The organism is Pseudomonas plecoglossicida NBRC 103162 = DSM 15088, from assembly GCF_000730665.1.
Taxonomy (GTDB): Bacteria; Pseudomonadota; Gammaproteobacteria; order Pseudomonadales; family Pseudomonadaceae; genus Aquipseudomonas; species Aquipseudomonas plecoglossicida.
The window spans coordinates 1-112678 of sequence record NZ_BBIV01000021.1 but is presented as its reverse complement, the minus strand read 5'-3'; the positions used below and the strand labels follow the sequence as shown (position 1 = coordinate 112678).

The window sequence follows — 112678 nt, the reverse complement described above, 5'->3', positions numbered from 1 at the left end:
CACCTGGGTGCGACACCGGAAGGCATGGCGCTGTTTGCCGGAGACTTTCTGGCGGTAGAAGATGCCGTAGATCTGCTCGATCAGGTTGAGGTCCACCACCGAGTAGTTGGTGTTGTGGAACTCGTTGATCAGCCGTTCGCGCTCGGTTTCGGGCTGGTCGAAGAACAGGTGGGTGTTTTCCGGGGCGAAGATCTGGTTGACGAACGGGCTGTCGTCCGCTGGCTTGAGGACCTCGCTGCGCAGCACCAGGTCGACGCGTACGTTCGGGAAGCTGTCGTTGAGGTCGATGAAGGCCTCGGCGGCGCTTTGTCCACCCCCGACCACGGCGATGCGCATCGGCTCCCCGCGTGCGCAGCGCTGCTGGTTGATGCGGCTCAAGTACTGGGAGTGGTGAAACACGCGGGTGTCGTCGCGCAGGCCCTTGAACACCGTGGGGATGCGCGGCGTACCACCGGTGCCGACCACCACCGAGCGCGTGCGCCGGCGATGCTCGCGGCCGTGGCTGTCGACCGAGATCACGTCCAGCAGCTCGATGTCGCCGCCACCGGTGTTGACCGGCTCGATACGCTCGACGCGTTCGCCATACTGGCACTGGTCGCTGAAGTGCGTGGCTACCCAGCGCAGGTAGTCGCTGTATTCCATGCGGCAGGGGTAGAAGGTCCCAAGGTTGATGAAGTCGATCAGGCGACCATGCTGCTGCAGGTAGTTGACGAAGCTGTAGCGGCTGGTGGCGTTGCGCAGGGTCACCAGGTCCTTGAGGAAGGAAATCTGCAGTTCGCTCTGGCTGACCAGGGTGTCGCCGTGCCAGTGGTAGTCGGTCTGACGGTCGAGGAACAGGCTGCTGGCCCGGCGTGCGCCGTTCTCGGCCTGCTCCTCGAGGGCGATGGCCAGGGCCAGGTTGGATGGGCCGAAGCCGACGCCGATGACGTCGAAGGGCTTGGTGCTGGGCATGCGCGAATCCTCCTTTGATGGGTTGCCCTGGGCCGCCGGTGGAGGCGATGCAGGAGCGTTCATCTGGGTTGACGAATGAGCCGGCGGTATGTTCAGCAATGGATGCAGGGCTGATTCTCAAAAACGCGAAATTGGGGCATCGGGCCACCACCGGGCATTGACATGGAGTAAGCTAAGGCAAATTTCTTCACCGCCAACCGCACATGCCAACCCCTCCCCAAGCTCCGAAGAAAGCTCCGAAGAAAGCCCCGAAGACACCCGTCGAGATGGCTGCCGACTGGTGTGTGCGCCTGCATTTCGATGAGTGCACCGATGCCGACCGCAGCGAGTTCCTGCGCTGGTACGACGCCGATCCGCTGCACGCCGAGGAATACCTGAAGATGTGCCGGGTGTGGCAGGTCAGCGAGCAGTTGCCAGCGCGTGCCGTCACGCCGGTGGCGTTGCCTGCTCGCAAACGCCGGCCGACTGCCTGGCTGGCACGCGCCGCAGTGTTGCTGCTGGCCGCGGGAGGCACCTGGGCCGCAGGCTGGTCGCTGGGCGTGTTGCCGGGCAGCGTGCGTTACTACATGGCCGAGCAAAGCCAGCGCCAGGTCCAGTTGCCGGACCACAGCGAGGTGGAACTCAACCGTCGCACCGGCCTGCTGTACCTGGGTTATCGCGACCAGCGCCAGGTGCTGCTGCAGGATGGCGAGGCCTACTTTGCCGTGCACCGCGACCTCGACAAGCCCTTCGTGATCAGCACCGACAATGCCCGCGTGCGGGTCACGGGCACGCATTTCAACGTTTGGACCGCCCCGATGCAGACCACCGTCACCGTCTCCGAGGGCACTGTGCTGGTGACCCGCAACGACGGCGGCGAGGGGCGCAACCAGGGGGCCGAGCTGACCGCCGGCATGCAGGCAGTGGTGCGCCATGGGCGCATGCTGCAACTGGGCCGCACCGACCCGGCCTGGGCCCAGGCCTGGCGCAATGGCAAGCTGATGCTCAATGACATCAACTTGCGCGACGCCCTACCGCAGATCAACCGCTACCTCGATGTGCCACTGCAACTGGACGCCAGCAGCGTGGCCGGCGAACTGCGTTTTGGCGGCATCTACGATACCCGCGACCTGAGCCAGCTGGTCAATGCCCTGCCACGGGTGCTGCCGGTCAAGCTGCGCCGGGGTGATGGCGTGATCATGATTTCCTCGCGTTGACCGCAAAATCTGAAAATGTGCTGAACAAACAAAAGCCTCATTCGTCATTCGGGCAAGACCTGTCTGGAACCCGCGACGATGAGCACTCCCCGAAAGTCCAACCTGCATGAACTGACCCAGGTGCTGCGCCCGTTCTGGCCGCTGCTGCTGGTCTCCACCGTGCTGGGCATCCTCGGCGGCCTGAGCATCACCGGGCTGCTGGCTACCATCAACCACGCCCTGCACGCCGAAGGCGGTGCCAGCCGTGGCGTGCTGCTGGGCTTTGCCGGGTTGTGCCTGCTGGCGCTACTGGGGTCGGTGATCTCGGACATCGGCACCAACTACGTCGGCCAACATGTGATCGCGCGTCTGCGCAAGTCGCTGGGCCTGAAGATTCTCAGCGCACCGATCGACCAGTTGGAGCGCTACCGTAGCCACCGGCTGATTCCGGTACTGACCCACGACGTCGACACCATCAGCGATTTCGCCTTCGCCTTCGCGCCGCTGGCGGTATCTGCCAGCGTGACCCTCGGTTGCCTGGTGTACCTGGTGCAACTGTCTCCGGCGATGTTCCTGACCACCACCCTGGCCATCCTGTTGGGCTCGGTGGCGCAGTACTATGCCCGGTCCCGGGGTATCAAGGGCTTCTTCGAAGCCCGCGACCTGGAAGACGACTTGCAGAAGCACTACCGCTCCATCGCCGAAGGTGCCAAGGAGCTGCGCATCAACCGCCCGCGCCGTCTGCGCCTGCTGGGCGAGAGCATCGAGGGCACTGCCGATGCCATCTGCAAGAAGCAGGTCAACTCGATCAACCAGTTCGTCGTGGCCAAGGGGGTCGGCTCGACCCTGTTCTTCATCGTCATTGGTGTGGCACTGGCCTTCCAGGCTTTCTGGCCGAGCACCAGCACCGCCACGCTCAGTGGTTTCATTCTGGTGCTGCTGTACATGAAAGGCCCGCTGGAACACCTGCTGGGCACGCTGCCGAACATCGGTCGGGCACAAGTGGCGTTTCGCCGGGTGGCCGAGCTTTCCGAGCAGTTCACCTCACCCGAACCCTGCCTGCGCGAGGCCAAGGACACACCTGCACCGACCGCCATCGACAGCATTGAACTGCGCGACGTGCATTACCAGTACGCCACCGACGACGGCAGCCAAGGATTTGCCATCGGCCCTGTGAACCTGTCGCTGCGCAAGGGCGAGATCGTGTTCATCGTCGGCGAGAACGGCGGTGGCAAGACCACCCTGATCAAGCTGCTGTTGGGCCTGTACGTGCCGCAGCGCGGCAGCGTGCTGCTGGATGGCGCCCCGGTCGGCGAGCAGCAACGCGACGATTACCGCCAGCTGTTCACCACCGTGCTGTCGGACTTCTTCCTGTTCGAAGACCTTGTGCAGGCCGGCGGCGAGGTGCCGGCCGATGCCATGGGCTACCTGGAACGCCTGGAGATCGCGCACAAGGTGAGCATCGAGGATGGGCGTTTCTCCACCCTCGACCTGTCGACCGGCCAGCGCAAGCGCCTGGCGCTGCTGCAGGCCTGGACCGAGGGGCGCCCTGTGCTGGTGTTCGACGAGTGGGCCGCTGACCAGGACCCCACCTTCCGCCGCATCTTCTACACCGAGCTGCTGCCTGACCTGCAGCGCTTGGGCAAGACCATCGTGGTGATCTCCCACGACGACCGCTACTTCGATGCCGCCGACACGCTGCTGCGCATCGAGCAGGGCAGGCTCGTGCGCCAGCCGGTCGGCGCTGCCGAGTCCGAGCTGACGTGAGCCCGGCGCTGTTCGCGCGCCTGCCTGCCCAGATGCAGCCGCTGGCGGCTCGCTGGCGCAGGCTGCCACACAGCGACGCACCGTCGCTGAGCGGCTGGCTGGAACCTGAGTTGCTGCGCGGCGCCTTGGCGCGCTATGCCCGCAACTGGCCACAGGCTGATCCACGCGCGGTCGCCTCGCAATGGCACCAGGAGGGCTGTGCGCTGGTGCTGCCGGCGTTGCTGCTGGGCGGCCTTTTCGATGTCGAACCACCGACCCTGGACCCAGCCCGGTTGCGCATGACAATCGACCCCCAGGGTGCACCGACCGAGCTGCACCTGCCACTGCTCACGGGAGAAGCGCCCGCCGAACGAAGTGGCGCGCGCCTGCTGGAACGGCTGCACGAACAGCTGCTGCATCCGCAGGTCAGCCGCTTCGCCGCCTACACCGGGCTGGCCCCGCGGCTGCTGTGGGGCAACGTGGCGCTATGCATCGACTGGGGGCTGGAGATGGCCCAGGCCAACCTGCCCGACCGCGCGCTTGGGGAAGCACGCGAGCATGTTCGCGACAGCCGTCGGCAGGATGCGTGCTCAGCCATGCGTGCAGCCCTGCGGCGCGATGCTGGCGGGGTCATGCGGCGCGTCTGTTGCCTGCGTGAGCGCCTACCGTTGCAGCGCTGCGGGGTCTGCCCGCTGGCCAGGCGCCAGAACCGAATCAACATGCCAACATAACCATAATCATCAGGAGTATCATGAGCGCCTTCTCGTTGAATCTACCGGCACACCGGCTGCGCCGGTGCATCGCCGCCGCCACCTTGGGCCTGGCCATCGTCGCCGCGCTGCCGGTCCAGGCCGAGCCCGTGCGCATCGACATCCCGGCCAAACCGCTGGCCTCGGCGCTGAACGATCTTGGCAACCAGGCCAACCTGCAGATCATCTACAGCCAGGACACCGTGTCGGGCCTGCGCAGCCGCGGCGTGTCGGGGCAGATGGAGCCGGCGGAGGCCCTGCGCCAACTGCTGCAGGGCACTTCGATCGCCTACAGCATCGAAGGCAACCACGTGACCTTGCAGGGCAGCAGCGGCGATTCGGCGATGATGCTGCCCAGCACCAGCATCTCTGGCCAGGCCTACAGTTCGGTGACGCCGGATGACGGCTACGTGGCCAAGCGCGCCTCGGCCGGCACCAAGACCGACACGCCGATACTCGAGACGCCCTATTCGGTGTCGGTAGTCACCCGTGAACAGATCCAGGCCCAGCAGCCCAAGACCGTGGCCCAGGCCCTGCGCTACAGCCCAGGCATCAACGCCGAGCTGGCCGGCCCGCAATTCGTGACCGACCAGCTGACCATCCGCGGCTTCCAGCAGGGCACCGGACGCATGCTGCGCGACGGCACGCGTACCTTTCTGCCGGACTTCCTCGGTTGGGACGCCCCCGAGCCTTATGGTCTGGAGCGCATCGAAGTGCTGCGTGGGGCCAGCTCGGTACTCTATGGCGCCTCCGATCCGGGTGGCCAGATCAACCTGGTGAGCAAGCGCCCGACCACCGAGCCACTGCGCCAGGTGCAACTGCAGGCGGGCAACCACGACTATAACCAGGCAGCCTTCGACCTGGGCGACGCGCTGGACGAGGAGGGGGTGTGGAGCTACCGGCTGACCGGCCTGTTCCGTGAGGCCGATGCGCAGGCCGACCACATCACCAACCGCCGCGAGTACGTGGCCCCGGCCATCAGCTTCCGGCCCAACGCCGACACCGAGCTGACCGTGCTGGCCGAGTACCAGAAGCAGACCGGCAACTTCGCCAACCCGCTGCCGGCCCAAGGCACCGTGTTCCATGACCCGCGCGGCCGGCTCGACCGTGACACCTACGTCGGCGACACCGGCTTCGACTACATGACCAACGAGAAGACCTCGCTGGGTTATGTATTCGAGCACCACCTGGACGAGGTGTGGACCCTTCGCCAGAACGTGCGCTACAGCGACTACCGCCAGTCCAGCGCAGAAATCGCCCTGCTCATGCCGGTGGGCGACCAATACATGCGCTACGCAGACGAGCGCAAGGGCGACGGGCGCCTGTTCACGATGGACAACCAGGTGCAGGCAAACTTCGCCACCGGCGCGGTGGAGCACACCTTGCTGACCGGCGTGGACTACAACAACGGCAAGTTCGACCAGGACCAGGCGCTGAGCCTGATCAATGGCACCTTCGATGTGTTCAACCCCGACAACAGCCAGCCGCTGAGCTTCACCCCGTTCAGCCAGGCCAGCTACGAGCAGAAGCTCTCGCAGACCGGCGTGTACCTGCAGGACCAGCTGAAGGTGGACAAGTGGGTGTTCCTGCTGGGTGGCCGCTACGACTGGGCCAGCAACCAGAAGGACGACCGCGACCCGCAGACCCAGAAGGACGAGAAGTTCAGCGGCCGCGCCGGTATCGTCTATCTGTTCGACAACGGCATCGCCCCGTATGCCAGCTACAGCGAGTCGTTCCTGCCGGTCATGGGTGTCACGGCCAACAATTCGCAGCTCGACCCCGAGATCGGCAAGCAGTACGAAGTGGGCGTGAAGTACGAACCCCCAGGCTCCAACAGCCTCTACACCGTGGCGGTGTTCGACCTGACCAAGCAGAACGCCACCGAGAACATCAACGGTTTCTCGCGCCAGGAAGGCGAGGTGCGCTCCCAGGGCGTGGAGCTGGAGGGCAAGACCGAGATTGCCAAGGGCTTCAATGTGATCGGTAGCTACACCTGGAACGATGTCGAGGTGACCAAGTCGGAGGCTGGCAACAAGGGCAACACGCCGTTCCGCATCCCCGAGCACATGGCCTCGCTCTGGGGTGACTACACCTTCCAGGGCGGCTTGATGGAGGGCTTGCGCCTGGGCGCTGGTGCCCGCTACGTGGGCAGCACCTACGGCGACACGGCCAACAGCTTCAAGGTCGACAGCTACAGCGTGGTCGACGCGCTGGTTGCCTACAGTCTGGGCAAGGTAGACAAGTCGCTGGACGGGATGGAGGTCTCGCTGAACGCCACCAACCTGTTCGACGAGAAGTACGTGGCCGGATGCTTCAGCAACATGGGTTGCCAGTATGGGCAGCAGCGCACCGTGTACGGGACAGTGACCTACAACTGGTAAAGCCGTTGCCGCCGCCTGCGTGCGGCAGGCGCGATCCTGTGCCGCGATTGGCCGTGCAGCGGCCCATTGCTGCACAGGGCAGGGCATTCATGAGCTATAACTTCCTTCTTGTGCACGTCGACCAAGGAGCATCACATGAAGCCATTACTACTCGCCCTCCTGCTGGCCACCCCCGCCATCGCCCAGGCGCAGATCCCCCTCCTGAACGCCACCTGCCCGGGAAACATTGAGGTCCACGCCGACAAGGGCGGCCCGATCTATATCAATGGCAAGGAAGCACCCTTGAAGAAGTTCAACGACAACTACTTCGAAGCCAAGGGCAGCGGTGTGACAATCTCGCTGTCGATCAACCCGGATGGCTCGCCGGACGTTTCGTACACCGGTAAGAACCGGGCCAATGGGGTCTGCCAGGTGAAGGATTAGCACAAAGCCCCGCTTTTCTTGATATCACCTGGCATGCACACGCCGCGCAGTGCTTTATAGTGAGCACCTTCGTCAATCGCGTCTCTGTTCAAAGGGTGTGGTGTGTTTTTCAGGCTCATTGTGATCGCTGTCCTGCTGTCGATTTCCGCGTGCAGTTCTCAACCACCCAGCACCGGCGTGTCTGTCAACAAGGTCGTCAGCGGCGTCTACAAGGTCAAGCGCGGCGACACCCTCTACTCGATCGCTACCCGGCACGGCTGGGATTTCAAGGTCCTGGCGCGCTATAACAACATCAGCCCGCCCTATGCGGTGAACGTGGGTCAGAGCATTCGCTTCGGCCCAGGCACCAGCACGGCCAAGACCGCCTCCAGAAGCGCATCGAGCGCATCCAGAACCGCGACCGTTCCGGCCACCAAGGTGACCTTGCGCGGTTGGGGCTGGCCGATCAAGAACCCCGTGGTCATCGGCCGCTATGCCCCGGCCGACAAGCTCAGCAAGGGCATCCGTATCGCGGCCAACCCTGGCCAGCCGGTGTACGCCAGCCTCGGCGGCAAGGTGGCGTTCGCCACCAACATTCGCGGCTACGGCAACCTGATCATCCTCCAGCACGGCACCTCCCACGCCAGCGTCTATGGCCACAACCGCAGGTTGCTGGTCAAGGAAGGGCAAACGGTCAGCAAGGGAGAGCTGATTGCCGAGGCCGGTGACCTGGATACCGACCGCACGCAGCTGTACTTCGAGATTCGCCAGAACGGCAAGCCGGTCGATCCGTTGGGCGTGTTGCCCGCCGCCAATTGAGTGCGCTCACAGGTGGTCGGCATCGACCACCGCCTGGGCGAAGGCCTGGGGCGCTTCCTGCGGCAGGTTGTGGCCGATGCCACCCTGGATCAGCCGATACTCGTACTTGCCGGTAAAGCGCTGGGCATAGGCCTCGGCGGGTGGGTGCGGCGCGCCGTTGGCATCGCCCTCCAGGGTGATGGTCGGCACGCCGATGCTGGGGAACTTGGCCAGTCTGGCTTCCAGCGGTTCATAACGCGTCTCGCCCTGGGCCAGTCCCAGCCGCCAGCGGTAGTTGTGCACCGTGATGGCGACCTGGTCGGGGTTGTCCAGGGCCTTGGCGCTGCGTTCGAAAGTGGCATCGTCGAACGTCCACTTCGGCGATGCGGTTTGCCAGATCAGTCTGGCGAAGGCGTGGCGGTTGCTCTCATAGCCAAGCTGGCCGCGCTCGGTGGCGAAGTAGTACTGATACCACCATTGCAGTTCCGCGCTCGGCGGCAGCGGCGCCTTGGCGGCCTGCTGGCTGCTGATCAGATAGCCGCTGACCGAGACCAGCGCCTTCACCCGTTCCGGCCACAGGGCCGAGACGATATCGGCCGTGCGCGCGCCCCAGTCGAAGCCGGCCAGCACCGCGTGCTTGACCTGCAGTGCGTCCATGAAGGCAATCACATCGCTGGCCAGCGCCGCGGGCTGGGCGTTGCGGGGCGTGTCGGAGGAGAGGAAGCGGGTCTCGCCATAACCGCGTACATACGGCACCAACACCCGGTAGCCCTTGGCGGCCAGGGCCGGGGCGACTTCCTGGAAACTGTGGATGTCGTAGGGCCAGCCGTGCAGGAGGATCACCACCGGGCCGTCGGCAGGGCCCTGTTCGACGTAGGCCACATCCAGCACGCCGGCCTTGACGTGCTTCAGGGGGCCGAAGTCATCTGCCACCGCCACCCCCTTCACAGGCTGCGTGTCTTGCGTGGCGTAAGCCTGCGCAGCGCTCATCAGGCCCATCGGCAACAGGGCGAAGGCGAGCAGGGCGCAACGCGTGAAGCGTCGGGAAGCGGGGTGGGCGAGCATGGGCATCTCCTGGGGCGTGAACCTTGGCGTTGAGGGATGCATGCCAGTAAAGAAGAAGTGTGTATCGGGGTTGTGTCGGGCCGCTGGGCAGCACGCGTACTTGTGTGTCAGCTCGCACTTTGAACACAAAATGATACAAACGTCGGTCAAACCACCGGCTGCATGCAAGCGCCCAAGTCCTCCAGAAACGCCTGCAGGATCGGCGGCGCGGCCACTCCGCGGCGCGTGATCACATCGAAAGGCGAGCTCAGGTCCAGGGTGTTGGCGCCCAGCCGGCACATCTCGCCGCTCTTGACCCACTGCTCGGTGAAATGCACCGGCAGGAACCCGACGTAAGCCCCGGAAATGATCAGGATCGCTGCAGCCTCGATGTTCTCCACGGTGGCTGCGGCCTTGCTCATGCCCAATTGCTCGAGGTCGTATTGCTGCATGTACCCGCGCGCGACCAGGCGGCTGGCGCGCACTTCTTCGAGCAGGCGGCCATTGCTGGCCTTGCTGCCGAACAGGGGATGGCGGCGGCCGCAGTACAGACCCAGTGCCTCGTCGTACAGGGGCAGGTAGGACAGCCCCGGCACGCGCATGTGAAAGTGCCCGATGGCCAGGTGCAGGCGGCCGTCGAGCACGCGCTCTTCGAGCTCGGCGGGGGTGCCGATGTAGACGTTCAGGTGAGCATCGTGGCCGCGCGAGACGAAGCGTTGGGTGGTGCGCGGCACCGGCGAGTCGGGGTCGGTCAGGGTCGAGTCGATGATGCCGAGGTTGAGCTTGCCGCTGATGTGCTGCTTGAGCACGTCGGCGTCCAGGCAGAAGCTCTCCACCGCGCCCAGCAGGCGCAATGCCGCTTCATGGATCGCCACCCCCTGTTCGGTCAGACGAAAGCCGCTGCGCCCGCGCTGGCAGAGCTTGACCCCCAGCCGCGTTTCCAGGTGCGTCATCTGTTCGCTGATGGTCGACTGGCCGGCGTTCAGCGCCGCCTGTGCCGCGGAAAAGCCGCCGCAGCGGACGATGGTGACAAATACCCTGAGGAGCTTGAGATCGACATCGTGGAGCTGGATCACGCCTGGCCTCCTGTCGGTGCGTCACATCGGTGAAGCTGATATGAGCATCCGATCGATTGTTTTTTGCCAAGGTAAGCATGCCTGGGCGCTCTCCCGCAATGCCGGGCATTTGTGAATTTCCTGAAGTTCCAGGGGGCGCTGGTACTTCGGATTCGCCGATGTATGCATCTGCAGTTGCGCATTTTTTCGCCGCCGCACTGCGGCCATAGTGGCTGCAACGGTGGCCCGGCACTGGCCCCCGTCTCCTGACCAGAACAAGAATTGGAGAAGCCCGAACATGTCAAAGCACGGTTATGAATCCGGCCGCCTGAATTTGCCCTTCGTGGGGCATTGCACTTTCGCCAAGTCCCCCATCTGCACCGACTGGAACGCCATCGACGCCGACGTGGCGATCCTCGGCGCGCCCAACGACATGGGTACCCAGTGGCGGTCCGGCGCACGCTTCGGACCGCGTGGCATCCGCGAGGCATCCACGCTGTTCTCGTTCGGCCACAGCGGTGCGTACGACCACGAGGATGACGCCACCTACCTGACCCAGGACCAGGTGCGCATGGTCGATGTAGGCGATGCCGACATCGTCCACACCGACATGGCCAGCAGCAACGCCAACATCGAATCGGCGGTACGGCAGATCCTCGCCTCGGGTGCCATGCCCGTGGTGCTGGGCGGCGACCACTCGATCCATGCCCCAGTGATCAAGGCCTATGAAGGGCGCGGGCCGATCCACATCATTCACTTCGATGCCCACCTGGACTTCGTCGACGAGCGCCATGGCGTGCGCTACGGCCACGGCAACCCGCTGCGCCGCGCCTCGGAGCTGGACCATATCGTCGGCATGACCCAGATGGGCATCCGCAACGTGTCCTCCTCCAACCGCGACGACTATGACGCAGCGCGCGACGCCGGCTCGCAGATTCTTTCCGTGCGCGATGTGCGCCGCCTGGGCAGCGAAGGTGTGCTGGCGAAGATCCCGGAAGGCCTCGACTACTACATCACCATCGACATCGACGGCTTCGATCCGTCCATCGCACCCGGCACCGGCACGCCGAGCCATGGCGGTTTCCAGTACTACGAAGTGCTGGAGATCATCCAGGCCCTGGCGCGTCGCAGCCAGGGCAGGGTAGTGGGCATGGACCTGGTGGAAGTGGCCCCGGCCTACGACCCGGCCGGTGTCACCTCGATCCTCGCCGCACAACTGCTGATGAACAGCATCGGCTTCATCTTCCATGAGCGCGCCCGCGCTCGCTGACCGGGGATACACCGTGGACAACAAGGTTAAAGACTATCTGCAGGCATTCGGTGTGCTGGAAGCTACCCAGCGCTTCCTGTCCAAGCCCCAGCGCCAGTTCATCGGCGGCGCCTGGGCCGAGGCCAGCGACGGCGCCACCAGCGAAGTGATCGAACCCTCCACCGAGGCTGTGCTGACGCACATTCCCATGGGCACCGCCGACGACCTCGACCGCGCCGTGCAGGCGGCCCGGGCGCAGTTCGACGGCGGCCCCTGGAGCCAGCTCAAGCCCCTGGAACGCGAGCGCCTGCTGCATCGCCTGGCGGACCTGATCGAGCGCAACGCCGACGAGCTGGCGCAGATCGAATCGATCGACATGGGCAAGTCGGTGGAGCAGGCGCGCGCCGTGGACATCCAGGGCACCGTCGATACCTTCCGCTACTTCGCCGGCTGGGCCAGCAAGATCCACGGGCGCACCGTCGAGCCCTCGCTGCCGGGCAACTACCTGGCCTACACCCGCAAGGAGCCGGTGGGGGTAGTGGGGGTGATCGTGCCCTGGAACTTTCCGTTGCAGACCATGGCCTGGAAGCTTGGCGCTGCGCTGGCGACCGGCTGCACCGTGGTGGTCAAGCCGGCCGAGCTGACTTCGCTGTCAGCCCTGCGCTTTGCCGAGCTGGTCGAGGAAGCCGGCATTCCGGGCGGCGTGATCAACATCGTCACCGGGCGCGGCAGCGTGGTCGGCACGGCGATGTCCAGCCACCCGGGCATCGACAAGCTGAGCTTCACCGGCTCCACCCCGGTCGGTTGCTCGGTGGGCAAGACGGCGATGGACCAGATGAAGCGCCTGACCCTGGAGCTGGGCGGCAAGTCGCCGGTGATCGTGTTCGCCGATGCCGATATCCAGGCGGCGGCGCAGGCGGTGGCCAACGGCGTGTTCTTCAACTCCGGGCAAGTCTGCGATGCCGGCACGCGGGCTTACGTCGAACGCAGCATCTACCCGCAGTTCCTCAAGGCCCTGGCCGAATACACCGCAACGCTGAAGATCGCGCCCGGCCTCGACCCGGACTGCTTCATCAGCCCGATGGTGTCGCGCAAGCAACAGCAGAGCGTGCTCGACTACATCGCCCTGGGCAAGGCCGAAGGGGCGCAGCTGTACTACGGCGGCAATCCCGTCGAGGGCCCGGGCTACTACGTGCAGCCGACCATCTTCGCCAACTGCCGCAACGACATGCGCGTGGTCCAGGAAGAGATCTTCGGCCCGGTGCTGGTGACCCAGCCCTTCGACAGCCAGGAGGAGGCACTCGCCCTGGCCAACGATTCGGCGTTCGGCCTGGCGGCGGCGATCTACTCCAATGACCTGGGCCGCGTGCACGGCCTGATCCCGCGGCTGCGCGCGGGCACCGTGTACGTCAATGCCCACAGCACCCTGGACCCGTCCATGCCGTTCGGTGGCTACAAGCAATCGGGCTATGGCAAGGACATGGGGGCAGAGCAGCTGGAATTTCTGCTGGAAACCAAAGCCGTGTGGATCACCCTGCCCTGAGTGACAGGGCCGCCAGCGCCGTTGCCTGCGGGCCGCGGCGCTGGCCAATCGGCATGCATCGTATTCCAAGAACAAGAACCCACCGAGGTGATGCCCATGAACAGCGAAGTCGATGTGGAGCGTGCGCAAGACCTGGACAGGCGCCTGCGCGCCTATGAAGAACTGCAAGCCGGCCAGCGCTGGCCGGGTGCGTTGACCGTGACCGATTGCCTCGCGCTGGCCTTTTTTGCGCTGGCCGTGGTCATTGGTTTCTACCTGTGGGGGGGCCAGCCATGAGCGCTTCCCGCGAAGAGGAATTCCGCCTGGGCGCCGAGCGCGGCGATACCCCCTTGCTGCCCAGCGAGCGGGTCTGGGGCTTCTGGGGCTTCGCCTATGCCAACTCGGCGTTGGCGGTGGCCACCTGGGTGTTCCTGATCGGTGGCGCCACTGCGTTGTTCGTCGGCCCCCGCCAAGGCATCTGCGCCGTGGTGATCGGCAACATCATCGGGGTCATCCTCGCTGCCTGCTCAACCAGTTTGCCGTGCGGCAAGTACGGGCTCGAGCAGTTCACCTTCCTGCGCAGCATGTTCGGCATCAATGGCAGCCGGCTGGTCTACGTGTTGTCGGTGGTGGTGCTGACCATGGGCTGGCTGGCGGTACTGGGGTTGATGTGCGGGCGCGCCCTGGACAACCTCGACACCCTGGTCCAGCAGCGCCCGGCTGGCGGCGACAGCTGGATAGTCACCGCAGGTGGCTTGCTGGCCATTGTCCTGGCGGCGGCGGTGGCCATGCGCGGGCCGGACATGATCCGGCGCTTGAGCGCGGTGATTGCACCCAGCCTGATCCTGATCATGCTGGCGCTGATGTACCTGATCGCCCAGCGCTTCAGTTTCGCCGAACTGCTGGCGATGCCGGCGTTGCAGCCGCCGTCCGAGGACCCGCACGTCAACTTCATGATCGCGGTGGAAATCAACATTGCCGCAGGGTTCTCCTGGTGGCCCTACCTGGGCAACCTGTCGCGCCTGTGCAAGAACCAGCGCACGGCGTTCTGGCCGAACCTGGTGGGCATCTTCGGCGCCGCTTCGCTGGGTGAAACGGTCAGCCTGTTCGCCGCCTCGACCCTGGGCAGCAGCGACCCGACCACCTGGATGCGCCTGGCCGGTGGCCTGGGCTTTGGCGTGGTGGCGCTGAGTTTCCTGGCGCTGGCCAACCTCACGGGCATGGTCAACATCCTCTACACCGCGGTGATCGGCTTGCGCCAGCTGGCCGGGGAGCGCTTGCGGGCCATGCGCTGGGGCCTGCTGATCGGGCTGTTCTGCGTGATCCCGGTGGCCATCGTGCTGTTGCTGCCGGGGATCTACGACGGCTTCTTCATCTTCCTGGTGTGGACCTCCGCACTCAACAGCGCCCTGGCCGGCATCGGCATCGCCGATTACTTCTTCCTGCGCCGCCAGCGCCTGAACCTGCGCCAGCTGTACGCCGCGCAAGGCGACTCGCCGCTGCGCTTCTGCAAAGGCTTCAACCCCATCGCGCTGGTCGCGCTGGTGGCGGGTTTCGCGATCTACGTGGTGGTGTTCAACCCGCAGACGCTGGCCAACACCCACTTCTTCCGTTTCGTCACCGCTTCGCTGCCGTCCTGCCTGCTGGCCGGGCTGGTCCACTACGGGTTGACCCGTGCGTTGGCCGCCCGCCTGGGCTGGGGCAGCTATCCACAAGGCAATGAATGCACACTCCAGGCAGCGGGCCTGCGTACCAAGGGCTACAGCAATGAATGACAAACACTACGACTACATCATCATCGGTGCCGGGTCTGCCGGCTGTGTCCTGGCCAGTCGGCTGACGGAGGATGCCGGCACTTCGGTGCTGGTCCTGGAGTATGGCGGCAGCGACCGCAGCGTGCTGATCCAGATGCCCAGCGCGTTCTCGCTGCCGATGAACACCAAGAAATACAACTGGCACTACGAGACCGCCTCCGAGCCGCACCTGGACGGCCGACGCCTGCATTGCCCGCGTGGCAAGGTGCTGGGCGGCTCTTCGTCGATCAATGGCCTGGTCTACATCCGTGGTCACGCCCATGACTTCGACGAGTGGGAAAGCCTGGGCGCCAAGGGCTGGGGCTATCGCAACTGCCTGCCGTACTTCAAGCGTGCCGAGCACTACAAGTTCGGCGGCGACGACTACCGCGGGGGCACTGGCCCGCTGGCCACCAACAACGGCAACAACATGCAGAACCCATTGTATGGCGCCTGGGTGGAGGCCGGTGCCGAGGCGGGCTACATCAAGACCGACGATTGCAACGGCTACATGCAGGAAGGCTTCGGCGCCATGCACATGACGGTCAAGGATGGCGTGCGCTGGTCGACGGCCAATGCCTACCTGCGCCCGGCCATGAGCCGGCCCAACCTGACCGTGGTCACCCACGCCATGACCCGGCGCATCCTGCTCGAAGGCAAGCGCGCGGTCGGCGTGGAATACGATCAGGGCGGCCAGACCCACAAGGTGTACTGCAAGCGCGAAGTGCTGGTGTCGTCGGGGCCGATCGGCTCACCGCACCTGTTGCAGCGTTCAGGCATAGGCCCTGCAGCGGTGCTGCGCAAGGCCGGCATCGAGGTGCGCCACGACCTGCCGGGAGTCGGCGAGAACCTGCAGGACCACTCGGAAATCTACATCCAGTACGCCTGCAAGGAGCCGGTCACCCTCAATGGCAAGATGAGCCTGCTGGGCAAGGCGCTGATCGGCCTGCGCTGGCTGTTGTTCAAGGATGGCCTGGGCGCCAGCAACCATTTCGAGGCGGGTGGCTTCATCCGCTCGGCCAAGGGCCTGCGCTGGCCCGATATCCAGTTCCACTTCCTGCCGGCAGCGATGCGTTACGACGGCAACAAACCGTTCAAGGGGCATGGCTTCATGGTGCTCACCGGGCCGAACAAACCCAAGAGCCGTGGCCACGTCAGGGCCCTGTCGGCCGACCCGTACCAGCACCCGGAAATCCGCTTCAACTACCTGGAGCGCGAGGAGGACCGCGAAGGTTTCCGCCGCTGCGTGCGCCTGACCCGGGAAATCATCGGCCAGCCGGCCATGGACCGCTACCGGGGCGAGGAGCTGGCGCCGGGGGCGCATGTGCAGACCGACGAGCAGATCGACGCCTTCGTGCGCGCCAACATGGAGAGCACCATGCACCCTTGCGGCTCTTGCCGCATGGGCGAGGACGACATGGCGGTGGTCGATTCCGAGCTGCGTGTCCACGGCCTGCAAGGGCTGCGGGTGATCGACTCGTCGGTGTTCCCCAGCGAGCCGAACGGCAACCTCAATGCGCCGACCATCATGCTGGCCGAGCGCGCGTCCGACCTGGTGCGCGGGCGCAAGCCGCTGGCCTCGGCCGAGGTGCCGGTCGGGCTGGTCGCGGACTGGGAGGAGCAACAGCGCAGCCATGCGCCTGCGCGCCAGGTAGTCTGAGGCGCAACCTGCGAGGGCGCGGCGTACAATAGCCGCCGACGCTCCTCACAGGACCAGGCAGACATGAAAACACCCGGCGGCGCGCTGCTCAGCGGCGTCGAACTGGATCGCACCAGCCAAGTACCGCTGTACCGGCAGCTGTACTTGCAGGTGCGCAAGCAGATCCTCTGCGGTCGGCTCACCGGCGGTACGCGCCTGCCGTCGACCCGCACGCTGTGCAAGGAGCTGGGGCTGTCGCGAATCACCTTGCTCAACGCCTTCGACCTGCTCACGGCCGAAGGCTTCCTGGCCTCGCGCACCGGCGCTGGCACCTATGTCGGCGATGAGTGGGAAGGGCGCGGCGCTGACGCAGAACTCGCCGCCAGACCACCCCGTCTGTCGAGCCTGAGCCAAGCGGTGCATTCGCTGCGCAGCAGCCATTTCAGCGGCGTCTCCTACAACGCCTGGGCGCCTGAATGCCCGGTATCCTTGCTGCCCAGCCACCCTGCCTACGATGCTTTCCCGATGCCGGTGTGGAAGCGCCTGGTCAACCGCCACCTGCGCAAGCCGGACAAGGCGCAACTGGGCTATGGCGAAGTCAAGGGCCTGCAGCGCCTGCGCGAAGCGATCGTCGAGTACGTGTTCGATGCACGCGGCATCGCCTGCAGCGTCGATCAGGTGGTCATCACCTCCGGCGCCCAGCAGGCGTTCAACCTGCTGGGCATGCTGCTGCTCAACCCGGGCGACAGTGTGTGGATGGAAGACCCGGGGCACATTGCCGCGCGCATTGCCTTCCAGGCGTTGGGCTGCCAACTGGTGCCGCTGCGCATCGACGAGCAGGGTCTGGACGTGCAGCAAGGGCTGCGCGAAGGCCCGCAGGCGCGCCTGGCGTTCACCACGCCTTCGCGCCAGCACCCGCTGGGCACCACCATGAGCCATGCACGCCGGCTCGAGTTGATCGACTGGGCTGCCCGTAGCCAGGGGTGGATCGTCGAGGATGACTGCGACAGCGAGTTTCGTTACGTGGGCCGTTCGTTGCCGGCGTTGTATGCGATGGACCCGTCGCAGCGGGTGATCTACGTCGGCACCTTCAGCAAGGTGCTGTACCCGTCGCTGCGGCTGGGTTACGTGATTCTGCCCGAAGCTCTGGTGGAGCCATTCTGCGCCATTCGCGCGGTGATGGACCGCAGCCCTTCGACGTTGCATCAGGCCACTACCGCCGATTTCATGCTCGACGGCCATTTCCTCGGCCACATCCGGCGCATGCGTGCGCTCTACCAGGAGCGCCAGGCCTGCCTGCTGGAAGCCTTGCACAGCGAGTTGGCTGGTTTTCTTGCTGTGGCTCCCGTGGAGGCGGGGCTACACCTGATCGGCTGGCTGCCGCCAGAGGTCGACGACGATGCGCTTGCACGCGGCTTGGTGGAGCACCAGGTCTACACCTATGCGTTGCGCGATTACTGCCTACAGCGTTACCTGCCGCCCGGGCTGTTGCTGGGCTTTGGCGCGACCCCGCAGGCACAGGCCCGGCAACGCGTGCAGGGGCTTGCCGAAGGGATGCGCCGACTGGGCCTGAAAGTGTGACGCAGCGGCGCTACGGGGCGGCAAAGTGGTCATATGAACAAAACGTAAATGGATATAGGGATAGCACCATTCCAGAGCGATAAAAGCAGGGCCGGCCACCCCGGCATCGCTCAGGAATGATAATAATGACAGCTATCCAAGCCCGCTTCGCCGCCCTCACGGGCCACAATGCCGGGGCCGCCACGCCCCTGCTGCTCACCCCCGAGCTCGCCCGCCGTTTGCTCGAACGCCTCGACAGCCTGCGCCTGTTCGCCCATGGCTACCCACTGCTGACCAACCTGACCCATGGCCGTGTCAGCCCCGAGGACATGCTCGACTTCGCCTACCGCCACGAGCTCGATGGCCTCTCGCTGCACCTGCTCGACGGCGAGCACAACAGCCTTTCGCAGATGCCCGCCGAGCGCTTGGCCGCCTTCGCCGCCAAGGCCCGTGCCTACGGCCTGGACGTGCACCTGGAAATCAGCAGCACCCTGCCCGAGGACGTCGACCAGGCCGTGGCCGTGGCCCGTGCCATCGGCAGCCGCAACATCCGCGTCTACTCGCGCTACGAAGGCCATCTGTCGCGGGTCATGGGCATCATCGAGGACGACCTGCGGCGCCTGGCGCAGCTGGCCGATGAGCACGACCTGCACTTCGACTTCGAGCAGCACGAAGAACTCAAGAGCGACGAGATCGCCAGTTTGCTGCGCCGGGTAGGGCACCCGCGGCTGAACGCGCTGTTCGACTTCGGCAACATGATCAACGCCTGCGAACAGCCATTGCCAGCCTTGGCCAACCTTGCACCGTTCATTCGCCAGGTGCACCTCAAGGGCGTGCGTGTGGTCCCCGAGGCCAACGGCTTTGGCCATTACGGCGTGCTGCAGGGCAGTGCCGAAGACCAACTGCCCAGCGCCCGCATGTTGCTGGAGCTGCTGTTGCTCGGCGAGCAACGTCCGCAAGTGGTGGCCTTCATCCTCGAGCAGGAAAACCACTACATCGCACCTGCCTTCCGCCAGACAGGCGAAGCCAGCGACCCCTTCATCCCTTATCGCGAGATGAGCGAAACCCCGCTGCCGCCGGGTTACAGCCTGGAGCGAATGCTCACCGACGAACACCGCTGGGCCAACAACCAGGTGCGCTACCTGCGTGGCCTGCTGGGCGAGTTGCGCCTGCTGGCCGAACTGGCCCTGGCCGACCACTGAGCACCCCCGACCCGCCGTCGGCGACGGCGCCCATACCCCGGAAACTGTGGAGAACAACAATGACAGCACAGGCTAAAGCCAAGTGGCTGCGCTTCCTGGTCCTCGTCCTTGGCGGTGGCACCATCTACAAGCTGGCCAGTCTCAAGGATGCCTTCTACATCCCCATGCAAGAGCACATGGGCCTGAGCCATACCCAGATCGGCACGTTGCTCAGTGCCAACGCCATCGTTGCCACCGCGCTGTTCGTGCTGGGCGGCTTTCTCGCCGACCGTTTCGAGACGCGCCGGCTGATCCCGCTCGGGCTGATCGGGGCGGGTGGGCTGGGCGTGTACCTGGCCAGCTTCCCCGGCTTCGATCAGCAGCTGATCGTGTTCAGCCTGCTGGCGGTGTGCGCCGACTGCCTGTTCTGGCCGTCGCTGCTCAAGGCCATCCGCAACCTGGGCAACGATAACGAGCAAAGCCGCATGTTCGGCTTCCTCGAAGGCGGGCGCGGAGTGGTCGATACCCTGGTGGCGTTCTGCGCGCTGGGTGTTTTCGTTGCCCTGGGCTCCGGCGCTGCCGGCCTGAAAGCGGCGATCCTGTTCTATTCGGCGATCGACATCGGCGTGGGCGTGCTCACCCTGTTCCTGCTCAAGGGCGACCCGCAGGCGGCAGGCGGTCGAGAGCCGATCGGCAGCAAAGGCCTGCTCGAAGCGGTGCGCTCGCCAGGTATCTGGCTGGTGAGCCTGAACGTGTTCATGGTCTACATCGTGTACTGCGGCCTGACCTACTTCATTCCCTACCTCAAGGACATGTACCACCTGCCGGTGGCGCTGGTCGGTGCCTACGGCATCATCAACCAGTACTTCCTCAAGGTGCTCGGCGGGCCGGCCGGTGGCTACATCGCCGACAAGGTACTGAAGAGTTCGAGTCGCTACCTGAAGTGGGCGTTCCTGGCGTTGCTGCCGCTGATGCTGATCATCCTCAACATTCCGCGCCAGGAGAGCTTCATCTATGCCGGCATGGCCGCCACGCTGACGTTTGCCCTGGTGGTGTTCACCATGCGCGGTGTGTTCTGGGCACCGATGAGCGAGGTGGGCATTCCTTCGCGTATCACCGGCTCCGCCTTCGGCATCGGCTGCCTGATCGGCTATGCGCCGGGGATGTTCGCCTACGTGATCTACGGCTCGCTGCTCGACCGCTACCCGGGAGAGCTGGGCTACACCTACGTGTTCAGCCTGATGTGCGTGCTGGCGGTGGTGGGCTTCGGGGTATCGGGCTTGTTGCAGCGGATGGTGAAACGTCGCGTCAACCAACAGCAGGCCGAGGCATTGGCCTGAGTGGCAGGCATGAGTGCAGGGGCTGGTTTTGGCTCAGCCCCTGCAGGTTGTCACTGCAGGGTTGGTGACGTCAGTGCTGGCGGCATGGCCGCAAGGGTTTCCTCGACGTGGGCAATTCTCAGCGCCAGTTCATCGGCTTCTTCGACGTTACCTGCGGCCCGCAAGCGATCTCGCGTCTGACGCAGGGTGAGCAGGGTTTTTTGCAGTTTCAGGGCAGCGGTTTTGAACGTGTCCATATGTTTCTCAAATGCAGGTGGCTTCCATGCCGTTGTAGGAAAAACGGACCGTAGCAGTTCGATATTCCTGATCAAACTGGGATTCCATACAGGAAATCCCAGCTCGCAAGGTTTTTCCTACTCTCGCGAGAAAAAAGTCCTACAAAACGACGGAGCAGTTGTTTCTGATTTTTAACGTGGCAGCCAGGGCCAGGCCAGGGCTGGCTTGGCTTGCTCCCCAGCCTCTCGCAAGCAGGGCGAGCGCCCGGTTTGCCCAGGCGTTTCAGTCCTCACTGACAATCCATGTATCAATTGCCGCGTGCTCAGCTGACGATCCCCAGCAGCAGCGTGGCGCCGATCACCGTTGCGGCGCCGCCAATCCGAACAATCCTGGTTCACGTTTCGTGAACAAACAACGCTCGCACAGCGGCATCTGATCCGCTTTTTTTCGACGAACCTGAATCTGTAACCGTATCAGTCTGAAGTCGACAATGTGCGTGTCCCGATATCACATTGAAGAGGTTCCAATGGGCAAGCTCGCACTGTTTCTGGGTGGTTTTCTGCTGCTGACCGTTCTGATTGGTCTGCTGGGCACCATTCCTCCCGGTTGACCCCGTTGTGCAAGTGCTACCCGGTTGCACCGCTGGACCGGAGGTAGCTGCAAGTCGTTCTCAAGTGCAATTGGCTCGTGTAGTCTCCCTTCGCGTCACAATGGGTCGCGACAGCGGGCCAGTCATTTGCCTGGGAGCCAATACACAGATGGAATGCAAGAAAGGCACTTCAGCCATGCTGGAGTGGCGCAGCCGGTTTCTGACCACCGGCAGCCTCGAAGAAGACCAATACGACCAGGCACTGAGCAGTGCCGAGGCATTGGAGCCGTCCGGCCTGACCAGCTCGACGCAATGGGTCGAGCTGGTGAAGGCTGCCAATGCGGCGCTGCTGCGTGTGCGATAAGTCCTTCTTTACATGAGGAAATCTGTCCACAAAAAACGTGGGTAGGTCTGTGGATAAAACGCTGCAGGCCAGGCTGGTGGCGGGCTCTGTTAAATTGAACAGAATTTGAGCAGCCTTTTCAGGCCTGCTGGCTGGCCACCTCGCCGGCTTGGCGCAAGGCCAGCAGCAGTTCGCGTAAACGTGCCGGCAGGTCACCTGCAGGGTACACGGCATGCATCTGCGGATCCTGGCCGGTACTGGAGGTCAGCCGGTAATCGCCGCATACCCGTACCAGGCGCCCGGCCCGAACCTGCGCTTCGCCGACCCAGTCCGCCAGGCGGGCAATGCCTGCGCCGGCCAAGGTGCTGTGGTAGACAGCATCGCCCGAACTCAGGCGCAAGCGCGGATGCGCGCGCAAACTGGTGATCCTGCCGTCGCGGCAGAAGTGCCAGGCCTTGAGGATGCGCGGCGCGGTATGCAGGATCAGCGCATGCTCGGCCAAGTCCTCCGGCCCTTGTGGCATGCCGGCGCGGGCCAGGTAATCGGGGCTGGCGTACAAGTGCCGCCGATAGCGCCACAAAGGGTAGCCGATCAGCTCGCTGGATTGTGGAAACGCACCGCGTACCACGAAGTCGAGCTTGCCCTGCAACGGGTCGATGGCCTGGTCACTGTACTGGACGTCCAGGGTTACTTGCGGGTGACGCCGGGAAAAGGCCGCGAGCATGCCGGGCAGCACGTGTTCACCGAGCAGCTGCGGCACGGCGAAACGAATCCAGCCCTGGGCGCTGCCGCTGAGTGCTGCCAGTTCATCCGTGGCATCGCGTTGCACATCCAGCAAGCGTTCGGCATGGGGCAGCAAGCGCTCGCCGGCTTCGCTGAGGGTGACCGAGTTGGCGTTGCGGTTGAGCAGCTTGCAGCCGGTGTTGTCCTCGAGCGCCTGAACCGCCCGTGTTATTGCGCTGGGTGAGCGGCCCAGGGCACGGGCCGCGGCGACGAAGCTGCGCTTGTGCGCGACGCTGACGAACGCCTGGATGTCCCGCAGCATGTCCAATGCCATGTGAAGTTCCTCGTTGCAGTTATTGCAATATGGCATTTCACCACAAGCGCGCCGCTTTGATTAGCCTTGCAGCTTGGCCTTCACAGTCTGGAACCGCGTCATGATGGATATCGCCGTACTTTCCCTGTTCGCTTTCGCCGCTGGCCTGATCGATGCTGCCGTCGGCGGTGGCGGGCTGATTCAGATTCCGGCGCTGTTCAACGTGCTGCCCACGGCGCAGCCGGCAGCATTGCTGGGCAGCAACAAGTTGGCGTCGGTGTGCGGTACGGCATTTGCCGCGCGCTCGTTCATCCGCAGGGTGACGCTGGACTGGGGGCTGATCGTGCCAGCGGCGCTCGCGGCCTTCGTCATGTCCTTCGCCGGTGCGGCGACGGTATCGCTGGTACCGCCCAGCGTGATGCGCCCGGCGGTGCTGGTGCTGATCGTGCTGATGGCCATCTACACCTTCTGCAAGAAGGATTTCGGCACCTTGCACAAGCCGACCAGAATCGGCCGCAAGGAGCAGTGTCTGGCGGTGTTGATCGGCGGGGCGATCGGCTTCTACGACGGCCTGTTCGGGCCAGGCACCGGCAGTTTCCTGATCTTCCTGTTCATCCGCTTCTTCGCCCTGGACTTCCTGCATGCCTCGGCGTCGGCCAAAGTCGTCAACATCGCCACCAACCTGGCGGCGCTGGTGTTCTTCGTGCCGTCAGGCAACGTGCTGTACGCCATCGCCTTGCCGATGGCCGCCTGCAATATCCTCGGTGCCCTGACCGGCACCTGGCTTGCGGTACGCAAGGGCGCCGGTTTTGTCCGCGGCTTGTTCCTGCTGCTGCTGTGCGTGCTGATCGCCAAGTTGTCCTGGGATCTTCTGGCTGGCTGAGTCAGCTCACCTGGCACTGCGCCTGGGCCTGCTCGACCCGATTGCGCCCACAGGCCTTGGCCCGGTACAGGGCTTCATCGGCGCGCGCCATCAAGGCGTCGAGGCTCGGCGCCTGGGTGTTGGCGGCGCAGCCGTCCAGGCCGATGCTCACGGTCATCTGCAGGCGTGGGTCGCCCTGTGCCACATGCAAGTCCTGCACCGCGCGGCGCAGGCGTTCGGCAGTGAACATGGCCCGTTCCGGAGCCAGGCCCGGCAGGATCAGCACGAATTCCTCGCCCCCCATGCGCCCCAGCAGTGCGCCGTCGTGCAACTGGTCTTGCAGGGTGCGGGCGAACTGGCGCAGCACCTGGTCGCCCACGGCATGGCCATGGCGGTCGTTGATCGACTTGAAATGGTCGATGTCGAGCATCATCACGGTCAGCGGCACGGCCTGCGCATGCTGCTGACGGCTGTCGAGCAGGGCATTGGCACGGCGAGTGAAAGCGCTACGGGTGAGTACGCCGGTCAGGTGGTCGACGCTGGCCTGGTGCGCCAGGCGCGCCAGCAGGCTGCGGTTGGCCTGGCTGACGCAAGCGACCACCAGCGGGCCGAGCACCAGCATGGCGATGCCCAGGCGGGCCGACATCAATGTCGTGACCCCAGGCTCGCTTTGCGGAAGGCTGAAGTGCATCAGGTTCTGCGCCACGGCGATGATCAGCGTGCTGCCGGCAGTGAGCGTCAGCAGCGATACCAGGAACGGCGAGTAGGTCCAGGCGCACCAGAGCAGCGCTGCGATCGGAAAGGCGATGGCCCCAGGCCCGCCAAAACCGATGCTCAATGCCAGTGAGCCGAGCAACACCAGCAGGGGTGCCAGGCGGATTGCCTGGGTGCTGCGTACCAGCGCACGGGCCGAAGGGGCGGTGAGCAGGACCGGCAGCACCAGCACGCTGGTCGAGAACTGTTCACTGAACCAGGCCAGCCAGGTCGCCCGCAGCGATTGCTCGAACCACGGCGTGGCCATCACGCACGCCAGGCTGGCCGCCACCGTGGCGCCTGCCGCGCAGGCGCCGAACACGCCGAGTACGCCCTGGGGGCTGCGCATGTGCCGATGCAGGCGCGGCAAGCGCGTCAGCAGCAGCCACACCGTGACCACGACGCCCAGGTTGCACAGGTTGAACCACAGGGCCGGCGCCCAGGCGCTGCCGCTGGCAAGGTCGGCCGCGACCATGGCCAACCAGACCAGGCTGAAACCGACCACCCCGGCCTGGCGCGGATAGCGCAACAACACGCCGGCCAGCACCGCATTGACGGGCCAGAACAGTGACAGGGATTCGATGGGCCGAGCCAGGATGCCGCCCAGGGTCAGGGCGAAGGTAAGGCCGAACAGAACGAGACAGGGCAACAGGCGTGACTGGACTGGAAAAACCATAGGCTCGACCGACAAGCGGAGAGGGAATCCAGGACAACGGCTGTAGGCACCTGGGGCGATGACACGCCAGTGTGTTGGCACAGGCTATTTGATGTCAATCTGCCGCGATCTGGCGAGATTGCGGCGCATTGACATCATCCGTGGTGGTCTCTCTACAAACCATAGAACCAGGGCACCATCAGCACGGTCACCACCATCACCAGCAACGTGAACGGCACACCCACCTTGACGAAGTCGGCGAAACGGTACTGCCCGGGGCCCAGTACCAGGGTGTTCACCGGTGATGACACTGGTGTCATGAACGCCGCCGATGCCGCCAGGGCCACGGTCATGGCAAACGGGTAGGGCGACAACCCCAGCTGTGTCGCGGTGCTGATCGCCACCGGGGCCATCAGCACGGCGGTGGCCGTGTTGGAGATGAACAGGCCGATCACCGCGGTCACCATGAACAGGCAGGCCAGCATGGCCAGCGGCCCGGCGCCACCCAGCAGGCTGACCAGGCCGCCGACCGCCAGGTCGATGCCCCCGGTCTTCTGCAGGGCCTGGGCGAATGGCAGCATGCCGACGATCAGCACCAGGCTTTGCCAATGAATCGCGCGGTAGGCGCTGTTCATGTCGATGCAGCGCCCGGCCCCCATCAGCAGGCAGCCGATCAGCGCGGCGATGACGTTGGGCACCGCGCCGCTGACCATCAGGCCGACCATCACCGCCAGGCTGATCAGTGCGAAGGGCGCGCGGGTGCGGGCCGGGGCCACCTGGTCGATCTCGGCAGGCAGGCTCAGGACCAGGAAGTCCTTTGGCTGGCTTTGCAACTGGCGTATCGCCTTCCAGGGTCCGACCACCAGCAGCGTGTCTCCCAGGCGCAGTTTTTCCTCCACCAGTTGTTCCTCGATGGCCGCCTGGTCACGGCGCAGGCCGACCACGTTGAGGTCGTAGCGGGTACGAAACGCAAGCTCAAGGATGCTCTTGCCGTTGAGCTGCGAGCCCGGTGGCAAGGAAACCTCGGCCATGCCCAGCTCCTGGGACTGGTCGATGAAGTAGGCGGCCTTGAAGTGCAGCGGCTCCAGCTGCATGGTCTGGCACAGGGTGCGCAAGTCGTCGCGGTTGCCGAACAGGTCGAGCAGCAGCACGTCGTTCTGGTGCAGCACGGTGCTCGAATCGGCAGCGATCACCCGTGTGGTGAACTTGTGTTGACGCTCGATGCCGATCACGTTGGCGCCATGCCGGGTGCGCAGCTCCAGGTCGGCCAGGGTATGGCCGATCAGCGGCGAGTGCGGGCGGATGCGCAGGCGCCGCTCGCGACCATTGAGCTTGTAGTCGAGCACCAGGTCGAGCAGGGTGCGACGGGTTTCGGCGCGGCCGTCCTTGCGCACTTCACCGTTGAGCCAGTGGCGGGTCAGCAGCATGTAGCCGACGCCCAGCGCCAGTACCACCAGGCCGAACGGGGTGAAACTGAAGAAGCTGAAGCCTGGCTCGCCGTGGCGCACCAGTTCGCTGTGCACCACGACGTTGGGCGGGGTGGCGACCAGGCTGAGCATGCCGCTGATCAGGCCGGCGAAGCTGAGCGGCATCATCAGCCGACTGGGGGAAATATTCAGGCGCGCGGCAATGCTCAGGACCACCGGAATGAAAATGGCCACCACCCCGGTCGAACTCATGACCGAACCCAGGCCGGCCACCGACACCATCAGCAACACCAGCAAGCGTGCTTCGCTGTTGCCGGCGCGTTCACTCATCCATTCGCCGATGCGGTAGGCGATGCCGGTGCGCACCAGCCCTTCGCCGATCACGAACAGGGCGGCGATCAGCACCACGTTGGGGTCGCTGAAACCGGCCAGGGCCTGTTCGACGGTGAGGATGCCCGACAAGGGCAGGGCGAGGATCACCAGCAGGGCGACCACGTCCATGCGCGGACGGTTGATGACGAAGAGGACGACGACGACGGCCAGCAGGCCGAGGACCCAGAGCAGTTCCTGGTTCATGGGGCGGGGATGTTCCTTCACACGAGGGCACAGTAGACAGTAGCAGTCAGTGTGGCAGGCCGTGGTGAAGGTGGTATTGATGAACATCAGGGCCGCAGGGCGGCCCTGAGCGCACTATCACTGGAATCGCTCCATTTGGTTTCCTTGCCGCGCCGTACTTTCACGCGCCAGCGATGAACGGCAAGGTGGCGTTGGTCGTCGCCCGTCGAAGTGCTAGAGTCGCTTTCTTTTTTGCCCCGAGGATGGAACATGCGAGCGATTTTGCCGATGGCCGCTGCACTGGTGTTGGTCGGTTGCGCTTCTGCGACCATGGATGCGGCACGCGCGGGCAAACCCACCGTGCAGCTCGATTCGCAAAAGACGCCGGAGCTGGTGGCCCAGTGCATCCAGTTCAGCTGGCAGAAGGAAGAGGTGTTCGGGGACGATGCCGGCGGCTACCTGGAGCCGCGCAAGCAGGGCGGGCTGACGGTCTACACCCGCGAAGCCGAGTCGTTCGTCGATGTGTACCCGCAGGGCGGTGGTACCCGGGTGGACTACTATGCGCAGAAAAACGATGGCGTGGCCCTGCAGCGGCGGGCGGCGGCGGCCACCTGTCTGTAAGGGCCACTTCGCGGGTTAACCCCGCGAAGCAGGTAGCAGGCTCGGTCAGGACAGATAGCCACCGTCGACATTGAGCGCGGTGCCAGTGGTGTAGCTGGACGCATCGCTGGCCAGGTACAGCACGGCGCCGGCCATTTCCTTCGGGTCGGCCACGCGCTTGAGCGGAATCTGCTGCAGGGCGACGTTGAGGATGGCGTCGTTCTTCACCAGCGCCGAGGCGAACCTGGTGTCGGTCAGGCCTGGCAGCAGGGCGTTGCAGCGGATGCCGAACGGCGCGCATTCCTTGGCGAAGACCTTGGTCATGTTGATCACCGCAGCCTTGGTCACCGAGTAGATGCCCTGGAAGTGGCCAGGCGAGACACCGTTGATCGAGGCCACGTTGATGATGCTGCCGCCGCCGTTCTCGCGCATCAGCTTGCCGGCTTCCACCGACATGAAGAAGTAGCCGCGGATATTGACATCGACAGTCTTCTGGAAGGCCCCGAGGTCGGTGTCCAGCACATTGCAGAACTGCGGGTTGGTGGCAGCGTTGTTGACCAGCACGTCAAGGCGCCCGAACTGTTCGCGAATGCCCGCGAACACCTGCTGGATCTGTTCCATTTCACCAATGTGGCAGGCGACTGCAGTGGCCTTGCCGCCGGCGGCGACGATCGCGTCGGCTACCTGCTGGCAACCTTCGAGCTTGCGGCTGGAGACGATCACATGGGCACCCTGCTGGGCCAGCAGGTGGGCGATGGCCTCGCCGATGCCGCGGCTGGCACCGGAGACGAAAGCGATCTTGCCGTCGAGGTCGAACAGGTGGGTCTTGGACATGCTGTTTTCCTTGTTGTGAGTCGTCAGAGGGCGGACCTGGCGATGACCTGCTGGCTCATCTGCTCCAGCAGCCGGTTCATGTGGATGAACTGGGCGAAGCGTTTGTCCTGGGTCTGGCCGTGGTAGAAGCGGTAGTAGATCTGCTGGACGATGCCGGCCAGGCGAAACAGGCCATAGCAATAGTAGTAATCGAAATTGTCCAGGCGGATGCCGGCGCGCTCGGCGTAGTAGTCGACGAACTGGCGGCGGGTGAGCATGCCGGGGGCATTGCTGGGTTGACGGCGCATCAGTTGCATCGGTGCCGGGTCGCTCGCCTCGATCCAGTAGGCCAGGCTGTTGCCCAGGTCCATCAGCGGATCACCGATGGTGGTCATTTCCCAGTCGAGCACGCCAATGATGCGCATCGGGTTGTCGGCATCGAGGATGACGTTGTCGAAGCGATAGTCGTTGTGCACGATGCCCGGGCGCGGATGGTCGGCGGGCATCTTCTCGCGCAGCCAGGCGATGACGGTTTCCCAGCGTGGCGCATCGGCTGTCAGGGCCTTCTCGTAGCGGCTGGTCCAGCCTTCTATCTGGCGCTGTACATAGCCTTCGGGCTTGCCCAGGTCGGCCAGGCCACAGGCGTCGTAGTCGACCTGGTGCAGTTCCACCAGGCGGTCGATGAAGCTTTTGCACAGGGCTTCGGTGCGCGTGGCATCCAGGCCTAGCTCGGCAGGGATGTCCGAGCGCAGGATGATGCCGTTGACCCGTTCCATCACGTAGAACTCGCCGCCGATCAAGGCTTCGTCGGTGCAATGCACATACGCCTTGGGGCAGTAGGGGAAACCGCTGTTGAGCTGGTTGAGGATGCGAAACTCGCGGCCCATGTCGTGGGCAGACTTGGCTTTCTGCCCGAAGGGCGGGCGGCGCAGGACAAATTCGCGGTCCGGGTAGGCCACGAGATACGTCAGGTTCGACGCGCCGCCGGGGAACTGGCTGATGTTCGGCGTGCCGAGCAGGCCTGGAATGTGGGCCTTCAGGTAAGGATCGATGACGGCCGCGTCGAGTTCTTCGCCGGGGCGTACCTGGGTGGACTGGTCGGTGAGCGTCATGCGTTTTCCTTATTTTGTAGCGCAAGGACTATTGGCTAATCTAATGGTCTGCGCACATTGGAACAAGCGTGCCAAGGGCCATATAGGTGTGGGTGTTGCTGCTCGATCAGCGCATCGAATGACGGCCAAAAAAAAACCGAAGCCGGTCAGGCTTCGGTTTTCATCTCGTTCGCTGCCCGTCACTCAGGAAGGGAACAGCTCGCTGAGCTTCATCGACAGCATCATGTCGCCTTCGACGCGCAGCTTGCCGCCCATGAAGGCCTGCATGCCGTCGGTGTCGCCGCTGACGATGCCTTTCAGGGTTTCGCTGTCCATGACCAGGGTGCAGTTGGCATCCGGGTTTTCACCTTCCTGCAGGTCGCAGGTGCCGTCCTTGACGATCAGCGCGTACTTCTTGCCTTCGTCTGTGATGTCGAAGCCGAACACTAGGTCCAGGCCGGCAGCGGCGGCGGGATTGAACTTTGCTTTCATCGCTTCGACGGCGTTAGCTACATCGCTCATGGTGTATTCCTTGTTAAGTAATTATCAGCGTCCGCAGGGACACAACAGGCCGGGCTCATCTATAGGTGATGAGCTCCGGCACCTTCAACAGCTGCACATGCGCTTGGCTGTTGAAGGAAGCCAGTGCCACGTCGCGGCCGCGAAACTTCAGCTGGCTGAGCGACGTGTTGATGATCTGCCAGTTCAGCGTGAACGCCTGGCTGGGGGTGATACCGGTAATCAGGTGGAGCAGGGCGGCTATGGTACCGCCAGAGGTGAACACGGCAATGTTGTCGCTGCCGCCCGCGCTGTCCAGCAACTGCCGCAACCCTGCGTCGACCCTTGCAGTGAATGCCTGCCAGGTCTCAAGGCCGTCGTCGGCATGCTCGCCTGCGTGCCAGCGCTGTACCATCAGGGCGAACAGGCGCTGGAACTCGCTGCGGTTCTGCGCACCATTGCGCAGGATGTGCCGGGCCTGGGGTTCATCGGTCAGAAGGCCAGGCAGCAGGGCACGAATGACCCCATCGGCATCGAACTCGTTGAACGCCGGGTCGGTCTCGATCGGCGGTATTGCGCAGCCGCTGACGTGCATCGCTTCAAGTGCAAGTCGGGCGGTATCCTGTTGACGTCGCAAGCTGCCCGCCAGGCAACGGTCCAGACCCAGGCCCAGTTGTGCCAGGTGCTCGCCCAGCGCCTGGCTCTGGCGAATGCCCACGGGCGAGAGGACGTCATAGTCGTCGGCACCGAAGGAAGCTTGGCCATGTCGGATAAGGTAGAGATTGCCCACGGAGGTGTCCGGCCCGTTGAAGGTTGCTGCGAGGTTAGGTTGCGCCAGACGGGCTGTCAACGAAAAAGCATACAAGCGTTTGAAAAGGTTGTTTGAACTGTGTTGCCAGCCTTTGCCCCGGCTGGCAGCGTCATCGGAGCATCGGTATGCTTGCTACAGTTTCGCGTCGTACAGGCGCAGGTTCATAAGGAGTCAACGTGGAGTTTCTTGCCGAATACGCAAGCTTTCTCGCTAAAACCGCTACCCTGGTGATCGCCATTCTGGTGGTGCTGTCTGCCATTGCCGGTTTGCGCGGCAAAGGGCGGCGCAAGGCCGGTGGTCAATTGCAGGTCACCCGTCTCAACGAGTTCTACAAGGAGCTGCGCGAGCGGCTGGAGTCCGGCTTGCTCGACAAGGCCCAGCTGAAGGCCTTGCGCAAGCAGCAGGCGAAGGCTGAGAAACAGCAGAAGAAGGGCAAGGCCGAGGAAAAGGGCCGGGTCTTCGTGCTCGACTTCGATGGCGACATCAAGGCCTCGGCCACCGAAAGCCTGCGCAACGAGATCACCGCGCTGCTGACCCTCGCCACCTCCCGTGACGAAGTGGTGCTGCGCCTGGAAAGCGGCGGCGGCCTGGTGCACAGCTACGGCCTGGCTGCCTCGCAGCTGGCGCGTATCCGCCAGGCTGGCATCCCGCTGACCGTGTGCATCGACAAGGTGGCCGCCAGTGGCGGCTACATGATGGCCTGCATCGGCGAGAAGATCGTCAGTGCGCCGTTTGCCGTGCTGGGGTCGATCGGTGTGGTGGCGCAGTTGCCCAACGTCAATCGCCTGCTGAAGAAGCACGACATCGACTTCGAAGTGCTGACTGCCGGTGAATACAAGCGCACCCTGACCGTGTTCGGCGAGAACACCGAGAAGGGCCGGGAGAAGTTCCAGGAAGACCTGGACATCACCCACCAGCTGTTCAAGGACTTCGTCGCCCGCTACCGCCCGCAGTTGCATATCGACGAGGTGGCCACCGGTGAGGTCTGGTTGGGCGTTGCCGCGCTGAACCGCAAGCTGGTGGACCAGTTGCAGACCAGTGACGAGTACCTCAGCGAGCGCGCACGCAATGCCAACCTGTTCCACCTGCACTACGCCGAACGCAAGAGCTTGCAAGAGCGCATCGGCATGGCGGCCAGTGGTACGGTAGAGAACACCGTGGTCGGTTTGTGGAGTAAACTCGGCCGCTTGCGCTAAACCCTTGAACCCCTTGAATATTTTTTTTGATCAGGGGGTTGCAAGGTGTGCGGAATGCAGACATAATGCGCCCATCGAAACGCAGCGAACTTTGAAAAAGGTTCAGTGTTTCAAGGAGATAGCAGCGCAAGCCGCTTGATCCGAACTTTGAGGCCGAGTAGCAAAGTGGTTATGCTCCGGATTGCAAATCCGTCTACGCCGGTTCGATTCCGACCTCGGCCTCCACATTCGAAAGCCCCGCAGATTAACGTCTGCGGGGTTTTTCTTTGTGCGTCAGAAAACACTGAAGTCCCAACACAAATTACAACCAGTCCAAGACTTCCTCATTTGGAAGGTTTGGCAATGGCCTCGACGCCCGAATGCCAGTCTGCAACGGGCTAAAAACACGCCGGCACAGGGAACGTCTGCCCTGCGGCGACCTCCCACAGTAATGCAGGGCGAACGGCGCGCTGCCATTCACACTTGGAGGACTGGCTCTGATGAAAAAGATCCTGATGGTGCTGACATCCCACGATCAGTTGGGTAATACCGGCAAGAAGACCGGCTTTTGGCTGGAAGAGTTCGCCGCCCCTTACTACGTGTTCATCGATGCCAACGCCGACGTCACCCTGGCCTCGCCCAAGGGCGGCCAGCCACCTCTGGACCCGAAGAGCGACGAGGACGATGCGCAGACCGATGCCACCCGGCGTTTTCGCGCTGACACCGAAGGGCAGATGGCGCTGGCCGACACGGTACCGCTGAGCGAAATCGACCCGTACGACTTCGATACCGTGTTCTATCCCGGTGGCCATGGGCCGCTGTGGGACTTGGCCGAGGACAACGATTCGAAGACGCTGCTGGAAGCTTTTTACGCATCCAACAAGCCGATTGCCGCAGTCTGCCATGCACCGGGCGTGTTCAAGCATGTCAATGCACCGGATGGCCATCCGGTGGTCAAGGGCAAGCAAGTGACCGGTTTCGCCAACAGCGAGGAAGACGCCGTCGGGCTGACCCAGGTGGTGCCGTTTCTGGTCGAGGACATGCTCAAAAGCCAAGGTGGCGAGTATTCCAAGGCTGCGGACTGGGCGAGTCATGTGGTCGAGGACGGCCATCTGATCACCGGGCAGAACCCTGCCTCGTCGGAGGGTGTGGCCCAGGCACTGCTCAAGCGGCTTGCGCGCGAGTAGCCAGCGCACCATGCCGTTGAATGTACAGGCGGTGTTCGTGAATGCCGTGGCCGAGGCGTTGGACCGCGGCCAAGCGAAGTAAGCTGCGCTTTCGCATAGAAAACAAAGGGCGTACATGCGCCGCCGCCGTTGTGGGAGCCGGCAAGCCGGCGATGCAAGCGCCTCTTAGGATGGCACCGGCTTCGCCGGTGATCGCCGGCAAGCCGGCTCCCACGCAATTCCCTCTGGCCGGAGCGGTCCCCGGGCGAGCGCAATGCGAGTCAGGGTTTTTGCTATTCTCACCGGTAGTTTAATTACAGCTGGAGTGTGTCGATGGGCTCTATCTTGTACAACTTCATTGCCTTCATCATTTTTGTCCTGGATATCTGGGCGATCATCAATGTGGTGAGGAGCAATAGCGAAACCCTGAAGAAAGTATTGTGGGTAGCGCTGGTTGCATTTCTTCCGGTGCTCGGCCTGATCATCTGGGCTTTGGCTGGCCCTCGCAGCAACAGCCGTCTTGGTTCATCTCACTGATCGACAACACTATTTTCGGCGAAACTGATAACAAGCCCTGCCATTGCGCGGGGCTTTTCATTTTTGCCGCAAGGTCCAGGGCGGTGGAGCTGGATTACACGTTGGCGTTTACCTACCACCCGTCAACAGGGGTGGCAAAGAGGGCGTTGGTTAGGTAAGGTCGGCACTTTTTTTCGATTGCCAGGAGAGCATGATGAGCAACAGGGCATTGGTAGTGGCTTTCGGTTTGGCCATCACCATGGCATCTACCCTCGGCGGATACTGCGCCTACGAGACGAGCCAGTTGGTACGCAAGGGATATTTCGCGGATTCGCAGGCGGCCGAGTCGACTGAAGGCGCCGATTTCGCTCGCAGCGGTAACCAACTGAAGCTGTAACTGCTGATCCATCAGCGTCAGGGCAAAAAAAAACCGCCAAAAAAGTAGGCGGTTTCAAAGAACGTCAGAGCAAGGCCAGTGTGCCCAAGCGCTTGTCATCAGTTCGTGAAAGGCATATTGCTAGCTTGAAACAGTTGTATCAGCCCGTGACAAAGCCCCCAGGCGCTGATCAAGTGTGGTTCAGCAAGATGCCTGCATCCGGACTCAGTGGCGGCGAAAAAAAGCCCGCCAGGAAGGCGGGCAAGCGACGTTTGAAGGGGAGAGACTCAAGCGTAGGTGCTATCGGTTAACTCGACATTAACCGCAAGGCATTGACCCTGGCCGACGATGCGCCTATACAGGCGTGCCACATTCCCTGGAGCTGCCATGCACGACGAAGACGACCTGCACGAGCCCGAGCACGATCACCTGCTCGATCACGAATTCCTCTACGACGACCTGGAGCTCGAGGCCGATGCCCAGGGCGCCGAGGATGAGGTCGAGGAAGACGAAGGGCTGCTGGATGACTTCGATGACGAGGACGATCATCCAGCCTGGCATGACGACCCGGACGACTGAGTCAGCGTCCGTCCAGCGAGAACCGCCCAGGGCCGCTCACGGCCAGCAGCAACAGGCCGCCGACGATGCTCAGGTTTTTCAGGAACTGGGTCATGTTGGCGGCGCGTTCCGGGTCGACCATGTTCCAGAAGGGATGGCCAAGCAGTGCCGTGCCCAGCACGAACAAGGCGAACAGGAAGGCCAGGGGACGCGTATAGAAGCCAAGGATCAGGATGATGCCGACGAAGAATTCCATGATCACCGCGACCGCTGCAGCCAACATGGGGGCAGGGGCGCCCAGTGAGGTCATGTAGCCGACCGTGCCGTCGAAACCGGTCAGCTTCGCCCAGCCGGACAAGATGAACAGGATCATCAACAGCACACGGGCGATGAGGATGATGATGTCGCGTTGGCCATCGAACAGGGAGTAGCGCATGGTGGCGTTCCAGTGGACGTAGTCACGTTCCACTCTAGCAGGCGTGCGGTGAATTTCCGGCAGACAGCAAAAAGGCGCCACCTGGGCGCCTTCTTCGGAAAATGGTGCGAGTGGCGGGACTCGAACCCGCAAGGCTCACGCCGACAGATTTTAAGTCTGCTGTGTATACCAATTCCACCACACTCGCACGCTTGAAAGGGTCGTGACGACCGGCGCGCTTCTAGGCAGAAGGGCCTGACAATCAAGCGCGCTTTATAACCCATTGTTATATTTGAGTCAACCACAGCACCTATGATCAAAGGAAGGAAGGCGCGGTTTAGCGGGTCATTGACATCGCAGGTGTCATTACGCCACTGTTGCGCCTTTCATTGGATCCAATGAGTGTTGGCCATGTCCTCGGCTTCCCGTCCCACTCCTGACGGACGTCTCGTTCGTCCCCGCTGGTACTGGCGTGTGCTGTTCGCCCACGTCTTGCTGCTCGGGGTGTTTCTGTACATCAGCCTGGCTTCGCTGGGGGGTTACCTGTTCATGCTCGGGTTCGCCGACGAGCACTCGCAATCCCAGCGGCTGATGGCCTTGGGCGGTGGCGGGGTGATCATGCTGGTGTGCCTGTGGCTGCTAAAAGTGGCGATGCCCCGGCGAGTCAGCCCGGTGCTGGTCGAACGTGAGCCTGGATAAGCCTGCGCGCTCGCCCGACCTCGGGTGTATCCTCGGCTAAGCTCACTATTTCCCCTCCTGCTGTGCCAGTGGAGTTTGCATGGTTTCAGCCGACTGCCCTGTTCACCCCGTCATGCACGCCAACAGCTATGAGCGGTTGGTGCAATCGGTGGTGGATTACGCCATCTACATGCTCGACACCACCGGTCGCGTGGTCTCCTGGAATGCCGGTGCCGAGCGCATCAAGGGCTACCGTGCCGCGGAAGTGATCGGTCAGCATTTCTCGTTGTTCTTTACCCCTGAGGATTGCCTGGACGGTCGCCCCGAGCGCCTGCTCAAGCAAGCTCTGGAGCAGGGAGTGGCGCAGGATGAGGGCTGGCGGGTACGCAAGGACGGCACACGATTCTGGGCGTTGGCTGCCCTGGATGTCATCCACGACGAGCAAGGGCAGGTCATCGGCCTGGCCAAGGTCACCCGTGACATCACAGACCGGCGCGAATCCGCCCTGCAGCTCGATGCCGTTCGCGCCCAACTGTTTCAGGCCCAGAAGCTCGAGGCATTGGGCCAACTGACCGGTGGGTTGGCGCATGACTTCAACAATCTGCTGACCATCATCATCAATTCGGCCCGGATGGCGCGCGAGAGCCAGGATCCGGTGCGCGTGCAGCGCCTGATGGACCATATCCTCGATGCAGGCCAGCGGGGTACCGAGCTGACCAAGCAGTTGCTGACGTTCGCCCGGCATCGGCAGCTCGAAGTCACCCTGATTGCACCTAGCCAGTTGCTCGCGTCGACCCGTGGCTTGCTGGAGCATGCGTTACCTCGTGAAATCTCGCTGGAGGAGCACCTGCAACCGGACTTGCCACTGCTCGAGGTGGATGTCGGGCAATTGCAGATGGTGCTGCTCAACCTGATGTTCAATGCCCGGGATGCCATCGAAGGCCGGGGCACGATCCGCATGACGGTCAGCGCCGTCGAGCTCGCGGGTGAGGTAGAAGGCTTGTGCGGTGCCTTCATATGCTTCGAGGTGAGCGACAGTGGCCCTGGCATCGATCCGAAGGTGTTGCCGCGGATCTTCGAGCCATTCTTCACCACCAAGCCCTTCGGCAAGGGGACCGGGCTGGGGCTGAGCCAAGCCTATGGCTTTGCCAAGCAAAGCGGTGGCGCAATCGATGTGCAGAGCGAAATCGGCAAGGGGACGCGCATGCGCCTGTACCTGCCGGCCAATCGACCCGGTTCGGACGGCCAACTCCAAAGGTAGCCATCATGGCACAAGCACTCACGCGACTGGTGACTGGAATAGCGGGGCTCGATGCGCTGCTCAAGGGCGGTCTGGTCGTGGGGGCTTCCTACATCATTCAAGGGCCGCCCGGCGCCGGCAAGACCATTCTTGCCAACCAGCTGGCGTGCGGCCACGTGCACCAGGGCGGCCGGGTGCTGGTAGCGACCCTGCTCAGCGAATCCCATGAGCGGCTGTTCCAGTACCTGGCGACCCTGGAGTTCTTCGACCCGGCGCTGGTCGGCGACCAGATCCAGTTCGTCAGCGCCTTCGACACCCTCGAACAGGAGGGGCTCGATGCGGTGGTCAGGTTGCTGCGCCAGGAAATCGGCCGGCAGCAGGCCAGCTTGCTGATCGTCGATGGGGTACTCAACGCCCGCGTGCGCGCAGAAACCGCCCTGGACACCAAGAAGTTCGTCTCGGAGCTGCAAGGCCATGCGGCGTTTGCCGGCTGCACCCTGTTGCTGCTGACCAGCGGGCGGCTGGATGAAGGCAGCCCCGAGCACACCATGGTCGACGGGGTGATCGAACTAAGCGAACAATTGATCGGCAGCCGCGCCGTGCGCCATATCCAGCTACGCAAGACGCGTGGCAGCGGGGCCTTGTCGGGGCGTCACGAATGCCTGATCGACGAGGCGGGGATGCATGTCTTTCCGCGCCTGGAGGCGCTGTATGGCCACCCCAGCCAGCCGGGCAGCACCACCTTCACGCGGGTTACCACGGGTATCATCACGCTCGATGAAATGCTCGGTGGCGGGTTGGCCGCCGGCTCGACCAGCCTGTTGATGGGGCCTTCGGGGATTGGCAAGACATCCTTGGGCCTGGCCTTTCTCGGCGCTTCCAGCGTCGAGGCGCCTGGCCTGCATTTCGGCTTCTACGAAACGCCTGACAGGCTGCGCCTGAAGGCGACCTCGTTGGGCTACGATTTCGCTGCGCTGGAGCGTCAAGGCGCCTTGCAGCTGTGTTGGCAGCCGACCACCGAAGGCTTGCTCGACCAGGTCGGGGCGCGCCTGCTGGAGCAGGTCGATCGCTGTGGCAGCAAGCGCGTGGTGATCGACAGCCTCGGCGCGTTCAGTCGCCTGGCAGCTGACCCGTCACGGCTCAATGCCTTTTTCACGGCACTGACCGGGGAACTGCGGGCGCGCGACATCACTGTCATGCTTACCTGGGAGATGCGCGACATCTTCGGCTCGGAGATCACCGCGCCAGCGCCGGACCTGTCGAGCATCGTCGACAACCTCATGCTCATGCGCTTCGTCGAGCTGGACTTGCAACTGCAGCGCATGTTGTCGATGCTCAAGGTGCGTGACAGCCATCATGACCCAGCGTTGCACGCACTCCATTTCGGTTCGCAAGGCATCAGCCTGCGCAATGTTTTCGAGGGCGCCTGCGGTGTACTCTCGGGTACGGCGGTACCCCAGGGAAGTGGGTGACGGGGTCGATTGATGAATACCATCCTGATCGTCGATGACGAGTACCTGATCGCCGATATCCTCGGTTTTGCCCTGGAGGACGCAGGTTTTCTGGTGGAGAAGGCGAGCAACGGGCGCAAGGCCCTGGAAGCGCTCACGGAAAAACGCGTGGAGCTGGTCATCACCGACTACATGATGCCCCTGCTCAACGGCGAGGAACTGGTGAGGGAGATTCGGGAGGAGCTGAAACTGCTCGACCTGCCGGTGATCCTCATGAGCGGCGCCCAGGCCAGCCAAGGACGTCCGGAGCTGTTCGCCGCGGTGTTCGACAAACCCTTCGACATGGACAAGATGATTGCCAAGGTGCGCGAACTGCTGGACACCTGACTTTCAGGTGGCAGCGGGAATAGGCCCTACGGGCGCTCAAGCGCATCCGTGCGACTTGTAGCTGGCCGGTCAGTGCTGGTCGTCGTGCTTCTCGGGGGCCGGGTTGCCAGCCTGGATACGCTTGAAGATTTCCTCACGGTGCACCTGGACATCCTTCGGTGCATCGATGCCAATCCTCACCTGCATCCCTTTGACGCCCAGAATGGTGACTTTGATGTCGTCGTTTATGACGATGCTTTCGCCAACCTTACGGGTGAGTATCAGCATGTAGTTCTCCTTGGTGATGTAGAAATCCGCCTGGCCATTGCCGCAGCGGTGGGAGCCTGTCCCTCTTCCTTCTCATTAAAGACGCTTTCGGCGGATAGTAATTCCCCGAAATAGAAAATCTGTTGTGTGTCTTTAGTTGCAGGTGCCGATTCAGCGCGCCACTGGCGCGTCGACGAAGGTGCTCGACGGCAAGGATAGGGGGGTTCGACGCGTATGGGAAATTTCTCTGCATCATGGCCGGAATAGGCGCGGTCAATCGGCGCCTGCCTCCTCCAGTGCCTGAAGAAACAGTAGCAGCGCCACCTCTTCAGGGTCCAGGCCCTTGCGCACACGCCGGCTTGGCAGGTCGGCCAGGCGCCCCAGGGCGTAATGTTCCAGCACCGCGGGATGGATGTAACAGCGCCTGCAAACGGCCGGCGTGTTACCCAAGCGCTCGGCGACTTGCTTGACGATGCTGCTGACCTGGCGCTTGGCCTCGCTTTCCGGCTCCCAGGCCAGCGGCTTGAGCAGGCTCAACGCCAGGCTGCTGCCGGCCCAGGTGCGGTAGTCCTTGGCGGTGAAGTCGGCGCCGGTCAGTTGCTGCAGGAACTGGTTGATCTCGCTGGAGCCGATGCTGTGGCGCTGGCCGTCGTCGTCCAGGTACTGGAAAAGCGCCTGCCCGGGCAGCTCCATGCAGCGCTTGAGCAGGCTCGCCAGGCGCCGGTCGCGCAGGGTGACATTGTGCTCCACGCCGCGCTTGCCGCGGAACTGGAATCGGATGGTACTGCCCTGCACCTTGACGTGGCGATTGCGCAGGGTGGTCAGTCCATAGGACTTGTTATCGCGCAGGTAGCGCTGGTTGCCGATGCGGATCAAGGTGTGATCCAGCAGGCTGACCACCAGCGCCATGACTTTTTCCCGGTCATGCCCCGGTCGGGCCAGGTGCTGTTCCAGCTGCGCACGCAGCCTGGGCAAGGCCTGGGCGAAGGCCAGCATGCGCCCGTACTTGTGCTCGTCGCGCAGTTCACGCCAATCGGCGTGATAGCGATACTGCTTGCGCCCCCGGGCATCGCGGCCGGTGGCTTGCAGATGGCCCTGCGGGTCGGCGCAGATCCACACGTCGGTATAGGCGGGCGGGATCACCAGGGCGGCGATGCGCGCCAGCGTCTCGCTGTCGCGTACCCGCTCGCCCTGGGCGTCGAGGTAGATGAAGCGCCCGCGCCAGCGGCGGCGACTGAGGCCGGGCTGGCTGTCGTCCACGTAGTGCAGGCTGGGTGGCAAGGTGCAGTCGAGCATCGGCGGCTGGCCTCATCAAGGTCACTGAGCAATGGACAACAACCGTGCGCCCGATGCTCAGCCCAGCAGTGCCACCGACTTGATCTGCGCATACAGGGCCTGGCCTGTGTGCAGGCCGAGCTGGTCTGCGGAGAAGCGCGTGATGCGCGCCAGCAAGGCCGTGCCGCCGGCGTCGAGGCTGACCAGGACATGGGCCGGGTTGTCTGCCGGGTGGGCTTCGCGCACGCGCACCGGCAGCCGGTTGAGGATGCTCGAGGTGCTGTCCGCCGCCAGGGCCAGGCTGACGTCCCGGGCCTGCACCTTGATACGCAAGGTACTGCCCATGCTGCGCGCCGGATGGGCGATGCGCAGCACGGGGGCGGCGCTGCCGGGCAGGCGCAGGTCGAGCAGGTCGTACTGCGGGTCGTGGCCGACCACCAGGCCCTCGAACACCACGCCTGCATCCTCTCCCTGGGCCAGCGACAGGTCGAGCCGGGCCAGGGTTTCGCCGATCGGCCCGCTGGCCATCGCCCGTCCTTGTTCCAGCAACACCAGATGGTCCGCCAGCCGCGCCACTTCGTCCTGGGCATGGCTGACGTAGACCAGCGGGATGTCCAGTTCGTCGTGCAGGCGTTCCAGGTACGGCAGGATCTCGCGCTTGCGGGGGGCATCGAGCGCGGCCAGGGGCTCGTCCATCAGCAGCAGGCGCGGGCTGCTGAGCAGTGCGCGCGCGATACCGACGCGCTGCGCCTCGCCGCCGGACAAGGTCGCCGGCCGGCGTTCGAGCAGATGTTCGATGCCCAGCAGTTCGCAAGCCTGGTCGAGGCCGACCTTGCGCTGGCTGGCGGCGATCCGGCGCCAGCCGAACTCCAGGTTGCCGCGCACCGACAGGTGCGGGAACAGGCTGGCCTCCTGGAACACATAGCCCACCGGGCGCAGGTGCGGCGCCTGGAAGTAGCCGCGGGCAGTGTCTTCCCAGACCTCGCCGTTGACTTCGATATAGGCACTGGCGGCTCGCTCCAGCCCGGCCAGACAGCGCAGGCACGAGGTCTTGCCCGAGCCGGAATGGCCGAACAGCGCGCTGATGCCGCGACCGGGCAGGCGCAGGTCGACGTCCAGGGTGAAGTCGTCACGCGCCAGTTGCAGGCGCGCCACAATCGATCTGCTCATTTCAGCTCCAGCCAACCTTGCCGCGGCGCCCGGCATACAGCAGGAGCAGCACCAGGAACGAGAACACCAGCATGGCACCGGCCAGCCAGTGGGCTTGCGAATAGTCCATGGCCTCGACGTGATCGAAGATCTGCACCGAAACCACGCGGGTCTTGTCGGGGATATTGCCACCGATCATCAGCACCACGCCGAATTCGCCCACGGTGTGGGCAAAGCCGAGGATGCTGGCGGTGACGAAACCGGGGCGGGCCAGTGGCAGCACTACATGGATGAAGGTGTCCCAGGGGCTGGCGCGCAGTGTCGCCGCCACTTCCAGCGGGCGCTGGCCGATGGCGGCAAAGGCATTTTGCAGCGGCTGCACCACGAACGGCATGGAATACACCGTCGAACCGATCACCAGGCCGCTGAAGCTGAACACCACGGTACCCAGGCCCAGTGCCTGGGTAGCCTGGCCAATCCAGCCATGCGGGCCGAGGGCGATCAGCAGGTAGAAACCGATCACCGTCGGCGGCAGCACCAGTGGCAGGGCCACTACCGCACCCACCGGCCCGCGCAGCCAGGAGCGCGTGCGCGCCAGCCACCAGGCGATGGGTGTGCCCAGCAGCAGCAGGATCAGGGTGGTCAGGCTGGCCAGCTTGAGGGTCAGCCAGACAGCACCCAGGTCACTGGCATCGAGTGGCATCAGAGCTCATAGCCGTAGGACTTGATCACTTTGGCGGCTTTCGGGCCTTTGAGGTATTCCACCAGCGCCTTGGCTGCCGGGTTGTCCTTGCCCTTCTCGAGAATGACCGCGTCCTGGCGGATCGGCTCATGCATGTCGGCCGGCACGATCCACGCCGAACCGCTCTCGACCTTGCCGTCCTTGTAGATCTGCGACAGGGCGACGAAGCCCAGTTCGGCGTTGCCGGTGGAGACGAACTGGAAGGCTTGGGTGATGTTCTGGCCTTCGACGATCTTGCCCTTGGTGGCCTCGGTCAGTTCCAGCTTCTTCAGTACCTGCGTGGCGGCCAGGCCATAGGGTGCGGCTTTGGGGTTGGCGATGGACAGGTGCTGGAACTGGTTCTTCTTCAAGACTTCGCCTTTGCTGTCGACATAGCCCGGCTTGGGCGACCACAGCGCCAGCGTACCGATGGCGTAGGTGAAGCGCGAGCCAGGGACGGTCGCTTTTTCATCTTCCAGCTTTTTCGGGGTGGTGTCGTCGGCGGCCAGGAACACTTCGAACGGTGCGCCGTTCTTGATCTGTGCGTAGAACTGCCCGGTGGCGCCATAGGCGGCGACCAGCTTGTGCCCGGTGTCTTTCTCGAAGTCCTTGGCAATGGCCTGGATCGGCGCGGTGAAGTTCGCGGCGACCGCGACCTGAACCTCGTTGGCCCAGGCGCTGTTGAGGGAGATAAGGCTGGCGAGGGCGGTGGCGGCCAGGTGGGGCAGGCGGATGCGCATCAACAACTCCTTGGGTGGTTATCGTTATGGTGTGAACTATATAGCGATAGGCCATTTGTCGGGAAGGGGCTGTTGGCGTGAGGTCGTGTCGCTGGCGGCGGTTTTATCGCCCGAGCTGCGCCAGCGCTTTCTCGGCAATCTCCAGGGTCAGCTGCCCGGCGGGCAGGGGTTTGCCCAGGCGCAATGCCTGCCCCGACCACAAATTGGTGAAATCGCTGTTGCCCTGCGGGTCGCTGATCGCCCGCAGCGGCATCAGCGCCCCCCCCGCCAGCGGGAACGCCGGCGCCAGCTCGCTCATCGGGCCCAGCTCACGCATGATGCGGTTGTTGATGCCCCGTGCAGGGCGACCGGTGAACAGGTTGGTCAGCGCCGTGTCGCTGGCTGGCGCGCTGTCCAGTGCGCGGCGATGGGCTGCCGATACCTTGGCCTCGGGGCAGAACAGGTAGGCCGTGCCCATTTGCACGGCGCTCGCGCCAAGGGCCAGGGCTGCGACCAGGCCACGGTGGTCGCCGATGCCGCCTGCGGCAATCACGGGCAGGTGCACGGCATCGGCGATTTGCGGCACCAGGGCGAAGGTGCCGATCTGGCTGGTGATGTCGTCGCTGAGGAACATGCCGCGATGGCCCCCGGCTTCATAGCCCATGGCGATGATCGCATCGCAACCGCGGGCCTGGAGCCAGAGTGCTTCCTCGACCGTGGTGGCACTGGACAGCAGCTTGGCGCCCGTCGCCCGGACCCGCTGCAGCAAGGCCGGTTCAGGCAAGCCGAAATGAAAGCTCACCACTTCCGGGCGAAGCTGTTCGACCAGCTGGCAGCTCTGCTCGTCGAACGGCGCACGATTGGAGACCGGGGTGGGCGCCTGGAAGTCGGCACCGACTTCCAGGTAGTAGGGCTCGAGCGCCTGTTTCCAGCGCTCGGCGCGCTTGGCATCAGGGGCTGGCGGCTGGTGGCAGAAGAAATTCAGGTTCAGCGGCCGACCCGGGCAGGCGGCGCGAAAGGCGGCGATCTCGTCCCGTACCTGCTCGCCGCCGAGCATCGCGCAGGGCAGGGCACCCAGGCCGCCGGCGCCGGCCACGGCGATGGCCATGGCCGAACCGCTGGCGCCGGCCATCGGCGCCTGGAGGATGGGCAACTCGATGCCCAGCAGATCGAGGATACGATGGTCGGGCCAGTTGCTCATGCGCTGCTCCTTGTGTGCGGTTCTACAGGGCCTTGCTGACCTGGATGTCGCTGATCTTGTCGGCGTCCTCGCCGTGGATCTTGCGCAGCGCATCGAGCGCCTGCTCGTGCGAAGCGTCGGGCATCGTGGCGAAGTCCCAGCGGCGCTGGCCGTCGAGCTTGTACTTGATCACATACTTGGTCTGGGTCATGGCAGGCGTTATCCGAGTTTCGACGACGAGCGGCGAATGATCTTGATCTTGTGGGTGAGGGTCGGCTTGCGCGTGACCGAGATCGGGCGCGTGGTCACGGTGTCGAGGGTGATGTTCCAGAAACCGGTGCTGGGCACGGTGATCCTGGCCGGGAAACGCTCGAAGTGGCCGCCGTGGTAGGTGTGCCGGCCGCCGTTCTTGAAGCTGCGGAAATTGGCGTCGTTCATCAGGCGGATATTGCAGCGCTGGGAGCACTCGACAACGACGATGTCGTCCTCGTTCAGGTGCTCGCGCTGGTGTACGAATTTCATGGGGTGCTCCGCAAAGTCTGGTTCTGCAAACGCAAACGATACCACGATGTGGTGACCGGCTGGCGGAGCGCTATGCCTGGGCGAAGATAAATCTGCCAAAGCGGGGAGCAAAAACGCCTGGCCGTTGTCTGAGCGGGTTCTTGACAGCAGAGGTGCGGCAAATGAAGTGGATGGCAGTGGCGTTGTTTCTGGCGCTGGGGGGGTGCGTCAGTGTTTCGGAACTGGAGCAGTCCCACGAAACGCTGGACGTGATTTCTGGCAAGACGCCGCGTGAATATGCCGACTGCGTCAAGCAGCAGCTGGCCGACAGCCGTGACCCCCTGGTGGAAGAAAAGCGCGACGAAGGCGTGCGCCTGATCGTGCCGCAGAAGCTGTCGGCCGGTGCCGGGCCCGCGGCGCTGGTGGATATCCACAAACGCGGGAGCGGCAGCAGCATCAAGCTGCACGAGCGCCTGAACAACTTCCCGCTGCGCCTGGGCGATGTGCGCACGGCGGCGACGGTGTGCATTTCGGGCAGTTGACCTGGCGCAAGTAAAGCGCGCTTAGCTGGTCCCTGGGCGGGCCCGGCGTTGTTGCGAATTGCCTGACACGGCTAGTATCCATTTGCTTATGTTTTTTAAGCTTAAGCTTATAACAAAAGAAATGGAGATTCGTGATGACCCTGATGAGTCGAGTCGTGATCGGCAGCATGCTGGTCCTGGCCTGGCCGCTGGCGTACGCCGCCGATGGCCAGAAGATCTTCACCCAAGGTGGGGCCAACCCTGCCGCCATGGCCTGCCTGGGCTGTCATGGCGCGGACGGCAAGGGTATCGCCGCTGCCGGTTTCCCGCGACTGGCGGGCTTGCCGGCCGGCTACTTGAGCAAGCAATTGCATGACTGGCGGGCCGGTACCCGCAAGCAGCCGGTGATGGAGCCACTGGCCAAGGCATTGACCGACGATGAAATCCAGGCGGTCAGTGGTTATCTCGCCAGCCTGCCGAGCGACCCCGCACCGGACCATCGCCGGCAGCAGATTGCCGACGACCCCACCGCACGCCTGGCCCTCTATGGCGACTGGAATCGACAGATACCCGGGTGCGTGCAATGTCATGGGCCCGGTGGCGTCGGTGTCGGTGAACACTTTCCGCCGTTGGCCGGGCAGCCTGCCTCGTATCTGATCGCGCAGCTCAATGGCTGGCGCGATGGCAGCCGCAGCAACGACCCCAATCAGCTGATGGTCGGCGTGGCCAAGGCCATGACCGATGACGAGGTCAAGGCGATCGCCGAGTACTTCGCCACGTCCAGCCATGCGCAGGTGAAGCCATGAGAACACTGCTGCCAGCCCTGTTGCTTGCGGCCATCGGCAATGCCGTCGCCGCGCCCATCGCCATGGAAGATCAGTCCCAGCTGCAGGTCCCAGGCGCCCAGGCGGCCCCGCAATTTGTCCCGCCTGCCGAAAGCGAGCTGCCGGACAACGCCTTCGGCAGGATGGTGCGCGAAGGCCATGCACTGTTCGTCGATACCCGTCGATTGATGCCCGAGGCCGTTGGCAATGGTCTCAATTGCAGCAACTGCCACCTCGACCAGGGACGCCTGGCCCATGCCGCGCCGATGTGGGGTGCGTACCCGATGTATCCGGCGTATCGCAAGAAGAATGACAAGGTCAACACCTTTGCCGAGCGCATCCAGGGCTGCTTCCAGTTCAGCATGAACGGCAAGCCGCCGACGGCTGACAGCCCGCAGATGACGGCGTTGTCGGTGTATGCCTACTGGCTGTCGAGCAAGGCGCCCACGGGCGTGGAAATCGCCGGCCGCGGATACCCCGAAGTGCCTCGACCCAAGGGCGGCTACGACTTCAAGCGCGGCCAGCAGGTATACGGCGAGCAATGCGCAATCTGCCATGGCGACAACGGGGAGGGGCAGAAAGTGGCTGGTGACTATGTGATGCCACCGTTGTGGGGCAAGGATTCCTACAACTGGGGCGCTGGCATGCACCGGATCAACACGGCGGCATCGTTCGTCAAGTACAACATGCCACTGGGCAAGCCGGGCAGCTTGAGCGACCAGCAGGCCTGGGACGTGGCCGCCTGGATCAACCGCCATGAGCGGCCCCAGGACCCTCGCCTGGTCGAAGGCTCGGTCGAGAAGACCCGGCTCAAGTTCCACGCCAACGACGGCGTGAATCTCTACGGCCAGCAAGTCGAAGGGGTACTGATCGGGCGTGGAACCGGTAGTTGACGGGCTCCACGGTGATCCCTTGGGCAGCGCAGCCTTTTGCCAGGGCAGGGGTTGCGCTTGCCGCCAGCATCCGCTGGGCGTAAAAATTGTGATCCGCCGGAACTATCTACACTGGGTTATCTCTATGACTGGCATCGGTCGACCGCAGGCGGGGCATTGTAAGGTGACTGCCGCCTGATTAGACTGCGCCGAATTCCACAGGCCCTGCCTTTGTTTAAGGACGTATATGATCAAGAAATGCTTGTTCCCGGCAGCCGGTTACGGCACCCGCTTCCTGCCTGCTACCAAAGCCATGCCCAAGGAAATGCTGCCGGTGGTCAACAAGCCACTGATCCAGTATGGCGTTGAAGAGGCGCTGGACGCTGGCCTGAACGAGATCTCGATCGTCACCGGTCGCGGCAAGCGCGCCCTGGAAGACCACTTCGACATCAGCTACGAGCTGGAAAACCAGATCAAGGGCACCGACAAGGAAAAATACCTGGTCGGTATCCGTCGCCTGCTGGACGAGTGCTCGTTCTCCTACACCCGCCAGACCGAGATGAAAGGCCTGGGCCACGCCATTCTGACGGGGCAGCCGCTGATCGGCGACGAGCCGTTCGCCGTGGTCCTGGCGGACGACCTGTGCGTCAACCCGGAAGGTGACGGCGTACTGACCCAGATGGTCAAGCTGTACAATCAGTTCCGCTGCTCGATCATCGCCATCCAGGAAGTCGACCCGCAGGAAACCAACAAGTACGGCGTCATCGCCGGCGACATGATCCGCGACGACATCTTCCGTGTGACCAACATGGTCGAGAAGCCGGCCCCGGAAGATGCACCGTCGAACCTGGCGATCATCGGTCGCTACATCCTCACCCCGGATATCTTCGACATCATCAAGAACACCCCACCGGGCAAGGGTGGCGAGATCCAGATCACCGACGCGCTGATGCAGCAGGCCCAGAACGGCTGCGTGATTGCCTACAAGTTCAAGGGCAAGCGTTTCGACTGTGGTGGTGCAGAAGGCTACATCGACGCCACCAACTTCTGCTTCGAGAACTACTACAAGACCGGCAAGGCGTACTGATTCGCCACGGCAGGTCGCAAAAGCCACCCTTCGGGGTGGCTTTTTTGTTTGCAGCCGGCAACGGCGGTATGCTGGGCGCCAGCCTAGGAGACTGAATACATGGCCTACGATTTTGATCTGTTCGTGATTGGCGCCGGTTCCGGCGGTGTGCGTGCGGCGCGTTTCGCCGCGGGCTTCGGCGCGAAGGTGGCGGTGGCCGAAAGCCGTTACCTGGGTGGCACCTGCGTCAACGTCGGCTGCGTGCCGAAGAAGCTGCTGGTCTATGGCGCGCATGTCGCCGATGAGCTGGAGCAGGCTGCCGGCTTCGGCTGGACCCTCGAGGAAGGGCATTTCGACTGGGGCACGCTGATCGCCAACAAGAACCGCGAGATCGAGCGCCTCAATGGCATCTATCGCAACCTGCTGGTCAACAGTGGCGTGACGCTGCTGCAAGGCCATGCGCGTATCACCGGGGCCAACGAAGTGGAGGTGGAAGGCCAGCGCTACAGCGCCGGGCACATCCTCATCGCCACCGGCGGCTGGCCACAAGTGCCGGACATTCCAGGCAAGGAGCTGGCCATCACCTCCAACGAGGCTTTCTACCTCAAGGATTTGCCGCGTCGGGTACTGGTGGTGGGCGGCGGTTACATCGCGGTGGAGTTCGCCGGCATCTTCCAGGGGCTGGGCGCTGCGACCACCTTGTTGTACCGCGGTGACCTGTTCCTGCGCGGCTTTGATGGCTCGGTCCGCAGCCACCTGAAGGAAGAGCTGGAAAAACGCGGCATGGACCTGCAGTTCAATGCCGACATCCAGCGTATCGACAAGCTCGAGGATGGTAGCCTCAAGGCCACCCTCAAGGATGGTCGCGAGCTGCTGGCCGATTGCGTGTTCTATGCCACTGGCCGGCGGCCGATGCTCGACGACCTGGGCCTGGAAAGCACTGGCGTAGAGCTGGACGAGCGCGGTTTCGTCCGTGTCGACGATCAGTACCAGACCACCGCGCCGTCGATCCTCGCCATCGGCGACGTGATCGGCCGTGTGCAGCTCACCCCGGTAGCCCTGGCCGAAGGCATGGCCGTGGCGCGGCGGCTGTTCAAGCCCGAGCAATACCGCCCGGTGGACTACCAGAACATCCCCACTGCGGTGTTCAGCCAGCCGCCGATCGGTACCGTGGGCTTGACTGAGGAGCAGGCCTTGCAGGCCGGGCACAAGGTGCAGATCTTCGAAAGCCGCTTCCGCGCCATGAAGCTGACCCTCACCGACATCCAGGAAAAGACCCTGATGAAGCTGGTGGTGGATGCCGAGACCGACAAGGTGCTGGGCTGCCACATGGTTGGCCCCGATGCCGGCGAGATCATCCAGGGCCTGGGTGTCGCGCTGAAGGCGGGTGCTACCAAGCAACAGTTCGACGAGACGATCGGCGTGCATCCGACCGCAGCCGAAGAGTTCGTCACCATGCGTATGGCTACCCGCTAGCCACTGTGGGCAGGGAATATGACCTCGGGTAAACGGGGTCTTATTTCCTACACTGGCGCTGTCTATTTCGTTTGGCTGACTGTTGAGTCATCCTACATTTTTGCTTGGTCACCTTACTGATACTTCACCGCGCCGCGAAAAGCGGTAGCAGCTCGGCAGCCATTGCCGGGCCTAATCCATCAGTATGAAAAGGTGACTATGAACACTTTCTCGAAATCCTTGCTTGCAAGCAGTTGCACCCTGCTGTTCTGGGCTCAGGCAGCACAGGCCGATTTTGGTCAGATCAGTTTCGATGGCCGTGTATCGGCACCCACCTGTGTGGTCAACGGGGGCAGTGGCGACCTGCCGGTTTCTCTGCCGGAGGTGAACGCTTCGCTGCTGGCGCGCCCCGGTCAAACCGCTGGCCAGACGCCTTTCCAACTGAACCTTTCCAGCTGCTCGCCTGGCGTCACCCGGGTATCGACCTATTTCGAACCGGGCGCGACGATCAGTCCGGAGGGCCGCCTGATCGTGGATGCTGGTGGTAGCCAGAATGTCCAGCTGGAATTGCTCAACGAGTCGCAGGCGCCGATGGACCTGGCGGCAGCCAAGGGCAATCAGAATTCTCAGCAGGTTGCCATCGTCGGTGGCAGCGCAACATTGCGTTACACCGCCCGCTACTATTCCACAGGCGGGACCACGCCTGGCCTGGTGACATCCCGCGTGCAGTACTCGCTGGACTATCTGTAACCCCTTTTCGAAGGCAGCCCGGCAAGGGCTGCCTTTCCTTCCTGTTCCTGAGCCCGAATATCATGCGTCCGTTCTTCAACGCCTTGCGGCGGGGAGTGCTGCTGGCTGCCTGCATGGCATCGCCTCACCTCGCCGCCAATGTGGTTATCGCCAGCACCCGCGTAGTCTTTCCAGCCGCCCAGTCCGAAGTGACTGTCAAACTCAGCCATCAAGGAGCCACACCCTCATTGGTTCAAGCCTGGGTCGACGATGGTAGTCCGCAGGCCCAGGTGCGGGATCTGCAGGTTCCTTTCAGTGTAATGCCGGCCATGTTCCGCCTGGATGGCGGAAAGGGGCAGAGCCTGAGACTGTTCCAGGAAGAGGGTGGACTGCCAGCCGACCGCGAAAGCCTGTATTGGCTCAACGTGCTTGAAGTGCCCCCCAAGGGAGCGGGGAACACCCTGCAGGTGGCGTTGCGCTCGCGCATCAAGTTGCTGTACCGGCCAGATGGATTGCAGGGCAAGTCGGTGAATGCCCACCATCGGGTCTCCTGGCAGTGGCTGCAGGAAGACGGGCAATGGGCGTTGCAGGCCAACAATGCCAGCCCCTTCGTGGTCAACCTGGCCAGTTTGACGCTGCTCCAGGATGGGCGGGCTGCGGTGGCCCTGGCGCCTGATCACGTGCTGCCATTCGCCAGCACGCGCTTCAAGGTCGAGGGCAGCCCCAGCCAGGCAACCGCTCGGCTGCGTTTTGCCTTCATCGATGATTACGGCGCCGTGCGCGAGGCGCCGGAGGTGGTGAACGTGCGCTTGGCAGACTGAGGCGCGGTGCATCATGTGTTTCACGATGATTGTGCGCAGCCGCCATATGGCCGCAGGCGTGTTGAGCGGATACCTCGCAGGCCCTGCCGCCGCGATCGAGTTCGATCCCGGGCTGCTGCGAGAAGGCACATCGGTCGACCTGCGTCGCTTCGAGCAGGGCGCGACAGTGCCCGAGGGTATCTACACCCTCGATGTGACATTGAATCAGCAATGGATGGGGCGCCACCGAATGCCCCTGCGCGTGCAGGAGCAGCACCAGGTGCCGACGCCCTGTTACAGCGAGCCGCTGCTGCGGCAGTTGGGCGTGGACACGCAACGTCTGAGCCGCGAGGTGCGCGAGCGGCTGCAGCAGGAGGAGGCCTGTATCGCCCTGGTTGCAAGTGTTTCGGCTGCCAGCGAGGCGCTGGATTTGGGCAATCTGCAGCTGGACCTGCAGATCCCGCAGCAGGCGCTGTTGCGTCTGCCCAGCGGATACTTGCCAGCAGAAAACTGGGACAGTGGTGTAACGGCTGCCTTCTTCGACTATCGCCTCAATCTCTATGAGCAGCATGACCTTGAACAAGACCAGGCCACCCGTCAGACCTACCTGGGCGTGCGCGCAGGGTTCAACAGCGGCCAATGGTACTGGCGACATGAGGGGAGCTGGCAGGCGTCCACAGGTTTGCCTTCGCGTTACCAGCCGGTAGCGACTTCGGTGCGTCGGGATATTCCCGCCTGGTCCGCTCAATTGACGCTGGGTGACGGTTACAGCAGCTCGGAGGTGTTTGAAGGCAGCGCCATGCGTGGCGTGCTGTTGGGCAGCGACCAGCGCATGCTCGCGCAGGAGCAGCGCGGTTATGCACCTGTGGTCAGGGGCGTTGACAACAGCACCGCGCTGTTGAGTATTCGCCAGCGCGGCATGCTGTTGCATGAGTCGACGGTGGCACCGGGGCCGTTTGAAATCGATGACTTGTACGCCAGTGGTCTGAATGATGACCTGGAGGTGACGCTGCGCGAGTCGGATGGCAGCGTCAGAACCTTCTTCCTGCCTTATCAGACAGCACCGCTGGCACTGCGACCGGGCGCCAGGCGTTTCGAACTGGGCAGCGGCGTGTGGCGCGAGGCGCAAGGGCGATCGGGCCCAGGTTTCGTGCAGGGTAGTTGGCAGCAAGGACTGGACAACCGCTTCAGCGTGCACGGTGGCACCTGGATCGCCGAGGATTACCTGGGCAGTGCCATGGGCGTGGCCATCAATACCGGGTTTGGTGCGTTGGGACTGACCGGCTATCACGCCCACGCCACGCTGGCTCGAAATCAGCAGGTACGAGGCCAGGCCTGGCGGCTGAGCTGGCGTCAGCGTTTGAGCACGAGCGCAACCGACCTGAGCGCGTCACTGACGCGTAGTGAGGGGCCCGGGTATTACAGCTTCAACGATTATGCGCGTGTACGCGGCGGTGCCCGCATCGACTCGCTCGCTTGGCAGGCGGGCCTGGGGCTCGATCAGCAGCTGGGTGAGCGAGGCGGGCGTTTCAACCTCAGGGCCAGTCTGCGTCAGAGTCGGGCTGGCCGGAGCAGTGACAGTTACTCGGTCGGATACAACAACTACCTCGGTTCGCTCAGCTATGGCATCAACCTGAACCGCGAACTGCGCGCCGCAAGGGCGCCCATCAATACCCTGACGGTCAATGCCAGCATGCCCTTTGGCGAGCGGCGCCGGTCTTCGCTTGCTACCGCGTTCAACAGGGATTCACACGGACAGGGCAGCTCTAGTGTTCGCTGGAGTGGTACGGCGGGCGAGCATCGACAGTGGGGGCATGGCTTGGCGCTGGTGCACCAGGAAGGTGAGCGGGCCAGCAGTGGCTTCGATGCCAACCTGCTCCACCGGGGGGCGAAAGGTGAGTTCAGTGGTTCATTGTCGAGCCGCCGTGGTTATCGCCAGGCCACGCTGGGGGCGCAAGGAGCTTTGGTCGCCCACCAGGGTGGGGTTGTCGCGGCCCCGCCCTTGGGCGAGAGTTTTGCCATCGTCCATGCCCCAGGCGCCGATGCTGCGCACATACGCCAGCACCCTCATGTGAAGCTCGATCGTCGCGGCTATGCGGTGGTTCCCTCGCTGTCGCCTTACAGCGTCAATACGGTCGAGCTCGACCCCAAAGGCATGTCGCGCGATACCGAACTGCTGCTGGCCGCACAGTCGGTGGTGCCGCATGCCGGCGCGGTGTCGCTGCTGCATTACCCGACACGCAGTGGTCGTCAGTTCACCTTGCAAGGCCGTTTCGATGATGGCAGTGCCTTGCCGTTCGGTGCGCAGGTCCTCGATGCGCAGGACAATGAGCTGGGCATGGTCGGGCAGGGCAGCCGGCTGCATGTGCGCTCGGATGCCGATGCGGGCACGCTCGAGGTGAAGTGGGGTGATGCGGACGATGAGCGCTGCTCGATCGTCTATCAGCTTTCCGCGGAGCAGGCTAGTCACGTGTGCACACGGCAAAGGTCATAGGAATCAAACAATCTATCGGAGAGGAGGGCTTATAGCCAAAACCAATCATGAGCATGAGGTTTACCAATGAGCCTTGATGGCGACCAGCGGTTAGGATTCTCTCCGTCAACTGATTTCAACCCCATGAAGGAGCGTCTCTCATGCCTATCATCAACAGCCAGGTCAAACCGTTCAACGCCACCGCCTTTCACAACGGCGAATTCGTTCAGGTAAGCGAAGCCGACCTGAAAGGCAAGTGGTCTGTCGTGTTCTTCTACCCGGCCGACTTCACCTTCGTCTGCCCGACCGAGCTGGGTGACCTTGCTGACAACTACGCCGAGTTCCAGAAGCTGGGCGTGGAGATCTACGGTGTGTCCACCGACACCCACTTCACCCACAAAGCCTGGCACGACACTTCGGACACCATCGGCAAGATCAAGTACCCGCTGATCGGTGACCCGACCCACGTCATCTCGCGCAACTTCGACGTGCTGATCGAAGAAGCCGGCCTGGCCGATCGCGGTACTTTCGTGATCAACCCGGAAGGCCAGATCAAGATCGTCGAAATCAACGACGGCGGTGTAGGCCGTGATGCCAGCGAGCTGCTGCGCAAGGTCAAGGCTGCCCAGTACGTCGCTGCCCACCCAGGCGAAGTCTGCCCGGCCAAGTGGAAAGAAGGCGAAGCCACCCTGGCGCCGTCGCTGGACCTGGTCGGCAAGATCTAAGACCGTGAGCCAGTCGTGGGCGGTGAGCAGCCGCCAAAGCTGAAGCACTTACCGCCCCGTCAAACGCCCGGGCGCCATCGCCTGGGCGTTTTTGTATCCGAAGTTTGAAAAAGGAATCGCCCGTATGTTGGACGCCACGCTTAAATCGCAACTGAAAACCTACCTGGAGCGGGTCACCCAGCCGATCGAGATCGTTGCTTCCCTCGACGACGGCGCGAAATCCCGCGAATTGCACGACCTGCTGGTGGAAATCGCCGGCCTGTCGAACCTCATTACCCTGCGCGCGGACGGTGATGACGCCCGTCGTCCATCGTTCTCGCTCAATCGCCCAGGGGCGGACATTAGCCTGCGCTTTGCCGGTATCCCCATGGGTCACGAGTTCACCTCCCTGGTGCTGGCGCTGCTGCAAGTCGGCGGCCACCCCTCCAAGGCCAGCGCCGAAGTGATCGAGCAGATCCAGGCCCTGAAAGGCGAATTCACCTTCGAAACCTACTTCTCGCTGTCCTGCCAGAACTGCCCGGACGTGGTCCAGGCGCTGAACCTGATGGCGGTGCTCAACCCCAACGTGCGCCATGTGGCCATCGACGGTGCGCTGTTCCAGGACGAAGTCGAGGCCCGCAAGGTCATGGCGGTGCCCAGCATCTACCTGAACGGCGAAGTGTTCGGCCAGGGCCGCATGGGCCTGGAAGAGATCCTCGGCAAGATCGACACCAGCGCCGGCAGTCGCCAGGCCGAGAAGATCAACGCCAAGGACGCCTTCGACGTGCTGGTGGTCGGCGGTGGTCCCGCGGGTGCCGCGGCAGCCATCTACGCCGCGCGCAAGGGCATCCGTACGGGTGTCGCCGCCGAGCGTTTCGGTGGCCAGGTGCTCGACACCCTGGCCATCGAGAACTTCATCTCGGTGCAGGAAACCGAAGGGCCGAAGCTGGCCATGGCGCTGGAAGAGCACGTCAAGCAATACGACGTCGACATCATGAACCTGCAGCGCGGCGAAGCCCTGATTCCGGCCACCGACGGTGGCCTGCACGAAGTACGCCTGGCCGGCGGCGCATCGCTCAAGGCCAAGACCGTGATCCTGGCCACCGGTGCCCGCTGGCGAGAAATGAACGTGCCGGGCGAGCAGGAATACCGTGCCCGTGGCGTGGCCTACTGCCCACACTGCGATGGCCCGCTGTTCAAGGGCAAGCGCGTGGCGGTGATCGGCGGCGGCAACTCCGGCGTGGAAGCGGCCATCGACCTGGCCGGCATCGTCGCCCAGGTGACGCTGATCGAGTTCGACAGCCAGCTGCGTGCCGATGCGGTGTTGCAGCGCAAGCTGCACAGCTTGCCCAACGTCAAGGTGATTACCCGCGCGCTGACCACCGAAGTGGTCGGCAATGGCGAGAAAGTGACCGGGCTGCGCTTTAAGGACCGCACCACGGATGAAGTGCATGACCTGGCGCTGGAAGGCATCTTCGTGCAGATCGGCCTGCTGCCGAACACCGACTGGCTCAAGGGCACGGTCGAGCTGTCGCCGCGTGGCGAGATCATCGTCGATGCCAAGGGCGCGACCAACATCCCGGGTGTGTTTGCCGCGGGTGACGTGACCACGGTGCCGTACAAGCAGATCGTCATCGCCGTGGGTGAGGGGGCCAAGGCATCGCTGGCTGCCTTCGACCACCTGATTCGGACCTCTGCTCCGGCGTAAGCCTGCACTGGCTCCATCGCCGGTAAGCCGGCTCCTACAGGTAAATCAGAGGCATACCTGTGGGAGCCGGCTTGCCAGCAAGGGGGCCATTACAGGCTGAGGGTGTCTATGATTACAGCAGACCCCCTCAGGAATCCCCCAAATGACCCTGATCAGCCGCGAACCCTGGTGGCTAGTGCCACCCAAGCCCGGGCAAAAGGAGCAGGACCTGCACTGGGGCTATCTGGAGATCTACGAAGGCGGCCGTACCGTGTTCGTCGATCAGCGCCCCAGTGACCGCGAGCTGGCCGAGCGCAAGAGCTGTCGCAACTTCCCCGAGCCGGAACACTGACCGGCTCAGCCCTCCAGGTCGGCCAGGCGCGCTTCCAGTGCCGCGATGCGTGCTTCCAACGCCTCGATCCGCTCCTCCGAAACGCTGCCGGCGCTGCTGCGGGCGCCGCCTTCCTGTTGCCGTGCGGCAAGGATCGCCTCGATTTCCGCCGGGTCGCCCAGCGCGTGGGTATAGCGGTCTTCGCGTTGCCCGGTCTGGCGCGGCAAGTGCAGGGCCAGGCCTCGCGAAATCAAACGCTCCAGCTGGTGCTGGATCTGCTCGGTGTCGTCGAAGTCATGCAGGCGGTTGCTGCGGGTCAGCAGCTCGCTGAGGGTTTGTGGGCCGCGCAGGAACATCAGGCCCATGAGTACAAGCTGCGCGGGTACCAGTTCCAGCGCCTTGTCCACCCGCTGCTCCCAGCGGTCGGCACGGCTGCCCATCTGCAGGCGGGTCATCTGCTGGCCTTCGAGGGTGCGCAGGGCCTGGCCTACCTGGCCTTGGCTGAGGTTCATGACCGGCTCGCGGCTGGTTTTCTGGTTGCAGGCCAGGACCAGGGCATTGAGGGTCAGCGGGTAGCTTTCCGGGCTGGTGGCCTGCTTCTCGATCAGCGCGCCGAGAATGCGGATCTCGATACTGCTGAAACGGCCTTCGCCTGCGGTTTCGTGTTCTGACATGGCCCTGTCTCATTGCTGGGGAAAGGCCACTAGCGTAGGTAAAGCGCCTGGCTTAAGCAATTGCCGGCTGAGGTCAGCGGTGTACGTGTGGGAGCCGGCTTGCCGGCGACAGGGCCGCAAAGCGGCCCCTGCAACCTCAAGCCCTGCGCCGTTCCTCGGCCTGGCACGCCGCTGCCGTGAACAGCACATCGGTCGAGGAATTTAGCGCCGTCTCCGCCGAGTCCTGCAACACGCCGATGATGAAGCCCACCGCCACCACCTGCATGGCGATCTCGCTGGGAATGCCGAACAGGCTGCACGCCAGCGGAATCAGCAGCAGCGAACCACCGGCCACACCCGAGGCGCCGCAGGCGCAGACCGCCGCGACCACACTGAGCAGCACCGCAGTCGGCAGATCTACTGCGATACCCAGGGTATGCACGGCCGCCAGCGTCAGCACGGTGATGGTGATCGCCGCACCCGCCATGTTGATGGTCGCACCCAGAGGAATCGACACCGAGTAGGTGTCTTCATGCAGGCCCAGGCGCTCCGACAGCGCCAGGTTGACCGGGATGTTTGCAGCCGAGCTGCGGGTGAAGAATGCCGTGATGCCGCTCTCACGCAGGCACAGCAAGGTCAGCGGATACGGGTTGCGACGAATCTTCCAGAACACGATCAGCGGGTTCATCACCAGCGCCACGAACAGCATGCAACCGATCAGTACGGCCAGCAGGTGCAGGTAGCCGAGCAGGGCGCTCAGGCCCGACTGGGCGAGGGTGGAGCTGACCAGGCCGAAAATGCCCAGCGGCGCGAAGCGGATCACCACGCGCACGATCAGGGTCACGCCGTTGGACAGGTCCTCGACCACGCTACGGGTGGTGTCGCTGGCGTGGCGCAGGGCAACGCCCAGGCCGATGGCCCAGGTCAGGACACCGATGAAATTGGCGTTGAGCAGGGCATTGATCGGGTTGTCCACGGCGCTCAGCAGCAGGTTCTGCATCACTTCGCTGATGCCGCCCGGCGCACTGAGCGTGGCCTCGCTGGTGCTCAGGGCCAATTGCGAGGGGAACAGCATGCTGGCGACCACGGCCACCACCGCGGCGGCGAAGGTACCCAGCAGGTACAGCCAGAGGATCGGGCGAATGTGGGTTTCCTGGCCGTGGCGGTGGTTGGCGATCGACGCCATGACCAGGATGAACACCAGCACCGGCGCGACCGCCTTGAGTGCGCTGACGAACACCTTGCCGAGGAAGCCCAGGTCGAGGGCGATGGCCGGGGCCAGCAACGCCAGGGCGATACCGGCAACCAGGCCGATGACGATCTGGGTCACCAGGCTGGTGCGGTTGAGGAGGTGGAAAACCGGGGTCATGTGCAGCGCTGTCTCGGTATCTTGAAAGGGGCGACTTTACCACAGTCAGTTCCGGCCCCATCGCCGGCAAGCCGGCGATAGGGCCCCCAGATCACCAATGAAACAGTTCCCGCCGGGCCCCTTCGGTAATCGCCACGATCCCGGGATGCTTCACCTTGCGCTCCACCGAAATAGCATAGAACGACTCCAGCACCGCATCGGTCTGCCCGACCAGCTCGACCCCGTATTGCCGGCACACTTCCTCGGCGATCACGCTCGGCGCCACGAAGATGCCGCTGCCGGACTGGCCAAAGGCCTGCATCAGTGCGCTGTCGTCGAACTCGCCGATGATCCGGGGATGTACCTGCTGCTCGCCCAGCCAGCGCAGCAGGCGGCTGCGGACCACGGTTTCCTGGCCGGGAATCAGCAACGGGGCATCCTGCAGGCAGGCGGGGAAGCTGCCGGCATGGCGCCGTGCCAATGCCGGGGTGGCGAAAAAGCTCAGGCCACATTCGCCGAGCTTCTGGCTGTAGCCCTTGATATCCAGGTGGCTAGGCATGGGGCTGTCGGAAATCACCAGGTCCAGGCGCTGGATTGCAAGGTCCGCCAGCAAGCGTTCGAGCTTGTCCTCGCGGCAGTTGATGCGCAGCACATCGTCCAGCTCCATGGTCGGCGCCAGCAGGCGATAGACGATGGACTTGGGCACCACATCGGCCACGCCGACGCGAAACAGGATCTGCTCCTGGGGGCCGGCCCGCAGCATGGCCTCCAGTTCACCGCCGATCTGGAACATCTGTTCGGCGTAGGCCAGCGCCTGGCGACCGGTTTCGGTCAGCTCCAGCTGCCGGCCCACGCGCTGGAACAGCTCCAGCCCATAGGTCTGCTCGAACAGGCTGATCTGGCCGCTGATGGTCTGCGGGGTCAGGTTCAGTTGCTCGCTGGCACGGGTGATGCTCCCGGTTTTGGCCACGGCCCAGAAATAGTGGAGCTGACGGTAATTGAGCATGTCATTGCCGATTCGAAAAAACCGAAGTATACACGCTGAAAAAACGAATTTTCCTGAACTATCGAGACCTCTAGAATGCGACCCCATCAGGCGCAACGCGCGCCCCAGGGATATCGACAAGCGAGGACCTCATGTTGCAACTCAAATCCATTGGTACACCGCTGGTGCTAGCCTTGGCACTGTTGAGCCTGGCCGGCTGCGACCAGGCCGAGAAATCCGCCCAGCAGATGCTCGACCAGGCCGCCGAGTCGGCCAAGCAGGCCATCGATGACACCAACAAGGCGGCCCAGCAGGCACTGAGCGAGACGCTCGGCAGCGAAGGGCACAAGCCCAAGGACGCCGATTCGCAAGACAAGACCCAGGACATCTGACCCAGAACCGCTGCAGGATTGAAACATGGAATATTTGCTGGAACTCGCCGCAAGCCCAACTGCCTGGGTTGCCCTGGCCACGCTGGTGGCCATGGAAGTCGTACTGGGTATCGATAACCTGATCTTCATTTCGATCCTGACCAACAAACTGCCGGTGGAATACCGCTCCAAGGCCCGTCGCATCGGCATCAGCATGGCTTTGGTGATGCGCCTGGCGCTGCTCAGCACGGTAGCCTGGATCGTGCAGTTGACCGACCCGGTGTTCGAGGTGTTCGGCAACGCCTTCTCCTGGAAGGACGTGATCCTGATCGCCGGTGGCCTGTTCCTGCTGTGGAAGGCGACCAAGGAGATTCACGAGAACGTCGACCCGCACGGTGCCAAGGAAGAGGCCAAGGTGTCGTCCACGGTTACCCTGGGCTTCGCCGCGGCGATCTTCCAGATCCTGCTGCTGGACATCGTCTTCTCGGTCGACAGCATCATCACTGCCGTGGGCATGACCGAGCACCTGCCGATCATGATCATCGCCGTGATCACCGCCGTGATCGTGATGATGGTGGCCGCCGACCCGCTGGCCAACTTCATCAATGACAACCCGACCGTGGTCATGCTGGCGCTGGGCTTCCTGATCATGATCGGCATGACCCTGATCGCCGAAGGTTTCGGTGCCCATGTGCCGAAAGGCTATGTGTATGCGGCGATGGCCTTCTCGACAGTGATCGAAATCCTCAACATCCTGGCGCGCCGGGCACGGCTCAAGCGTGAGGCGGCTGAAGGGTGATGGACTTTGGGGGCGCGTTGCGCCCCTTTTTCGCCGGCTTGCCGGCGAAGGGCTTGCAGCCAAGTCTCTTTTCAGTGCACCCCGGCATGCCCTCGGCGCTCTTGCCGAGACTTGGCCGGGGCCTGCGGTGGCAGGTGGTGATGATGCGAATGACGCCGCACGATACGCATTACACCCCATAGCATGGCAGCAGCGACGCTCAGCCACATACCCACCAGCATGAGGATTGCCATGGTCAGGCTCATCTGTGCCTCCTTCTCTCGGGCCGCCGCAAGGGTTGGCCCTCCAGACACAGCATTAGTCTAGCTCGCCGGCCGGGACGTTCCATTGACCGAACGTCTGGTCGTGGGTCCGATCGCTTTCCAGCGGGTGCCGGGCTATACCCGCGCCGCGCGGCGCCCTATGATCGGTGGTCAGAGCCGGGCGCTGCCTGCCTGGCACCGGAACAAGCGAGCGTTCATGGAGCACCCTTCCTTCAAACCGTGGGCCAACGGCCCGCGTCGGTTATTGCTGGCTTGCCTGGTGGCCGCGAGCCTGGCCGGTTGTGCCAGTGCTCCGCCGGCCGGGCTCAAGGGCTTGGCGCAACGGGTCGAGATCAGCAGCGTGCCGTTCTACCGCGGCAACGCCAACCACAGCGGTGCCATGGCGCTGGCGGCGATGCTCTCGCAACAGGGCGCGCCGATCACCCCGGGCCTGCTGGACAAACCCTTGAACCTGCCCCAGGGCGCCGATTCGCTGGCAACCGGCATTCCCCGTGTGGCGCGGGAGTACGGCATGGTGGTCTATCCGCTCGACCCACGGTTCGACGCCTTGCTGACCCAGGTGGCCGCGGGCAATCCGGTGCTGCTGCGTTATCAGGAAGGTGCGTTGTGGGGTGAGCCGCGCTATGCGGTGCTGATCGGCTATGACCGCTACAAGCAGCGGGTACTGCTGCGCTCAGGCATGAATCGGCGGCAGTTGATGGCCTTCGACGACTTTGCTTCGGCCTGGGCGAAAGAGGGGAGTTGGGCCGTACTGGTGCAGCCGCCGCGGCAATTGCCCGCCGAGGTGGACCGCCAGCGCTGGCTGCAGGCTGCCGACGAATTGGCCCGTGCGGGTCAGGAAGTGGCGGCGAAGCAGGCTGTGAGCAGCCTGGGCAAGTAGCAAGGTGCTGCTGGGCTCATCGCCGGCAAGCCGGCTCCCACAAGGTACCCCGCTGCCCTTGAGCGGCGGGGTCGCTGTAGGAGCCGGCTTGCCGGCGATGAGGCCAATGGCCTGAATCAGAAGCCCAGACGATCGCGCAGGCTGTAGTACCAGGCACCGATGGCGCTGAACGGTACGCGCAGCATCTGACCACCCGGGAACGGGTAGTGCGGCAGGCCGGCGAAGGCGTCGAAACGCTCGGCCTGGCCACGCAGGGCCTCGGCCAGCACCTTGCCCGCCAGGTGGGTGTAGGTCACGCCGTGGCCCGAGCAACCCTGGGAGTAGTAGATGTTGTCGCCGATACGGCCTACTTGCGGCAGGCGCGACAGGGTCAGCAGGAAGTTGCCGGTCCAGGCGTAGTCGATCTTGACGTTCTTCAGTTGCGGGAAGGCCTTGAGCATCTTCGGACGAATGATCGCCTCGATGTTGGCCGGGTCGCGCGCACCGTAGACCACGCCGCCGCCGAAGATCAGGCGCTTGTCGCTGGTCAGGCGGTAGTAGTCGAGCAGGTAGTTGCAGTCTTCGACGCAGTAATCCTGTGGCAGCAGGGTGCGGGCCAGTTCTTCACCCAGCGGCTCGGTGGTGATCACCTGAGTACCGCATGGCATCGACTTGGCAGCCAGTTCCGGTACCAGGTTGCCCAGGTAGGCGTTGCCGGCGACGATGATGAACTTGGCGCGTACCTTGCCCTGCGGGGTGTGCACGACCGGGTTGGCGCCGCGTTCGATGCGCACGGCCGGGGTCTGCTCATAGATGATGCCGCCCAGCGACTCGACCGCGGCGGCTTCGCCCAGGGCCAGGTTCAGTGGGTGGATGTGGCCACCGCTCATGTCCAGCATGCCGCCGATGTAGCTGTCGCAGGCGACGACTTCGCGGATGCGCTTCTGGTCCATCAGCTCCAGCTGGGTGTGGCCAAAGCGTTCCCACAGGCGTTTCTGCGATTCCAGGTGGCCCATCTGCTTGCTGGTCAGCGCGGCGAACACGCCGCCGTCCTTCAGGTCGCACTGGATGTTGTACTTGGCTACGCGCTCACGGATGATGCGGCCGCCTTCGAAGGCCATGTGGCCCAGCAGTTGTGCCTGCTTGGGTCCGACGGTGCGTTCGATGACGTCGATGTCACGGCTGTAGCTGTTGACGATCTGGCCGCCGTTGCGGCCCGACGCGCCGAAACCGACCTTGGCGGCTTCGACGATGCTCACCTTGAAGCCGTTCTCCAGCAGGAACAGCGCGCTGGACAGGCCGGTGTAGCCGGCACCGATGATGCACACATCGGTTTCCACCTCACCCTGCAGCGCCGGACGTGGCGGCACCGGGTTGGCCGAGGCGGCGTAGTAGGACTGGGGGTAGGGGGTATTGGCCATGCTCGAGAAACCTCGTGTTTTATATTTTTAACGAATGTACCGATGCTATCAATAATAATAAACACCCGCTAGTCGTCCCGTTAAAAATCATTGACTGCTCGTCGCCGTGGTTTCGCTATAAAGAGTTTAAGATTCAGTAAGTTAGGGCGAAAAAAAGTGTTGACAGCGGTTTAGGAATGCGTAGAATGCGCACCACACGACAGGCACATAGCTCAGTTGGTTAGAGCACCACCTTGACATGGTGGGGGTCGTTGGTTCGAGTCCAATTGTGCCTACCAAATCGCCCGTAGAAGATACGGGGCTTAGAGGGGAATCCGAGAGGGTTCCTCTTTTCGTTTTCCCTGAGAAAAAGTTCACAACGGTTACTGGCTGGTGGCGCAGCAGCAGGTCACCGCCCATGACGGCGATCGCAGCCGCGGGCTGTCGCTGTTCGCCAACGTTACCGTGCAGGATCGGGAAACCAGCCAGGTAGGGCACTTCCTTCAGGTCGGGCTTACCTACAAGGGCCTGTTCGATGCATGGCCGCAGGACGATATCGGTTTCGGCGTTGCCCGGATCCACACCAACTCCAGGTTCCGTGACAACCAGCGAGCGATCAACGCCGCCAATCAGCAGACCGACTACGACAATCCGGCCTATCAGCCACTGCAGGGCAACGAATAGGATGCGGAGCTGTATTACGGCATACATGCCACCCGTTGGCTGGTGATTCGGCCGAACGTGCAGTACGTGCGTGACCCGGGAGGGGTGGAGCAGGTGAAAGATGCCTGGGTGTTCGGCGTGAAGTTGCAGAGCAGTTTCTAGGCAGGTCACAGGGTTCTGAAAGTTTTTGATTTTTTTGAAAAAAACGCTTTACAGAAAGAAACCCGATGTCTAATATGCGCCCCACACGACAGGCACATAGCTCAGTTGGTTAGAGCACCACCTTGACATGGTGGGGGTCGTTGGTTCGAGTCCAATTGTGCCTACCAAACGAAAGTCCCGGTTCACCGGGCACGAAAAGGGCGATCCGAAAGGGTCGCCCTTTTTGCTTTTGCTCCCCTGTGCTCATCAGGTTTGCGGCTTGCGCCCAAGACCGTGCCACGCCCGCAGCACCGCATAGCTGCGCCAGGGCCGCCAGCTGATCGAGGCCTGTTCGGCAGCCTTTGCGCTGCTCACCCCCAGCGCCTTTTGCAGCGCGACATCGCCAGCTGGAAATGCATCGGGCCAGCGCAGCGCGCGCATGGCGATGTACTGCGCCGTCCAGTCGCCAATGCCTGGCAGTTTTTTCAACTCATCGCAGGTTGCGCCAACATCGACGCCAGGGTTTAGCCGCAGGCGGCCATTGAGCACCGCGTCGGCCAGCGCGTGCAGCGCGGCCTGGCGTTGCCGGGTGATGCCCAGGCTGCCGAGCGCATCCCCGCTGGCCGCGAGCAGGGCAGCCGGCGTCGGAAAAAGCCGCTCCACGCCAGGCATCGGCGTCTCGATGGGTGCTCCGAAGGCCGTCACCAGACGCCCACCGAGCGTGCGCGCAGCCGCGACGGTGACTTGTTGCCCGAGCACTGCACGTACTGCCAGCTCGAAACCGTCCAGCGTGCCGGGAACGCGCAAGCCTTCGCTTGAGGCAAAGGTGGCATTGAGCGTGGCGTTGATGGCGATCGGATCGGCATCCAGGTCGAAAGCAGCGCGCACGCGATTGATCAGGACGGGCAGGGCTGCCGCCAACGCATCGTCGACCGTCACCACGACCAGGGTACGCGCCATGTCGAAACGCACCCGCAACCAGCCGCAGTGGACCTGGCCGTCCTGCAGCAGGCGGAGTGTCCGCGTGTACTCCAACCCCTCCACCCGCTCCACGCCGGGCAAGGCGCGTAGCCGCAGGAAGTCGAGCATCGCCTCGACGTCGTAGGGCGGGCGCCACCCCAGGCGCACGCTCGTGCCCTGGCCCTCGGGCAGTGATCTGGCGCGGCGCAGGGCACCAGGGCTCAAGCCATAGTGGCGGGAGAAGGCGTCATTGAAACGGCGCACACTGGCAAAACCGCTGGACAGGGCGACCTGCGTCATCGGCAGCTGGGTATCGGCAATCAACTGCTTGGCCGTGAGCAGGCGGCGGGTTTGCAGGTACTGAAGCGGCGAGACCCCGAAGTGCGTCTCGAAGATCCGCCGCAAGTGCCGGTCGCTGACCCCCAGCTGCTGCGCGATCCGTGTCATCGCGCCCCCACTGGTGCCCTGCGAAGCAGAGGCTTGAGCCCAGGCCTCGGGCTCATCCATCAAGCGCGCTGCCTGCAGGGCAAGGATGCGTGAGGCATCCTCGGTGCTCCACGAGACGGCGCGCGGTGCCAGCTCCGGCCGGCAGCGCAGGCAAGGCCTGAAACCTGCCGCCTCGGCCTGGGCGGCGTGGCGGAAGAAGCGGATGTTCTCGCGTCGGGGCGTCTTCACGCGGCACACGGGCCGGCAATAGATGCCGGTACTGGTGACGGCCGCGAAGAACGAGCCATCGAAGCGCGCATCATGCGCCTTGAGGGCCAGGTAGCAGGCGTCGCTTTCGGGGTTATCGGTGAGGTTTGGCATGAGAGGCATCGTATACCTCGTCAGCGCTCCGGGCTGGCCATTTTCGGACATCTGGTTACCACATTGGCAACGACCTTGAGCCATGGACAGTATCGCGGTGTATCCAGGCTTATTCCAGTGCGCGAGCGACGTGGCAGGGCATGGGTCATTCCGGCAACCCGGCCCGGCGCAGTCCTTCGGCAAGCAAGGCAAGGTCCTCGTCACGGTAGATCGGTATCCAGTCCCGCAGCCCGGATATCCGCAGCTTCGGGTCCAGTGCCCGCAGCCGCGCCAGCGCATCATTGGCCTCGTGTTCGCGACCACAAAGCGCATGGCTGGCGGTGATCAGCACGGTGGCGGCCAGCAGGCTGGACAGGTTGTTCAGCGACTTTTCTGCCCAGCCCAGGGCATCATCGAAGCGCCCTGCAAAGAAGTGCGCCAGGGCCATTCCCACGTACATCCTGAACATTTCCGGGTCCAGGGGGCTCAGGCGCGCCGCATGGCCAAGGTTGTCGATGGCGGCGTCGGTTTCACCGCGCAGCGCGCGCAAGATGCCGCCAAGGAACCAGGCAGGCGCCAGGTTGGGGTTGAGCAGGCGAGCCCGGTCGAGCAGTGCGATGCCGCCATCCAGGTCGCCGGTCAGGTGGGCAAGTGCGTGTCCGCCTCGGGTCAGGGCGACGGCATCGTCGCGACCGAGCTCCACGGCCAATCTGGCCAACTGCGCACCCTCGGCGATTTCCCGAGGACGATCGGCCATCCAGCCATTGAGCTTGCGCCAGAAATGGCACCAGGCGGCCATGCCGTAGGCCGAGGCGTACTCCGGATCCAGCTCGATGGCGGTGTAGAACAGCGACAGGGCCTGCTCCACGGCCTCGCGGGTGCCGTTGTGCAGTTTCGCGGTGCCACGCAAGTAGTAGTCATAGGCGCAGAGGCTGTCTGTGGGCTTGCGCTTGGCGCGTTCGATCTCTGCCCGCTCGAGCTGCGGTGCGATGGCGCCCACCACGCTGGCGGCGAGCTGGTCCTGCAGTTCGAAAATATCGTCGAGCCGGCCCTCGTAGCGTTCCGCCCAGATGTGGGTACCGCTGCTGGCATCGATCAGCTGGCCGGTGATGCGTACCCGGTTCGCGACCCTGCGCACGCTGCCCTCCAGTACATAGCGCACACCCAGCTTGCGCCCCACGTCCATGATGTCGACGTCCCGGCCCTTGAAGGTGAAGCTGGAATTGCGCGCGATGACGAACAGCCAGCGGATGCGCGACAGGGCAACGATGATGTCTTCGACGATGCCGTCGGCAAAATAGTCCTGGCCTGGGTCGCCGCTCAGGTTCTGGAAGGGTAGGACGGTGATGGAGGGGGTGCCAGGCAGGGGCAGGACGGGGGCCGGCGTCTGCTCGGCAAGCAGCGCGGCAGGCGCTTCGGAATCAGGCGCTTGCCGGGCTTCTCCGACGAAGCGATACCCTTTGCGGGCCACGGTGCGCAGCAGGCGCTGCTGTTCGCCCGAGTCGCCGATGGCCTTGCGCACCGCATTGATATGGCTGGCGACGGTCGATTCGGAGACGACCCGCCCGCTCCAGACCGTTTGCAGCAACTCGTCCTTGCTGATGACCCGGTCGCGATTGCTGATCAGCAGCAACAACAGGTCGAAGACCTGCGGGCCGATGGTCACGACCTCGCCACGCAGGGTCAACTCCCGGCGCTGTTGATCGAGCACGTAGTCTTCAAACACGAATTGCAACGTCTTGTCCCCTGGCCGAGCGCCCTAGGCTTCGTGTCCGAGGCGATTGCTCACAAGTGTCCGTCGTCGATGATACGGCAGTGCGAAACGCGCTGCACAGCCTGCTCGGGGGCTGCTGAGCAGGTTGGACTGCAAATCAAGATTTTCTGAAGGTAAATCCAATCGCCCTGCAAGGACTTGCCGGGCGCATGGGCGCATCGTTGATCCATGTCGACAGCAATGGCTGCCGTCGAGAAGAGGAGAGACCCCATGAAGATCGTCGTCATCGGAGGCACAGGCCTCATTGGCTCGAAACTCGTCAAGGACCTGGGCGAGCGTGGTCATGAAGCCGTCGCCGCAGCGCCCAGCACGGGCGTCAACAGCATCACCCGCGAAGGCCTCGCCGCAGCGATGGACGGCGCCGACGTGGTGGTCGATGTCGCCAACGCGCCAAGCTGGGAGGATCAGGCCGTACTCGAGTTCTTCCAGACGTCCACCCGTAATCTGTTGGCTGCCGAGGCCGCCGCAGGCGTGCGCCACCACGTCGCGTTGTCGATCGTCGGCTGCGAGCGTCTGCAGGAAAATGGCTACTTCCGTGCCAAGGTCGCACAGGAGGCGCTGATCAAGGCGTCTGCCATCCCTTACACGCTGCTGCGGGCCACGCAGTTCTTCGAATTCGTCGGCGGCATTGCCCAGGCGGCCACCGTGGGTGACGAGGTGCGGCTTTCGCCCGCGTTGATCCAGCCGCTGGCCTCGGTCGACGTGGCGGCAGCCTTGGTCGACGTGGTACTCGCAGCTCCCGCCAACGGCACGCTCGAAGTGGCTGGCCCTGAGGCCATGCCGTTGGATGAACTGGTGCGCCGCTTCTTGCGGCTGACCGGTGATGCACGCCAGGTCATCCCTGATGTGCATGCCCGCTATTTTGGCGCCGAACTCGATGACCGGTCGTTGACGCCCGCGGGGCAGGCGCGCCTCGGTCCCACGCGTTTCGAGGATTGGCTCGCACAGTCCTGAGCCGTGCCGGTTATCCCATTGGCCACAGTCATTTCCAAGGAGTACTGCCATGTTCAGTCGAATCCTCTGCGCCGCCGCGATCGCGGCGCTGTCCATTACCTCGGCCGCGGCCGACGAGCGCCCGGCCAGCAAGGTGTCGGTGGTGTTCGACCAGCCATTGCCGAACGTACCTGGCAAGAGCATGAGAGGGGTGATCGTCGACTACGCACCGGGTGCAGCATCACCGTCCCATCGGCATCCGAAGTCAGCGTTCATCTACGCCACCGTCCTGGAGGGCGAAGTGCGCAGCAGCGTCAATGGCGAGCCGGAGAGAACCTACAAGGTCGGGGAGAACTGGTACGAGGCACCCGGCGCGTTCCACGCCGTGAGCGCCAATGCCAGCGATACCAAGCCTGCACGGTTGATGGCCGTGTTCGTGCTCGACAGCTCGGAAACCGTGCTGGTCACCCCCAGCGCGAAGTGAGCGACGTCGTAACCCATGGCGTCTGGCGGCTGACGGTCGGTAGATGCTCGGCACAGGACTCCAGCAGATGAACACGCATGCGGATACGCCAGTCACGCACAGCACCCCCGAGGCTGTGGCGACCCGGCCCGACAGAAAGAAACAGGTTGGCATCCTGCTCTGCGTCGTCGCGCTGGCGGTCCTGGTCGCGGCCTGGGTCATCGGCCGTTCGAGCGCCGCCACCGGTACCGATAACGCCTATGTGCGAGGGGATGTCACGTCGCTTGCGGCCAAGGTGGCGGGTTATGTGGTGGCCGTCGAGGTCGAGGACAATCAGCGCGTAGCCAGGGGCGATGTGCTGTTTCGCATCGATGACCGGGACTACCGCTCACAGTTGGCGCAAGCCGAAGCCAACGTCAAGTCAGCCGAGGCGAGCCTTGCCAACGTCGACGCCCAGACGCAGTTGCAACGCGCGCAGATCCGCGAGGCAACCGCGAGTGTGGCGTCGGCGGTTGCGCAGCGCGGACTTGCCAACAAGACCCATGAGCGCAGTCGCAAGTTGATCGTGTTCAGCGCCATCAGCCAGTCGGTCGTCGATCAGACCGATGCCGCCAGGACCAGCGCCCAGGCGACGGTATCGGCGGCCTCGGCCACGCTCGATGCCCAGCAACAGCGCATCGCCGTGCTGATGGCCCAGCGTGAGTCGGCCGTGGCAGCGATCGCCCAGGCACAGGCCGCACGGGACTTCGCCCGGTTGGGACTTGAGCACACGGTGGTACGTGCCCCGGTAGCCGGTGTCGTCGGCAACCGGCAAGTGCGGGTCGGCCGTTTCGTGACGCCGGGTGGCGCATTGCTGGATATCGTCCCGGTCGACAACGTGTGGATCGTGGCGAACTTCAAGGAAACCCAGGTCGAACACATTCAACCGGGGCAGCGGGCCAAGGTGGTGATCGACGGCTACCCGGACACTGTGCTCGAAGGGGTGGTCGACAGTTTCGCGCCGGGGAGCGGGGCGGCGTTCAGCCTGTTGCCGCCGGACAATGCGACGGGCAACTTCGTCCGCGTGGTGCAACGGGTACCGGTGAAGATCCGCCTGGCGCATAACCCGCTGCCAGGGCGAATCGTGCCGGGGCTTTCGGCGCGGGTCGACGTCGATGTCGGGAGTGGCTCGTGAACCGCTTGGCGCCCAGCCCCCAGGCTGTGGTGCCCGTCGATGGCCGCTGCGCTCAAGGCCTGTTGCTGATCGCAGGCATCCTCCTGGCTGCCCTGACCGAGGCCATCGCCAGCAGCGTTCTGGCACTCGGTCGCAATGACATACTGGGCGATATCTATGCCACGCCAGACGAATTTGCCTGGCTGGATGTGGGCTACACCAGTTGCAAGCTCATCGGCTTCATGGCGGCGTCGTGGTGGCTGACCCGCTTCCAGCCTCGCCAGGTGATCGTTGCGGCGACCCTGGTGATGGGCCTGGCATGTGGCATCACCACCTTCACGGCCAACCTCGAACTGTTGATCGTGCTCAGGGTGCTTCAGGGGCTTGCGGGCGGTACGCTGCTGGTCGGTGGGCAGATGCTGATCTTCCTGGTGTATCCGCGAAATCAGCAGCCCATGCTTCAAGCGGTGTTCGCCATGGGCGCAGTGGTTGCCCCGGCTGCCCTGGCGCCAGCGCTGCAAGGGTGGCTGATCGACAGCCAGTCGTGGACCTGGATCTTCTTCGGCGTCGTGCCACTGGCGCTGGCGGCGATTGGCTGCCTGCTGATGGCTGCTGTGCCAGACCTCGCGATGCCGGCCACGCGCCCGTCCGACGTGGTCGGGATGGTGCTGGCGTTCACCAGCCTGTGCTGTCTTGCTTATGTCCTCGGTCAGGGCAACCGGTGGGACTGGTTCGAGGCGCCGCACATCGTCGCCGGCACAGCGCTCGGCATCGCTGCAGTGTTGTGCTTCGTTGGCCATCAGTTATTGACGAGCCGCCAGGCGGTACTCGACTTCACCTTGTTCGGGTCCCGTGATTTCACCTTTGCCTTCATCGTCAGTTTCGTCGCCGGAGCGGCGTTGTTCGGGAGTGCCTATCTGATCCCGGCGTTCGCGTTGTCGGTGCTGGCCTTCACGCCGACCGATGCCGGTTTGCTGCTGCTGCCCAGCGGGGCACTGTTCATCGCGGCGTTGCTGCTGGCGGCCTGTCTCATGCAGTACCGCGGGGTCGCGCCGTTCGCCACGGTGCCGCTTGGCATCGTGCTGATCATGATCGCGATGTGGATGTTGTCGGGTTCGACCAGTGAAAGCGGCATGCACGACATGATGGGCGGGGTGCTGCTGCGCGGGTTGGGGCTGGGCTTGTTGTTTCTGTCCATTACCTTGATTGCGTTCGGCAACTTGCAACCGGGGAACTTGGCCAGCGGAATCGGCCTGTTCAATGTCGGGCGCCAGCTGGGTGGATTGATGGGCGTCGCAGGGTTGCAGACGCTCATCGATCACCAACTGGTCGCCAATGCTGCCGTGCTGGGGGCCCATGTGACGGGCGGGACGACGGCCGTGATCGAACGGCTCGGGGGCACGACTGCCATGCTCGGGGCGCGAGGCATGGATACGCTGGTCGCTGGCCGGGCATCCGTCGCCTTGCTGGGGAGGGCTGTATCGGGGCAATCGGCAGTCATCGCCTTCGATGTGGCGTTCTTCGCGGTAGTGCTGCTGTTTGCCGTGGCGGCGCCACTGCTGGTGGGCATCAAGCTCCTGCTGGCGCGTTACCCGAGCAAGCGCTATGCGCCGACCACCGGGTAGCAGGCATCGCCCCAGAGCGTCCTGGGGTTGTCGAGCATGAGCAGGATGATCAACGGCACCAGCTTGCCCAGCAGCTTGGTGCAGTCGCGCAGCTGCGAGCGATTGACGCTGCCATCCCAGGTTGCACCACCATGCACCATCTGGTTGCGCAGGGTATAGATGCGGTTGAACATCACCCCCAGCACCTTGGCCGTGTCGCGCTCCGCCAGCGCGTGGTGGGCGGCGCGCTTGCCGGCACGCAAGCGTTCTTCCCACTCGATTTCGCTGATCTTGCCGTTCTGGAAATCCCAGAAGCTCTGGAACACATAGGGGTTGTCGAGCAGGGCGCGAATGCTGCCGGGGAACTCGGACCACACCAGTTTCTCGATGAGGTGGTCGCTGTCGAGCAGGCAGAGCTTTTGCAGGAAGGCCTTGAAGGCCTCCTGCTCGGACAGCCGATGCTGCTCGTCGATATCGGTGGCGTAGGCGGCGTTGAAGGCAATCCAGAGGAAAATGAAGCGGCCGTCCACATCCTCGGCCTGCTCGGCGCGGTGCAGCCAGCTCAAGGCTCGGTGAATGCGCAGCGCCAGGTTCGGGTGATGGGCGTCGCGTTCGTTGCGGTGGCGAGTCTTGAGCGACTGATAGTCCATTTCCAAAGAATTCCTCGAGCGTTGAAGCGCGTGTCTACAGGGCGGTTTGTGGCAATAGGCTATCACTCAATCCAGAGGTGAAAAAGCCCGGCCACAACGCTCAATCCGCGGCGAGCGGATCGCTGATCGCCAAGGTCACATGCTCGTGGTCCATGAAGCGTACCTCACCGTGCAGCAGACTGCCCTTGACCAGTATCTCGGGGTCGATGCGCAAGCCGCCGCGGATCATGCTGAAACTCAAGCCGGTGGAGGCTATCCCGTCACCGAATTCGACGATGACTTTCTTGCTCTGCGATTTGCTTGCCAGCACCCGGACCTCGAAGTGTTCGCCGATGACCAGCGGGCGACTCAGCCAGTCACGCCGAAGCCTGTACATCAATACGTGCTGACGCTGCACCTCTTCGTCTTCCGCGACACCGCCAACGATACGGGTGATCGTCTCGAGCATCTGCTGCTTGAGGTCGCCGAAAGCCCCGACCATTTCCAGCAGGCGACGCTGGTCATGGCGCAAGCGTTCGATTTGCAGCCTGAGGGTCTCACGTCGTGCCTGGGGCAAATCGTCGGCGATGATCATCAGTTCGTTCATGGCCGCCAGCTGCTCACGGTTGCTGGTAGCCGCGGTGCTGTTGTGGGCGATGATCGCATCCAGCACCCGTGCGCAAGCCAGGCGCTTCTGGGTGCGCTTGGGTTGGCTGTTGAGCATGTCCAGCCAGGCACGGGCGTCATCGCCGGCAATGTGCTGGCCATTGAGCGTGCCCGGCGGCGCGGCCCAGGCCATCAGCCCGGCGCGGACGATGCCGGCTTCGTCGAGTTTGCGCGCTGTACTGTCGAGAATCATCGGAAGTTGCGAGCGACTGACAAGGTCGGCCTGGGTAACGACGAAGAAGATCGGCTTGGGATGCTTGAGCGTGCGCAGGAACTCCAGGTCGTCGCGGCGGATCGAGCCATTCTTGGCGCTGAGCAGCCAGATGACATGGTCGGCTTCGGCGAGCTGGCGCTGGGCGATCTGCGCATCGCTGTGCGCGGCGTCAAGGCGGTCGGCCTTGCTGTAGCCGGGCGTGTCGAGAAAGGCCAGGCGCTGCCAGAGGCCGGGCAAGTGGATCATCAGCAGGCGCAGGACATGGGCGAAACCGACCTCGACGTTGGCGGTCTGCTGGTAATGCTTCTGGAAGGCATGGGTGATTGCCTGCAGCGCGCTGCGATCGAGGGGGATCTCCCGGGTGAAGCTGTTCAACGCGATGATGCGCTCATGCTGGCCCTGCACGATGTAGCTGGGAATCGCAGTGGTGGGTTCGAGCGACTCGGGCAGCACATTGACGCACAGCAGGCTGTTGAGAAAGCGCGACTTGCCCGCACTGAAGCCGCCGCCCACGCCGATGACCGTCTTGTTGGCCAGCGTGGGAAACGCGACCAGGTCCTCCAGCGACTGCTCCAGCGCCAGCAGCGCGCGGTACGCTTGTGCTTCGGCCGGGTAGTCGTCACGCGCCGCGAGGTTGACGAAGCTCTGGTGGATCAACTGGTGCAAACGGTGCAAGTGCTGGCGCTGCTCGCTGGGGGCGGTGCCCTGGGGCTGGGCGATCAGACGGGTGATCAGCTCCAGTCCCCGTGCCGGATCTGCCAGGTAGGGGTTGGCAGTCTCGGCTTCGGCGGCCTCCAGTTCTTCCAGGGAAGAGCTGAAATCAAGGGACATTTACGGGTCTTCTGTTGTGTTGGCAACGGGCTCGAATGGAATGTACGTGACTCGCCGCCATTACAGCGCGGCGAGTGCCTTGGCTACCGCCTCCCGGGCGGCAGCGATCTGCGTGCTGCGCTGCGCCTTGTTGGCGATATCTTCGCGCAGGCGGGTCAAGCTCTCCTGGATGTCCCGGCTCATATTTTCGACGAAGGTCCGGCCGGTGGTGTCGAGCTTGTCCTCGATGGCTTCGACCTTGGCATTCACTTCGCTTTCGAGGTCGTCAATGATCGCCGCCACGGCCTCGCGCTGGGCTCCCTTGAGGCCGTCGATCTGGCTTTCCGAGACGCGATTGCTGCCGAACGAACTGACGATCCTCTGGCTGTAGTCCTTGTTGCCGAAGCTGCCATCCGGGATGGTGATGCGGCGCAGGCTCTTGTTCACTTCTGCCAGCATCAACTCGGCATCGAAGTCGGCGTTGCTGGTGTCGAACAGCGACATCGCAGCGACGCCGACATCACTACGCAGCCGATCGAGATTGACGCAGTCGATGATGGCCTTCTGCAGGGACCGGGTGGTCTGCACGGCGAAATCCTGCACCTGTTCGATGGCGTCCTGGGCGCTGGCGTAGGCGGTTACCACATCGCGGTAGCGGGTTTCTTCATTCCCCCAGGAGAAGGGGTTGTACCATTTGGACGTCGAGACGGTGTAGGTCTCGGTTCGTGTTTCCTTGATCACCTCCACCCTCGAGTATTTGCGTGCCAGATCGCGAATATCGGTCTTGAGCAGGGCGAACTGCTGGCTGGCCTTGACCGCCTGCTCGTCGAACACGCCTTCCAGGCGCGCTCTGCCGCCTTGCATGCGCTTGAGCATGTCCTGCTCGGTTCGCTGCAACGCGCCGATGTCGCCTTTGCTTATCTGCTCCTCGCGCACCTGCAGATTCTGGTCGATCTGTTTCAGACGTTCGCGCGAGCCTGTCTGTACGCCTTCGATCAGCTCTCGCTCCTTGCTGGCGATCAGGACCGCCTTGCGTTCGCGTTGGGCTAGGATCTCGTCAAGCAACGCCGGAATGTTGGAGAGCTGGCGCAGGCTGGCCGGCTCAAAGGCAAAACCGGTGGCGGTGCAGAGCTTGTCGAGCTGTTCCAGGTCGTCTTCGCATAGATCATCAAAGTGTTCGGCGACCAGCCAGGCCCAGCTGGAGATGAAGCGAGGTGCGGATTTCTGCACGGCGCGGAGGATGTGCCGGGTCTTGTTGTCCAGGCCCGGTTGGGCGATTTGCGCGCCCAGCGTCAGGCTGGCCTGCTCGGTCATCTTCTTGTCCAGCAACTGCAGCATCGCACCGGTTCGCAGCGCAGCCTGTTTGTCCAGCGGTGCCCGTTCGGCGAGCTTGCTGGCCGTGGCGGCGATGCCGCGATCCTGGCGCAGGGCCAGGTCACGCTGCGAACCGACCAGGAACACCGCCTTGTCGTCGATACCGGCTTCGGGCAGCTGCTCGCGCAGCACGGCCATGTCGGAGGAGGTGAGGAACTGGCTGACCGCCGAGAGCAGGAAGATCACATCGCACTGGCCCAGGAAGTTGCGGGTGGTCTGGCCACGGGAAACCACCGGGTCGTTGAAGCCCGGGGTATCGATGATTTCCAGCCCTTGCAGGCGCGGGTCGTCGACGTGCAGCACGGACATCTTGGTGATGGCGGTGAAGCGTCCGCCGCTGCCGACATAGTCCTGCAGCGCATGGGCCAGGCCCTGCGCGCCGCCGGGGACATCCAGCTCCTCGCGCTTGCCCAGGTAGGCGTGTACATCGAGCCCCTGCCGGCGGGCCATTTCCACCAGTTCCAGCGAGGAGCGGATGGCCTCCGGCACGTGGCTGTCGATTTCCTGCGCGGTATATACGCGCGCCGGCTGCCGCTTGGCGAACGGGCTGCCGTCGGTCTTCTGCGACTCCTGGAGCATGCGTTCTGCTTCGGCATAGGCTGCGGGGTACTGATTGGCGCGCTGCTCGATGTCGGCCCAGTCGTGGGTGCTGTAGAACACCACCTCGGCCTTGGCCCTGGGGGCGTAGACGATCTTGGTCAGCGCGGCGGTCATGGGGGTGTCCGCCTTGGGCAGCAAGTCGCGGCCGAAGAAGGCCGCATTGAGGAACGAGGACTTGCCGGCCTTCATCTGGCCAACGACGGCGATACGCAGGTTGCGGTCTTGCTCGCGGGCAGCGGCGAGGTTGGCCTCGAGGCCGTCGAGCAGGGCCTGCAGGCCACTGAGTTGTTCGGCGTCGATGACCGCGGCATGGGGGGCAAGGGAGGTCAGAGAAAGCATTCGAGATGTCATGTCTTGTTCCAGGAAAATGAGCCGAGGCCGCCCCACAGCGACACGCGGGTGCGTTGCTGTGCCAGCATTGAAGTCGCGCCTTCATGTTTTTGTGCAGCCGCCTTGTTCAGCCAACTGTCGGCGTGTGCGGCGTTTTTTCTCACGCCCGCGCCGGCTTGGTAGCGACGAGCCAGTTCGAACTGGGCATCGGCATGCCCGCCCTCGGCCGCCTTGCGATAGGCCGCGATAGCGCTTTCCAGGTCCTGTGCAACCCCCAGGCCTTTTTCGTAGAGCACCCCTAACGCGTATTGTGCGTCGGGCCTGCCCTGTTGCGCGGCCCGGTCGATGACGACGAAGCGGGCTTGTGGATGATCTTGTCTGGCAGCCGTTTCAAACCAGTGCAGAGACTGCGGGTCGTCCTTGGCGATTCCTGTGCCACGTGAAAGGCACACGGCCAGGTTGTACTGGGCCTCGACGTGCCCTTGCTCGGCGGCCAGCAAGTAACAGGCGACAGCCTTTGCCATGTCTTCCGGCACGCCCACACCGTTCTCGTAGCAGACGCCCAGGTAGAACTGGGCCTCGACATGACCTTGGTTCTTGGCCTTGCGGTACCACTCGGCGGCGAGGCGTTCGTCGGCGGCAACGCCTTGGCCCAGCTCGTGACAGACGCCAAGCTGGAACTGCGCATCGGCATATCCCAATTCTGCCGCCTGTTCGAAGCAAGTCGCCGCTGACGCGTAATCGCCCTCTTCATGGAATGCCAGGGCTTGGTCGTAGAGCGCTTCGATCGAAGGCGCATCGACGGCCAGATCACCGATGACCTGCGCGATCACGTCCTGCATTTCGGCCTTCAGCGCGGTGAAGCTGTCGACAAGCTCGGCAAACACTTTCTGCTGGCTACGTTGTTCCTGCAGCAGCGCCTTGAGGGTTGCCTGTTCGCCTGGCGGCAGCGAGCCCTGCAAGGGCAGCAAGGTATTGAACAGCGTCAGGTGCTTGCGGTTGGCGGCAAGGTTTTCCTGGTTGTGACGGATGTAGCCGTCCAGCACACGTTCGCACGTGCGCCGGTGGTGGGTGTACTTGGGCGCAGCGTCGAGCTTGTCGAGCCAGGCGCGAATGTCATCGCCGGCAACCTGCGCACCCTGTTCGTCCCCCAGTGGCGCCGCCCAGGCCATCAGCCCGGCGCAGGCAATGCCGGAAGCCTCGATCGCTTGCGCGGTACGTTCGAGAATGGTGTCGATCGCGGTGCTGCAAACCAGGTCTGCCTGGGTGACGACGAAGAAGATCGGCCTGGGATGGTCGAGGCTGCGCAGGAATGCCAGGTCGTCCTGGCGAATCGAGCCGTTCTTGGCGCTGATCAGCCACATCACATGGTCGGCTTCGGTCAGTTGCCTGAGGGCGACGGTTTCATCGGCCTGCTCGCTATCCTGGGCATCAGCCTTGCTGTAGCCCGGCGTGTCGAGGAACGCCAGGTTGCGCCAGGCGAAGCGAGCGCAGTGCAGCATCAACAGCTTGAGTACATGGGCAAAGCCGAACGCTTCGTCGAGGCTGTCCCGGTACTGGCTGGTGAACGCATGGGTGATGGCCTGCAGGCCATCGCGGTTCAGGCCGATCTTCTGGTTGAAGGTATTGAGCGCAACGATGCCGTCTTCGCCCTGGCAGATGAAGCTGGGAATCGCCGTGGTCGGCTCGAGCGACTCCGGCAGCAGGTCGACGCCGAGCAAGGTGTTGAGCAGGCGAGACTTGCCGGCACTGAAACCACCACCGACGCCGACCACGGTCTTGTTGGCCAGGTCGGGAAACAGGGCAAGGTTTTCCAGTGACGCTTCAAGCGCCTGCAGCTCGCGCAAGGCTTGGGCTTCACCGGGATAGCTACCCTTGGAGGCGAGCGCGATGAAGCGTTCGTGGATCAGTTGATGCAGGGCAGCGGGCAGGTGCTGTTGCAACGCCCGCTTTGGCTTTCCGACCAGGCTGGCAATCAGTTGCAAGCCTTTGCCAGGGTCATTCAGGTAAGGGTTGCCGGTGGCCGCTTGCGCGGCCTCCAGCTCTTCGAGGGAGAAGCTGAAATCAAGCGACATCGGCGCAAGCCTCCGCAGGCAGGGGTTGCTGCTGGCTGTCGGGGGCGAGCAGCGATGCGACGCTGTCCAGTGCCTGCTCGGCCTTTTGCCGAACCTGCTGCCTGTGCTCGGCGTCTGCAGTCAGTTGCTGTTCGATGCGCTCGAGGTTTTCCCGTTGCGCCGCCAATTGCGCGGTCAATCGCTCGTGCATCGCGTCGAGGAACTGGCGAGCATGCGTGTCGAGCGTCTCGGGGATCACGCCTTGCAACTGGCGGATGACCGACTCGATCGCTTCATTGGCTTTGCCTTCGGCTTCGCTGTCCTTGCTGGCGCGTGAGGCGATCGCGCCGAGGGCGCCGCCGACCAGGCCGCCGACCAGGGTGCCGATCACCGGGACCATGGTACCGATGGCAGCCCCGGCCGCTGCCCCGGCTCCAGCACCGGATGCGCTGAAACCAGACTCGGGCTCCATCCCGTCCGGACCGTCGCCGGTCAGCTGCGGCCCTTCGAAAGCACCGAATTCGACATGACTGCCCAACCGCTGGCAGGCCTCCTTCAGGCGCGGCGTCAGGGTCTGCTCGATGGCCAGTTGGCAAGCGTTGCGGGCATCGGCGGTGAGCAGCGGGCCAATGCCTTGGCCTGCCAGCAGCATCTGCTTGTAGGCCGGACGACGGCTGCGCAGGTAGCTGTTGACGGTGGCCAGCACCTGTTGGCTGACGGCACCTCGGCAGTCGCGCAGGAGATGATCCTGTTCGTCCAGGTGGTCTTCTTCCAGCCTGGCCATGCGCTTGTCGATGGCTTTCTTCTGTTCGAGCAGCTGCTGGGCACCCGTATCGGTTGCCAGCTGCTGGCGGATCAGGTGTTCGGCCTGGCTCAGCAGCGCCTTGACCTGGTTGGCGAAACGCTGATGGAACAAGGCTGCCTTGTGGGTCTCGAGGCCGGCGAGCAGGTCCTCGAAACCACTCAGGTCACCCTCGCGCGCCGAGCAGCCACGAGTCGGCTGGCTGGGGTCCAGGCCGGCCTGCTCGGCCAGGGAGCGGCGCAGGCTTTCACGCCCTTGTCGGCTGTTCAGCGCCTCCTGGCAGACCAGCAGGGAAAATTCCTGGCCCAGGGATCGCTGGCGAGCGACGAAGGCACGTTCGTCGACACCGACCTGACTGAGGCGAGTGACGCAAAGAATGCACGAGACGGCCTCGCCAATGTACTGCTGCAGCGCGCGTTCGTGCTGACCGTCATTGGAGCCCAGGCCGGGCGTGTCCACCAGCACCAGGTCAGGGTGGCGGGCGAGTGCGCTGCGGCACAGGTGCAGTTCGATGAACAACGGCGGCCGGGCGTTCGTGCGGGGATCGGCCAGCAACGCGGCGTAGGCCGAGAGCGGTTTTTCCTCGCGGCGCACCTGCCCGGTGTGGACGTCCTCCAGCCAGTGGATCACCAGTTTTTCCGCGCCCGCGTCGGCGTAGTGGAACTCGGTGGCCAGGCTGGTGCAGGCGCCCAGGTCGTGCTTCTGGATTTCCTCGCCCAGCCAGCAGTTGAGCAGGGTCGACTTGCCCACGCTGAACTTGCCGATCAAGGGAACCTTGAGGTGGAAGCCGGTGATCTGCTGGCGCAGTGCATTGACCTCTGCGGCAAAATGCCGGGGCAGGATGTTCTCGCCCAGCAGGTCGTCGAGGACCTGCAGGTGCTCCAGCCAGCGTGTTTTGTAGCGCGTCAGGTCGCTGCTGCGCACCACCGTGAATCCTGCGGATTGGAGGTGATAGAGCAGCTCGGCGAGGAAGTCCCAGGCCGGTAGCGTGGTTGCCGCGTGGTAACCCCAGCTGGCCAGTGCATTTTCCGGTTCCGTCGGTGCGGTACCTGCGCGCAGGTCGAGCAACCAGCGTGCCGTCGGGTTGAGCGGGGTCGCTTGGGGCGGCGCGGCCAGGCCTTGAGTAAGCGCCTGCAGGCAGGTCGAATGCTGGCTCAATTGGGTGCAGAACCCTTCGAGCTGGACAGGGTGGGCCTGGTCCAGCCCGACACGCAGGCACATTTCCTTGAGGCTGCAGAGCTCGCGGACTGTCCACTGGCCGTCGGTAAGGCGGAAGAAATCGTTGGCCAGGCAGCTCAGGCGTACGGCAGGAGGCAATTCGCTGAGCGCTTTGCCGCCTAGATGAGGCCTGTTCGGGTGCAACATCCAATCGTGCAGGCGGCTGGTGCGTTCCAGCGCGTCGAGGCGACTTTCGTGTGCGTTCAGGCGCTCGCGCAGCTTGCAGTAGACACCTGCCAGGGAGCGGTAGACGCGACGCAGGTCATCGTTGTGACGCGCGCCGAGGCGCTCGAGTTCGACATACGCGCCATTGAGGCGGTTGTGCAAGGTACAGGCGAACTCCAGGGTGATCGCGCCTTTTTCCTGAACGGCTGCGATCAGGCGCAAGGCGGCGAATTGGGCCTGCGCCAGGTCGCGGTCGTTCTCGGCGGCCAGTCGCTGGTTGCCGCCGGTGATGGCGCCCATGAACCGGGAAAGCAGCCCCTGCTCGCGCAGGTGAGTGGCGCGTCCGCTGACCGGGGACAAGGTGGCGAGGGCATCCAGTACCGAGGTTTCGACCGCCCGGCGGTTGTTGCTGTTCTGCGCCAGGAAACCGTCGACGGCAGTGATCAGTTGCTCCCGCTCGATGTCCGCCAGCAGCGCAGCGTTGTCCAGCGCCAGGTGTTCGAGGGCGCACGGGGCATCGTCGTCCGCCAGGTCGAGTGTCTGGTTGAAAGCGTCCTGGCGAATTTGCCGGTCGAAGTGCTGGACATCGGCAATGACCTGGCTGTGCGCGCGGTCCATGTCACCGAGCCTGTCGTTGAGCGTGCGCTCGTGTTCGGCGGCCAGCCGGGCGCGTTCCCAGAGGGCCTGGTACTGGGCCTCGTTGTCGAGGAACAGTTGCAGGTGGCGCAGGACCTGCAGGGCGTCGGCATAGCCCTGTTCCATGCGTCTTGCGGCACCTTCGTTGGAGAAGTCGAGCGTCGCGCTGACCCCACCCAGGCTATTGGCCGGCACGATCGGCACGATGCGCACGCCAGGGTAATGCCGCGGGTCGATACTCAAGTCGTCGGGCGACAGGTACACCACCAGGATCGTGTCGCAGCCGGCCTCGATCAGCGGGCGGATCGGCGTGTTGTCGACCTGCTTGTGCGGCAGCCCCCAGTAGAAGCCACCATCGGTATAGGTACTGTCGCCGATCGTGACCTCGTCGAAGATCAGCGGCAGTGCAGCAGTGCCCAGCAGCATGTGCGCGGCGGTGTGGGTATCGCGTACCGAGAGGTAGTCGACGCGGTTGGCGGCGCAATTGTGCAGCGCCACGGTCAACGGCAGCGCCGAGCTCGCCAGCCGGCCAGCGTCCAGGCCTTCGGCGATCATGCTGCTCAGGCCATCCTGCTTGAAGAAGCCCTTGGTGCTGAGGAAGTGGCTGAGCACCGGCGAGATGATGCCGCTGGCGGTCAGCAGCGCCAGGCGCGACGTCAACCCCGGCACGTCCTGCAAGGACAGCATGTTGCGGCTTTCGATGTTCAGCCACATGGCCTTGGCCTGGTCGAGCTTGCCTTGGGCGAACATGGCGCCATTGAGGCCGCCGACCGAGCTGCCGGAGATGGCGCTCAACTGGCTGTCCAGGCCCAGGTCGCGCAGGGCCTGCCAGACGCCGATCTGATAAGCGCCCTTGCCGCCGCCGCCTGACAGCGTCAGCCCGAGTTTCCTGAAATTCATGCTTTACTCCCTGAAAGCGATGTCGATGGTGGCATTCTGCCCTCGGCGGCCCCTATGCTGACTTCGTGCGAGCCGTTTTGCAATTGCTCGATAGCATGGGCGGGGGGCGCAAACCGCTTATCTAGAGGCCTGGGTGGCGAAAGAACTGGGCCAGTCGGACCTTCATGATTTCCGCGCGGGTGGCCGGCCGGATCTGCAGCTCGCTTTGGCAGGTCGGGCAGCGGAAGAACCAGTCGATGTCCACCCGCAGGGCGTCGCTGGCCGGAATGGTGGTGCGCTGCCAGCCACAGTGCGGGCAGAAGAAGGTGCGGGGCAGGGGGGCTATTGGCATTCAAGGTCTCCAGGATTTACCTGGAGACTGTGCCGCGACAGGGCGACAAACCCTGTCGCCCTGTCGCCCTGTCGCCCTGTCGCCCTGTCGCCCTGTCGCTCGACGGGTCAGAACGAGAGCTTTTTCTTCAGCTCCATGGCGATCAGGTCGATGTCCAGTTCCTTGCCAGGGTTGTTCTCGATGAACGCGGTCAGGATCGAGATGTAGGTATTGCCCAGGGTCTTGGTCAGGGCGGCGGCGGCGGTGCCGGCAATGGCCCCGCCCGCCACCGTGCCGACCCCGGGGATCATCTTCAGCAGCCCCGTGACCAGCGCACGCCCGGCCAGGGTGGCCGCGCTGGCGCCCAGGGACGAGGTCACCAGTGTGGTCAATGCGGCAGCACTGGTTTCCATGCCGAAGGTGACACCGACCTTGGCGAGCATGCCAGCCTGGATGGGTACCAGCAGGATGGAATCCGAGAACGGGATCGGTGTCGCGCCGGCTGCCATGGCCGCCGCCGCGGCAATGTTCACTTCTTTCTCGGCTTGTGCGATCTTCAGCTTCGTTGACGCTGCATGGCGCGAGTTCAGCGCATTGGCATAGGCGCGCTGTTTGGCTTCGGGCAGAAGCTTCGATGTTTCTGTAATGAGCTCGTTTATACCTTTTACCTTCAGCTCGAACGTTTCGCCGTCATCCTCGAACTGCTCTGCCAGTGCCCTGACCGACACCACGGCGGCGGCGCCAGGCAGTGCTGCCTTGACCTGATCGCGAAAACCGTTGTCGGAGCGCGACTTGGTGATCGCCACGACGACCGGAATGTTCTTCTGCGCCAGCATTTCGCAGAGTTGCTTCTCGGCGTCTTCGATTCGTCGTCCATCTTCGTGAATGCACAGCCACGCGGCATGAATGTGCTTGTTTTCATCGTGTTCGGCAGAGCGCTCGTTGATCTCATTCCTGAGATCCCCGATGATTTCCTCGTAGTCGTGAAGTTCAAGACCCTTGGTGTCGATGATCGTGATGGGATGGCCGGGCTTGGAGATTTCCTCGGCGCGTTGGGTCACAGGGTGACCGGAACCGGTCTTGGCCAGCTCCCCACGGAACACGGTATTGATCAGGGTGCTTTTTCCGACGCCCGTTTTCCCGGCGATGATGATGTTCACTTTGCCTACTCCCCTCACGGCATTTTTGATGGCGTCGTCGATTTGATCTTGAATGGCGGGTGCTGCTGTTTCCATGGTGTCTACCTGTTGTTCGTGGTTGTCGAAGGCATGGAGCCCGGAGGCTATGCGGTCAAGCAAGGGGTTGGCTGTGGGTCCGGTGTCGGTTCGCTGGGTGGCTGGTACATCGCGACGACGCTCATGGACCGCCGCCTGATGGCCTGAACCCAGCTTGCGGGCTGGTGCACGCGCACGTTTTCGCCCAGCCCGAAGATCCACCAGAGCGTCTCCTGGTCGTCCGGTACCGTGGCGCGCAGGCGTTTCCAGTCGCTGCCTGGCAGCGGCTCGAGTGTCTGTTGCGCACTCAGCGGGGTCTCGCCAAGCAACCAGGCGATGTGTGGAGAGATATCGGCGATCAGTTCTACCGGCTCGATGGCGGTGGCACTGTTGAGGTGTTGGCGGATGTAGTGGTCGATCTCGAAGTCCGGGCGTTCGTTGGCTGCGCTGTCGAGGCACTCGGCCTTGCGGATGCGGTGCAGGGCGAACTGGCGCAGGTCGCTGTAGCCGTCGACGGTGCCGATCAGGTAGCTGATGGACTGGCGAGAGACGAGGCCGGCAGGGTGGATGATCAGCGACTTGGTATCGGCCTTGCTGCGGCTCAGGTAATCGACCTGCAGCTGACGGCTGGCCAACAAGGCACTGGAGACTGTCCGCCAGACCTGGGTGTCGACCTGGGCGGGCAGCAGGGCCTTGCCGTTGGGGTGGGTGCGCACGCGCTTGGCCCAGTGCGCCAGATCGTTCTGGCCAAGGTTGTCGAGGTAGTTGCGAGCCTTGTTGAATTGAGGCCCCAGCAGGTCGACAACGCTTTGCGGCAGCAGGGGGCGCAGGTGGCTTTCCGCCAGATAGAGGGCCAGGGCGGTGGAAGGCTCCATGTCCCTGAGGTCCAGGGGACTGCCTTTGATGTAGCTCCATTCATTGCGGCCACCCTTCTTGGTGTTGGTCAACGAGAAGGGCGATGAAAGACGGTTGAGGTCTCGCTGTACAGTGCGAAGATCCACCCGATAGCCACGTTCGAGCAGCTTTTCGAGCAGCGTCTGGGCGCTGATGTAGCGCGGGTACTCGGGGATCTGGCGCAAAAGCGTCAGCTGCCTGAGGACGGTGTCCTTGGCTTCGGACATCATGACTTCCTTGTGCTATCGAAGTGAGCGTGTAGTGCAGAGGCAAATCTACTGCTGTTCGGTGGCATATTGCCATGTCGAAGTCGAGTTGGGCAGTGCCGTGGGTGGCGACGTTACCGTCAACTGGCGACAGATTCTGTCGCGGGCAATGGTTTTTACCCGGCGTCACCGGACGAGCGGCTGTTGCAGGATGTAACGTATGGTCGCGGTCCGGGCCGTGGGCCAGCATGTTAGAATCCGCGCCTTCGAATCTGGAGGTACACGCGTGCGCAAACTGGCAGTGGTAATGGCAGTGCTGGCCCTGGCGGGCTGTGAGAACGAGGTCGAAGGCGTGCACAAGCAGGTGGCCGAGCACTTGCACAACCCCAAGACCGCCAAGTTCGGCAACGTGCGGATCGACACCAAGGGCACCATCTGCGGCCAGGTGCGTGGCAAGGACGAGGCCGGGCAGTACGAAGCCTACCGCAGCTATGTGGCCATCAAGGGTGACGACGGCCAGTACCAGATCATCGTCGACGACAGCGGCAACAACCTGCGCATCCGTGAACTGTGCGGAGGCGCCGACTTGCAGCGCCGTGCCGATGCACTGGCCGGTCAGCCGGCGCCAGAAGGCTGGGATGTCGAGGTGATCCAGGGCGCGAACATGGGCGCACTGAGCGACATGACCGCGCGGCTGATCGAGAAAGGCATCCCGTCCTCGGTCGAATACCGTGAGGGCAAACCGGTGGTGCTGATGGGCCCGTTCCCGACCCGGGAAGAGGCCGAGGCGCGCAAGGCCGAGGTCATGGCCAAGCTGGGGACCGATTCGGTGGTCATCCAGCACGGCGCCCAACGCTGACCCCGAGTAGCCGGGAAAGGCGCCCTGTCATCTCCCTGCCGAGCGGGCTATGCTTGCCGTGGGAGATGGCCAAACGGGGAGGACCTCATGTCTACACTGGAACGGGCCATCGTCGTGGCCGCCAGAGCGCATGAAGGGCAATACGACAAGGGTGGTGCAGCCTATATCCTTCACCCCTTGCGGGTGATGATGCGGGTTTCCACCCCTGAACAGCGGATCGTCGCTGTGCTGCACGATGTCATCGAAGACACTTCGCTTACGCTGTCCGACCTTGCGCGAGAAGGCTTCGCACTCAAGATACTCGCCGCCTTGCTGGCCCTGAGCCGGCGCGAGGGTGAACGCTACGAGGATTTCGTGGTGCGCCTGGGCGTCGACCCGTTGGCCCGCACCGTGAAACTGGCGGACCTTGCGGACAACAGCGACCTTACCCGCATCCCGTGTCCCGGCCCCGCCGACCTGGCGCGGCTGGCCCGTTACCAGGAAGCCAGCGCCTACCTGCAGACCCTGAGCTGAGCCACAGGCCCTGAAGTGGCGCGGCCCGTTTGCCGCGCCCTGGGCGTTCAGTCTTCCTTGGGCACTGTCCAGAAAATCTGCACGCCACCATCGTCGCGATGGGCGAGGGTGACGTTGTCGTTCTCGGCGATTTCCTCCAGCAGCGTCTCCCAGTCGTCCGGCGACTCGTCCGTCAGGCGGAAGATCAGCGCGGCGCGACTGCGCTGGGCGGTGGGGCTGTTGATGATCTTCTGGATGCGCAGACCCAGTCGTTCATAGCTGCTTGGTGTTTCAGGGGCGGTACTGGCCACGGGGCTTTTCCTTGTTGTTGCTGTATGTGCGTACAGTATTTCACTGTGATGGTTTTCGCAACAGCCTGTCAGGTGAAAGCCCCGTGACCCAGGTCTCGCCGGGGCGATCAGTACTCCCAGAAGATCCGCTGCAGCTCTTTGCTGTCCTGGGTCTTGGTCATCGCTACCATTGCCAGGATGCGTGCTTTCTGCGGGTTCAGGTCATGGGCCACGACCCAGTCGTTCTTGTCATCCGGCTGTTCGGCATTGCGCAGCACGAAGCCACCCTGGTTGACGTGGGACGAGCGAATGATCTGCACGCCGTTCTTGCGCAGCTCCTGCAGGGCCGGCACCACCCGCGACGACACCGAGCCATTGCCAGTACCGGCGTGGATCAGCGCCTTGGCGCCGTTCTGTGCCAGTGCCTTGTAGGCGGTGTCGGTCACGTTGCCGTAGCCATAGGCGATGTCCACCTGGGGCAGGCTGCTGATCTGCTTGATGTCGAACTCGGAGTCGAGCGTGTGGCGCTTGGCGGGCAGGCGGAACCAGTAGGACTTGCCTTCCACCACCATGCCCAGCGGCCCCCACGCACTCTTGAAGGCTTCGGTCTTGATGTTGACCGACTTGCTCACATCGCGGCCGGACTGGATCTCGTCATTCATGGTCACCAGTACACCCTTGCCGCGCGAGTCCTTGTTGCTGGCCACGGCCACAGCGTTGTACAGGTTGAGCATGCCGTCGGCGGACATCGCGGTGCCGGGGCGCATGGAACCGACCACGACGATCGGCTTGTCGGTCTTTTCCACCAGGTTGAGGAAGTAGGCGGTTTCTTCGAGGGTGTCGGTGCCGTGGGTGATGACGATGCCATCGACGTCCTTGCTGTCGGCCAGCTCCGCGACACGCTTGCCCAGCTTGAGCAGGTCGTCGTTGCTGATGCTTTCGGAGGCGATCTGCATCACCTGCTCGCCACGGACATTGGCCAGGTCGGCCAGCTCCGGTACCCCGGCGATCAGTTTGTCGACGCCCAGCTTGGCAGCCTGGTAGGTGGCGCTGTTGGCGGCGCTGGCGCCGGCGCCGGCAATGGTGCCGCCGGTGGCGAGGATCACCACGTTGGCCAGTTTCTGCTGGTTTTCGACTTCCTTGGCCGAAGCGCTGGCCGGCAGGAGCAGCATCAGCGCCAGGGCGCAGGGGGCGAAGGTCTTCAAAGCAACATTCATGGTTGTTCTTCTCTTCCTAATGAACTTTTTTGTGTCGCTCGGCAGCCAAGGCAGTTTTCGTACCACTGCGGCGCAACGGGCCGAAATTGCTGGCAGGGTCAGATCATTCGGGGGGTTGGCCGTTGCTCCCCTGGGCGGCTCGGCCCTTCGACCATTCGGAACATCGAACGAGACCAGGAAAAGCTGTTCGGTTTTTCGGAAAAATCCACGATAATCTGCGCCATGGGCGTCTTGGATCAGAATGCGAAACGGATTTGACAAAAGCGGATCCTGTTTCCATAGTTACCTACCGCAAACGTTTGCGATCCGATAAAAATCACAAGATTCGGAGTCATCGTCCATGAAGCTGCCGTTCCCCGGTCGTCTGCTGGCGCTCGCCATCATTTCCTCCTTGTCCCTCGCCCTGCCGTTTTCTGCCCACGCAGAAGACAAGCCGAAGGTTGCGCTGGTGATGAAGTCCCTGGCCAACGAGTTCTTCCGCACCATGGAGGACGGCGCCAAGGACTATCAGAAAGACCATGCCGATGACTTCGAACTGGTGGCCAACGGCATCAAGAACGAGACGGACACCGGCGAGCAGATACGCATCGTCGAGCAGATGGTCAATTCGGGCGCCAAGGCGCTGGTGATTGCCCCGGCCGATTCCAAGGCGCTGGTATCCGCTGTGAAGAAAGCCATGGACCAGGGCGTCATTGTCATCAACATCGACAACCGCCTGGACCCCGAACTGCTCAAGAGCAAAGGCATCAGCGTGCCCTTCGTCGGCCCCGACAACCGCAAGGGTGCGCGCCTGGTCGGCGACTACCTGGCCAAGGAAAAGCTCAAGGCCGGTGACCAGGTCGGCATCATCGAAGGCGTGTCGACCACCACCAATGCCCAGCAGCGCACAGCGGGCTTCAAGGACGCCATGGACGCTGCTGGGATGAAGATCGTCTCGACGCAGTCCGGCAACTGGGAAATAGACAAGGGCAACAGCGTCGCCGCTTCGATGCTCAACGAATACCCCGACCTCAAGGCCCTGCTGGCGGGCAACGACAGTATGGCCCTGGGCGCCGTCTCGGCGGTGCGCGCCGCCGGCAAGACCGGCCAGGTGCAAGTGGTCGGCTACGACAACATCAACGCCATCAAGCCGATGCTCAAGGACGGCCGCGTGCTCGCCACCCTCGACCAGGCTGCCAGCCAGCAGGCGGTGTTCGGTATCCAGGCGGCGCTGAAGATGATCAATGGCGAGAAGCCGGACGTGGATGCCGACAACGTCATCCAGACCCCGGTCACCTTGATCACCCAACCCTGACGCCCGGGAGAGATGGCCATGTCCGCAGCGGCTGAGGAGGGGGTGCTGATTGCCACCGGGTTGGGCAAAAGCTATGCCCAGCCTGTGCTCGGCGACATCAGCCTGACCCTGCGCGCCGGCGAGGTGCTGGCCCTGACCGGTGAGAACGGCGCGGGCAAGAGCACCCTGTCCAAGCTCATCAGTGGCCTGGAAACGCCCACCACCGGGCATATGCGCTACCGTGGCCAGGCCTATGCCCCCGCCAGCCGCAGCGATGCCGAGCGCCTGGGCGTGCGCATGGTGATGCAAGAACTCAACCTGCTGCCGACCCTGACCGTGGCCGAGAACCTGTTCCTCGACAACCTGCCCAGCCGTTTCGGCTGGATCAACCACAAGCGCCTGCGCCAACTGGCCACCGCCGCCATGGCCCAGGTCGGCCTCGATGCCATCGACCCGGACACCCCGGTCGGCGAGTTGGGCATCGGCCACCAGCAGATGGTCGAGATCGCCCGCAACCTGATCGGCGACTGCCATGTGCTGATCTTCGACGAACCCACGGCCATGCTCACCGCCCGCGAGGTGGAGCTGCTGTTCGTGCAGATCGAACGCCTGCGCCAGCGTGGCGTGGCCATCGTCTACATCTCCCATCGGCTTGAAGAGCTGCAGCGCGTTGCCCAGCGCATCGTCGTGCTGCGCGACGGCAAGCGGGTGTGCGACGAGCCGATCCAGCGCTACAGCAGCAACCAGCTGGTCAACCTGATGGTCGGCCGCGAGCTGGGCGAACACATCGACCTGGGCCGCCGCACGATCGGCGCGCCGCTGCTCAAGGTCGAGCACCTGTGCCGCGGCGACAAGGTGCGCGACGTATCGCTGGAGGTCAGGGCAGGGGAGATCTTCGGCATCTCCGGCCTGATCGGCGCCGGGCGCACCGAACTGCTGCGGCTGATCTTCGGTGCAGACCGGGCCGACAGCGGCAGCATCGCCCTCGGCCAGCCGCCTCGGCCGGTGACCATCGACTCGCCCAAGGCGGCGGTCAAGGCCGGCATCGCCTTGATCACCGAGGACCGCAAGGGCGAAGGCCTGCTGTTGTCGCAGTCGATCAGCGCAAACATCGCCTTGGGCAACCTGGGCGCCGTGTCCCGCGCTGGCGTGCTCGACGGCGACGCCGAGCGGGCGCTGGCCGAGCGGCAGATCGCCGCCATGCGCATCCGCAGTGCCGGTGCTGCCCAGGTCGTCGGCGAGCTGTCGGGCGGCAACCAGCAGAAGGTGGTGATCGGCCGCTGGCTGGAGCGCGACTGCCAGGTGCTGCTGTTCGACGAGCCGACTCGCGGCATCGACGTTGGCGCCAAGTTCGACATCTACGGTCTGCTCGCCGAACTGGCCCGCCAGGGCAAGGCGCTGGTGGTGGTATCCAGCGACCTGCGCGAGCTGATGCTGATCTGCGACCGCATCGCCGTGCTCAGCGCCGGTCGCCTGATCGACACCTTCGACCGTGATCATTGGAGCCAGGACCAGCTGCTCGCTGCCGCGTTCGCCGGCTACCAGAAACGTGATGCTTTGCTGCACGACGCAGCCCCCAGGATGGATGCATGAAGACCACACCGCTCGAAACCACCGACGGCTCGACCACCCGCCGCAGCGCCAGCTACTTCGGCCTTGGCACGTACCTGGGCCTGGCCGGCGCCTTGCTGGCGATGATCGTGCTGTTCTCGCTGCTCAGCAGCCACTTTTGGTCCTACGCCACCTTCAGCACCCTGGCCAACCAGATTCCCGACCTGATGGTGCTGGCCGTGGGCATGACCTTCGTGCTGATCATCGGCGGCATCGACCTGTCGGTCGGCTCGGTGCTGGCCCTGGCGGCGTCCACGGTCAGCGTGGCGATCCTCGGCTGGGGCTGGGGCGTGCTGCCGTCGGCCCTGCTCGGCATGGCCGTCGCGGCCCTGGCGGGGAGTGTCACCGGGGCGGTGACCGTGGCCTGGCGTATTCCGTCGTTCATCGTTTCCCTGGGTGTGCTGGAAATGGCCCGAGGCCTGGCCTACCAGTTCACCGACTCGCGCACCGCCTACATCGGCGATGCCTATGCCTGGTTCTCCAACCCGATCGCCTTCGGCATCTCGCCGGCCTTCATCATTGCCCTGCTGGTGATCATCGTTGCCCAACTGGTGCTGACCCGCACGGTGTTCGGCCGCTACCTGATCGGCATCGGCACCAACGAAGAGGCCGTGCGCCTGGCCGGCATCGACCCGCGTCCCTACAAGGTACTGGTGTTCGCGCTGATGGGGCTGCTCGCAGGCCTGGCGGCACTGTTCCAGATTTCCCGGCTGGAGGCGGCCGACCCGAATGCCGGCTCCGGCCTCGAGCTGCAGGTGATCGCCGCCGTGGTCATCGGTGGCACCAGCCTGATGGGCGGGCGCGGCTCGGTCATCAGCACCTTCTTCGGTGTGCTGATCATCTCGGTACTGGCCGCAGGCCTGGCCCAGATCGGCGCATCGGAACCGACCAAACGCATCATCACCGGGGCGGTCATCGTCATCGCCGTGGTGCTCGACACTTATCGCAGCCGGCGTGCGAACCGGCGGAACTGAAAAAACATGGCAACCATCAAAGACGTCGCCGCACTAGCGGGTATTTCCTACACCACCGTTTCCCATGTGCTGAACAAGACCCGGCCGGTCAGCGAGCAGGTGCGGCTCAAGGTCGAGGCGGCCATCGTCGAGCTCGATTACGTGCCCAGTGCCGTGGCGCGCTCGCTCAAGGCGCGCAGCACGGCCACCATCGGTTTGCTGGTGCCCAACAGCGTCAACCCTTATTTCGCCGAGCTGGCGCGGGGTATCGAGGACGCCTGCGAGCGCAATGGCTATTGCGTGATCCTGTGCAACTCCGACGACAACCCGCAGAAGCAGCGCAGCTATTTGCGCGTGCTGCTGGAAAAGCGCATCGATGGCCTGGTGGTGGCGTCGGTGGGCGAAGACAGCGACCTGTTGCAGAGCCTGGCCAACGTGCGCACGCCAATGGTCATCGTCGACCGCGAACTGGAAGGTGTGGACGCGGACCTTGTGCGTATCGACCATGAACACGGCGCTTACCTCGCGACCTGCCATTTGCTGGAGCTGGGCCATCGCGACATCGCCTATATTGGCGGCCCTGCCGAGACCGGCGTCAGCCAGTTGCGCCTGGCCGGTTTCCAGCGTGCAATGGCCGAGGCGGGCGTCGCCGTGGGCAGCGCCCATGTGCTGCATTGCGACTTCACCAGCCCCGGGGGTCATGCGGCGGCCGTGCAGCTGCTGGACGGCAAGCGGCCCACGGCGATCTTCGCCGGCAACGACATGATCGGCTTCGGTGTGCTGCGTGCGGCGGCCGAGCGCAACATCAGCGTACCGGGCGAGCTGTCGGTGATCGGTTTCGACGATATCGAACTGAGCCGTTACGTCTACCCGCCGCTGACCACGGTCGGCCAATCGATCCGCGAGCTGGGCGAAAGTGCTGCGGCGCTGCTGCTGTCGCGCATCGCCATGCCGACCCGGGAGGCGACGGCTGAGCAGCGCATCGTCGCCCCGCGCATCGTGCTGCGCGAATCCACCGGGCCGCGCCCGGACCTGTTCAATGATTACCGCTAAGGAATCGTCATGAGTGCCAAGGTGCTGGTGGTCGGTAGCCTCAACATGGACCTGGTGGCACGCGCCGAGCGCTTGCCACGCGCAGGCGAGACATTGGCGGGCGAAAGCTTCTTCACCGTGCCGGGCGGCAAGGGCGCCAACCAGGCGGTCGCCGTGGCGCGCCTGGGCGGCAGCGTGGCGATGGTCGGCAACGTCGGCGATGATGCCTATGGCCAGCAGCTGCGCGAGGCTCTGGAGCAGGAGGGCATCGATTGCCAGGCGGTCGGCGTGTGCCCCGGTGTGTCCAGTGGCGTGGCGCTGATCACGGTGGATGCCAGCAGCCAGAACTGCATCGTCATCATCCCTGGCGGCAATGGCCTGCTGACGCCTGAGGTCGTGCAGCGTTTCGATGGCTTGCTGCAGGCCGCCGAGGTGGTCGTCTGCCAGCTGGAGGTGCCTGCCGCCACCGTGGCCTGGACCCTGGCCAGGGCGCGGGCACTGGGCAAGCGGGTGATTCTCAACCCGGCGCCGGTCACCGGACCGCTGCCGGCCGAATGGTTCGCCAACATCGACTACCTGATCCCCAATGAACACGAGGCCGAAGCACTCACGGGCGGGCCGGTCACTGACCTGGACAGCGCACGCCGCGCCGCCGAGCGTCTGCTGCAGCTGGGCGCTGGCAAGGTGATCATCACCCTGGGCGCACAGGGCGCGCTGTTCGTCAGCCGGGAAGGCAGTCGGCATTTTCCTGCGCCTCAGGTCAAGCCGCTGGACACCACGGCCGCGGGCGATACCTTCGTCGGCGGGTTCGCTGCGGCGCTGGTGCAGGGCAAGGAGGAGGGCGAGGCCATCGCATTCGGCCAGCGCGCTGCGGCATTGTCCGTCACCCGCGCCGGCGCGCAGCCTTCGATTCCCTATCTGGCGGAGCTGACTCCATGAAAAAGACCACGCTGCTCAATGTCGCCCTGTCGCGGACCATTGCCGGCATGGGTCACGGTGACATCCTGGTGATCGGTGATGCCGGGCTGCCGGTGCCGCCCGGCGTCGAGCTGATCGACCTGGCGTTGACGGCGGGGGTTCCGGACTTTGCCAGCGTGCTGCGGGCGGTGCTGAGCGAGCTGCAGGTGGAGCGGCATGTGCTGGCCGAGGAAATGCAGAAGGTGGTGCCGCCGGCGTTGGTCGAGATCGAGCGCCTCAAGGGCAAGTTGGGCAAGCGTGAATGGTTGAGCCATGAAGAGCTCAAAGCGCTGTCGCGCAGTGCCCGAGCCGTGGTGCGCACCGGGGAGTGCCAGCCCTACAGCAATATTGCCCTGATTTCCGGGGTGACCTTCTAGAGGCGAGGGCTGCGCCCTCGATCGCCGGCAAGCCCGCTCCTACAGGGATCTTCGCTGTCAATGCTGGCCCTGAGGATTAATGCGAAACCTGTGTGGGAGCCGGCTTGCCGGCGATGGGCCGCAAAGCGGCCCCAAACGATCCCCCCAAGGCAACAGGAGTGCCCGATGCTCAAACCCCTGCTACAAGGACTCCCCCTCATGGCCGCAGCCGCAACCACCACCCTCCAGGCCGCCCCGCGCGCGCTGATCATCGACACCGACCCCGGTGCCGACGATGTGGTCGCCCTGTTCCTCGCCATGGCCTCGCCCGACGAACTCGACATCCGCGCCATCACTACCGTGGCCGGCAACGTGCGCCTCGACAAGACCTCGCGCAACGCCCGCCTGGCCCGGGAATGGGCGGGCCGCGAAGACATCCCGGTCTACGCCGGGGCAGGGCGACCGCTGGTCCGCGCGCCCATCTACGCCGCCGACTTACACGGCGAAGGGGGCCTGACCGGCGTCAAGGTGCATGAGCCCAAGCAACCGCTGGCCCAGGGCAGCGCCGTGCAGTACCTGGTCGACACCTTGGCCGCCGCCGAGCCGCAAAGCATCACCCTGGCCATGCTCGGCCCACAGACCAACCTGGCCCTGGCACTGGTCCAGCGCCCGGAAATCGCCAAAGGCATCAAGGAAGTCGTGGTGATGGGTGGCGCGCACTTCAACGGCGGCAATATCACCCCGGCGGCGGAATTCAACCTGTTCGCCGACCCGCATGCCGCCGAGGTGGTGCTGGCCAGTGACGTCCCGCTGACGTACCTGCCACTGGATGTGACCCACAAGCTGCTCACCAGCGACGCCCGCCTCAAGCAGCTGGCCGCGGTCAACAAGCACGCCAGCCAGCGGGTGGTGGATATCCTCGAGGCCTACGTCAAGCACGACATGGACCTCTACGGCCTGCCCGGCGGCCCCGTGCATGACGCCAGCGTCATCGCCTACCTGCTCAAGCCCGAGCTGTTCAGTGGCCGGCGCATCCACCTGAGCGTGGACAGCCGCGAAGGGCCGACTTTCGGTCAAACCGTCGCCGACTGGTACGGCGTGCTCGGCAAGCCTGCCAACGTGACGTGGGTGGCGGAGGGAGACGCCCAGGGCTTCTTCGACCTGCTCAGCGCGCGCCTGGCTCGATTGCCATAGCCGCGTGTGGCGCGTAGCGCTCGAACACCTGGTCGATGAAGCTGCGCGCCGCTTCGCCGCCGCGATCACGCACCAGCAGGTCGATGGCGATCAACAGCAGTTCTTCGGGGGTGCTGGGGCTGTAGGCGCTCTGGCCCTCGGCCCACTTGACCTTGATATCGGCGTCGATGCTATGGCTGCTCATGAAAGGCTCTCGCTGGGGGCCTGGCGCGAAGGGGCGAACACCTGACCCTGGTGTTCGAAGAAGGCATTGTGCCTTCACTTCTTAAGGTAATTCATGACATTGCGTCAATACCCTTGCGCCTCCCAGCATAGGGAGCATCGCGGCGCAAACCAAGCGGCTTGCGATAAACGCGGCAAAATCCGGTCACGATTGTCTTTCGCCTGTACTGTCTTGTTCAGGCAAACTTTTCAGTTTTGCAACAAATGCTTGGTGGAACTGTCCGATCAGGCAGTTCCCAGATCGAATTTAGGAGGATTCATGTTCCGAACCCGTGCTTCCCTGACAACCTTGCTGGTCGCTGCCGTACTGGCCGGTTGCAGCACTGGCGGCAACTCTGGTGGTGGCAAGGAGCCTGCTGGCAACGACGGCCGTTGCGAGGCCAGCGGCGCCGACTTCGCCATCGGCAAGCCAGGCAGTGCCGATCTGCTCGAGCAGGCGCGCAAGGCCAGTGGGTCGCAGATGGCGCGTATTCTCAAGCCGCATGATGTGGTGACTCTGGAGTACCGTTCAGAGCGCTTGAACCTGAATGTGGACGAGCGGGGTGTGGTGACTCGGGTCAACTGCGGTTGATCACACTGGCCTCAAGTCATAAAAAAACCCGCCACAAGGGCGGGTTTTTTTTACAGCTTCCGAATTACTCCGGACGAACCTGTGCAGCCTGCATGCCCTTCTGGCCGCGCTCGGCGACGAAGGTAACAGCCTGGCCTTCTTTCAGGCTCTTGAAGCCGTCGGATTCGATGGCCTTGAAGTGTACGAACAGGTCGTCGCCGCCGCCTGCTGGGGTGATGAAGCCGTAGCCTTTCTCATCATTGAACCATTTGACGGTGCCGTTTTGGCGATTGGACATGGGGTGAATCTCCAGTACATTTTGATTTTTTCGGTGGTGCAATGTGGCCGAGGCTACGGAGCACGGGGAACATCATAGTCTAATTCTGCGGATCTAGCGCCTTTTACCTTCGCAGGATACTGATCCAGGGCAAATAATGCCTGGCCTGCTCTGGCTTCAACGGTTCAGCTCTTCGGCTTGCAGGCCTGCTGCACAACGGTTTGCGCCTTCTGCATCAGCTTGGCATCAACACCATCGGCGCTGTCCAGGTCGGCAATCTCGGCATCGGTGAAATTCTTCTTGATCGCTTGGGCACCGCAATCGCAGTGCTTTTTCGCGGTCGCGGCATCAACGCCCTGGCCGCTGGCCACTTGTGTGCACTGGGTCATATAGCTGGCTTCTTTCCCTGCAGGGAAGTTGCCGGCGTTCGCAGCCACAGGCAGCAGCAGGGCGCCAGCGGCCGCCAGGGCCAGAAGAGACGGAACTCGCATAACCGGTTACTCCTTGGGTCAAGGTCTCATCAAGAGTAGGTTGCTTCCCAAGGTCTGATAGGGAATTTTCCGCGTAAGTTCACCGCTGCGGCGCAATTCCCAAATATTTCTGCCGGCCATGTAGCCCGCGTGCTAGCATGCCCGGCTTGCACCTGCAGACTTGCAGGTTGCAGCTATCTTTTTACTTTCCAGTCACTCAGGTCCCCCTGGCAAGCCGAAAGGCTTCTGCCACTGTGAGGCAGGCTTCCCGTCCGCGGAAGGCAGGTCGGATCTTGTACTGGCTCATCCCAACCCACGTGACCTTTGGTAGGGGTCACCACTAGGAGAGGAGGCGCCATGCCCGTTATTACTCTTCCCGATGGCAGTCAACGCGCGTTCGATCACGCCGTATCCGTGGCCGACGTTGCCGCGTCGATCGGCGCAGGCCTGGCCAAGGCCACCCTGGCCGGCAAGGTCGATGGCAAGCTGGTCGATGCCTGCGACCTGATCACCCACGACGCCACCCTGCAGATCATCACCCCTAAAGATGAAGAGGGACTGGAGATCATCCGTCACTCGTGCGCCCACCTGATCGGCCACGCGGTGAAGCAGCTGTATCCGACCGCCAAGATGGTCATCGGCCCGGTCATCGACGAAGGCTTCTATTACGACATCGCCTACGAGCGCCCCTTCACCCCTGAAGACATGGCCGCCATCGAAAAGCGCATGATGGAGCTGATCGAGAAAGACTACGACGTGGTCAAGAAGATGACCCCGCGCGCCGAAGTCATCGACGTGTTCAAGACCCGTGGCGAAGACTACAAGCTGCGCCTGGTCGAAGACATGCCGGACGAACAGGCCATGGGCCTGTACTACCACGAAGAATACGTCGACATGTGCCGTGGCCCGCACGTGCCGAACACCCGCTTCCTCAAGGCATTCAAGCTGACCAAGCTGTCCGGCGCCTACTGGCGTGGCGATGCCAAGAACGAGCAGCTGCAGCGCGTGTACGGCACCGCCTGGGCTGACAAGAAGCAGCTGGCCGCCTACATCCAGCGCATCGAAGAAGCCGAGAAACGCGACCACCGCAAGATCGGCAAGCAGCTCGACCTCTTCCACCTGCAGGAAGAAGCCCCGGGCATGGTGTTCTGGCACGCCAACGGCTGGACCGTCTATCAGGTGCTCGAGCAGTACATGCGCCAGGTTCAGCGCGTCAACGGCTACCAGGAAATCAAGACCCCACAGGTCGTCGACCGCATCCTCTGGGAGCGTTCCGGCCACTGGTCGAACTACGCTGAGAACATGTTCACCACTTCGTCGGAAAGCCGCGACTTCGCGGTCAAGCCGATGAACTGCCCGTGCCACGTGCAGGTGTTCAACCAGGGCCTGAAGTCCTACCGCGACCTGCCGCTGCGCCTGGCCGAGTTCGGTGCCTGCCACCGCAACGAGCCGTCCGGCGCCCTGCACGGCATCATGCGCGTGCGTGGCTTCGTGCAGGACGACGCGCACATCTTCTGCACCGAAGAGCAGGTGAAGAAGGAAGCCGCCGACTTCATCAAGCTGACCTTGGACGTGTACAAGGACTTCGGTTTCACCGACGTGGCCATGAAACTGTCCACTCGTCCGGCCAAGCGCGTGGGTTCCGAAGAGCTGTGGGACCGTGCCGAAGGTGCACTGGCCGACGCCCTGAACGAATCGGGCCTGGAGTGGGAATACCAGCCGGGCGAGGGCGCGTTCTACGGTCCGAAGATCGAGTTCACCCTGCGTGACTGCCTCGGCCGTAACTGGCAGTGCGGTACCCTGCAGTACGACCCGAACCTGCCAGAACGTCTGGATGCCAGCTATATCGCCGAAGATAACAGCCGTGTTCGCCCAGTCATGCTGCACCGCGCGATCCTCGGATCGTTCGAGCGCTTCATCGGCATGCTGATCGAACACTACGCTGGTGTGTTCCCGGCCTGGCTGGCACCGACCCAGGCGGTGATCATGAACATCACCGACAAACAGGCCGATTTCGCCCTCGAGGTAGAAAATACCCTGAACGGTAGCGGTTTCCGTGCCAAGTCGGACTTGAGAAATGAGAAGATCGGCTTTAAAATCCGCGAGCATACTTTGCTCAAGGTCCCGTACCTTTTGGTTATAGGGGACCGCGAAGTCGAAACGCAAACCGTCGCTGTGCGTACTCGCGAAGGCGCAGACCTGGGCTCCATGCCCGTCGCCCAATTCGCTGAGTTGCTGACACAAGCGGTTTCCCGGCGTGGTCGCCAAGAATCGGAGTAATGACTATTAAGCGTGAAATGAGAAACGATAAGCGTGCTGTACCGAAGGCCCCGATCAACGAGAATATCTCGGCCCGCGAGGTTCGGTTAATTGGCGCAGACGGCGAGCAGGTTGGCATCGTCTCGATTGATGAAGCGCTGCGTATCGCTGATGAAGCGAAGCTGGATCTGGTAGAAATCTCTGCAGACGCGGTACCGCCCGTCTGCAAGGTCATGGACTACGGCAAGCACCTCTTCGAGAAGAAGAAGCAGGCTAACGAAGCCAAGAAAAACCAGAAGCAGATCCAGATCAAAGAAATCAAGTTTCGTCCAGGGACGGAGGATGGGGATTACCAGGTAAAACTACGCAACCTGGTACGTTTCCTTACCGATGGGGACAAGGCCAAGATCTCTCTGAGATTCCGTGGTCGTGAGATGGCCCACCAGGAGCTGGGCATGGAGCTGTTGAAGCGGGTCGAAGCCGACCTCGCCGAATACGGCACCGTTGAGCAGCATCCGAAGATGGAAGGACGCCAGCTTATGATGGTCATCGCCCCCAAGAAAAAGAAGTAATCTCCCGGGCACGGCAGGCCTGATGATTATGTGTAATTTTATCGAATGCGGAGTTCCAACATGCCAAAAATGAAAACCAAGAGCGGTGCTGCGAAGCGCTTCCTGAAGACCGCTTCCGGCTTCAAGCACAAGCACGCTTTCAAGAGCCACATCCTGACCAAAATGTCGACCAAGCGTAAGCGTCAACTGCGCGGTGCCAGCTTGCTGCACCCGTCTGACGTGGCAAAAGTCGAGCGCATGCTGCGCGTACGTTAATTCTGGTCAAAGATAGAGGAAGTTACTCATGGCTCGTGTAAAGCGCGGCGTTATCGCTCGTAAGCGTCACAAAAAAATTCTGAAACTGGCTAAAGGTTACTACGGTGCACGCTCGCGCGTATTCCGCGTAGCCAAGCAGGCAGTCATCAAGGCAGGCCAATACGCCTACCGCGACCGTCGCCAGAAGAAGCGTCAGTTCCGCGCACTGTGGATCGCTCGTATCAACGCCGGTGCCCGCACCAACGGTCTGTCGTACAGCCGTCTGATTGCTGGCCTGAAAAAGGCGTCGATCGAAATCGACCGTAAGGTTCTGGCTGACCTGGCAGTGAACGAAAAAGCGGCGTTTGCTGCAATTGTCGAGAAAGCTAAAGCCGTTCTGGCTTAAGTACCCACGACAATCATCCGTCAGCGCGCTGCGCTGGCGGGTGTAAAACGTCATCGATAGGGGAAGAGCCTTCAAAGCTCTTCCCCTATTTTCGTATCTGGAGTCTGTACATGGAAAACCTGGATGCGCTGGTCTCCCAAGCCCTTGAAGCTGTGGAGCGCGCTGAAGACATCAATGCCCTGGAACAGATCCGGGTTCAGTATCTCGGCAAGAAGGGCGAACTGACCCAGGTGATGAAGACCCTGGGCAACCTGCCAGCCGAAGAGCGGCCGAAAGTCGGCGCGCTGATCAACGACGCCAAAGAGCGCGTCACCGAGGTGCTCAACGCACGCAAGGCAGCCTTCGAAGAGGCCGAGCTCAGCGCTCGCCTGGCCGCCGAATGCATTGATGTGACCCTGCCAGGTCGCGGCCAGGCCACCGGTGGCCTGCACCCGATCACCCGTACACTCGAGCGCATCGAGCAGTTCTTCACCCACATCGGCTACGGCATCGCCGAAGGCCCTGAGGTCGAAGACGACTACCACAACTTCGAAGCGCTCAACATCCCAGGCCACCACCCGGCCCGGGCGATGCACGACACCTTCTACTTCAATGCCAACATGCTGCTGCGTACCCACACCTCGCCGGTGCAGGTGCGGACCATGGAGTCCACCCAGCCGCCGATCCGCATTGTCTGCCCGGGCCGCGTGTACCGCTGCGACTCGGATATCACCCACTCGCCGATGTTCCACCAGGTCGAAGGCCTGCTGATCGATCGCGACATCAACTTCGCCGACCTCAAGGGCACCATCGAAGAGTTCCTGCGGGTGTTCTTCGAGAAAGAACTGGCCGTGCGCTTCCGCCCGTCGTTCTTCCCGTTCACCGAGCCGTCCGCCGAAGTCGACATCCAGTGCGTGATGTGTTCCGGCAAAGGCTGCCGCGTGTGCAAGCAGACCGGCTGGCTGGAAGTGATGGGCTGCGGCATGGTCCACCCGAACGTGCTGCGCATGTCCGGCATCGACCCTGAAGAGTTCCAGGGCTTCGCCTTCGGCATGGGCGCCGAGCGCCTGGCCATGCTGCGCTATGGCGTCAACGATTTGCGTCTGTTCTTCGACAACGACCTGCGGTTCTTAGCCCAATTCCGCTAGGCCCAATCGACGCAACTTTCAGGAGAACAGCATGAAATTCAGTGAACAGTGGCTGCGCGGTTGGGTAAACCCGCAAGTCTCCCGTGACGAACTGGTCGCCCGCCTGTCCATGGCCGGCCTCGAAGTCGACAGCGTGACCCCCGCTGCCGGCCAGTTCAGCGGCATCGTCGTGGGCGAGATCCTCGCCACCGAACAACACCCGGACGCCGACAAGCTGCGCGTGTGCCAGGTCAGCAGCGGCCAGGAAACCTTCCAGGTCGTGTGCGGCGCCCCTAACGCCCGCCCAGGCATCAAGATCCCGTTCGCCATGATCGGCGCCGAACTGCCAGGCGACTTCAAGATCAAGAAGGCCAAGCTGCGCGGCGTCGAGTCCTTCGGCATGCTGTGCTCGGCGGCCGAGCTGCAGATCAGCGAAGAGAACGACGGCCTGCTGGAACTGGCAGCCGACGCCCCGGTTGGCCAGGACATCCGTCAGTACCTGAACCTTGACGACGCCAGCATCGAGATCGGCCTCACCCCGAACCGCGGTGACTGCCTGTCCCTGGCGGGCCTGGCCCGCGACGTCAGCGCCCTGTACAACGTCCCGGTCACCCGCCCGGTCGTGCCGGCCGTCGCGGCCGCCCACGACGAAGTGCGCCCGGTCGAAGTCACCGCGCCTGCCGCGTGCCCGCGCTACCTGGGCCGCGTCATCCGCAACGTCGACCTGAGCAAGCCGAGCCCGCTGTGGATGGTCGAGCGCCTGCGTCGCAGCGACGTGCGCAGCATCGACGCCGCCGTCGACATCACCAACTACGTGATGCTCGAACTCGGCCAACCGATGCACGCCTTCGACCTCGCCGAAATCAACGGCGGCATCCGCGTGCGCATGGCCGAAGAGGGCGAGAAGCTCGTCCTGCTCGACGGCCAGGAAGTTGCCCTGCGCGCCGACACCCTGGTCATCGCCGACCACACCCGCGCCCTGGCCATTGCCGGCGTGATGGGTGGCGAGCACAGCGGCGTCAACACCGAGAAGACCCGCGACCTGTTCCTCGAAAGCGCCTTCTTCGAGCCAATCTCCGTCGCTGGCAAGGCCCGTTCCTACGGCCTGCACACCGACGCCTCGCACCGCTACGAGCGCGGCGTCGATTCGCAGCTGGCCCGCGAAGCCATGGAGCGCGCCACCGCGCTGGTCCTCGAGATCGTCGGCGGCGAAGCCGGCCCGATCGTCGAAGCCGTCAGCGAGCAGCACCTGCCGCAAGTCGCCCCGGTGACCCTGCGCGCCGAACGCATCACCCAGATGCTCGGCATGGAGCTGGACGCCGCCCAGGTCGAGCAGATGCTCAACGCCCTGGAGCTGACCACCACGGCCAACGGGGCAGGGCAGTGGACCGTCAACGTCCCGAGCCACCGCTTCGACATCAGCCTGGAAGTCGACCTGATCGAAGAGCTGGCCCGCCTGTACGGCTACAACAACCTGCCGGTTCGCTACCCGCAAGCCCGCCTGGCCCCGCAAACCCGCCCGGAAACCCGCGGCGAGCTGCCGAACCTGCGCCGCCTGCTGGTGGCCCGTGGTTACCAGGAAGCCATCACCTACAGCTTCATCGACCCGAAACTGTTCGAGCTGTTCACCCCAGGCGTCGAGCCGCTGCTGCTGGCCAACCCGATCTCCAGCGACATGGCCGCCATGCGTGCGTCCCTGTGGCCAGGCCTGGTCAAGGCGCTGCAGCACAACCTCAACCGCCAGCAAGACCGCGTGCGCCTGTTCGAAAGCGGCCTGCGCTTCGTCGGCCAGCTCGGCGACCTCAAGCAGCAACCGATGATCGCCGGCGTCGTCACCGGCAGCCGCCTGCCGGAAGGCTGGGCCAACGGTCGCGACAGCATCGACTTCTTCGACGTCAAGGCTGACGTGGAAGCCCTGCTGGGTTACTCGGGAGCGCTCAGCGACTTCACCTTCGTCGCCGACAAGCACCACGCCCTGCACCCCGGCCAGACCGCCCGCATCGAGCGCGACGGCAAGGAAGTCGGCTACCTCGGCGCCCTGCACCCAGAGCTCGCCAAGGCCCTGGACCTGGACCGCCCGGTGTTCGTCTTCGAGCTGGTGCTGGGTGACGTGGTCGAAGGCCGCCTGCCGAAGTTCAGCGAACTCTCCAAGTTCCCGGAAACCCGTCGCGACCTGGCCTTGATCGCAGGACGTGATGTAGCTTCTAGCTCGGTGCTTGAAGTAATTCGTGACAATGCAGGCGAATGGCTGACAGACCTCAGGCTGTTTGACGTCTACCAAGGTAAAGGCATTGATCCTGATAGAAAAAGCCTGGCCGTCGGCTTGACCTGGCAGCATCCATCGCGCACTCTTAACGACGATGAGGTGAATACTACCCTGCAGAACATCCTCACCTCGCTCGAACAAAGGTTGAACACCACGTTAAGGAAATAACGGCATGGGTGCTCTGACGAAAGCTGAGATGGCCGAAAGGCTGTACGAGGAGCTGGGGCTTAACAAGCGTGAGGCCAAGGAGCTGGTCGAGCTGTTTTTTGAAGAAATTCGGCACGCACTTGAAGAGAACGAGCAGGTCAAGTTGTCCGGTTTCGGCAACTTCGACCTTCGCGACAAACGCCAGCGGCCGGGCCGCAACCCCAAGACAGGGGAAGAGATCCCGATCACCGCACGGCGCGTCGTCACCTTTCGTCCAGGGCAGAAGTTGAAGGCCCGGGTTGAGGCCTATGCTGGAACCAAGCCATAACGACGAACTGCCCCCCATACCGGGCAAACGCTACTTCACCATTGGTGAAGTGAGCGAGTTGTGTGCCGTGAAGCCACACGTGCTGCGGTACTGGGAGCAGGAGTTTCCTCAGCTTAACCCCGTGAAGCGGCGGGGCAATCGGCGGTATTACCAGCGGCAGGACGTGCTGATGATCCGCCAGATTCGCGCGCTGCTTTATGACCAGGGGTTCACCATTGGCGGGGCACGGTTGCGGCTTTCCAGTGATGAGGTGAAGGATGAGTCGAGCCAGTACAAGCAGCTGATTCGGCAGATGATTGTCGAGTTGGAGGATGTGTTGGTGGTGTTGAAGAAGTGACCGGGTTGGTAATGAGTGGAAATTTTTGAAAAAAAGCTTTCACTTATCAGAAGGTTAGGGTACATTCTTCAACGTTCTCGGCAACATTGAGAACATGCTTCAAAGCCCAGTCGGGGCGTAGCGCAGCCCGGTAGCGCACTTGCATGGGGTGCAAGGGGTCGAGTGTTCGAATCACTCCGTCCCGACCAAAATACCCTAAAAAATCCAAGCACTTATGGGTGCTTGGATTTTTTTATGCCCGCTGTATTTCATGGCTGATCTAAAGATGATCGTTCTGGTTGCCAATTGGTTGCCAATTGAGATTGTCTTACTCAAACTCCTGTGATGCGTATCGCAGCAAATTATCGATAGCTCTAGCTCAACGGAGCCAAAATCGCAGGGATCAGCATCATGACGCCAGAATCTAAAGCACGTCAGCAGATTGACCAGAAGCTCGAGCAGGCTGGCTGGGTCGTCCAGGACATGAAACAGCTCAATTTAGGCGCGGCGCGAGGTGTGGCTGTGCGGGAATTTCCGACTGATTCAGGGCCTGCAGATTATGTGCTTTTTGTAGGTAGGGTCTCAGTGGGGGTAATTGAAGCTAAAAAGGACGCCGCGGGTGAAAACCTAACTATCACTGAAGGTCAAAGCGAGCGCTATGCCAGCGCTATGCCCAAATGGCGCAAAGACAACACTCCGCTGCGCTTTCTGTTCGAAGCCACCGGTCAGATCATCCGCTTTACCGATAGATCGGATCCGTTACCGCGTTCGCGTGAGATATTCCATTTCTTCAAACCGGAAACGCTTGCGTCCTGGTTGAACCAATCTGAAACCCTTCGTTGCCGTCTCGCAGAGCACATGCCTGCTTTGCTTGAGCTCAATCTGCGCGATTGCCAAATTAGCGCCGTTACAGGGCTGGAAAGTTCCCTGGCACACAATAAGCCGCGTGCGCTCGTACACATGGCCACCGGCGCCGGTAAAACCTTTACCGCCATTACCGCGGTCTACCGCCTGCTCAAATTCGGCGGTGCCAAGCGCATTCTGTTCCTGGTCGACACTCGCAATCTGGGCAAACAGGCGCATCAGGAATTCATGGCCTACACGCCGCCAGACGATGGTCGTAAGTTCACCGAGCTATACAACGTGCAGCGTCTCGTCTCGCCCAATATCGATCCGCATACGCAGGTGTGTATTAGCACTATCCAGCGCATGTACTCCATCCTCTCCGGCGAACCTATTGATGAATCGGCTGAGGATGTGTCGCTCAACGAAGTGCAGCAGACCGTCAAGCTGGAAAAGTTCGTTCGCTACAACCCGGCCGTGCCGGTGGAAACTTTCGACTTCATCATCATCGACGAATGCCACCGCAGCATCTACAACCTGTGGAAGCAGGTGCTCGATTATTTTGATGCCAGCCTGGTAGGCCTTACCGCCACGCCAGACAAACGTACCTTCGGCTTTTTTAATGAAAACATCGTTGCCGAATACACTTACGAACAGTCCGTGGCTGATGGCGTCAACGTGGGTTATGACGTCTACGAAATCGAAACCGAAATTACCCAGAAAGGCGCGGAACTGAAAGCCAAGGAATGGGTGGACCACCGCGATCGCGCCACTCGCAAAAAACGCTGGTGCGAAACGGAAGATGATATCGCCTACACCGGCAAGGAGCTGGACAAATCGGTGGTCAACGTGAGCCAGATCCGGCAGGTGATCCAGGCCATGAAAACTGCCGTGGAAGCGCAGATATTCCCGGCCCGCAAGGAGACACCCAAAACCTTGATCTTTGCCAAGACCGACAGCCATGCCGACGACATCATCAACATCGTGCGCGAGGTTTACGGGCAGGGCAATGCCTTCTGCAAGAAAGTCACCTACCGAGCTGAAGAAGACGCTGACAGCATCCTCAGCAGCTTTCGCAACGACTACAACCCACGCATCGCCGTCACCGTGGACATGATCGCCACCGGCACCGACGTCAAGCCGCTGGAAGTGCTGCTCTTCATGCGCGATGTCCGCAGCAAGGGTTACTACGAGCAGATGAAGGGCCGTGGCGTGCGCAGCCTGGACGGCGACAGTCTCAAGCGCGTCAGCAACAGTGCCGATGGTGCCAAGACCCGCTTCGTTCTCATTGATGCCGTGGGTGTGGAGAAATCCCTCAAGACCGAAAGCCGCCCGCTGGAGAAGAAACCCAGCGTGGCGCTGAAAGAGCTGCTGCAAGGCGTGGCCATGGGCAGTCGCGACGATGACACTGTGCTATCGCTGGGCAACCGCCTGGTGCGCCTGGCCAAACAGCTCGATGACAAGGCCTTAGCCCGAATCGAGATGGTCAGCGGCGGCATTCCGGTGGGTAAACTCGGCAAAGGTCTGATCTCCGCGCTGGACCCCGATGGCATCGTCCAAACCGCCTTGGTCACCGCCAAAGAAAAAGGCATCATCCGCAGTGAAGACACGTTGTTGCCCGAAGAAATCGCAGCCGCCCGCGCCGAACGTGTGGCCTCCGCCTGTGCTCCCTTTGACAAACCGGAGCTGCGTGACGAAATCGAAAGCGCCCGCCGCGAGCGCGAGCAACTCATCGACCATATCAACCTCGATCAGGTGACCTTCAGCGGCTTCTCAGAACAAACCGAAACGCAGGCGAGCGCGGTAATCCAGAGCTTTTCGGACTACATTCGGCAGCACAAGGACGAGATCGCCGCCCTCAGCTTCTTTTACCAGCAGCCCTACCAGCGCCGCGCGCTCACCTTCGAGATGCTGGAAGAACTACACGAGCATTTGAGCAAGCCGCCGCTGATGCTCACCACCGAACGGCTGTGGAGCGCCTATGCCCGCGTGCAAACGACTGCAGTGAAAGGTGCGGATCGCAAACGACAGCTCACCGATCTGGTCAGCCTGTTGCGCTTTGTGCTGGGGCTGGATGGCGCAGGTGCCGAACTGAAGCCCTTTGCTGATGAAGTGGATCGCCGCTTTCAGGCTTGGATCTTCCGCCACAACGCCCGGCGCGGCACGGCCTTTACCCCTGAGCAGACCGAGTGGCTACGGCTGATGAGAGACCACATCATCAGCAGTTGCAGCATAAACCGCGACGATTTTGACTATGCCGAACTGGCCAACAAAGGCGGATTGCAAAAGGCCTGGGGCCTGTTTGGCAAGGAACTGGACACGCTGATGAATGAAATGAATGAGGAGTTGGTGGCGTGAGCGCTTCCTTGGTTTCAATGCCGATGGGGGACCTGCCAACCGTATCGGGCAATGGCATTAACCCGTTTGAATTTCCTGACGAAGAGTTTGAGCTTTATAGCGTTCCTGCACATAAGACTGGCATTCCAGAAATCGTGCGAGGCATCGACATAGGTTCAAACAAGCAAGTCGTTTCCGAAGGCATGGTCCTGCTTTGCAAGATCAATCCGCGCATCAATCGTGTCTGGGTGGTGAAGCCGTCGAGCGGTCGCAAGCAGATTGCCTCAACAGAATGGATCACCTTCAATCAGAACAAGTTCGTACATCCCGAGTACTTGGCGCATTTTCTTCGGCAAGCGGCTGTTCGGGATTTCTTGGCTGCAAACGCTTCAGGTGTCGGCGGCTCTCTAATGCGCGTTAAGGCGAGCACGCTGGCCAACTACGAATTCAGGCTTGCGGGGCGCTTCACCCAAACCCGCATCGTCGCCAAACTCGAAGAACTGCTGTCCGGTCTCGATGTCGGCGTGGCCGAGCTGAAGGCCGCGCAGAAGAAGCTGGCACAATACCGCCAGTCGCTGCTCAAGGCCGCCGTTGAAGGTGCGCTTACGGCCGAGTGGCGCACGACGCACGGACGCTTTGAAACCGGCGCGCAACTGCTGACGCGCATTCTCACCGAGCGCCGCGCCCGCTGGGAAGCCAAACAGCTCACCAAATACAAGGAACAAGGCAAAGCCCCGTCCAAGGGCTGGCAGAAGAAATACCCCGAGCCAGCGCAGCCCGATACCACCGATTTACCGGAATTGCCGCAGGGGTGGGTGTGGGCTCGGGTCGATCAAGCCGGAGAAGTGCAACTCGGGCGGCAGAGAGCTCCACAGTTCCACAGTGGCGAAAACATGGTGCCGTATCTGAGAGTGGCGAATGTATTCGAAGAGCGCATTGATATCTCAGACGTCATGGAAATGCACTTTTCCACGGAGGAAGAAGCCTCCTTCAGGCTCAGTCCTGGGGATGTTCTATTGAACGAGGGGCAAAGCTTAGAGTTGGTCGGGCGCCCGGCAATCTATCGCGGCGAGCTCCCTCGTGCTTGTTTTACAAACACATTGGTGCGTTTCAGAGCCGAAAGCGGCGTGCTCGCTGAGTACGCAATCGCGGTCTTCCTCCACTACATGCACTCTGGCAGATTCAGAAAGATTGCCAAGATCACGACAAATATTGCGCACCTCGGTGCTGGTCGATTCGCTGAGCTGGAATTTCCGCTACCGCCGATAAACGAGCAAACAGAGATTGTTCGTTTGTTACAGACCACAAAGGAAGAGATGGAAAGGCAAGGCGCAGCCATTGCCCTTGCCCTCAAACAATCTACCGCTCAACGCCAAAACATCCTCCGCGCCGCCTTCGCCGGCCAGTTGGTGCCGCAAGACCCGAACGACGAACCGGCCAGCGTGCTGCCGGAACGTATCCGCGCCGAGCGGGCGGAACGTGCCAAGCAACCCAAGGTACGCAAGACCAAACAAAAAAAGGAGATCGCCATCTTGGTGACCCAATTGCTCGACGTGCTCGCCGAGGCGGGTGACTGGGTGCCGGCGCAAGAAGCCTTCCGCCGCTGTGGTGTGGCCGATGGCGCGCTGACCGAGCATATAGAAGAACTTTATGCCGAGCTGCGCAAGCTAGATAAGGCAGGCCGTCTGGCCGTGGAGGCGGTGACCGATGCGCAAGGCCGCAAGCTGTACGACAAGCTCAAACTGCTAGCGGGCTGACTATGCGTCTCGACAAACTCACCATTGGCAGCGCCAAAGACAGCCCGGCGCACCAGTTCAAAAACCTGAAGAACGTCACCATCGACTTCGACCAGGATCACTGGGTAACCGTGGTCATTGGCTGGAACGGCACCGGCAAGTCTAACGTGCTGGAGGCACTGGCCATCATCTTCCGCGACCTGATTGGCAAGAAGCGCACGCCTGCCTTTGCCTTTCAGCTGGCCTATCGCATGGGGGCGGGCGAGAACCTGCGGCACATCTACATTGATGCCGATCCGGATCGTGAGAAAGATGCCTTTCTGATTCGAGTCGCCGATGCGCGGCAAATCAAGCAAAATGACTTGACTCACAGTGTCTTGGACTTCGGCAACGACGCAGATCATTCGCAGCAAGGTGAGCCCATCAAGCTCACAGCATTCCTAAATGCGGATAGCGAGTATCTGCCGCGCTACGTGTTCAGCTACTACTCGGGTGAGAGCCCACGCATGCACGAGGTATTCCGCCCCTACCTCGAAAACTACGACAGCAAGCTGCGCAACGGCGAAGACCCAGGCCTGAAGCGGCTGTTCTATGCCATGCCGGTGCACAGCCAGTTTGTGTTGCTGGCATTTTTGATTCAACAGTCCGAGGTGGTACGGGCATTCCTTGATGACCACCTCGGCCTTGATCCGGACGAAGGCATTGAGTCGGTGCTGTTCGTGCTGCGCCAACCACCGTGGAAATCCAAGGCAGCCGATGGGGACCCGCGCTTCTGGAATGCGCGTGGCGTGGTGCGCGATTTTCTGTCTCGCCTCTATGACATCGCCCTGGCTCCTATCGAAGTCAGCCGCCGTGTCTCGACTTCGATCTGGAATAAGGAAACGCTGCAGTTCAAATACTTGTATGTGAAGGACATCGCCGCGCTGCGGCGCTTGGTCGGCAACCAGGCCCCTGCAGAGTTCTTCCGCGATCTGGAAAGCACCTATGTTTCTGAACTGATCGAAGAGGTGCGCATCCGCGTGCGTCTAAAGAAGAATGATGGCAGTGTTACCTTCCGCGAGCTGAGCGAAGGGGAGCAGCAGTTGCTCACAGTTTTGGGGCTTCTGCGCTTCACCGCCGAGAATGAAAGCCTGTTTCTACTGGATGAGCCGGATACGCATTTGAACCCGCGCTGGTGTGTGGACTACCTGAACTATCTCAAGTCCTTTGTCGGGCAGAACAGCGAGGGTCAGGACAACAGTCACATCGTACTGACAACCCACAACCCCTTGGCCATTGCAGAGTTGGTCAAAGAGCAGGTGCAGATTTTGTACCGCGAAGCCAGTAGTCGTACCGTGCAAGCCGAAAATCCGGCGGTAGACCCTAAGGGCATGGGTTTTGCCGGCATTGTGACCAGCGATATGTTTGGCTTAGGCTCCAGCCTGGACAACGCCACGAATGAGGATCTACTTGTACTGCATCAGCTCTCTACCCAGCAGACCGCGCTCAGCGATGCTGATCGGACAAAGCTAGTAGAAATTCGCACGCGTCTTGAAAGATTGGATTTCAACTTCGCTTCAAGAGATAGGCTAGAGCAAGAGTATTTGCGCGCTAGATTCGATCTGGCTGCGGATGGCGATCTCGACGGTGCCATTGTCACCCCAGATAACAAACAAAAGGCGCTCGACGCCTTGGTGAAAAGTCTGTTGCGCAGTTTGCAGGAGGGGCAGGCTTGAGATTCATCCAGATACCGTTACCACCTCATTTGCCCGCACGCTGGCCCAAGGTTTACGCCGGCAGGTTAGCGAAGGTCAATGCTTTGGGGACTCACGGCCTTCGGTCTGAGTACATAAAAAGAAACGGCAGCTGGGGTTTGCTCAAAATGTGGCTCGCGACTGCCAGCGGACACAAATGCTGGTACTGCGAAGCGAAAAGCATACGCGCCCCATTTGATGTAGACCACTTCCGGCCCAAGCTGGGCATCACCGTTGATGGGGTAAAGCTGGCAGGCCATAACGGGTATTACTGGCTGGCATATGAGTGGTGGAATTTTCGCCTTTCATGCCAGCGGTGCAATCGACCAGAAAAAAACGACTCCGACATGCTTCACGGGAAGGCCAATGAATTCCCGATTCGCGATGAGATACAGCGTTGCGCTCTGCCTGCGGGGCCTCTGAATACGGAGGCGCCCAGATTATTGGACCCTTGCGTGCAGGCTGATTGCGAATTGCTGGCCCATGGTATTGACGGCGAGGTCAAGCCAGTATCTCCGGACGGCACCTGGGAATATCAGCGTGCGCGCTACACGATTGACCGACTGGGATTCAATGAATGGAACACGCCTGAAGACAAGCGCAGTCGTTGGCAGACACTCGCTACCTTGCTTGCAGTCGTAGGCGATACATCCGACCCGGCTGTCATCTCTGAAATCAACAAACACCTTTCCCACGATTACGAATACGCAAGTTTTTTTCGGTCTGCCATTGGCACGCATCGAGAAAAGGCTTGGGTGGAAGCTCTCTTATGAACACAAGTACACTCGTCCAGAAAGTCTGGAACTTCTGCCATACTCTGCGCGACGACGGCGTGGGCTATGGCGATTACCTGGAGCAGCTCACTTATCTGCTGTTCCTGAAGCTGGCGCATGAATACGCGCAAGAGCCCTACAACCGTGACACCCATATTCCCAGGGGGTACGACTGGGTCAGTCTGACGTCCAAGGTGGGTGAGCCGCTGGAAGCTCATTACTTGGCTTGCTTGCACAAGCTAGGTAACGAGTCCGGCATGCTGGGCGCCATTTTCTTCAAGGCGCAGAACAAAATTCAGGACCCGGCAAAACTCTCCCGCCTTGTGCAATTGATTGATGCCGAAAGCTGGATCAGCCTGGATGCCGATACCAAGGGCGATCTGTACGAAGGCCTGTTGCAGAAGAACGCCGAAGATACCAAGAGCGGTGCTGGCCAGTATTTCACGCCACGCGTACTGATCGACGCCATGGTGGCCTGCGTGCGGCCCGAGCCGATGAGAACCATAGCTGACCCAGCCTGTGGCACGGGTGGCTTCTTCCTAGGTGCTTACAACTGGTTGACTCGCCCAGGCACAACGCTGAACAAGTCACAAAAAGCGTTTCTGCGTGATCAAACTTTCCATGGCAACGAGATTGTGCCCAACACGCGTCGTATGTGCTTGATGAACCTGTTTCTGCACAACATCGGTGAGCTGGACGGAGAGCCTTCGGTCGAGCGTTCTGATGCCTTAATCTCGGAGCCCAAGCTCAAGGTGGATTACGTGCTGGCCAATCCGCCCTTCGGAAAGAAGAGCAGCATGACAATCACCAATGAAGAGGGTGAAGAAGACAGAGAAGCGCTGACTTACGAGCGGCAGGATTTTTGGGAGACCACCTCGAACAAGCAGCTCAACTTCTTGCAGCATATTGTCAGTATGTTGAAGGTAGATGGCAAAGCCGCAGTTGTTCTACCTGATAACGTATTGTTTGAGGGCGGTGCAGGCGAGAAAATTCGCCGCAAGCTGCTGGAGAACTGCGATGTTCACACTATCCTACGTTTGCCTACCGGTATTTTTTACGCGCAAGGCGTGAAAGCTAATGTGGTGCTATTCGATAATGCACCTAAAGATGGTCGCGTGCATACCACGGGTGTGTGGTTTTACGATCTGCGTACCAATAAGCACTTCACGCTGAAGACGCGTACGTTGAAGCTGGACGATCTGCAAGATTTCATCACCTGCTACCACCCTGAAAACCGCTTTGAGCGGCAGGAGACGGAGCGCTTCAAGTACTTTAGCTACGAAGACTTGATGGCCCGTGACAAGGCCAGTCTCGACATCTTTTGGCTGAAGGACGATAACCTCGACAACCTAGATGATCTGCCACCACCTGATGTGTTGCAGCAGGAGATCATCGAAAATCTCGAAGCGGCTTTGCTTGCGTTTCGCGAGGTTTCTTTGAGTTTGCCGCAATCTGAAGTGGTCGAGTGAGCCCCGATTACTGTGTGGCGCTATAGTTGTTTAGCGCAACACGCAGTAGGGGCTGAGGATCTTCTACGAACTGAAGTAGGGTGAGGTTTTCAAACTGGTTGAATCGCCCCGGGTTTCGTAGACACCTCCAAGCCTCATAATGAGGCCAAAATAGGAGGTGCCGCTCCTTCAGGA

Annotated in this window: 107 protein-coding genes, 5 tRNA genes and 1 pseudogene (1 of these 113 cut by a window edge); 72 read left to right on the top strand and 41 right to left on the bottom strand. The window is 62.9% G+C overall.

Annotated elements, in window-relative coordinates; translation table 11 throughout:
- Positions 1-951: the 5' portion of a lysine N(6)-hydroxylase/L-ornithine N(5)-oxygenase family protein gene (locus tag PPL01S_RS14360; protein ID WP_016392540.1), read on the bottom strand. The gene continues 378 nt to the left of window position 1, outside the view; the window shows 951 of its 1329 coding nt (coding positions 1-951); its start codon is at positions 949-951; the stop codon falls past the left edge of the window.
- Positions 952-1154: 203 nt separating this feature from the next.
- Between PPL01S_RS14360 and PPL01S_RS14355 the strand changes: the two genes are divergently transcribed.
- The 6 genes from PPL01S_RS14355 (at position 1155) to PPL01S_RS14330 (ending at position 8223) form a co-directional block, all read left to right on the top strand.
- Positions 1155-2147, top strand: coding sequence for a FecR family protein (locus PPL01S_RS14355; protein WP_033743580.1), 993 nt, complete (start codon positions 1155-1157; stop codon positions 2145-2147).
- A gap of 78 nt (positions 2148-2225) precedes the next feature.
- Positions 2226-3893: a cyclic peptide export ABC transporter gene (locus PPL01S_RS14350; RefSeq protein WP_028625796.1), complete on the top strand. Its 1668-nt coding sequence runs from the start codon at positions 2226-2228 to the stop codon at positions 3891-3893.
- A complete protein-coding gene (fhuF, locus tag PPL01S_RS14345; protein WP_028625797.1) occupies positions 3890-4603 on the top strand; it encodes a siderophore-iron reductase FhuF in 714 nt (237 codons plus the stop codon). Before PPL01S_RS14350 ends, fhuF begins: the two co-directional genes overlap by 4 nt.
- A 20-nt stretch (positions 4604-4623) precedes the next feature.
- Positions 4624-7002: a TonB-dependent siderophore receptor gene (locus PPL01S_RS14340; protein ID WP_016392536.1), complete on the top strand. Its 2379-nt coding sequence runs from the start codon at positions 4624-4626 to the stop codon at positions 7000-7002.
- 135 nt (positions 7003-7137) lie between these two features.
- A complete protein-coding gene (locus PPL01S_RS14335; RefSeq protein WP_016392535.1) occupies positions 7138-7425 on the top strand; it encodes a hypothetical protein in 288 nt (95 codons plus the stop codon).
- 102 nt (positions 7426-7527) lie between these two features.
- Positions 7528-8223 carry a peptidoglycan DD-metalloendopeptidase family protein gene (locus PPL01S_RS14330; RefSeq protein ID WP_028625798.1) on the top strand — a complete coding sequence of 232 codons (696 nt, stop codon included), beginning with the start codon at positions 7528-7530 and terminating at the stop codon, positions 8221-8223.
- Between the two features lie 6 nt (positions 8224-8229).
- Here the strand turns inward: PPL01S_RS14330 and PPL01S_RS14325 are convergent, their stop codons facing one another.
- Positions 8230-9267 carry an alpha/beta fold hydrolase gene (locus PPL01S_RS14325; RefSeq protein ID WP_016392533.1) on the bottom strand — a complete coding sequence of 346 codons (1038 nt, stop codon included), beginning with the start codon at positions 9265-9267 and terminating at the stop codon, positions 8230-8232.
- A 146-nt stretch (positions 9268-9413) separates the two neighbouring features.
- The gene (locus tag PPL01S_RS14320; RefSeq protein ID WP_016392532.1) at positions 9414-10322 is read right to left on the bottom strand and encodes a LysR family transcriptional regulator; all 909 of its coding nucleotides are present in this window, start codon (positions 10320-10322) and stop codon (positions 9414-9416) included.
- A 277-nt stretch (positions 10323-10599) separates the two neighbouring features.
- Between PPL01S_RS14320 and speB the strand changes: the two genes are divergently transcribed.
- The 8 genes from speB (at position 10600) to PPL01S_RS14280 (ending at position 20585) form a co-directional block, all read left to right on the top strand.
- Positions 10600-11571 (top strand): agmatinase, encoded by a 972-nt coding sequence (speB, locus tag PPL01S_RS14315; protein WP_016392531.1) that lies wholly within the window; start codon positions 10600-10602, stop codon positions 11569-11571.
- Positions 11572-11584: 13 nt separating this feature from the next.
- Positions 11585-13093, top strand: a complete 1509-nt coding sequence (locus PPL01S_RS14310) for an aldehyde dehydrogenase family protein (protein WP_028625799.1) — start codon at positions 11585-11587, stop codon at positions 13091-13093.
- A 96-nt stretch (positions 13094-13189) separates the two neighbouring features.
- Positions 13190-13369: a hypothetical protein gene (locus PPL01S_RS14305; RefSeq protein ID WP_016392529.1), complete on the top strand. Its 180-nt coding sequence runs from the start codon at positions 13190-13192 to the stop codon at positions 13367-13369.
- On the top strand, positions 13366-14847 hold the full coding sequence (locus PPL01S_RS14300; protein ID WP_016392528.1) for a purine-cytosine permease family protein: 1482 nt from the start codon (positions 13366-13368) through the stop codon (positions 14845-14847). The genes PPL01S_RS14305 and PPL01S_RS14300 overlap by 4 nt, the downstream gene beginning before the upstream one ends.
- Positions 14840-16525, top strand: a complete 1686-nt coding sequence (gene betA / locus PPL01S_RS14295) for a choline dehydrogenase (RefSeq protein WP_016392527.1) — start codon at positions 14840-14842, stop codon at positions 16523-16525. The genes PPL01S_RS14300 and betA overlap by 8 nt, the downstream gene beginning before the upstream one ends.
- Before the next feature lie 63 nt (positions 16526-16588).
- The gene (pdxR, locus tag PPL01S_RS14290) at positions 16589-18085 is read left to right on the top strand and encodes a MocR-like pyridoxine biosynthesis transcription factor PdxR (RefSeq protein WP_028625800.1); all 1497 of its coding nucleotides are present in this window, start codon (positions 16589-16591) and stop codon (positions 18083-18085) included.
- Positions 18086-18210: 125 nt separating this feature from the next.
- On the top strand, positions 18211-19266 hold the full coding sequence (locus tag PPL01S_RS14285) for a sugar phosphate isomerase/epimerase family protein (protein ID WP_016392525.1): 1056 nt from the start codon (positions 18211-18213) through the stop codon (positions 19264-19266).
- 59 nt (positions 19267-19325) lie between these two features.
- Positions 19326-20585 carry an MFS transporter gene (locus tag PPL01S_RS14280; RefSeq protein ID WP_016392524.1) on the top strand — a complete coding sequence of 420 codons (1260 nt, stop codon included), beginning with the start codon at positions 19326-19328 and terminating at the stop codon, positions 20583-20585.
- Positions 20586-20635: 50 nt separating this feature from the next.
- Here the strand turns inward: PPL01S_RS14280 and PPL01S_RS14275 are convergent, their stop codons facing one another.
- Complete coding sequence (locus PPL01S_RS14275; RefSeq protein WP_016392523.1) at positions 20636-20821, bottom strand: hypothetical protein; 186 nt, start codon at positions 20819-20821, stop codon at positions 20636-20638.
- Positions 20822-21559: 738 nt separating this feature from the next.
- On the opposite strand from PPL01S_RS14275, the gene PPL01S_RS14270 reads away from it, so the two are divergent.
- Positions 21560-21754, top strand: a complete 195-nt coding sequence (locus tag PPL01S_RS14270; protein WP_028625801.1) for a hypothetical protein — start codon at positions 21560-21562, stop codon at positions 21752-21754.
- A 118-nt stretch (positions 21755-21872) separates the two neighbouring features.
- On the opposite strand, the gene PPL01S_RS14265 is transcribed toward PPL01S_RS14270, so the two are convergent.
- A complete protein-coding gene (locus PPL01S_RS14265; RefSeq protein ID WP_028625802.1) occupies positions 21873-22790 on the bottom strand; it encodes a LysR family transcriptional regulator in 918 nt (305 codons plus the stop codon).
- Between the two features lie 100 nt (positions 22791-22890).
- Between PPL01S_RS14265 and PPL01S_RS14260 the strand changes: the two genes are divergently transcribed.
- Positions 22891-23652, top strand: a complete 762-nt coding sequence (locus PPL01S_RS14260) for a sulfite exporter TauE/SafE family protein (RefSeq protein ID WP_016392520.1) — start codon at positions 22891-22893, stop codon at positions 23650-23652.
- Between the two features lies 1 nt (position 23653).
- Here the strand turns inward: PPL01S_RS14260 and PPL01S_RS14255 are convergent, their stop codons facing one another.
- Both PPL01S_RS14255 and PPL01S_RS14250 read right to left on the bottom strand, forming a co-directional pair.
- Entirely contained in the window at positions 23654-25075 is a 1422-nt protein-coding gene (locus PPL01S_RS14255) for a GGDEF domain-containing protein (protein WP_028625803.1), read from the bottom strand.
- 137 nt (positions 25076-25212) lie between these two features.
- On the bottom strand, positions 25213-27042 hold the full coding sequence (locus tag PPL01S_RS14250; protein WP_016392518.1) for an SLC13 family permease: 1830 nt from the start codon (positions 27040-27042) through the stop codon (positions 25213-25215).
- Positions 27043-27291: 249 nt separating this feature from the next.
- Here PPL01S_RS14250 and PPL01S_RS14245 point away from each other — a divergent pair, with 249 nt between their 5' ends.
- Entirely contained in the window at positions 27292-27642 is a 351-nt protein-coding gene (locus PPL01S_RS14245; protein ID WP_028625804.1) for a hypothetical protein, read from the top strand.
- A gap of 45 nt (positions 27643-27687) precedes the next feature.
- On the opposite strand, the gene PPL01S_RS14240 is transcribed toward PPL01S_RS14245, so the two are convergent.
- The 4 genes from PPL01S_RS14240 to PPL01S_RS14225 form a co-directional block, all read right to left on the bottom strand.
- Positions 27688-28455, bottom strand: coding sequence for an SDR family oxidoreductase (locus PPL01S_RS14240; RefSeq protein WP_016392516.1), 768 nt, complete (start codon positions 28453-28455; stop codon positions 27688-27690).
- 23 nt (positions 28456-28478) lie between these two features.
- Positions 28479-29546, bottom strand: a complete 1068-nt coding sequence (locus PPL01S_RS14235; RefSeq protein ID WP_016392515.1) for a phosphotransferase family protein — start codon at positions 29544-29546, stop codon at positions 28479-28481.
- A 183-nt stretch (positions 29547-29729) separates the two neighbouring features.
- The gene (locus PPL01S_RS14230) at positions 29730-30047 is read right to left on the bottom strand and encodes an SCP2 sterol-binding domain-containing protein (RefSeq protein WP_016392514.1); all 318 of its coding nucleotides are present in this window, start codon (positions 30045-30047) and stop codon (positions 29730-29732) included.
- A 55-nt stretch (positions 30048-30102) separates the two neighbouring features.
- The gene (locus tag PPL01S_RS14225; protein WP_016392513.1) at positions 30103-30813 is read right to left on the bottom strand and encodes a histidine phosphatase family protein; all 711 of its coding nucleotides are present in this window, start codon (positions 30811-30813) and stop codon (positions 30103-30105) included.
- Positions 30814-31010: 197 nt separating this feature from the next.
- On the opposite strand from PPL01S_RS14225, the gene sohB reads away from it, so the two are divergent.
- The 6 genes from sohB (at position 31011) to PPL01S_RS14195 (ending at position 34646) form a co-directional block, all read left to right on the top strand.
- Positions 31011-32030, top strand: a complete 1020-nt coding sequence (gene sohB, locus PPL01S_RS14220) for a protease SohB (protein WP_016392512.1) — start codon at positions 31011-31013, stop codon at positions 32028-32030.
- A 151-nt stretch (positions 32031-32181) separates the two neighbouring features.
- Positions 32182-32255, top strand: a tRNA-Cys gene (locus PPL01S_RS14215).
- A 254-nt stretch (positions 32256-32509) separates the two neighbouring features.
- Positions 32510-33196: a type 1 glutamine amidotransferase domain-containing protein gene (locus tag PPL01S_RS14210; RefSeq protein ID WP_016392511.1), complete on the top strand. Its 687-nt coding sequence runs from the start codon at positions 32510-32512 to the stop codon at positions 33194-33196.
- Positions 33197-33508: 312 nt separating this feature from the next.
- Positions 33509-33712, top strand: a complete 204-nt coding sequence (locus PPL01S_RS14205; protein ID WP_016391558.1) for a PLD nuclease N-terminal domain-containing protein — start codon at positions 33509-33511, stop codon at positions 33710-33712.
- A gap of 193 nt (positions 33713-33905) precedes the next feature.
- Positions 33906-34088: a hypothetical protein gene (locus PPL01S_RS14200; RefSeq protein WP_016391557.1), complete on the top strand. Its 183-nt coding sequence runs from the start codon at positions 33906-33908 to the stop codon at positions 34086-34088.
- A 366-nt stretch (positions 34089-34454) separates the two neighbouring features.
- Positions 34455-34646, top strand: coding sequence for a hypothetical protein (locus PPL01S_RS14195; protein ID WP_028625805.1), 192 nt, complete (start codon positions 34455-34457; stop codon positions 34644-34646).
- Position 34647: 1 nt separating this feature from the next.
- On the opposite strand, the gene PPL01S_RS14190 is transcribed toward PPL01S_RS14195, so the two are convergent.
- Positions 34648-35061 carry a DoxX family protein gene (locus tag PPL01S_RS14190; RefSeq protein ID WP_028625806.1) on the bottom strand — a complete coding sequence of 138 codons (414 nt, stop codon included), beginning with the start codon at positions 35059-35061 and terminating at the stop codon, positions 34648-34650.
- Between the two features lie 102 nt (positions 35062-35163).
- A tRNA-Leu gene (locus tag PPL01S_RS14185) sits at positions 35164-35248 on the bottom strand.
- A gap of 203 nt (positions 35249-35451) precedes the next feature.
- On the opposite strand from PPL01S_RS14185, the gene PPL01S_RS14180 reads away from it, so the two are divergent.
- The 4 genes from PPL01S_RS14180 to PPL01S_RS14165 all read left to right on the top strand — a co-directional run bounded on the left by PPL01S_RS14180 (position 35452) and on the right by PPL01S_RS14165 (position 38796).
- A complete protein-coding gene (locus PPL01S_RS14180) occupies positions 35452-35739 on the top strand; it encodes a hypothetical protein (protein ID WP_028625807.1) in 288 nt (95 codons plus the stop codon).
- 79 nt (positions 35740-35818) lie between these two features.
- Positions 35819-36979, top strand: coding sequence for a two-component system sensor histidine kinase NtrB (locus PPL01S_RS14175; protein ID WP_028625808.1), 1161 nt, complete (start codon positions 35819-35821; stop codon positions 36977-36979).
- A gap of 5 nt (positions 36980-36984) precedes the next feature.
- Positions 36985-38430, top strand: coding sequence for an ATPase domain-containing protein (locus PPL01S_RS14170; RefSeq protein WP_028625809.1), 1446 nt, complete (start codon positions 36985-36987; stop codon positions 38428-38430).
- Between the two features lie 12 nt (positions 38431-38442).
- Positions 38443-38796, top strand: a complete 354-nt coding sequence (locus tag PPL01S_RS14165; RefSeq protein ID WP_016391551.1) for a response regulator — start codon at positions 38443-38445, stop codon at positions 38794-38796.
- A 69-nt stretch (positions 38797-38865) separates the two neighbouring features.
- Here the strand turns inward: PPL01S_RS14165 and csrA are convergent, their stop codons facing one another.
- The 8 genes from csrA to PPL01S_RS14130 form a co-directional block, all read right to left on the bottom strand.
- On the bottom strand, positions 38866-39063 hold the full coding sequence (gene csrA, locus PPL01S_RS14160) for a carbon storage regulator CsrA (RefSeq protein WP_008089330.1): 198 nt from the start codon (positions 39061-39063) through the stop codon (positions 38866-38868).
- A gap of 252 nt (positions 39064-39315) precedes the next feature.
- Complete coding sequence (locus PPL01S_RS14155) at positions 39316-40338, bottom strand: DNA topoisomerase IB (RefSeq protein WP_016391550.1); 1023 nt, start codon at positions 40336-40338, stop codon at positions 39316-39318.
- Positions 40339-40395: 57 nt separating this feature from the next.
- A complete protein-coding gene (gene modC / locus PPL01S_RS14150; RefSeq protein WP_016391549.1) occupies positions 40396-41487 on the bottom strand; it encodes a molybdenum ABC transporter ATP-binding protein in 1092 nt (363 codons plus the stop codon).
- 1 nt (position 41488) lies between these two features.
- On the bottom strand, positions 41489-42169 hold the full coding sequence (modB, locus tag PPL01S_RS14145; protein WP_028625810.1) for a molybdate ABC transporter permease subunit: 681 nt from the start codon (positions 42167-42169) through the stop codon (positions 41489-41491).
- Complete coding sequence (gene modA, locus PPL01S_RS14140) at positions 42169-42927, bottom strand: molybdate ABC transporter substrate-binding protein (protein ID WP_028625811.1); 759 nt, start codon at positions 42925-42927, stop codon at positions 42169-42171. The genes modB and modA overlap by 1 nt, the downstream gene beginning before the upstream one ends.
- A gap of 103 nt (positions 42928-43030) precedes the next feature.
- Complete coding sequence (locus tag PPL01S_RS14135; RefSeq protein ID WP_028625812.1) at positions 43031-44107, bottom strand: NAD(P)H-dependent flavin oxidoreductase; 1077 nt, start codon at positions 44105-44107, stop codon at positions 43031-43033.
- Positions 44108-44129: 22 nt separating this feature from the next.
- Positions 44130-44297 (bottom strand): hypothetical protein, encoded by a 168-nt coding sequence (locus PPL01S_RS25405; protein ID WP_016391545.1) that lies wholly within the window; start codon positions 44295-44297, stop codon positions 44130-44132.
- 8 nt (positions 44298-44305) lie between these two features.
- Complete coding sequence (locus tag PPL01S_RS14130; RefSeq protein ID WP_028625813.1) at positions 44306-44608, bottom strand: DUF1883 domain-containing protein; 303 nt, start codon at positions 44606-44608, stop codon at positions 44306-44308.
- A gap of 161 nt (positions 44609-44769) precedes the next feature.
- Here PPL01S_RS14130 and PPL01S_RS14125 point away from each other — a divergent pair, with 161 nt between their 5' ends.
- The 11 genes from PPL01S_RS14125 (at position 44770) to PPL01S_RS14075 (ending at position 56070) form a co-directional block, all read left to right on the top strand.
- Positions 44770-45129, top strand: coding sequence for a hypothetical protein (locus PPL01S_RS14125; protein WP_016391543.1), 360 nt, complete (start codon positions 44770-44772; stop codon positions 45127-45129).
- A 134-nt stretch (positions 45130-45263) separates the two neighbouring features.
- A complete protein-coding gene (locus PPL01S_RS14120) occupies positions 45264-45914 on the top strand; it encodes a c-type cytochrome (RefSeq protein ID WP_016391542.1) in 651 nt (216 codons plus the stop codon).
- On the top strand, positions 45911-46825 hold the full coding sequence (locus PPL01S_RS14115; RefSeq protein ID WP_016391541.1) for a c-type cytochrome: 915 nt from the start codon (positions 45911-45913) through the stop codon (positions 46823-46825). Before PPL01S_RS14120 ends, PPL01S_RS14115 begins: the two co-directional genes overlap by 4 nt.
- A 226-nt stretch (positions 46826-47051) precedes the next feature.
- Complete coding sequence (galU, locus tag PPL01S_RS14110) at positions 47052-47891, top strand: UTP--glucose-1-phosphate uridylyltransferase GalU (protein ID WP_016391540.1); 840 nt, start codon at positions 47052-47054, stop codon at positions 47889-47891.
- 99 nt (positions 47892-47990) lie between these two features.
- On the top strand, positions 47991-49346 hold the full coding sequence (gorA, locus tag PPL01S_RS14105; RefSeq protein WP_028625814.1) for a glutathione-disulfide reductase: 1356 nt from the start codon (positions 47991-47993) through the stop codon (positions 49344-49346).
- A gap of 198 nt (positions 49347-49544) precedes the next feature.
- The gene (locus PPL01S_RS14100) at positions 49545-50075 is read left to right on the top strand and encodes a fimbrial protein (RefSeq protein ID WP_016391538.1); all 531 of its coding nucleotides are present in this window, start codon (positions 49545-49547) and stop codon (positions 50073-50075) included.
- A gap of 62 nt (positions 50076-50137) precedes the next feature.
- Positions 50138-50875 (top strand): fimbrial biogenesis chaperone, encoded by a 738-nt coding sequence (locus PPL01S_RS14095; protein ID WP_028625815.1) that lies wholly within the window; start codon positions 50138-50140, stop codon positions 50873-50875.
- A gap of 25 nt (positions 50876-50900) precedes the next feature.
- On the top strand, positions 50901-53348 hold the full coding sequence (locus PPL01S_RS14090; RefSeq protein WP_050483674.1) for a fimbria/pilus outer membrane usher protein: 2448 nt from the start codon (positions 50901-50903) through the stop codon (positions 53346-53348).
- A 140-nt stretch (positions 53349-53488) separates the two neighbouring features.
- A complete protein-coding gene (gene ahpC, locus PPL01S_RS14085) occupies positions 53489-54052 on the top strand; it encodes an alkyl hydroperoxide reductase subunit C (protein ID WP_008090543.1) in 564 nt (187 codons plus the stop codon).
- Positions 54053-54176: 124 nt separating this feature from the next.
- A complete protein-coding gene (ahpF, locus tag PPL01S_RS14080; protein ID WP_016391535.1) occupies positions 54177-55739 on the top strand; it encodes an alkyl hydroperoxide reductase subunit F in 1563 nt (520 codons plus the stop codon).
- A gap of 142 nt (positions 55740-55881) precedes the next feature.
- Positions 55882-56070 carry a hypothetical protein gene (locus PPL01S_RS14075; RefSeq protein WP_016391534.1) on the top strand — a complete coding sequence of 63 codons (189 nt, stop codon included), beginning with the start codon at positions 55882-55884 and terminating at the stop codon, positions 56068-56070.
- A gap of 5 nt (positions 56071-56075) precedes the next feature.
- Here the strand turns inward: PPL01S_RS14075 and PPL01S_RS14070 are convergent, their stop codons facing one another.
- The 3 genes from PPL01S_RS14070 to nhaR all read right to left on the bottom strand — a co-directional run bounded on the left by PPL01S_RS14070 (position 56076) and on the right by nhaR (position 59056).
- Positions 56076-56723, bottom strand: a complete 648-nt coding sequence (locus PPL01S_RS14070; protein WP_016391533.1) for a YceH family protein — start codon at positions 56721-56723, stop codon at positions 56076-56078.
- Positions 56724-56859: 136 nt separating this feature from the next.
- The gene (gene sstT / locus PPL01S_RS14065) at positions 56860-58071 is read right to left on the bottom strand and encodes a serine/threonine transporter SstT (RefSeq protein ID WP_016391532.1); all 1212 of its coding nucleotides are present in this window, start codon (positions 58069-58071) and stop codon (positions 56860-56862) included.
- A gap of 91 nt (positions 58072-58162) precedes the next feature.
- Complete coding sequence (gene nhaR / locus PPL01S_RS14060; RefSeq protein ID WP_016391531.1) at positions 58163-59056, bottom strand: transcriptional activator NhaR; 894 nt, start codon at positions 59054-59056, stop codon at positions 58163-58165.
- Positions 59057-59187: 131 nt separating this feature from the next.
- On the opposite strand from nhaR, the gene PPL01S_RS14055 reads away from it, so the two are divergent.
- Complete coding sequence (locus PPL01S_RS14055) at positions 59188-59427, top strand: hypothetical protein (protein WP_028625816.1); 240 nt, start codon at positions 59188-59190, stop codon at positions 59425-59427.
- 25 nt (positions 59428-59452) lie between these two features.
- Positions 59453-60205: a TerC family protein gene (locus PPL01S_RS14050; RefSeq protein ID WP_016391529.1), complete on the top strand. Its 753-nt coding sequence runs from the start codon at positions 59453-59455 to the stop codon at positions 60203-60205.
- Positions 60206-60276: 71 nt separating this feature from the next.
- On the opposite strand, the gene PPL01S_RS25400 is transcribed toward PPL01S_RS14050, so the two are convergent.
- On the bottom strand, positions 60277-60450 hold the full coding sequence (locus PPL01S_RS25400) for a hypothetical protein (RefSeq protein ID WP_016391528.1): 174 nt from the start codon (positions 60448-60450) through the stop codon (positions 60277-60279).
- Between the two features lie 157 nt (positions 60451-60607).
- Here PPL01S_RS25400 and PPL01S_RS14045 point away from each other — a divergent pair, with 157 nt between their 5' ends.
- On the top strand, positions 60608-61348 hold the full coding sequence (locus PPL01S_RS14045; RefSeq protein ID WP_016391527.1) for a peptidase C39 family protein: 741 nt from the start codon (positions 60608-60610) through the stop codon (positions 61346-61348).
- 116 nt (positions 61349-61464) lie between these two features.
- Here PPL01S_RS14045 and PPL01S_RS14040 read toward each other — a convergent pair whose 3' ends face one another.
- Positions 61465-62748, bottom strand: coding sequence for an NAD(P)/FAD-dependent oxidoreductase (locus PPL01S_RS14040; RefSeq protein WP_016391526.1), 1284 nt, complete (start codon positions 62746-62748; stop codon positions 61465-61467).
- 201 nt (positions 62749-62949) lie between these two features.
- Here PPL01S_RS14040 and PPL01S_RS14035 point away from each other — a divergent pair.
- From PPL01S_RS14035 to PPL01S_RS14025, 3 genes and pseudogenes are all read left to right on the top strand, one after another.
- Positions 62950-63026, top strand: a tRNA-Val gene (locus tag PPL01S_RS14035).
- A gap of 91 nt (positions 63027-63117) precedes the next feature.
- Positions 63118-63552: pseudogene (locus tag PPL01S_RS24335) on the top strand (carbohydrate porin).
- A gap of 90 nt (positions 63553-63642) precedes the next feature.
- Positions 63643-63719, top strand: a tRNA-Val gene (locus PPL01S_RS14025).
- 79 nt (positions 63720-63798) lie between these two features.
- On the opposite strand, the gene PPL01S_RS14020 is transcribed toward PPL01S_RS14025, so the two are convergent.
- Both PPL01S_RS14020 and PPL01S_RS14015 read right to left on the bottom strand, forming a co-directional pair.
- Entirely contained in the window at positions 63799-65298 is a 1500-nt protein-coding gene (locus tag PPL01S_RS14020) for an AlkA N-terminal domain-containing protein (protein ID WP_016391524.1), read from the bottom strand.
- Between the two features lie 145 nt (positions 65299-65443).
- Entirely contained in the window at positions 65444-67012 is a 1569-nt protein-coding gene (locus PPL01S_RS14015) for a winged helix-turn-helix domain-containing tetratricopeptide repeat protein (protein WP_016391523.1), read from the bottom strand.
- A gap of 249 nt (positions 67013-67261) precedes the next feature.
- On the opposite strand from PPL01S_RS14015, the gene PPL01S_RS14005 reads away from it, so the two are divergent.
- The 4 genes from PPL01S_RS14005 to PPL01S_RS13990 all read left to right on the top strand — a co-directional run bounded on the left by PPL01S_RS14005 (position 67262) and on the right by PPL01S_RS13990 (position 71225).
- Positions 67262-68005, top strand: a complete 744-nt coding sequence (locus PPL01S_RS14005) for an SDR family oxidoreductase (RefSeq protein WP_016391521.1) — start codon at positions 67262-67264, stop codon at positions 68003-68005.
- A 49-nt stretch (positions 68006-68054) separates the two neighbouring features.
- Complete coding sequence (locus PPL01S_RS14000) at positions 68055-68468, top strand: cupin domain-containing protein (protein ID WP_016391520.1); 414 nt, start codon at positions 68055-68057, stop codon at positions 68466-68468.
- Positions 68469-68535: 67 nt separating this feature from the next.
- Positions 68536-69621 carry an HlyD family secretion protein gene (locus PPL01S_RS13995; protein WP_028625819.1) on the top strand — a complete coding sequence of 362 codons (1086 nt, stop codon included), beginning with the start codon at positions 68536-68538 and terminating at the stop codon, positions 69619-69621.
- A complete protein-coding gene (locus tag PPL01S_RS13990; protein WP_028625820.1) occupies positions 69618-71225 on the top strand; it encodes an MFS transporter in 1608 nt (535 codons plus the stop codon). The genes PPL01S_RS13995 and PPL01S_RS13990 overlap by 4 nt, the downstream gene beginning before the upstream one ends.
- Here the strand turns inward: PPL01S_RS13990 and PPL01S_RS13985 are convergent.
- From PPL01S_RS13985 to PPL01S_RS13950, 8 genes are all read right to left on the bottom strand, one after another.
- The gene (locus PPL01S_RS13985) at positions 71204-71854 is read right to left on the bottom strand and encodes a HEPN domain-containing protein (RefSeq protein WP_016391517.1); all 651 of its coding nucleotides are present in this window, start codon (positions 71852-71854) and stop codon (positions 71204-71206) included. The two genes, PPL01S_RS13990 and PPL01S_RS13985, sit on opposite strands and share 22 nt — an antisense overlap.
- Positions 71855-71954: 100 nt before the next feature.
- Positions 71955-73544 (bottom strand): dynamin family protein, encoded by a 1590-nt coding sequence (locus tag PPL01S_RS13980; protein ID WP_016391516.1) that lies wholly within the window; start codon positions 73542-73544, stop codon positions 71955-71957.
- Positions 73545-73604: 60 nt separating this feature from the next.
- A complete protein-coding gene (locus tag PPL01S_RS13975; protein ID WP_028625821.1) occupies positions 73605-75836 on the bottom strand; it encodes a dynamin family protein in 2232 nt (743 codons plus the stop codon).
- Positions 75837-75844: 8 nt separating this feature from the next.
- Positions 75845-77902 (bottom strand): dynamin family protein, encoded by a 2058-nt coding sequence (locus PPL01S_RS24330; protein WP_016391514.1) that lies wholly within the window; start codon positions 77900-77902, stop codon positions 75845-75847.
- The gene (locus PPL01S_RS13965) at positions 77892-81602 is read right to left on the bottom strand and encodes a patatin-like phospholipase family protein (protein ID WP_016391513.1); all 3711 of its coding nucleotides are present in this window, start codon (positions 81600-81602) and stop codon (positions 77892-77894) included. The genes PPL01S_RS24330 and PPL01S_RS13965 overlap by 11 nt, the downstream gene beginning before the upstream one ends.
- A 121-nt stretch (positions 81603-81723) precedes the next feature.
- Positions 81724-81933 (bottom strand): hypothetical protein, encoded by a 210-nt coding sequence (locus PPL01S_RS13960; protein ID WP_016391512.1) that lies wholly within the window; start codon positions 81931-81933, stop codon positions 81724-81726.
- 107 nt (positions 81934-82040) lie between these two features.
- Positions 82041-83147 (bottom strand): GTPase, encoded by a 1107-nt coding sequence (locus tag PPL01S_RS13955; protein ID WP_016391511.1) that lies wholly within the window; start codon positions 83145-83147, stop codon positions 82041-82043.
- Between the two features lie 47 nt (positions 83148-83194).
- Positions 83195-84247 carry a helix-turn-helix transcriptional regulator gene (locus tag PPL01S_RS13950; protein ID WP_016391510.1) on the bottom strand — a complete coding sequence of 351 codons (1053 nt, stop codon included), beginning with the start codon at positions 84245-84247 and terminating at the stop codon, positions 83195-83197.
- Positions 84248-84512: 265 nt separating this feature from the next.
- Between PPL01S_RS13950 and PPL01S_RS13945 the strand changes: the two genes are divergently transcribed.
- Together PPL01S_RS13945 and PPL01S_RS13940 are read left to right on the top strand one after the other, a co-directional pair.
- Positions 84513-85085, top strand: a complete 573-nt coding sequence (locus tag PPL01S_RS13945; RefSeq protein WP_016391509.1) for an SPOR domain-containing protein — start codon at positions 84513-84515, stop codon at positions 85083-85085.
- Between the two features lie 87 nt (positions 85086-85172).
- Positions 85173-85598 (top strand): bifunctional (p)ppGpp synthetase/guanosine-3',5'-bis(diphosphate) 3'-pyrophosphohydrolase, encoded by a 426-nt coding sequence (locus PPL01S_RS13940; protein ID WP_016391508.1) that lies wholly within the window; start codon positions 85173-85175, stop codon positions 85596-85598.
- 47 nt (positions 85599-85645) lie between these two features.
- On the opposite strand, the gene PPL01S_RS13935 is transcribed toward PPL01S_RS13940, so the two are convergent.
- Positions 85646-85888, bottom strand: coding sequence for a DUF1654 domain-containing protein (locus tag PPL01S_RS13935; RefSeq protein WP_016391507.1), 243 nt, complete (start codon positions 85886-85888; stop codon positions 85646-85648).
- A 107-nt stretch (positions 85889-85995) separates the two neighbouring features.
- Positions 85996-87084, bottom strand: a complete 1089-nt coding sequence (locus PPL01S_RS13930; RefSeq protein ID WP_016391506.1) for an asparaginase — start codon at positions 87082-87084, stop codon at positions 85996-85998.
- A 340-nt stretch (positions 87085-87424) separates the two neighbouring features.
- Here PPL01S_RS13930 and PPL01S_RS13925 point away from each other — a divergent pair, with 340 nt between their 5' ends.
- The 7 genes from PPL01S_RS13925 to PPL01S_RS13895 all read left to right on the top strand — a co-directional run bounded on the left by PPL01S_RS13925 (position 87425) and on the right by PPL01S_RS13895 (position 94460).
- Complete coding sequence (locus PPL01S_RS13925) at positions 87425-88378, top strand: sugar ABC transporter substrate-binding protein (protein WP_016391505.1); 954 nt, start codon at positions 87425-87427, stop codon at positions 88376-88378.
- Between the two features lie 18 nt (positions 88379-88396).
- Entirely contained in the window at positions 88397-89950 is a 1554-nt protein-coding gene (locus PPL01S_RS13920) for a sugar ABC transporter ATP-binding protein (RefSeq protein WP_016391504.1), read from the top strand.
- A complete protein-coding gene (locus PPL01S_RS13915) occupies positions 89947-90942 on the top strand; it encodes an ABC transporter permease (protein ID WP_016391503.1) in 996 nt (331 codons plus the stop codon). The genes PPL01S_RS13920 and PPL01S_RS13915 overlap by 4 nt, the downstream gene beginning before the upstream one ends.
- A gap of 6 nt (positions 90943-90948) precedes the next feature.
- Positions 90949-91974, top strand: a complete 1026-nt coding sequence (locus tag PPL01S_RS13910; RefSeq protein WP_028625822.1) for a LacI family DNA-binding transcriptional regulator — start codon at positions 90949-90951, stop codon at positions 91972-91974.
- A gap of 9 nt (positions 91975-91983) precedes the next feature.
- Complete coding sequence (rbsK, locus tag PPL01S_RS13905) at positions 91984-92892, top strand: ribokinase (RefSeq protein ID WP_028625823.1); 909 nt, start codon at positions 91984-91986, stop codon at positions 92890-92892.
- Complete coding sequence (gene rbsD, locus PPL01S_RS13900) at positions 92889-93287, top strand: D-ribose pyranase (RefSeq protein WP_016391500.1); 399 nt, start codon at positions 92889-92891, stop codon at positions 93285-93287. Before rbsK ends, rbsD begins: the two co-directional genes overlap by 4 nt.
- 165 nt (positions 93288-93452) lie before the next feature.
- Complete coding sequence (locus PPL01S_RS13895; protein WP_028625824.1) at positions 93453-94460, top strand: nucleoside hydrolase; 1008 nt, start codon at positions 93453-93455, stop codon at positions 94458-94460.
- On the opposite strand, the gene PPL01S_RS13890 is transcribed toward PPL01S_RS13895, so the two are convergent.
- Positions 94432-94644: a hypothetical protein gene (locus PPL01S_RS13890; protein WP_016391498.1), complete on the bottom strand. Its 213-nt coding sequence runs from the start codon at positions 94642-94644 to the stop codon at positions 94432-94434. The genes PPL01S_RS13895 and PPL01S_RS13890 overlap by 29 nt on opposite strands.
- A gap of 297 nt (positions 94645-94941) precedes the next feature.
- Here PPL01S_RS13890 and PPL01S_RS13885 point away from each other — a divergent pair, with 297 nt between their 5' ends.
- On the top strand, positions 94942-95253 hold the full coding sequence (locus PPL01S_RS13885) for an I78 family peptidase inhibitor (RefSeq protein ID WP_016391497.1): 312 nt from the start codon (positions 94942-94944) through the stop codon (positions 95251-95253).
- Between the two features lie 64 nt (positions 95254-95317).
- On the opposite strand, the gene PPL01S_RS13880 is transcribed toward PPL01S_RS13885, so the two are convergent.
- Both PPL01S_RS13880 and PPL01S_RS13875 read right to left on the bottom strand, forming a co-directional pair.
- Positions 95318-95530 (bottom strand): cold-shock protein, encoded by a 213-nt coding sequence (locus tag PPL01S_RS13880; protein ID WP_008100414.1) that lies wholly within the window; start codon positions 95528-95530, stop codon positions 95318-95320.
- Between the two features lie 164 nt (positions 95531-95694).
- Positions 95695-96000, bottom strand: coding sequence for a hypothetical protein (locus PPL01S_RS13875; RefSeq protein WP_016391496.1), 306 nt, complete (start codon positions 95998-96000; stop codon positions 95695-95697).
- 336 nt (positions 96001-96336) lie between these two features.
- Here PPL01S_RS13875 and thrS point away from each other — a divergent pair, with 336 nt between their 5' ends.
- The 14 genes from thrS (at position 96337) to PPL01S_RS13805 (ending at position 112504) form a co-directional block, all read left to right on the top strand.
- The gene (gene thrS, locus PPL01S_RS13870) at positions 96337-98259 is read left to right on the top strand and encodes a threonine--tRNA ligase (protein WP_016391495.1); all 1923 of its coding nucleotides are present in this window, start codon (positions 96337-96339) and stop codon (positions 98257-98259) included.
- A complete protein-coding gene (gene infC, locus PPL01S_RS13865) occupies positions 98259-98810 on the top strand; it encodes a translation initiation factor IF-3 (protein ID WP_012052879.1) in 552 nt (183 codons plus the stop codon). Before thrS ends, infC begins: the two co-directional genes overlap by 1 nt.
- Positions 98811-98870: 60 nt before the next feature.
- Positions 98871-99065 carry a 50S ribosomal protein L35 gene (rpmI, locus tag PPL01S_RS13860; protein WP_003250667.1) on the top strand — a complete coding sequence of 65 codons (195 nt, stop codon included), beginning with the start codon at positions 98871-98873 and terminating at the stop codon, positions 99063-99065.
- Positions 99066-99093: 28 nt separating this feature from the next.
- Complete coding sequence (rplT, locus tag PPL01S_RS13855) at positions 99094-99450, top strand: 50S ribosomal protein L20 (protein ID WP_003250671.1); 357 nt, start codon at positions 99094-99096, stop codon at positions 99448-99450.
- A 110-nt stretch (positions 99451-99560) separates the two neighbouring features.
- A complete protein-coding gene (gene pheS / locus PPL01S_RS13850; RefSeq protein WP_016391494.1) occupies positions 99561-100577 on the top strand; it encodes a phenylalanine--tRNA ligase subunit alpha in 1017 nt (338 codons plus the stop codon).
- A gap of 31 nt (positions 100578-100608) precedes the next feature.
- Positions 100609-102990, top strand: a complete 2382-nt coding sequence (gene pheT, locus PPL01S_RS13845; protein WP_016391493.1) for a phenylalanine--tRNA ligase subunit beta — start codon at positions 100609-100611, stop codon at positions 102988-102990.
- A gap of 4 nt (positions 102991-102994) precedes the next feature.
- Positions 102995-103297 carry an integration host factor subunit alpha gene (gene ihfA, locus PPL01S_RS13840; RefSeq protein ID WP_003250679.1) on the top strand — a complete coding sequence of 101 codons (303 nt, stop codon included), beginning with the start codon at positions 102995-102997 and terminating at the stop codon, positions 103295-103297.
- Positions 103278-103634, top strand: a complete 357-nt coding sequence (locus PPL01S_RS13835; RefSeq protein WP_008100384.1) for a MerR family transcriptional regulator — start codon at positions 103278-103280, stop codon at positions 103632-103634. Before ihfA ends, PPL01S_RS13835 begins: the two co-directional genes overlap by 20 nt.
- Positions 103635-103745: 111 nt before the next feature.
- Positions 103746-103822 (top strand) — tRNA-Pro (locus PPL01S_RS13830).
- A gap of 202 nt (positions 103823-104024) precedes the next feature.
- Complete coding sequence (locus PPL01S_RS13825) at positions 104025-106814, top strand: type I restriction endonuclease subunit R (RefSeq protein WP_028625825.1); 2790 nt, start codon at positions 104025-104027, stop codon at positions 106812-106814.
- The gene (locus PPL01S_RS13820) at positions 106811-108550 is read left to right on the top strand and encodes a restriction endonuclease subunit S (protein ID WP_156042670.1); all 1740 of its coding nucleotides are present in this window, start codon (positions 106811-106813) and stop codon (positions 108548-108550) included. Before PPL01S_RS13825 ends, PPL01S_RS13820 begins: the two co-directional genes overlap by 4 nt.
- Before the next feature lie 2 nt (positions 108551-108552).
- A complete protein-coding gene (locus tag PPL01S_RS13815; protein WP_028625826.1) occupies positions 108553-110244 on the top strand; it encodes an AAA family ATPase in 1692 nt (563 codons plus the stop codon).
- Complete coding sequence (locus tag PPL01S_RS24325) at positions 110241-111035, top strand: HNH endonuclease signature motif containing protein (RefSeq protein WP_050483676.1); 795 nt, start codon at positions 110241-110243, stop codon at positions 111033-111035. Before PPL01S_RS13815 ends, PPL01S_RS24325 begins: the two co-directional genes overlap by 4 nt.
- Positions 111032-112504, top strand: a complete 1473-nt coding sequence (locus PPL01S_RS13805) for a class I SAM-dependent DNA methyltransferase (RefSeq protein ID WP_028625827.1) — start codon at positions 111032-111034, stop codon at positions 112502-112504. Before PPL01S_RS24325 ends, PPL01S_RS13805 begins: the two co-directional genes overlap by 4 nt.
- The last annotated feature ends 174 nt before the right edge of the window (positions 112505-112678 follow it).

Bases quoted from the DNA above. Each gene is read 5' to 3' on its own strand.
- csrA (WP_008089330.1), bottom strand. From the start codon at position 39,063: ATGCTGATACTCACCCGTAAGGTTGGCGAAAGCATCGTCATAAACGAC.
- PPL01S_RS14240 (WP_016392516.1), bottom strand. From the start codon at position 28,455: ATGTCCAAGACCCACCTGTTCGACCTCGACGGCAAGATCGCTTTCGTC.
- PPL01S_RS13825 (WP_028625825.1), top strand. From the start codon at position 104,025: ATGACGCCAGAATCTAAAGCACGTCAGCAGATTGACCAGAAGCTCGAG.
- PPL01S_RS13975 (WP_028625821.1), bottom strand. From the start codon at position 75,836: ATGCTTTCTCTGACCTCCCTTGCCCCCCATGCCGCGGTCATCGACGCC.
- PPL01S_RS13980 (WP_016391516.1), bottom strand. From the start codon at position 73,544: ATGTCCCTTGATTTCAGCTCTTCCCTGGAAGAACTGGAGGCCGCCGAA.
- PPL01S_RS13910 (WP_028625822.1), top strand. From the start codon at position 90,949: ATGGCAACCATCAAAGACGTCGCCGCACTAGCGGGTATTTCCTACACC.
- PPL01S_RS14270 (WP_028625801.1), top strand. From the start codon at position 21,560: ATGGAATGCAAGAAAGGCACTTCAGCCATGCTGGAGTGGCGCAGCCGG.
- pheS (WP_016391494.1), top strand. From the start codon at position 99,561: ATGGAAAACCTGGATGCGCTGGTCTCCCAAGCCCTTGAAGCTGTGGAG.
- PPL01S_RS13955 (WP_016391511.1), bottom strand. From the start codon at position 83,147: ATGGAAACAGCAGCACCCGCCATTCAAGATCAAATCGACGACGCCATC.
- PPL01S_RS14265 (WP_028625802.1), bottom strand. From the start codon at position 22,790: ATGGCATTGGACATGCTGCGGGACATCCAGGCGTTCGTCAGCGTCGCG.
- PPL01S_RS14205 (WP_016391558.1), top strand. From the start codon at position 33,509: ATGGGCTCTATCTTGTACAACTTCATTGCCTTCATCATTTTTGTCCTG.
- PPL01S_RS13815 (WP_028625826.1), top strand. From the start codon at position 108,553: ATGCGTCTCGACAAACTCACCATTGGCAGCGCCAAAGACAGCCCGGCG.
- pdxR (WP_028625800.1), top strand. From the start codon at position 16,589: ATGAAAACACCCGGCGGCGCGCTGCTCAGCGGCGTCGAACTGGATCGC.
- rpmI (WP_003250667.1), top strand. From the start codon at position 98,871: ATGCCAAAAATGAAAACCAAGAGCGGTGCTGCGAAGCGCTTCCTGAAG.
- PPL01S_RS14195 (WP_028625805.1), top strand. From the start codon at position 34,455: ATGCACGACGAAGACGACCTGCACGAGCCCGAGCACGATCACCTGCTC.
- PPL01S_RS14275 (WP_016392523.1), bottom strand. From the start codon at position 20,821: ATGGACACGTTCAAAACCGCTGCCCTGAAACTGCAAAAAACCCTGCTC.
- PPL01S_RS13930 (WP_016391506.1), bottom strand. From the start codon at position 87,084: ATGAATGTTGCTTTGAAGACCTTCGCCCCCTGCGCCCTGGCGCTGATG.
- PPL01S_RS14210 (WP_016392511.1), top strand. From the start codon at position 32,510: ATGAAAAAGATCCTGATGGTGCTGACATCCCACGATCAGTTGGGTAAT.
- PPL01S_RS13940 (WP_016391508.1), top strand. From the start codon at position 85,173: ATGTCTACACTGGAACGGGCCATCGTCGTGGCCGCCAGAGCGCATGAA.
- PPL01S_RS13875 (WP_016391496.1), bottom strand. From the start codon at position 96,000: ATGCGAGTTCCGTCTCTTCTGGCCCTGGCGGCCGCTGGCGCCCTGCTG.
- PPL01S_RS14045 (WP_016391527.1), top strand. From the start codon at position 60,608: ATGATCGGTGGTCAGAGCCGGGCGCTGCCTGCCTGGCACCGGAACAAG.
- PPL01S_RS25400 (WP_016391528.1), bottom strand. From the start codon at position 60,450: ATGAGCCTGACCATGGCAATCCTCATGCTGGTGGGTATGTGGCTGAGC.
- PPL01S_RS13890 (WP_016391498.1), bottom strand. From the start codon at position 94,644: ATGAGCAGCCATAGCATCGACGCCGATATCAAGGTCAAGTGGGCCGAG.
- PPL01S_RS14000 (WP_016391520.1), top strand. From the start codon at position 68,055: ATGTTCAGTCGAATCCTCTGCGCCGCCGCGATCGCGGCGCTGTCCATT.
- PPL01S_RS13965 (WP_016391513.1), bottom strand. From the start codon at position 81,602: ATGAATTTCAGGAAACTCGGGCTGACGCTGTCAGGCGGCGGCGGCAAG.
- ahpC (WP_008090543.1), top strand. From the start codon at position 53,489: ATGCCTATCATCAACAGCCAGGTCAAACCGTTCAACGCCACCGCCTTT.
- PPL01S_RS14350 (WP_028625796.1), top strand. From the start codon at position 2,226: ATGAGCACTCCCCGAAAGTCCAACCTGCATGAACTGACCCAGGTGCTG.
- PPL01S_RS14005 (WP_016391521.1), top strand. From the start codon at position 67,262: ATGAAGATCGTCGTCATCGGAGGCACAGGCCTCATTGGCTCGAAACTC.
- PPL01S_RS14120 (WP_016391542.1), top strand. From the start codon at position 45,264: ATGACCCTGATGAGTCGAGTCGTGATCGGCAGCATGCTGGTCCTGGCC.
- PPL01S_RS14155 (WP_016391550.1), bottom strand. From the start codon at position 40,338: ATGCTCGACTGCACCTTGCCACCCAGCCTGCACTACGTGGACGACAGC.
- modC (WP_016391549.1), bottom strand. From the start codon at position 41,487: ATGAGCAGATCGATTGTGGCGCGCCTGCAACTGGCGCGTGACGACTTC.
- PPL01S_RS14090 (WP_050483674.1), top strand. From the start codon at position 50,901: ATGATTGTGCGCAGCCGCCATATGGCCGCAGGCGTGTTGAGCGGATAC.
- modB (WP_028625810.1), bottom strand. From the start codon at position 42,169: ATGCCACTCGATGCCAGTGACCTGGGTGCTGTCTGGCTGACCCTCAAG.
- ihfA (WP_003250679.1), top strand. From the start codon at position 102,995: ATGGGTGCTCTGACGAAAGCTGAGATGGCCGAAAGGCTGTACGAGGAG.
- PPL01S_RS14305 (WP_016392529.1), top strand. From the start codon at position 13,190: ATGAACAGCGAAGTCGATGTGGAGCGTGCGCAAGACCTGGACAGGCGC.
- PPL01S_RS13985 (WP_016391517.1), bottom strand. From the start codon at position 71,854: ATGGACTATCAGTCGCTCAAGACTCGCCACCGCAACGAACGCGACGCC.
- PPL01S_RS14040 (WP_016391526.1), bottom strand. From the start codon at position 62,748: ATGGCCAATACCCCCTACCCCCAGTCCTACTACGCCGCCTCGGCCAAC.
- PPL01S_RS14115 (WP_016391541.1), top strand. From the start codon at position 45,911: ATGAGAACACTGCTGCCAGCCCTGTTGCTTGCGGCCATCGGCAATGCC.
- PPL01S_RS13950 (WP_016391510.1), bottom strand. From the start codon at position 84,247: ATGTCCGAAGCCAAGGACACCGTCCTCAGGCAGCTGACGCTTTTGCGC.
- PPL01S_RS13895 (WP_028625824.1), top strand. From the start codon at position 93,453: ATGCTCAAACCCCTGCTACAAGGACTCCCCCTCATGGCCGCAGCCGCA.
- PPL01S_RS14285 (WP_016392525.1), top strand. From the start codon at position 18,211: ATGACAGCTATCCAAGCCCGCTTCGCCGCCCTCACGGGCCACAATGCC.
- pheT (WP_016391493.1), top strand. From the start codon at position 100,609: ATGAAATTCAGTGAACAGTGGCTGCGCGGTTGGGTAAACCCGCAAGTC.
- PPL01S_RS14280 (WP_016392524.1), top strand. From the start codon at position 19,326: ATGACAGCACAGGCTAAAGCCAAGTGGCTGCGCTTCCTGGTCCTCGTC.
- PPL01S_RS14095 (WP_028625815.1), top strand. From the start codon at position 50,138: ATGCGTCCGTTCTTCAACGCCTTGCGGCGGGGAGTGCTGCTGGCTGCC.
- thrS (WP_016391495.1), top strand. From the start codon at position 96,337: ATGCCCGTTATTACTCTTCCCGATGGCAGTCAACGCGCGTTCGATCAC.
- PPL01S_RS13915 (WP_016391503.1), top strand. From the start codon at position 89,947: ATGAAGACCACACCGCTCGAAACCACCGACGGCTCGACCACCCGCCGC.
- speB (WP_016392531.1), top strand. From the start codon at position 10,600: ATGTCAAAGCACGGTTATGAATCCGGCCGCCTGAATTTGCCCTTCGTG.
- PPL01S_RS14055 (WP_028625816.1), top strand. From the start codon at position 59,188: ATGTTGCAACTCAAATCCATTGGTACACCGCTGGTGCTAGCCTTGGCA.
- PPL01S_RS13880 (WP_008100414.1), bottom strand. From the start codon at position 95,530: ATGTCCAATCGCCAAAACGGCACCGTCAAATGGTTCAATGATGAGAAA.
- PPL01S_RS14075 (WP_016391534.1), top strand. From the start codon at position 55,882: ATGACCCTGATCAGCCGCGAACCCTGGTGGCTAGTGCCACCCAAGCCC.
- PPL01S_RS14230 (WP_016392514.1), bottom strand. From the start codon at position 30,047: ATGAGCGATGTAGCTAACGCCGTCGAAGCGATGAAAGCAAAGTTCAAT.
- ahpF (WP_016391535.1), top strand. From the start codon at position 54,177: ATGTTGGACGCCACGCTTAAATCGCAACTGAAAACCTACCTGGAGCGG.
- PPL01S_RS14070 (WP_016391533.1), bottom strand. From the start codon at position 56,723: ATGTCAGAACACGAAACCGCAGGCGAAGGCCGTTTCAGCAGTATCGAG.
- PPL01S_RS14100 (WP_016391538.1), top strand. From the start codon at position 49,545: ATGAACACTTTCTCGAAATCCTTGCTTGCAAGCAGTTGCACCCTGCTG.
- infC (WP_012052879.1), top strand. From the start codon at position 98,259: ATGACTATTAAGCGTGAAATGAGAAACGATAAGCGTGCTGTACCGAAG.
- PPL01S_RS13925 (WP_016391505.1), top strand. From the start codon at position 87,425: ATGAAGCTGCCGTTCCCCGGTCGTCTGCTGGCGCTCGCCATCATTTCC.
- modA (WP_028625811.1), bottom strand. From the start codon at position 42,927: ATGCGCATCCGCCTGCCCCACCTGGCCGCCACCGCCCTCGCCAGCCTT.
- PPL01S_RS14300 (WP_016392528.1), top strand. From the start codon at position 13,366: ATGAGCGCTTCCCGCGAAGAGGAATTCCGCCTGGGCGCCGAGCGCGGC.
- PPL01S_RS13805 (WP_028625827.1), top strand. From the start codon at position 111,032: ATGAACACAAGTACACTCGTCCAGAAAGTCTGGAACTTCTGCCATACT.
- nhaR (WP_016391531.1), bottom strand. From the start codon at position 59,056: ATGCTCAATTACCGTCAGCTCCACTATTTCTGGGCCGTGGCCAAAACC.
- PPL01S_RS14165 (WP_016391551.1), top strand. From the start codon at position 38,443: ATGAATACCATCCTGATCGTCGATGACGAGTACCTGATCGCCGATATC.
- PPL01S_RS13960 (WP_016391512.1), bottom strand. From the start codon at position 81,933: ATGCCAATAGCCCCCCTGCCCCGCACCTTCTTCTGCCCGCACTGTGGC.
- PPL01S_RS13835 (WP_008100384.1), top strand. From the start codon at position 103,278: ATGCTGGAACCAAGCCATAACGACGAACTGCCCCCCATACCGGGCAAA.
- PPL01S_RS14260 (WP_016392520.1), top strand. From the start codon at position 22,891: ATGATGGATATCGCCGTACTTTCCCTGTTCGCTTTCGCCGCTGGCCTG.
- galU (WP_016391540.1), top strand. From the start codon at position 47,052: ATGATCAAGAAATGCTTGTTCCCGGCAGCCGGTTACGGCACCCGCTTC.
- rbsK (WP_028625823.1), top strand. From the start codon at position 91,984: ATGAGTGCCAAGGTGCTGGTGGTCGGTAGCCTCAACATGGACCTGGTG.
- PPL01S_RS14125 (WP_016391543.1), top strand. From the start codon at position 44,770: ATGAAGTGGATGGCAGTGGCGTTGTTTCTGGCGCTGGGGGGGTGCGTC.
- rplT (WP_003250671.1), top strand. From the start codon at position 99,094: ATGGCTCGTGTAAAGCGCGGCGTTATCGCTCGTAAGCGTCACAAAAAA.
- PPL01S_RS14130 (WP_028625813.1), bottom strand. From the start codon at position 44,608: ATGAAATTCGTACACCAGCGCGAGCACCTGAACGAGGACGACATCGTC.
- PPL01S_RS14180 (WP_028625807.1), top strand. From the start codon at position 35,452: ATGTCCTCGGCTTCCCGTCCCACTCCTGACGGACGTCTCGTTCGTCCC.
- PPL01S_RS13885 (WP_016391497.1), top strand. From the start codon at position 94,942: ATGTTCCGAACCCGTGCTTCCCTGACAACCTTGCTGGTCGCTGCCGTA.
- PPL01S_RS14190 (WP_028625806.1), bottom strand. From the start codon at position 35,061: ATGCGCTACTCCCTGTTCGATGGCCAACGCGACATCATCATCCTCATC.
- PPL01S_RS14245 (WP_028625804.1), top strand. From the start codon at position 27,292: ATGCGAGCGATTTTGCCGATGGCCGCTGCACTGGTGTTGGTCGGTTGC.
- PPL01S_RS14200 (WP_016391557.1), top strand. From the start codon at position 33,906: ATGAGCAACAGGGCATTGGTAGTGGCTTTCGGTTTGGCCATCACCATG.
- PPL01S_RS14235 (WP_016392515.1), bottom strand. From the start codon at position 29,546: ATGACGCTCACCGACCAGTCCACCCAGGTACGCCCCGGCGAAGAACTC.
- PPL01S_RS14355 (WP_033743580.1), top strand. From the start codon at position 1,155: ATGCCAACCCCTCCCCAAGCTCCGAAGAAAGCTCCGAAGAAAGCCCCG.
- betA (WP_016392527.1), top strand. From the start codon at position 14,840: ATGAATGACAAACACTACGACTACATCATCATCGGTGCCGGGTCTGCC.
- rbsD (WP_016391500.1), top strand. From the start codon at position 92,889: ATGAAAAAGACCACGCTGCTCAATGTCGCCCTGTCGCGGACCATTGCC.
- PPL01S_RS14175 (WP_028625808.1), top strand. From the start codon at position 35,819: ATGGTTTCAGCCGACTGCCCTGTTCACCCCGTCATGCACGCCAACAGC.
- PPL01S_RS14250 (WP_016392518.1), bottom strand. From the start codon at position 27,042: ATGAACCAGGAACTGCTCTGGGTCCTCGGCCTGCTGGCCGTCGTCGTC.
- PPL01S_RS14335 (WP_016392535.1), top strand. From the start codon at position 7,138: ATGAAGCCATTACTACTCGCCCTCCTGCTGGCCACCCCCGCCATCGCC.
- PPL01S_RS14170 (WP_028625809.1), top strand. From the start codon at position 36,985: ATGGCACAAGCACTCACGCGACTGGTGACTGGAATAGCGGGGCTCGAT.
- PPL01S_RS25405 (WP_016391545.1), bottom strand. From the start codon at position 44,297: ATGACCCAGACCAAGTATGTGATCAAGTACAAGCTCGACGGCCAGCGC.
- PPL01S_RS14340 (WP_016392536.1), top strand. From the start codon at position 4,624: ATGAGCGCCTTCTCGTTGAATCTACCGGCACACCGGCTGCGCCGGTGC.
- PPL01S_RS13920 (WP_016391504.1), top strand. From the start codon at position 88,397: ATGTCCGCAGCGGCTGAGGAGGGGGTGCTGATTGCCACCGGGTTGGGC.
- PPL01S_RS24330 (WP_016391514.1), bottom strand. From the start codon at position 77,902: ATGTCGCTTGATTTCAGCTTCTCCCTCGAAGAGCTGGAGGCCGCGCAA.
- PPL01S_RS14135 (WP_028625812.1), bottom strand. From the start codon at position 44,107: ATGAGCAACTGGCCCGACCATCGTATCCTCGATCTGCTGGGCATCGAG.
- PPL01S_RS14325 (WP_016392533.1), bottom strand. From the start codon at position 9,267: ATGCTCGCCCACCCCGCTTCCCGACGCTTCACGCGTTGCGCCCTGCTC.
- PPL01S_RS13995 (WP_028625819.1), top strand. From the start codon at position 68,536: ATGAACACGCATGCGGATACGCCAGTCACGCACAGCACCCCCGAGGCT.
- PPL01S_RS14050 (WP_016391529.1), top strand. From the start codon at position 59,453: ATGGAATATTTGCTGGAACTCGCCGCAAGCCCAACTGCCTGGGTTGCC.
- gorA (WP_028625814.1), top strand. From the start codon at position 47,991: ATGGCCTACGATTTTGATCTGTTCGTGATTGGCGCCGGTTCCGGCGGT.
- sstT (WP_016391532.1), bottom strand. From the start codon at position 58,071: ATGACCCCGGTTTTCCACCTCCTCAACCGCACCAGCCTGGTGACCCAG.
- PPL01S_RS14020 (WP_016391524.1), bottom strand. From the start codon at position 65,298: ATGCCAAACCTCACCGATAACCCCGAAAGCGACGCCTGCTACCTGGCC.